The sequence below is a fragment of the Photobacterium sp. Alg240-V54 genome (genome assembly GCF_900537155.1).
In the GTDB taxonomy this organism is placed as follows: Bacteria; Pseudomonadota; Gammaproteobacteria; order Enterobacterales; family Vibrionaceae; genus Photobacterium.
In genome coordinates, this window is sequence record NZ_UNRL01000001.1 from 519,043 (window position 1) to 634,385 (window position 115,343).

The window sequence follows — 115,343 nt, forward strand, 5'->3', positions numbered from 1 at the left end:
TGTAATGGTCAGATTAGCAATTAATTCAGCAACAGCTGCCGCTGAAGAGTGAATAATATTTAACGCGTCACTATTACCTTCAAGTGCCAGTTGATAGACCTCTTGTCCACTGTATAAGCAATCAAATAATAACGACCCAATTTCACCAATTGCCGTACCTGAAGCTACTTTTTCAATGCATCCTTGACGGCCACAACCACACATAGGCCCATTTGCATTTACTACCGTATGTCCAATATGACCACTAATCCCACGTGCACCAGTTTGTAGTTGTTGATTCAATACTAAACCGCCGCCAATACCAGTCGAAACGGTAATAAACAGCATATTATTATTAGGTGTAAGCGAAATATATTCATACCACGCAGCCGCTTGAGCATCATTCATTGCATAAGTTGGTAATTGTGTGATGCGCTGAATTTGATCGACTAATTCAAATTTATTTAAACCGCCTAAATTATCAGGGTTTAAAGCGGTTAAAATACCGTTATCAATAATGCCTGTTGATGCGATTGCGACAAATTTTGCTTGGTTGATAAATGGTCTTAATAATGACGCTAATGCAGCAGACAAAATAACCGGCTGTTGCGATTGTGGTGTCGCTATTTGGCATCGTTCAATAATATGATTAGTTTCACAATCTACTAATGCCGCTGCTATTTTCGTACCGCCAATATCAACCGCTAAACAAACGCTCATGCGATATCCTTAGCTGGTAATTCTGTTACAGTTGCTGCTGTATTTACCGCGTCTTTAAACCATTGGCAAATATGTTCAATGCGAGTGATTGCTGAACCAACAGTAACGCAATTGGCCCCTGCTGTTATTGCTTGCGCTGCTAATAATGGCGAGTTATAGCGCCCTTCTGCCATAACAAAATAGCCACGTTGATGAAAAGCCATGACAAGTGCTAAATCAGGTTCAGTGGGAACGTCACCACCAGTATAACCCGATAGTGTTGAGCCAATAATGTCGGCTCCTAGTTGGTGGCAGATATCACCATCAGCCAAAGTCGCGCAATCAGCCATAGCTAAACAACCATGTTGGTGAATAGCATTAATTAGATTTTCAACCGTTTCTGGGCGTTGACGTTGAGTTCCGTCAATCGCAATAATGTCAGCACCAGCGGCAGCAAGATCAGCTATATCCTGCACGAAAGGCGTTATTCTTACCGCTGAGTCGTTCAAATCTCGTTTAACAATACCAATAATAGGTACATCAACATGTGGTCGTGTTGCTTGTAAATTCGCAATACCTTCAATACGTAACCCCGCAGCACCACCTAAAATCGATGATTGCGCCATAGCCGATACAATCAGAGGTTGATCCATTGGGCTGCCATCAACAGGCTGACAAGAAGATATAAAACCATTATTTATATGTGCAAGAAGTGTTTGTGAACGCTTAACCATGATCGTTAGCTCCAAAAATATCAACGTCGTGAAGTTTGACTCCATAATGTCGTTAACGTTGGAGTGGCGCAATAATGAACTGCTTAAATAGAGAGATATTGCACACTCTTTATCTAAAATAACGGCCAAATTACGATATTAATCACAGTTAAAAATAATTCATTCGTTGCATTTAATATCTAACAAACAACCATAAAAGCTAATTATTGCCATAAAAAAAGGCCACATTTAAATGCGGCCTTAATGGTATTTCCAGTAATTATTTAATCTAATGCTTGGGTTGTTTTATACTTCTGCTGGCGTGTATGCTCAGGGTTATCACGAACTAATAACGTATAAAGTATATCTAATACAAACAGTTGCGTTATTTTAGTACCAATAGAGTCACCTTGCAATTGCCCCTGTCTATTACCATTAATTAACACATAATCCGACAATTCAGCCAACGGTGATAAAGGGTTATGTGTTAATGCCACAGTTATCGCACCGCATTCTTTCGCTAATGCCAATGCTTTAATCGTCTCTTTTGAGGTTCCAGAATGGCTAATGCCAATCGCAATATCATTAGCAGTTAATAATGCCGCTTTCATATACATAAAATGATTATTTGTTAATGCATCGACATCAAAACCAATTCGCATTAATTTATTTTTGGCATCTTCTGCGGTAATACCTGATGAACCCACGCCAAAAAAATAAATCCGCTGTTGCTGCTGAAAAGCACGCGCAACCGCTTCTAATTCAGAAAAATCAAGTAAGTTAAGTGTTTCGCCCAATACATTATTAATGGTTTGCTGTAACTTACGGCCGATATGTTCAGCATTATCCTCAGGGGTTAACTCAGTATCAAGCATATGTTTTTCAGTGTCATGAGGCGTTGCAACTTCAATCGCTAACTTCATTTTAAGATCTTGAAAACCTTTAAAATGAAGTCCTCTACAAAAACGAATAATACTGGCTTCGCCAACGTTAGCTTGTTGTGCAAGTTCTGCAATTGAAAGCTCAGTGACATACTGAGGTTGCGCTAATACATAATCAGCGATACGACGTGCCGATGGTGTCAAGCTATCACGAAGACTACCTAACGTATCTAAAATTTTACCTACTTGAATAGCATCTGTTGCTGCATTCATACGTTATCCTTGCCTTTATTCAGCTTAGCTGGCGACTTTTATCATATCATCATTATGAAGTTTTACTCCAAAATCAAATCTAATCATCATTCCAACTCAAAATAGCGATACAAAATATTTTATAAATAGAAAAAACAATTAATAGCAATAGATCACAGTTTCTATTAAAAGCGCTAAAAGTCGTTTCTTTTTTATTGCCAAGCTAAATATCAGTTCGTATGATAATCCAACTCCATAATTATTAAACTTTAGAAGTAAAACTTCACAAACAAGGATCTGAGACATGGAAAAGCTAACTGGTTTAATTGCAGCCCCTCATACACCATTTTTAGCTAATGGTGAAATTGACTATGTCGCTATTGATGCTATCGCCAAGCATCTTATTGATACCAAAATTGTTGGGGCTTATGTATTAGGCACAACAGGTGAAGGGATCCATTGTTCTGTCGCAGAACGTAAAGCCGTTGCAGAACGTTGGGTACAAGCAAGTGCAGGCCAATTAAAACTAATTATTCATACTGGCGCATTAAGCATTGCCGATACACTTGAATTAACCCGCCATGCTGATCAGTTAGACATTTATGCAACCTCAGCTATCGGTCCTTGTTTCTTTAAACCTAATAATGTCACTGACCTAGTAAATTACTGTAAAGCAGTTGCTGATGCAGCGCCATCAAAAGGTTTTTACTACTACCATTCAGAAATGAGCGGCGTAGCGGTTGATATGGAACAATTCTTAATTGCCGCTGACAAAGTGATTCCAAATTTATATGGCGTGAAATTTAATAGTACAAACTTATATGAATACCAACGTTGTTTACGCGTTTGTGATAGTAAATTTGATGTACCATGGGGTGTTGATGAGCATTTTCCTGGCGCATTAGCTGTTGGGGCAATCAGTGCTGTCGGCAGTACTTATAATTATGCAGCACCACTTTATCACGACATGATTGATGCTTTTGCGAAAGGCGATCATCAAGCAGTGATCAGTAAAATGGATAATGTTATTGCGCTTATTCGTGTATTAGTTGAATACGGTGGTGTTGCGGCAGGTAAAACAGCCATGATGTTGCATGATATTAATGCAGGAGATCCACGTTTACCATTACGCATATTAACAATAGAACAAAAACAAGATGTTATGTGTAAAATGCGTGATGCGATAGGAGCATAAATATCAAATATAAATGAAAAGGCCAGCATAGATGCTGGCCTTTTCATTATTTACACTGTGAATTGACTGTATTTATTACAATTCAGTGTCAATAGGGGTTGAACGATGAGTCTGTTCAATATACAACAGTGTGATTGCTATCGAGATCGTTAAAGCTAATGCCGGTAATAATGAATATTGAGGGATTGTTTGCATAATTACTCCACCAATCACTGCACCGCTAATTAATGAACCCCATAATCCAAGATATTGAAGCAAGCGCTTTTTATCACCTTTACCAACAATCGCCAATGCCAGTAATCGACCAATATTGACTAAATATCCGGTAGCGTAGGTCAATGGTATTGCTTTTTCAATCGTTAATCGCAAGGCAATATTTTGCATCCCCATTGCATAACAAATGATAAAGTTCACCGCTAAAAAAGGCACATAATATTGCATGATGGTTGCAAATAGCAGTACAACGGAGACCGATGCCATCACGACACCGCGGTAGAATCGACGACTAGATAAGGCAATTAACTCGCCAGACATTGCCCCGATAATGAAAATACCCAAGATTGCAATATAAATAGAAGCTCGAGGAATATCATCATAACTGAGCATCATCCCTAAGTGCGTTGAGTTGCCACTCATAAAAGAAGCAAATACCCCATCTTTAAGATGTAAAAAACCAACTGAATCGACTACCCCTGCCACTAACAATAACAAATAGGGCATTAATGATAAAAAGAACCGCCTTTCATTTAACATTGACTATTTATATCCGACTATATATCCATATTAGAACAATCAGTAAACCCTTTGCACTCAATCAATAAAAAGAGGCTATTTACTGTTATTGCGCGTTATTGTAACTAAATATTTCACCATGGCTAGTAACTTCAATTATTAACAAAAATCGCGCTCAACTCCATCTTGCACGATAGGTGAGAATTCGCCGTTGTCTTTAAGAATAGTCAAATTTAAACATGTTCAAACGGTGCTTTTAGAACGCGGTTTTTATGAAATTAACGTAGATAACTGTAGCGAAGACTTAGAAAATACAATAACAATGAAAGGTGTGCTAACCATAATTCATGGTTATCACACCTTTTACAGGTTCACTAATTACGCATTCAACATATCAAGCGCAATCGCTTCAGCAACTTTAATGCCATCAATACCCGCAGATAAAATACCACCCGCATAACCTGCACCTTCACCAGCAGGATATAGGCCTTTAGTATTAATACTTTGGAAATCTCTACCGCGTTTAATTTGTACAGGAGAAGACGTACGTGTTTCAACACCCGTTAGCATGCTATCAGCATGTGAGAAACCTTTGATCTTTTTATTAAACGCCGGTAATGCTTCACGAATCGCTTCGATAGCATAATCTGGCAAGCTAGTGCTTAAATCAGTAAACTTCACATTTGGCTTATAAGACGGCTCAACACTGCCCATTTGACTGACAGTTTTACCCGCTAAGAAATCACCTACACATTGTGCTGGCGCATCATAGCTACTACCACCAAGAATATAAGCATTACGTTCTAACTTACGTTGTAGTGCAATACCTTGCATTGGATCGTTTGCAAAGTCTTCTGGTGAAATACCGACCACAATCGCACTGTTAGCATTACGCTCACTACGTGAATATTGGCTCATGCCGTTAGTTACTACTGACTCAAGCTCTGATGTTGCAGCAACAACGACACCACCAGGACACATACAGAAGCTATAAACAGAACGACCATTCTTACAGTGGTGAACCAGTTTATAGTCAGCAGCACCTAATAATGGATGGCCTGCATTTTTACCAAAGCGCGCAGCATCGATAGTTTCTTGTTTATGCTCAATACGGAAACCAACCGAGAATGATTGTGCTTCAAGGTGGACACCTTTGTCATGCAACATCTTAAAAGTATCGCGTGCGCTGTGGCCAATCGCTAATGCAACATGCTTTGACGGGATCACTTCACCAGTTGATAATGTCACACCCGTTACTTGGCTATTATCATCAATATTAATTTCTTCAACGCGGGTTTCGAAACGAATCTCACCACCAAGTTCAATAATTTTACGACGCATCTTCTCAACCATCGTTACCAATTTATAGGTACCAATATGGGGTTTACTAAGATAAATAATTTCAGCCGGTGCGCCCGCTGCAACAAATTCTTGTTTTACTTTAAGACCAAGAAAACGAGGATCTTTTACCTGACTGTATAGTTTACCGTCAGAGAATGTACCTGCGCCACCTTCACCAAATTGCACATTTGATTCGGTGTTTAGCTCACGAGTACGCCAAAAACGGAAGGTATCTTTGGCACGTTCATGCACTGATTTTCCGCGTTCTAGAATAATAGGTTTAAATCCCATCTGTGCCAAAATAAGGCCAGTGAACAAACCACATGGGCCCATACCAATAACGATTGGACGCTCAGTAATATTTTCAGGCGCTTGGCCTACATATTTATAGTTCGTATCTGGTGATGTTTTCACCTGATGATCGTTAGCAAACGTCGTTAGTAATTGCTCTTCATCAACGTCTTTTAAAGTGACATCTAAAGTATAAATCAGATAGATATCATTCTTTTTACGGGCATCATAACCACGTTTAAAGATATGAATATCAACTAGTTGGTCTTTATTTATCGATAACTTGTTGATGACAAAATCATGTAAAGCTACTTCACTATGATCTAACGGTAATTTAACTTCATTAATACGTATCATTAAGTCCACTAACTCGATTGGAAATGCAATAAAATATCTCGGAGAGAATAAACCTAGCCGCAGATGGTGGCAGATTTATACCTTAGCCAAGCATTATCTCACAGACTTTAGTGTTTATCCCAATATTTGCATGATATTCCTATCTAAAACACCACCATAAAAAACAGCGTCAAACCTATAAAATAAAAAAAGGCTTATGCCGTATGATATAAATATCAGCATAAACCTTATTTTTTAATGGTCTATATTAATTAAAGATCGTTATTTTACTAACTGGCAATGGCCAAATGTTTGCGGGTTATGGAAGTTTGGCTTAGGTGTTTTAGGATCTATCCATGTCATCCACCCCATATCCAACTTGCCATCTGCTTGTTGAGTGAATTCTGCCCGCATTAAAGCACACAATAATTGCGTTTGTTGTTTATTCTGCCATAGCGATAAATCGGTCAATGTTTGCAGGGGTAATTTACCTTCAACAACATAGCCGCTATCGGTTAAACTTGCTTTGGTTTCTAAGCCTTTCCATGTCCAATTACTGTCTAATGATGCCCGTTTTTTATTGACCATGTCATAGCTGGCTTCTGCACTAAACACGCGTGCTTTAGGATCAATTTCCATGGTGTAATAACGCGATAATTGCACATCTTTGGCAAGGAAAATTTCCACGCGATCGGAATCTAAAATAGCACGTTCTGGATCTGTGCCAATCGCAACATTCGCATCCGTTACTGTGTATTGAAAATAGACAGAATCAGCATGCCACACAGCTTTAAATTCTGTTGCTGGTGCGGGCGTATCACGCCAAGGAAAAGTAAAATCGGTTAATGCTTGAGCTGATTTCCATTCATTATCATGGGCGATACCATCAATAACAGGAGCAACCTTAGCATGATTGATGTTATATACCGCAGCAACAGGCTCAGCCGTTGGAGTCACTGTTTCAGCAACCACATGGTAACTTGTCATACTTGCTGTCACAGCAGCAGCTATAATGGCTAACTTATTCATTACAATATCCTTATGTATATTCATCGTTTTTAGCTAATTCGATATGAACCATAAAAAAGCCGATCTCGCATGTAGATCGGCTTGAACTCACCTAGCTTTCAACTTATAGCGTTGACGTTATTGTTATTTATTCGACCAGATCAGCAACTGCTGTTGCAGCTAATAAAAATGCGCCAGCACCGTAATCAATATTATGTTCAAAGGCGACATCACGCGGATTAAATGCAGGTAACTGTACCCAACCGATCATGCCATTATCATGAATACAGCTTTGCAGAGCAGTCCATGACGTTTCAACCACAGGCAGATATGTTTCAGCATCAAGATGCCCGTGTTTAATTCCCCACGCTAAACCGTAACAGAATAATGCGGTAGCGCTGCTTTCTGGTGCAGGGAAATTTTCAGGATCGAGCAAACTTGTACGCCAAAAACCATCAGCTTGCTGATACTTAATCACTTCTGCTGCAAGCGAGCTAAACAACGCTAAATATTTTTCACGCTGTGGATAATCTTCTGGCATACGCGCAAGTAAACGTGGCACAGCGGCTAATACCCAGCCAATACCTCGGCTCCAGAAGACTTTATTACCGTTAGCTTCTCGTAATTCGCCACCATTACCGTCAGGAATATAACGGTAATCACGGTAGAATAAACCCGTTTCAGGATCGAGCAAATGCTCAACTGAATCCCAAAATGCAGTGTTCATGTAATCAAGGTACTTAGGATCACCGGTGCGTTGGGTTAATGCCGCAAATGTGGGCGGTGCCATAAATAATGAATCACACCACCACCAATCTTTACGACCAGGCTGTGGATTATCAACCATAAGATCTAACGCTTTAATGGTTGGCTCTAACGCTTCCACTTGATCAATTAATGGATAAACATCAAGGTAGGCTTGGCAGCAAATATGATCATCAGCAAAACGATCATTAGGCCCGGTTCTAAAACCAGTATGAAGGGTATAATTCATCACCCCATCAAGGTATTCATTATCATCTGTTGCTAGCCATGCTGCAGAGACACATGACCAAAATACGCCACGCTCCCAGTCAGTATCTTTAATAAAACGAGTTTTACCGCTGCGACGAACCACACTGCGAGTTTGGTTTTGTGCTTGGTAACGATAAACACGCTTCATTGCCGTTAAAATCGTTTCTTTTGAACCTAATGCTGCCATGATCTGCTCTCCTTAGCGCGCTAACCAACCACCATCTACCGCGATGGTGTAACCATTAATGTAATCACTCGCACTTGATGCTAAAAAGACTGCTGGGCCTTCTAAATCTGACGGTAAACCCCAACGATTAGCTGGAATACGCTCTAAAATTGCCGCATTACGTTCAGCATCAGCACGAAGGGCTTCAGTGTTATCAGTTGCCATATAACCTGGAGCAATCGCATTAACATTAATATTATATTCAGCGAGTTCAGTCGCTAACGCGCGGGTTAGTCCCATAACTGCAGATTTACTTGCAGTGTATGATGGTACGCGAATGCCGCCTTGGAAAGATAACATCGAAGCGATATTAATAATTTTGCCGCCATTACCTTGTTCAACAAAACGTTTAGCCACGGCTTGTGATAAGAAGAACAATGTCTTTTGGTTAATGTTAATTACATCATCCCAATCACTTTCAGAAAATTTAAGCAGATCTTGACGACGAATAATGCCAGCATTGTTAATTAAAATATCAACATGCCCCATCACTTCTACCGCTTCTGCAACAATGCTTTCCAGCTTATCTTGCTGCATAAGGTTGGCGGTGATGTAATGGAATTTACGTCCTAATGCTTCAATTTGTGCTTGAGTTTCAGGCGCGGCTTGATGGCCAATACCCACAATATCAGCCCCTGCTTTTGCAAGTCCTAATGCCATACCTTGACCAAGACCTGTATTACAACCAGTCACAATCGCGACTTTACCGCTTAAATCAAACATATTCATCGAGTTCTATCCTTGTATAGTAACGCTAGCAATAGTCGCCAACGCTACTCACTAAATTCATTAATAATTAACCACAACGGCTTATTTAAGATCGCTCATCGCAACATGATCCATATCGTGGAAAGTTTGGTTTTCACCTACCATTCCCCAAATAAAGGTATACGCTGCAGTACCAACACCAGAGTGAATTGACCAACTAGGGCTAATCACAGCTTGTTCATTGCGTACCACAATATGGCGAGTTTCTTGAGGCTCACCCATGTAATGGAACACGATGTTGTCTTGGCTCATATCAAAATATAGGTACACTTCCATGCGACGCTCATGGGTATGACATGGCATAGTGTTCCACAAACTACCTGCAGCGAGTTCCGTCATGCCCATTAATAACTGACAAGTTGGTAACACTGATGGGTGTAAGTACTTATAAATAGTACGAACGTTACAGTTTTCTTGACTACCAATTTGCTCTGGTGATGCATCTTCACGGGTAATTTTACGGGTTGGGTAACCATGATGAGCAGGCGCACAATTTAAGTAGAAACGGGCTGGTTTATCGGCAATCACACTTTCAAAACGAATATTCTTAGCGCCCATTCCCACATAGATAGCTTCACGTGAGCCAATCTCAAATGTTTCACCATCAACAATCACTAACCCAGGCGCACCAATATTGATCACACCTAATTCGCGACGTTGTAAAAAGTAATCAACCCCTATTTCTTTACCGCCTTCAAATTCGATAGCCGTTGTGGTTGGCACTGCTGCTCCCACAATAATGCGATCGATATGACTATAGGTAAGATTGATTTGACCTTCTTGAAACATATTTTCAATTAAGAACTGCTCACGAATACCTGCAGTATCTAATTGCTTAGCATGCTGGCTATGAATTGGTTGACGAATTTCCATGAAAAACCTCTTAAATCATTACATTACTCACAGCAGTTAAATAGGCTGTGAATGATTACAAATTATTGTTGAGCCGATGCTGGGTAATGCCACTCACCATCGATTAACGTTGCTTGAATTTCAAATTGGCTATTAAGCACAGCAAAACTGGCGTTATATTCAGGGGCAATGGCACCTAATTGATCGTCAATACCCAAATATTTTGCAGGTACTGCGGTTGCCATCTGAATCGCTTCCCATTCCGGTACATTGGCTAATAAGATCATATTGCGAATAGCTTGATCTAAACTGCAAGTACTACCAGCCAAAGAGCCATCATCAGTACGTGCTTCACCATTGGTTACGTTAACCATCTGCGCACCTAGTTGATACTTACCATCTTCAAGACCACCAGCACGCATGCAATCAGTAATTAACGCCATACCTTGATAGCCTTTGATACGATAAGCGAGTTGCATCATTACAGGATGAACATGAATACCATCAGCAATCAGTTCAACTAACATATCGTGATAAAGCACTGCCCCTGCACAACCTGGCTCACGGTGATGTAAGCCACTCATACCGTTAAATAAATGCACACCACAATCGGCACCATGGTGATGGGCTTGGGTCACTTGTTCAAAATTGGCATTGGTATGTGCAATCGAGGTTTTAATACCGTTATCGGTTAACCACTGAATAGCTTCACTAGCACCATCATATTCAGGTGCAAGGGCGACGCGTAATAATGAATCTGCAGCAACTTCTTTTAATTCTGCTAACGCCGCAATGGTTGGCGCGGTTAAATATTGAGTTGGGTGTGAACCTCGATGTGTTGCTGTAAAGTAAGGCCCTTCAAGAAAGCTGCCTAATAACCTTGCCCCTGATGGTTGCGGTTGCTCACAGAAATGGCGCACTTGTTGTAAAGCAGACACGATGTCTAGCCAAGGTGCGGTTACTGTGGTTCCAACCCATGCCACTACGCCTGTTGCTGGTAATGCTTGGGCGATAGTTTGTAAAGCTGCTGGCGTTGCATCCATGACATCTGCGCCTGCACGGCCATGGATATGAATATCAATAAAACCAGGAACTAATGTTTGACCTTCTAATTCAATCACTTCGCAATCAAAAGGTCGGCTATCAGTAACGCTTTCAACCTTACCGTTATTCACTACTACATAGTGGTTATAGCGGATCCCTGTGGGGGTGAATATACGTTGTGGATGAAGTGCAAAGCGCATAATTACAGTCCGTCTTCACATTCAAGTTCAGCTGATTGCGTCATCATGCTGTTAAGTTCACGACGCATGTCTTTCATGCATGACATACCAATATCAAGCAAGGTATCAACAAGATCAGTTAAGTCTGCATCATCACGCTCAAAGGCAGCATTGGCAATCATCGGTAAATTAGCGCCGCCAATAAGTTCTACATTAGGGGTATCCATTACTATTGCTAAGGCGCGATTAGCGGGAGATCCACCAGGAATATCGGTTAAAAATAACACGCCATCACCACTATCCACATCGGCTGCGGCTTGACGTAAAGCCTGTTCTAGCTCATCGGTAGACATGGTTTCAACAAAATCCACATACGTCATTTGTTCTTGCTCACCAGCAATGGCGCGAACCGCTGATTCCATACCTGATGCAAAGTTAATATGACCTGAAACGACGATACCAATCATGATTCTTTCCTTGAAAATAAGGGGGAGCATCGTCCCCCTTGATATTATTGATGATGACTCTCATCACCACTAAACGAGGGTGTTATTACAAAATACCGAGCATGTGGCCGACAACACCGGCTGCTAATGTGCTGAAAATCAATACTGGTGGCTTAGCCCAGAATCCTGTTCCTTTCACCATTTTGAGCATGAAGAACACCAACATCAGCGGCAGAATATTTGGCATCACCTTGTCAAATAATGCGGTTTGCAAGTCGACCACCTTGCCCCCCAGTTCGAGACTGAGGGTGGTCTGCACCTTGATAAAGGTCGCGGAGAGCGCACCAATCACAAAGATACCCATAATATTGGCGGCTTTTGCCAACTTCTCAGTTGAATCGCTCATGTTAACCATCGCGGCAGTACCCGCTTTGTAACCCATGAACATCAAACCAAAGTAAACTGCAAAGTGAACAATTTGGTATAAGAAGAAGAACACAAATGGACCGGCAATAGAGCCTTCCATTGCAATTGACGCACCTAACGCTAGGGTTAATGGCATCAAGGTCATGTGGTCGATAGCATCACCAATACCACCTGTTGGTCCCATTCCCGCCACTTTCATTACGTTAACGGTTGATGGTTTTTCTTTGTTCTCTTCCATCGCAATCGCTGTACCTAATAAGAAGGTAAACAGCTTAGGTGAGGCATTGAAAAACTGCAGATGGTTCTTTAATGCTTTGGCTAAATCGGCTTTGTTATCACCGTGAATTTTTTTCAGTGCTGGAATAATTGAGTAAGCGAAACCACCCGCTTGCATACGTTCAAAGTTAAAGTTACCTTCCATGAATAGACCGCGGATAGAACACATCCAAAGATCTTTCTTAGTGATCACTTTGCGTGGCGTGGTATCTTCGTATGCATCGATATCATCAACCAAACTTACATGTTGTTCCGTGTTTTTATCGCGAAGTGTTCCCGCTGTGATATCAGATGCCATCTTCATATTCTCCAGGTTGGTTGTTATTAGAGCCGCCGTTGTTTGAACCGCTAAAGAAGTAGTACAGTGCTGCAATTGAAGCGCCGATAATTGCGACAGCCATAATTGGTAGTTTTAAGTAAGTAGTCATGACGAAGCCAATGAAGAACACACCCGCCACTTCTTTTGACCACATGATTTTCAACAACATAGCGAAACCAATCGCAGGAACCATCTTGGCACCAATACCCAAACCAGTTAGCAGTGCTTTTGGTGCATTTTCATCAATCCAAGTCGCCGCATGCTCACCAAAGTAAACCGTTACAAAAGCCACTGTGGCATACAGCATTGCACGCGATAAGATGGTGACAATTAACAGCTTATCAATGCCTGCAGAATCCCCTCTTTCAGCATAGCGATCCGCTTTACCCATAGTGAATGATGTCATTGCAAAGAAGCCGATAACCAACATCTGCATCAATACTGCAATCGGCATACCCACACCCATCGCCACTTCTGCTGACTGACCCGTCATCACTGCAAAAGCAACCGCAGCAATCGTACCTAATGTTACATCTGGTGGCTGAGCACCGGCGTTAGGGACTAAACCTAACCAAGCAAGTTCTAATGTCGCACCTGCAATCAAGCCAATTTGCATGTCACCCATGATCAAGCCCACAACCGGACCTGTAATAAGCGGACGGTGAATATTCAATGCAACATCGTATTTATCGATACCACAAAAGAAAGCCCACACCGCTACTAACGCAGCTTCAAAAAACATGATTTATTCCTTTTACACGTTTGGCGTTTGACTATCGCGACTTAAGCAGCGCTGGTAGCCAGTTCAAGTACATTAATTGGTTTTTGATCTGGGGTATTTTGAATAGTGCAAGTTACCCCTTTCGCCACCATGCGTTCAAAAGCATTAATATCTTTATCATCAACAGAAACGGTCTTATTAATCTGACGCTTACCTTCGTGATAATGCATATTACCGACGTTACAATGCGTAATAGGCACCCCACCTTCAACTAAACGCGCTACATCAGTTGGGTTATTACACAAGATAAAAATCTTTTGTTGCGGAGAAGCTTTACCGATAACATCAATTGTTTTTTGGATTGAGAAGAAACGCACGGCATATTCCCCCCCAGCTGATGCTTTCATACCTGCTTGCATAAAAGCCGCATTTGGACCTTCAGCTGCATCATCATTGGCAACCAAAATAAGGTTAGCGCCTGAATGTTTACCCCAAGTAATACGAATTTGACCATGTAACAAACGTTCATCAATTCGTGTCCATACAATGTTTGGCGTTGTCATGATTGTTCTACCTTTCGTAATTATTTCAAATAATCATATAAATAATGGATAGTAACTCCTTGCACTACACGGTTAACTTCGCCAGTAGGACATGGGTTATCAGGTGTATTCCCTAGTGCAAGTGCGCGATGGAACGAGTACATTTGCGCATACAGCATATAAGGAAAAAGTAATTCAACATCGGTCGCGGTTTCCATGCTAGGGACATGAATAACATCAGCACTTGCTTCAATCTCATCTGCTTGCGCTGTAATCGCTACCACTCGAGCTGCAATATTATCGCGACAAAGTTCAGCTAAAAGATCCAAGTCATATTTACGGGTATATGGGTCGTTACTTATAAACACCACAATCATCGTATTTTGATTCACAATAGATTTTGGTCCATGGCGAAACCCTAATGGAGAATCAAATGTTGCAACGACTTTACCTGACGTTAGTTCAAGTAATTTCAATGCCGACTCTTGGGCTAAGCCTTGTAAACCACCACTGCCTAGATAAATAACCCGCTCTAGTTCTTGACTAGCAGTATCCTTTATTTGGGTATTTAAATCTTTGATCAGCCCCACAGAACACTTACAAATGCTTTCGATACCTTTCGTGTAATCGTTGCCATACATTAAAACCGAAAAAGCTGCTAGCATCATTGATGAAAAACTTGAGGTCATGGCAAAAGATTGGTCATTGGTTTCAGCGGGCATAAGAAGTGCAAGTGATTGCTTATCATTTTTACAACACTTATATAACTGCCCATCGACATTACAGGTCAATACTAAGTGAAAACACTCAGTTAATGTTTGATTAGCAAGCTCAACCGCAGCCACACTTTCAGGGCTATTACCTGAGCGTGCAAACGACACTAATAAGGTAGGAATATTTTCGGCAAAACATTGACTAGGATTTGACACAATATCAGTGGTTGAAATAGCCTCAACACGACGTTGTAAACGCTGAGATAAGCCTAAAGCTAAAGAACGACCAGCAAACGCTGACGTACCCGCTCCAGTTAACACAATGCGTAAATTAGAATAATTATAAACTTTATCCATAAAGCATTTAATTTGTGCTTCACACTCACGTGTAATTGCCGCAGTTTGCGCCCAACAATCAGGTTGTTGGTTGATTTCTTTTGCGGTCCAATAACCCGAAAAACGCTGAAGTTCAGCTGCTGAATAACCTAAATATTGTTCCATGTATTTAAACCTCTGCGATTAATTTTTCAGTACATGCTTGAGAGTAAGCACGTAAAACTTGACGAATTGTGTCTAATACCAATGCTTTAGGATCTGATGAAATTAAACCTTCACGCAGATGTTGAAATTGCTGTGGCATATATTGACTAAGAAGGGGTAACGGAATATCCACTCGAGATAAATTTCTAAATAAAGTTGCTTGGGCTTGATTAATCACACTATCAGGCCAGTAATAGCGCATACGATCACTAAAGCTAAAACAGCGCGAGAAGCGTTGTTCAGATTCATTGCCATGATAATATTTTTGCCAATGCTGTGGGGCTTCACACATTTGCGCTTCAATACATTCACGTAAATTAGAACAATGTGCTTTAGGAATAATTTCAGCTTCAATTTCACATAAATTAAATAGTGCTTCACGCATAGCAAAGGTCAATGCTGGGCCCACTTTCAAAATAGCAAAGTGGTCTTGAACTAATTGACGATAAGCTGCATGGGTTTGATAGTCTGTCGAGTGCGCTTCAAATACCATGTGAGGAAAACTATCAACCACACCACTGAGCACATTCGCTTTCTCTGGGCAATAATCAATAACACCAGTATGATCAAATTCAACTCCAGGTTGAACCACTAATCCAATCACACGTGTCCAACAATCAGCTATATTTGCAGCAGCAAACGCACGTTGATGAGTTTCGATTGTTTTCATTGCAGCTTGTGGTGACGTCACTTCCACCGTATTTAACGTTTCTGCTGCACCACCAGGGACAGGCACTTCAGTACCAATGACATACACAAGATCGCTATAACCAAAAGTTGCTAATGCTGTTTTTTCGGCAATTGCACCTAAACGTGCAGCACGTTCCGCAACGGTATCATCAGAGAGAGGAATGGGATCATCAGCGCAAGACATGCTGCAATCTAAATGGATTTTCTTAAAGCCTGCAGCGACATAAGCAGCAATTAAATCATCGGCATTCATCATTGCTTCAGCAGCTGTTAGATGCTGCCAGCGATTAGGACCAAGATGATCACCACCTAAAATCAGTTTATCGGTAGGGAAATGAAATTGTTCAGCCATCGTTAATACAAAGTGACGAAAATCAATCGGTGTCATTCCGGTGTAACCACCAAATTGATCTACTTGATTTGACGTCGCTTCGATTAATAAAGCTGAGTTATCATCCAACGCTTGAGCAAATGCCGCTTCAATAACCAGCGGATGTGCAGAGCAAACAGCATAAATACCATTATTGCCACCTGCTTTATGGCGTTGGACAAGCGTTTGTAGGGTGTTCATTTATTAACTCCACAATCATCATCTGTGATGTGATCATGGAGTTAATCAGTCAGTGCTCTTTTTCAACAATAATAACTTCTACTTTCATTTCACGAAGACCAGCTAAATAATCTTCAGGAATGCCCGCATCTGTTACTAAAATATCAATATTTCCGAACTCACGAATCATATGGCAGCTACGTTTACCAAACTTTGTCGAATCAGCTACCGCAATCACTTGTTCAGAAATTTCACACATTAAACGGTTGAGGCTTGCCTCTTGCTCGCTGTGTGTCGTGATACCAGCTCGTAAATCAAAGCCATCAACCCCAAGAAAAACTTTATCAAAACGAAAATTCTTGAGGCCAGCTTCGGCTTGAGAGCCTGAAAAAGATAACGCTTCTTTACGAAGTACGCCACCTGACATTAAAACTTCAACACCCGGTGCTGAAGCTAACTCCATTGCCACATCCAGACCATTGGTCATGACAACAACATTTTCCATACTTTTTAAGCTGGCTGCGATTTCGCGTGTTGTTGTCCCAGAATCTAAAATTACAGTGTCACCGTCATGAATAAGCTTGGCAGCGGCTTGGCCAAGAAGCGATTTAACTCCTGCGTTATGCCGGCGCTTTTCATGAATAGTTAATTCAGCAATCACACCTGAGTTAGGAATAGCTGCGCCATGAGAACGCACTACATAACCATTCTTTTCTAAGAAACTCAGATCACTACGAATCGTGACACTTGATACATTAAATTTTTCTGCGAGATCCTCGACACGGGCTTTTCCTTCTTGGTTCACCACGTTGACGATTTCCATTCGCCTTTCAATTGCACTTTTCACTTTTGTCTCCTTGTGAAACCAAACAAAATCTCTTTCATTTAATTTCGAAATAATCTTACACTTAAAAAACAAAGCCACAATGCGACAAGACAAAACTTTTGATCTCTTTCACATTCTTTCGATATCTTTCGGTGAAATCTTACGTAAGGTTACGTAAGTCCTTCTATCATATAGAACGAAAGTCAATAAACCAACTATTCATAGCTTGAATTTATAAAATACCGCGTCATCTCTCTTATATTTATCGCAAATTAATCAGTAATTACATTATTTTGCTTTCGATCTCTTTTATGTGACCAATTACACAGTCAAGAAACTTTCATTAGCTTACGATCCGAAGCAACTCAAAAGCTTATGCTCTAGTACTATATATTTTCAATTTATAAGGATTTGTTGATGTCTATATCACGTCGAGGATTACTAAAAGGTATGGCAGCTAGTGGTGCTGTTGCTGCAACCTTATCTGCGGGTTATACCCAAGCGGCAACGGCTTCAAAAGCAAGCTCACAAAAAACACTTAAAAAACCTAATTTAGTCATCATATTTCCTGATGAATTTCGTGCTCAAGCATTAGGTTTTATGCAGCAAGATCCATCAATGACACCCAATATTGATAAATTTGCACGTCAAAGTGCCGTTTTACGCCAAGCTGTATCAAACTTTCCACTATGCACTCCGTTCCGTGGCATGTTAATGACTGGGCAATACCCTTACCGTAATGGTATTCAAGGTAATAGCCACACAGGTGTTGAAGGCCAATTTGGTGGTAAAGATTTCGGTATTGAATTAAAGAAAAGTACATTAACGTGGTCAGATGTTCTTAAAAGACAAGGCTATAGCATGGGTTATATCGGCAAATGGCACCTAGATGCACCACAAGCCCCTTTTATCCCTAGCTACAATAACCCAGCTGAAGGGCGTTATTGGAATGATTGGACAGCGCCTGATCGTCGTCATGGGTTTGACTTCTGGTATGCCTATGGCACCTATGACAAACATATGACGCCAATGTACTGGACCAATGATACAACGCGCGATAAACCTCTGCGGATTAATCAGTGGAGCCCTGAGCACGAAGCTGATATCGCAATTAAATATCTACGCAATGAAAATGGTCAATACCGTAAGCAAGATCAGCCATTTACACTTGTGGTTTCGATGAATCCACCTCATTCGCCTTATGATCAAGTACCACAAAAGTATTTAGATCGCTTTAGTGGTAAAACATCACAACAATTAAATACCCGTCCTAATGTGCAATGGGATAAACTTTACCAAGAAGGCTATGGTCCGCAGTATTTTAAACAATATATGGCAATGGTTAATGGAGTTGATGAGCAATTCGGACGCATTATTGATGAATTAGATCGCCTCAACCTTACTGAAGATACGTTAGTGGTGTTTTTCTCTGATCATGGCTGTTGCATGGGTTCAAACGGTAATCCAACTAAGAATGTTCACTATGACGAAGCCATGCGTATTCCAATGATCTTCCGGTGGCCGGGTAAGCTTAATCCACAGCAAAATGATTTGTTATTTTCAGCACCAGACATTTACCCAACCATGCTGGGTTTAATGGGCATGGAAAATCTCATCCCAGATACCGTTGAAGGTACGAACTTTGCCAATACTCTACGTGGCATTGATGGTGATAGTAAACCAACATCACAATTTTACACTTTTATGCCCTATGGCGGCCAATCATATGGACGACGTGGCATTCGCTCGCAACGCTATACCTTAATGATTGATAGAAAAATTGGTAAGCCGCTGACTTATGTATTGCATGACAATCAAATTGACCCATACCAAATGGAAAATATTGCTGCTACGAATCCAATGCTTATCGACAAATTAATTACTGAAGAATTAATACCATGGCTTGAGCACACAGGCGATCCATGGCGACCAACAACCGTACCGGCACACAGCGCCAATGCTTACTTATAGCCGTTCATAAATAACCTGTAATAGATCTTTTTATTATTAATTTAACGCTGTCTCTATTTAACAGAGAAAGCGCGACATAACTCATATTAAATTAAGGACAATCAATGAATACCATCACTAAAGTAATCCTTGCAACGACCCTTTTATCTGCGACAAGTTTTAGCTATGCCAACGATTACAAAACTACTATTGAATATCGCCATGAATATCGTGATGGTACTAATCGTCATGGCGATCGCGTAAAAGCATTTTTAGATACGGGTAAGAATATTGGTTTTGAATTAGACGCGCGTTATAACAATGATCAACTCAATACCATGTTTGATGGTATGACAATGAACGGCTCTGAGTTTTCAGCGTATTACTACAAAAAGTTAACTGATAACATTATGGGCATCGGTGGCCTTTCACTCGATTTCACCTCGCAAGGTTTAGTTTATGTACCTTACGCACGTTTAAACTATCGTTTTGATAATGGTATTCGTGTTCAAGGTCGTTATAAGTGGAAGTTCTGGGATTACAATCAACAAAACCTTAATCAACAAAATTATATTTCTAAAATTCAAGAAGTTGATTTCTGGCTAGGTTACAACACCAATAATTGGGACTTCCAATATGAGTTCCAAATTTGGCAAGAAATGGAAGGCGATGCACTACCACAATTCGACAATAAAGATACTAACTACCTGCATAACTTCCGTTTAATGTACACCTACAAAACCGTTGAAGGCACAATGTGGCGCCCCTTCGTAGAAGTGGGGAACGTTAGCCAAAGTCGTTATACAGACAATCGTCAAACACGTTACCGTATGGGTATTAAATACACGTGGTAATAACGTAAAATAGATCATAAAAAAATGCCAGTGCTTAATATCACTGGCATTTTTGATTTTATATCTTGCTGATTTAGCACACTAACAATAATAAATTAATGTGCAGACTTACCACGAATTTTATTTATTAAACTCACAACCACCAGCACTGCAATACCGGCAATAATACCTACGACACCGTTTAATAACGGCGGCACAATGGTATGAGATCCAGAAAAGGTGACCTGCTGAGTTAATTGTTCAACCAAGGTGTGTATTTGCGGAATACTGTGAACCACAATACCACCACCGACTAAAAACATCGCAATAGTACCAACTACGGCTAATGTCTTCATTAAATAAGGCGCAACATTGACCAATAACGAGCCAAAACTGTGCTTAAATCCAGCTCCGTTGCTATGTTTTACAAGATACAAACCCGCATCATCAAGCTTAACAATCCCTGCAACCAAACCGTAAACCCCAGCTGTCATTACCGCCGCAATAAGACTCACCACAATAGCTTGAGTTAAAAAGGGATGATCTTGTACTGTGCCTAATGTAATCACAATAATTTCAGCCGATAACACAAAATCGGTTCTTATTGCTCCTTTTATTTTTTCACGTTCATAGGCGACTAAATCAACATTCTCTGCCGATATTTGCTGTGGCTTGACATCGCTATCATGGTGAAATAATTTTTCAGCAATCTTTTCAACGCCTTCAAAACATAAAAATAAACCGCCCAATAATAACATCGGCACAATTAACCATGGCGCCACGACACTGATTAATAACGCCGCAGGGACTAAGATTAATTTATTTTTAAATGAGCCTTTTGCAACGCCCCACACCACAGGTAACTCACGCTCAGCACGCACACCAGTAACCTGTTGCGCATTTAATGCCAAATCATCACCTAAAACACCTGCGGTTTTACGCGCAGCGACTTTGGTCATCACGGCAACATCATCAAGTACCGTTGCGATATCATCAAGCAAAGTTAATAAACTTGCACCAGCCACTAAACACTCCTTTAATTACCCTCTAAAGGGCAAATTAACAATCTAATATTTATAAACGTAATAGATGCTCTTATACACTTTTACGTACTAACATTACATTTATTGGCTATTAATTTCTCTAATATTAAATATTGGGAAACTTTTTTTATATCAATAAATTTAATTGGTTACATATCGAGTAACATATATATTATTAATAATACATACGTAGTTGTTATGCTTACTCTAGATTTAATCTTCACCTTTAATCGTAACAACTAAAATTAATCATAACGACAAATCTTTTTTGTTTGCACTAAAAACAATTCAATTGTCTAATCGCAACGCACCCAATTATTGGTTTGAGGTGTAGACTGAGATTGCATCGGGCATTCTTATTCCCTGTCATACTGTGCTTGTTGTAATAGCACGACCTTTAAAGGTAATGACAATGAAAACTCTCGCCGCATTATACTCGAGGGCTTTTTTTAGCCTCAATAAAGTATGCGACAACGCAACAACCAAAGCCAAACCTCACCTATCAAGAAGAACAATCCGTTTGTTCATGACTTGTAATGACGATTCCAGCTCAGATAGTCCCAGTAGCTTGTAATTGAAAATGCTATAGCGCCAATCTGCGCGATTAGATTTCAATAACAACGTACATTTATTCTGACCGTTATCGTGTCAGTCACCACACTATTTCGATATTTACTGCAGCCAAGCAGGGATGTTATACACCTGTATTTTATGGCTACGGTATTTTCGCTCAGGAAGAGATTAAACAATGAGTGATTGGACAATTAATAATGCCCGTGACGTTTATAATACACCTTACTGGGGCCAAGGTTATTTTGATATAGCGCAAGATGGCTCAGTTGTTGCCCGTCCCGATATTAATAACCCAGCCAATACTATCGGCTTATCGCAACTTGCTGATGAATTAATCGCAGCCGGCGCATCGTTACCGGTTTTAGTACGCTTTGCTGATATTCTGCACCATCGAGTGGATAGCTTATGCAGCGTTTTTAACCAAGCGATTGAAAATTACGGTTATCAAGGCGACTACCTTGCGGTATACCCAATTAAAGTTAACCAGCAACAAGAAGTCGTTAGTGAAATATTAGCCAGCCAATATGCTAAACAGCAGCGTCAATTAGGCCTAGAAGCTGGTAGTAAACCAGAACTTATGGCGGTACTTGCTATGGCGCAAGAGGCAAGTTCTGTCATCGTTTGTAACGGCTATAAAGATCGTGAATATATTCGATTAGCGTTAATTGGCGAAAAGCTCGGCCATGAAGTTTACATCGTCCTTGAGAAACTCTCTGAACTAAAAATTATCTTACAAGAAGCCGCTGAGTTGGGCGTTACGCCACGCTTAGGTCTACGTGCACGTTTGGCTTCTCAAGGTAAAGGTAAATGGCAAGCAAGTGGTGGCGAAAAATCTAAATTTGGTTTATCTGCATCACAAGTATTAACCGTGGTTGAAGAATTACGCCAACGTGAAATGCTTGATTGCTTACAGTTATTACACTTTCACCTCGGCTCACAAATTGCCAATATTCGCGATGTGCGTAATGGTGTTGGTGAAGCGGGTCGTGTGTATGCTGAATTGAAGAAATTAGGCGCAGGGATCACCACCGTTGATGTTGGTGGCGGTTTGGCCGTTGATTACGAAGGGACGCGCAGCCAAAGCAGCTGTTCGATGAACTACAGCATCAATGAATACGCCAATAATGTGGTCTATGTCTTAGGTGATATTTGCCAACAATACGACATGCCAATGCCACGTATTATTTCAGAATCAGGTCGTAACTTAACCGCTCACCACGCGGTATTAATCACTGATGTGGTTGGTATTGAAAGCTATAAGCCAGAATCTATTTCAGCGCCAGCAGCGGATGCACCGCATATTTTGCATAACATGTGGCGCTCTTGGAAAGAACTGACGGATAACGCCGATCACCGTTCATTGGTTGAGCTATACCATGATAACCAAAGCGATTTAGCTGAAGTTCACTCTTTGTTTGCCGTTGGCATGATCAGCTTTATTGATAGAGCTTGGGCTGAACAAGTGAGTTTACGTTTATGTCACCAGCTTGAAAAAACATTATCAGCTAAAAATCGTGCTCATCGTCCATTACTCGATGAGTTACATGAGCGTTTAGCAGATAAATTTTTTGTTAATTTCTCACTGTTTCAGTCACTACCTGATGCATGGGGCATTGAGCAAGTATTCCCTATTTTGCCATTAAGCAACTTAGATAAAGCCCCTGAGCGTCGTGCGATTATTCTTGATATCACCTGCGACTCAGATGGTGCGATTGACCAATATGTTGAAAACCAAGGTATAGAAAGCACACTTCCGGTTCCAACATGGAGTGATGAACAACCCTACCGTATTGGTTTCTTTATGGTTGGCGCATACCAAGAAATTTTAGGTGATATGCATAATCTATTTGGCGATACCGATACCGCCGTGGTGCGTTGTACTACTGATGGTGGTTATTACATCGAAAAAATTGATCGTGGTGACAACGTCGGTGATGTACTGCGTTATGTACACTTAGATTCAAATGAGTTTCTGCGCCAATACCAATTAATGGCACAGCAACACCTCGCTGAAGATGAGCGTGAGAGTATTCTCAAAGAATTGGCAGATGGACTTGAAGGATATACCTACCTAGAAGATGTTCGCGCAATTTAAGACTTAAAAAATAGTCATCCTATTTTGAACACCCTATCACTACAATTAAGCAGTGATAGGACTTTTAGTGGGCCTTTTGCCCTGTAATATTGTTGTTGGAGAAAACCATGGCAACACTAGCTAATTACCCAGATTACTCTTTATATGCCAACGCATTTGGCTTTTTACGTCAACCGTTAAACTTTGCACCAATGGAGTCAGACGCTGATGTTATTATCACTGGAGTGCCATTTGATATGGCAACAACAGGCCGTTCAGGTAGTCGCATGGGGCCGGGGGCTATTCGTCAAATATCAACGAATCTCGCATGGGAAGGCAAACGCTGGCCATGGAATTTTAGCCTCTTAAAATCCATTAAAATTGCCGATTGCGGTGATTTAGTGTTTGATTGTGGTGATGCAGCTCAGATGTGCGAGCGCTTGGAAGCACATGCTACAGGCTTATTAGAGCAAGGAAAAACGCTGCTTACTTTTGGTGGAGATCACTTCGTCACGTTACCATTATTACGCGCTCATGCGAAACGTTTTGGTAAAATGGCATTAATTCACTTTGATGCTCATACTGACACTTATGATCAAGGCAGTAAGTTTGATCATGGCACGATGTTCTACCATGCACCAAAGGAAGGCTTAATTGACCCGACACATTCGGTGCAAATTGGTATTCGTACCGAACACAGTGACAAACTAGGATTTAATGTTATCTCGGCCGATACCGCTAATGATTGGAGTGTGGCGCAGATTGTTGAAAACATTAAAGCCGCTGTTGGCGAGATGCCGGTTTACTTAACGTTTGATATTGATTGTTTAGATCCTGCCTATGCTCCTGGCACGGGGACGCCTGTTTGTGGCGGGATTAGCTCAGATAAGGCACTGAAAATCATTCGTGGTTTACAAGGGATTAATCTTATTGGAATGGATGTGGTTGAAGTTGCACCTGCTTATGATCATGCCGATATTACAGCACTTGCGGCAGCGACCATTGCTACCGATTTATTACATCTGTGGGCAACTAAAAAACAATAACAGACTAATTTAAGCCTATTTTGCGCTGGTTTTACAGCGCAAAATACTAATCCTGCCTTACAATAACGTTACATATACTGCAAACAACCTTTCATAACGCCTTTACCCCACAACATTTTTGTTAATCCTCTCACAAATAAACGACGAAGAATTAACAATGCAGTGGTAATATTTGATTATCTTATCGCTTTATTTTGTTATCAGTTTAGGCTCCAATTTCTTAACATAATTATCTGAAATCAGAAAACCTACTGACCAACTCATTCTATTTTTACCTTGTTGTTGGACGTTAATATGAAAAAACGCTGGATAACCGCTGCGGCATTAGCTTCTATTAGTTTAGGTGGCATATATTATTCCACTACCCATTCACCACCGCTGCACAGCTTTACGACACTCACCGCAAAACAAGCAACCATCAAAAAACAAGCCGTTGCTGTGGGTGAAATCATGCCAGCACAGGTTGTAAAGGTAAAATCTCAGATCGGTGGTATTATTGATGATATCTATGTTCGAGTTGGAGAACATGTAACTGTTCATAGCCCATTAGTGAAATTACGTCCAAACCCGACCCCTCAAGACCTTACAGCTGCTCATGCTAATCTCCTCAAAAGTCAGGCTGATCTTGAACTTGCGCGAAAAACCTTACAAAACTACCAACGTTTAGTGGCACAAAATATTATTCCGGCTAATTTTGGCGATTATATTAAAAGCAAGGCTCAACTAAAATCAGCTCAAGCAACAGTTGAACAAAGCCAACAAGATATGGATTTAAAAAGTCGAGGCGAATCAACGGCAGGTAATGTCAAATTAACCTCGATCATTAGCGCCCCAATTACAGGTACAGTTATTGATATTAAAGTAGACGTTGGTGAACCGATTATATCGACAGAATCAAACCAAGCTGCCACTGAAATAATGACCATGGCAGACATGAGTAATATTATTTTTAAAGGCACTGTAAGTGAACATGATGCGGCACAATTATCTGAAGGAATGCCCGTCACATTAACCTTATCACCTTACCCTGAAAAAAAGGTTGAGGGTGTATTAACTAAAGTCGCAGTGCAGTCAGAAAAACTTAATGACAACAATGCCAACTCTAATCAACAGCAACAAAGTTTTGATAATGGCTTTGCCGTTGAAGTAAGCCAAATCAAATTCCCTAAGGGCATGGTGCTACGATCTGGGTTTTCAGCAACAGCAGAGATCACCTTAAGTAAAGCTGATGATGTAATGACATTACCAGAGCGCGCTCTGCATTTTGATGGCGATACGGCACAAGTTTTAATCCCTGATGATTCAGAACAAGGCTATCACTACCAACCAGTAACACTAGGGTTATCTGATGGTATTAATGTTGAAATTAAAACAGGTATTGATACCAAGCAATCACTGATAGATGCCAGTACAGTAGGTGATTTCAATGACTAAAGTACGCATTGTCATAACACTAATAATGACGGCAGGTTTAAGTTGCTGGAGCCTAACAAGCCATGCAATAACAATCAACCAAGCGTGGATTGCTGCTAAAAATACCAATCCAAGTTATAAAATAAAACAACTAGAACAAGAGCAAAGCCAATTTGATACTAAGGTGGCTAAAAGTGCGTTACTGCCAGATTTATCAGCGACAGCGGGTAAAACATGGTCTGATCACGATGCAACCCAACCCTCAGGCTATACGGTTACCTTAACCCAATCTATCTGGGACAGTCGTTCATGGCTTGCGCTTGATCAAGCGCAAGCTGAGGTCGTTTATGCTCAGCTAGAACTAAAAAAAGAACAAAATCAGCTTGCTTATAGTGTTGTTGATGCCTATTTTAAACTTGCTCAGGCTCAAGTGGCTGTTGGTATTACCCGCGAACAACATCAAGATGCATTACATTTATTAACCTTGACTCAAAAAAAATATCAGGCCGGTATTATTCTTTCAACAGAAGTCGATGATGCCAATACTAATGTCTTTGGTGCCTATAGTGATTTATTAAGTCAGCAATCATTACTGGCAGAGCAACAAGCCATTCTGGCCAAATTGATTAACCAACCGCCACAGCATGTTGATGAAATTAATAGTCAGAATTTACATCGACCACCATTACAAAAAAACACCAAGCAACAATGGCTAAAGTTGGCCCAAGATAATAGTCCTGATCTTCTTGCTGCCCAGCAACAACTGCGTCAGGTTAAACTCGCAGTTAAGCAACAACAAGCAGACTATTACCCTAACCTATCGGGCAATATTAGCTACAGCAATGATTTTAATGGCCATAGTGATAACCTTAACACTGGCATCACCCTCAATGTGCCCCTTGATCTTAATGGCAAAATACGCTCACAAGTCGGTAAAGCTAAAGTTGGTGTCCACATTGCGCAGCAACAATTGCGTCAAGTTGAATTGGATTTAACCAATGATATTAATACTCGCTTTAATCAATTAGATCTTGATTGGCAACGAGTTGATATTGGTAGTAAAAAGCTACAAGCCGATCTCAAAGCACTTAAGACCAAACAAATAATTTATACCTCAGGCACTGACGGTACCACCGCGCTTGATATTATTCAGATTCAAGAAAAGGTCTATAAAAGTAAAGAAAGCCTACAAGATCTTCTTTATACCTATTGGCTACATCGAATTCAATTATTGAGCTTAACCGGACAATTAAACGATAAAACTATCGTACAACTGTCACAGGCACTGCAGCAATGATGACCCTGTTAGCGCAAACTTTACAAACCATTATGGCGCATCGGCTTCGCAGTTCATTAGCGATAATTGCGATTATGTGGGGAATTATCTCGGTATTAGTATTAGTTGCACTCGGTGAAGGCTTTTACCAAACCAATAAAACATCATTGTCATCGCTTATCGACAATAATCAAAAAGTGTTGATGGGACAAACATCCCTTCCGTGGCGAGGCTATCCGGCACGACGGGTGCTTCATGCAACACAAAAACAATATCAATCACTCGCCACATTACCGCAAGTAAAACAGCTGGCGATTGTTTTTAGAGCTAAGAAACCCAATGTCACTGATATGAAAGGCATAAAACTGCGGGCGGTGGTCAACGGCGTTGATACGCATTATCTGCCTTTACAAGGTATAAAATTGCTATCAGGTTCACGTCCAATCACAATCAGTGATCAGCGCAATCACAGCCGCGTCGCCATTATTGGATGGCGATTAGCAAAACAAGCTAAGCTAACTATTGGTGAACAACTGAAAATTAATGCGATTCCTTTTACCATTATTGGCGTAGTACCTAAAAATGAAAAGAACTATTCGTTTCCAGCTCGAAGCCTCATTATTCCATCGGTAACTTATGCTGATATCTGGCAAGGCCCACCATCACAAGCGATTGTTGCTCCACAAAAAAAAGTCTCACTTGCAGCATTACGAAAGGCGATACAAACACATTTTGCTCATGTGCTTCAGTTTGATCCTCAAGATACTCAAGCGATTAATGCACCAGACTTTAGCCACTTCGCTAATACATATTTAGCTCTGTTTAGAGGTATTCAACTATTTTTAGCAGCCAGTGGTGCTATGACATTAGCCGTAGGAGCACTAGGCGTTGCCAATATTATGTTTTTATCGGTGACAGAGCGTACCCGTGAAATTGGAGTACGACTAGCGATTGGCGCGACACCAACCCATATCTTGACGCAATTTTTAGTTGAAGGTGCAGTATTAGTCATATTAGGAACCGCTATCGGTTTTAGCATCTCATGGTTGATCGTCAAGGCATTAGTGATGAGTCACTTACCGCAATGGCTAGGCACACCGGCTCTTACCTCTAACGCAATTTTCTTGACGCTAAGCATCACTGCAATATTAGCATTACTGGCTGCTTTTTTTCCTGCAAGAAGAGCGGCGAACCTCACGCCAGTCATAGCATTAAGTGCGAGGGCATAACATGTTTCCATTGCAACAAATTCTGCATGAGATGGCTGCAGAAAAACTCCGATTGTGTCTTACTATTTTAGCGATTGTATGGTCAACCGTGTGTATAAGCACCATGTTAGCCACCGGTGAAGGGCTTCGCCAAGGGCTTATTAGAAGCACCACCAGTGGTAATGGCGATCTTATTTATGTCACGGGCGGAACAGCCAGTATTACACAAGGGCGTTTCTTTCAAGGCAAAGCATTTGATTTACATTTATCTGACCGCGAGAATTTAGCAACATTACCTGATGTTAAGCGGGTTTCAACATCTGCTTTATGGGATCAGCCCGTCACAAAAGGCGATCGTTTCGCTTATACCGAAGTGTTCGCGGTTGAAAATAATTACAAAGCAATTAATGATTTAACCTTAGAACCCGGTGGACGCTGGTTTAACCCCACAGATACGAGAGAGCAACGTAAGGTAGTGATTATCGGTAAAAACACCGCTATGACACTATTTAATGACAAGCCTTATCATTATGGTGATCCTAAAAAACTTGATAACAATCCAATCGGCCAGACACTTAAAATAGGTAATATTGATTTTACCGTCATCGGTATACTTGATGCTCCAAGACGGATAGAACAAGGCTCAGAATCAATGTATGCCACACTGGTTCCTCTAGCAACTTGGCAACGTTTTTTGCCTCAACAACCGATCAATGCCTTTAACGTTGAACCCCAGCCACATGCTAATCGAGAACGTTTAGCTGTCACGATTCGTCAAGTTTTAGCCCAAAAATATAACGCTAGCATTAATGATGAAACACTGATTCAAACTGATGATATGTTGCTTAATCAAGAATCAATGCGAAATTTTCTGCTAGGTTTACAAACATTTTTAGGCATTATTGGGTTTGTTACGCTGATGGTTGCCGGTATTGGTATTGCCAATGTGATGTATGCCAGCGTTAAGCGTGCTACGCGCGATATTGGTATTCGTATGGCTGTTGGTGCAACTCCCAATAACATTCGCTGTCATTATCTCATTCAAGCTATGCTGACCATGATGATTGGCGGCACGATTGGCTTATGTTTAACGGTCGGATTAATTGCGTTAATCAAAAAAATACCAATGACGAACAGTGAGTTATATATATATCTAGGCAAACCACAACCGGAGTTATCTCTTAGCGTTATGGCTATTGTTGTGATTGCATTAATTGTTGTTGGTATTGTTGCAGCTTGGTTTCCAGCCAACAAAGCGGCCAGTATCACTCCACTAGAGGCACTACAAAGTGAGTAAAATACCCTCGATTGATTCCAAAAATCAGCATCCCTTAGTCTCATTAACTAATATTTGTAAATATTATGGTGAGGGTGAGCACCTTGTTAAAGCACTTGATAATGTTTCTTTGACTATTAATAAAGGTGAGTTTTTATCTATTTTAGGTCCCTCAGGATCAGGGAAATCGACCCTTATGAATATATTGGGGTGTTTAGATATTCCAACTAGCGGTGACTATCAACTCAATAATGAAGATGTTTCAACCTTAACTAGTCATCAGCTGGCTAAAATTAGAAATCATAATATTGGTTTTGTTTTCCAAAGTTTCAATTTATTAGACTATGCCACAGCCCTTGATAATGTTGCTCTCCCTTTAGTGTATCGAGGAACTAAAACCAAGCAACGTCATCAAAAAGCAGCGGCTTTACTTGAACAAGTGGGGTTAGGTGAGCGTATGCATCACAAACCGAATCAACTTTCTGGTGGTCAAAAACAACGGGTCGCCATTGCGCGTGCATTAGTCAATGATCCACAGATAATTTTAGCCGATGAACCTACTGGCGCACTTGATTCTAAATCGGGAGCAGAAATTGAGGCGCTATTTAATGATTTACACCGGCAAGGACGAACACTAATTATCGTCACTCATGATGTTAGTTTAGCGGAACGCACTAAGCGAATTATCACCATTAAAGATGGTCAAATCATCGCAGACAAAGCAACTGGCTATCACTCCCAATAAAACCACAAAAAAACGTCAGTATTATTATAATTAACAATACTGGCGTTATTAATTGGTATTTCAATTATAAAAATAAAATACTGCCCCAAGTGATAACAACCAAAGCGAGCGCAACAAATACCGCAGCAGAGCCAATATCTTTCGCTCGACCACTCAACTGATGATGCTCAGGCCCAATACGATCAACCACAGCCTCAATGGCAGAATTGATCAACTCAGCAATAACAACAATAAATAATGAGCTAATCATCATTAATCGTTCAACTTTTGTCACAGGCATAAAAAATGAAACGATCGTCATTATAACTAACAGAATACTTTCTTGACGAAAAGCAGCTTCATTTATCCACGCAGCTTTTAAGCCTTGTATAGAATATCCAGTTGCATTAATGATCCGTTTTAAGCCCGTAGCACCAGGTTTCATGGTTATCTCTCTGTTTTATAATTAAAAGACTTAATGTGTTTGTGACTAATGATACATTTTGGACAATGAAATAAAAGTAAAAGAGGACAACAGCCCTCTTTTTATTTCATATCTCACTCAATATATTTATTGCTGACACTGGGAGAATATATCTAATTTAGGATCATAAACCTTGGTTTTAACATCCATCATACCTAATAAAGTATGGAATAAATTATCTTGCGAATAGCCACCAGCAGCCGCTTCACGTTGTAAACATTGGCGGTTTATATGCTGGCTTTGTTGATAGGCCGGCGATAGCCATAATATTAGCGGCACTGTTGTTTGCTCTTTCGGCGCAATTGCATAAGGAAGTCCATGTAAATAGACCCCATCTTCACCTAGTGATTCACCATGATCAGCCATGTAAATCATCGCAGTATTGGCGTTATGATCATCACTTTTCAACATATCAATCACACTACTTAAAATATGATCGGTATATAAAATGGTATTATCATAAGTGTTAGTGACCTGCTCACGGCTACACTCTTGTAAATTACTGGTATTACAGGTTGGCTTAAACACTTTAAATTTGGCTGGATAACGATCATTATATGTTGGGCCATGACTACCAATTATATGCAATACAATAAGCGTATCTTGTTTGGCATCATCAATTTGAGCTTGTAGATTTTTAAGCAAGACTTCATCGTAGCAGGTGCCATCGTGACAAAGCTTAGGATCACTATCAGCATTGATCACAATATGCTTAACCCGATCACATACACCTTTACAACCACTATCATTGTCTTTCCAATCAACATCAATACCCGCCCGTTGTAAAATATCCATCGCAGTATCTTGATGGCGAGCCGCTATCGCATTGTAACTCGCTTTGGTCATGACCGAGAACATACAAGGCAATGATACTGCCGTTGCGGTACCACATGATTTTACATTTAAAAAACTGATCACATTACGTTTTGCTAACTCAGGATTGGTATCACGATCATAACCATTTAATGAATAATTCATTGAACGTGATGCCTCACCGACAACCATTACCACAACATTATGCTTGCCAGACTGGTGGTTATCTTTGGCATCAACACCTAACTGAGTGAATGGCATTTTCGCTTCAATTAATTGATACTTTGCATAACGAAATGTTGCTGAAATATAATTGGTTGGGTTAATTAGTGCCTTAATTTCAGAGTGGTTGCGTACCAATGAGGCATAATCTTTATAATAACCTGCTGCAATCACCACAATCACTAAAACTGAAATTAAAATACTGATACAACGTGCAATGATCTCTTTTACAACAGAGCGGTAAACAACCTTAATGCGCCATAAGATCGCAATCGGAATAATTGCAATCGCAACAATCCACACCACACCAGCGATAGAGAAGTAACTTCCAGCTTCTGCTGGGTTAGTTTCAAACACATTCACAATCATCCCATAGTCAAAATAGACGCCATAGCTATACATCGCATAGGTGACTAAACTTGAGATAAATATCAGAATCGCAACTAATGGCCGCTGTAGCCACGGCCACAACAGTAAATTAAAAATAATATTGAGTGCGGCGATAATAAACAATGGGATCGTAGCGATAAAAACGCCATCATTAGTGGTATTTTCAGCAAACAGTTCACTTAGATGCTTCCACAAAGCGATGTTTTGAATTGCTGCAAAAAAAACAGCAACTAATAATATATAAGAAGTACTCGTTAAGCGGAATTTCATTACACCGTATTCCTTCGTTAAAGATAAAGTAAACTTTAACCATCAATGACCTAGGGCTGATGATTATGCCTATGAACATATGTAATAGACATGGATCTAAATGAATTGACGCACAAATAAAATGCAAACATAGATTGAAATAATGATAGTCACTTTTTTTATCTTTGCTGAAACTGTTACACTATTGGCAGTAAAGGAGATGACTGTGAATAAACTTCAACCTATTGATAAGCTTGCTTGGCTTCATATAAAACACCGAAAATTATTAGGTGCTCGATCTTACGGAAAAAGCGCTTACTATATTCCAGGAGGGAAACGAGATACTGGTGAGACAGACACTCAGGCATTAATTCGTGAAATTAAAGAAGAGTTATCGGTGGATCTTATTCCAACATCATTGTGCTATGCCGGTAATTTTCAGGCACAAGCTCATGGAAAAGAGCCTGGCATAATGGTGAAAATGACCTGTTATTATGCTGAATATAACGGTGATTTATTACCCGCATCTGAAATTGAAGAAATTCGATGGCTTACCAGTAACGATACCGATATTAGCTCAACCGTCACCTTAATGATTTTAGCCCAATTAAAAGCACAAGATTTGATTGATTAAAAAAGCGCCAATACAAATCTACACATTCAATAACAACATGTAGCTTTGCATTGGCGCAATGTAAAACGGATACAAGGGGAAAAGTACCCGTTAACAGCGTTATAAACTATAGACTCAACAATCTATCGCTTCAAAACTATTTTAGAAAATCATTATAAAGCATGTATAAATGTGCTGAACTCCATGAGAAGTTATTCGCACCTTGCACTGCGCCAGTTTCAGGGTTGTAGTTCTCTTGAATTGGGCGATCAAGAGTTAAACCTTTCGCATTTTTAAATAACTTATTCACCATCTCGTTGGCTTGTGTAGTGTAGCCATAATCAGCCATTCCTTTAACACCAAAGTAGAACTGATCAACCCAAACTCGACCACGCCAGTAAATATCTGCACCATAAGCTGGGTTATCTTTTGCAGCCGTTCCTAATGGTACTGTGGTGTTAAATTTCTCCGTATTCATCATATTCTCAACCACAGCCGCTGCAGTAATACGATTCGCAGCACCATTAAACAGTGGTGACCAACCTTCAGCACCCATACCACGTTCAACAATCGGATTACCTGCACAGCCATTATTTAATGAACGCGCTTGATTAGCATCGATATTAATGTCGTAGTAGAAACCTGTTTCACGATCAAACATACACTGGTTAATATAATCTTTAGTTTCTGCCGCTTTCTCAGTAAACACAGCCGCTTCAGCATCATGGCCTAATACTGTCGCAATTTGAGCTAAGTATTTATTATCGCTGTACCAGTATGACGCCTGATCAACCGACTCTTGCATCAGTGAGTAACCGACTAATTGATCATTGTCATCACGGTTTTCACTAAACTTCACCTGCCAATCTTTTTTAGCTAGGTTTAATTTAGCTGTGTTTTCGGGATCAATATTGGCATAAGTCACCGCATCGCCATTCACTGAATAAGTATTATCAAATCCATGTTGCTTATGAGCATAACGACCTAGTTGATCGATAAGTGCAATTTCTTTAACGTCGGTTAAGCCTTGTGCATCAGCAATAGTGTCGATAAAACCAAATACTGCTGCATCATCACGGCCAGACTCCCACGATGCTGCTGTTTGTGCCGGGCTATGAATATCAATATAATCAAAAGATTCTAATAATTTATTGTATTCAGCGATACCTTTAGCTGGAATCCATTTCTCAGGATTAGCTGCCGTTTTATACTCATAAATTAACTGGCCATCTTCACTTGTGTGCACAGGATCTACAGCCGCACCATATTCAGGAATACCATTGTTATTAGTATCACGCGCTGTTAGCCACCAGTTATGGTAATCAACTAATTTAGGATACATTTCTTGTAACCAAGCTTGTGCTTCATCGGCGCGGTTATATTTATCTTTCAGGGTTGTGTAAACTTCCCATACCGCCCACGATGCCAAGGATGGTTTGGTATTACGCTCATTCCATGACTGTGAGTCATTCATTTCCGTTAAACCAAGTGCATCACCACGCTCTTGTGACATGTTCATACCAACCACATCAAGCAGATAGCCTTTGTCGTATGGACGTAATATATCGTTATCTTGTACCTGATGTTCAAACACCGTACGAATGTTTGCCATTGCTAAATCTGGATTAAAATGTGCCATTGCATACGCTTGTTTCCACGTATCCCACGGCCAAGTTAAGTTACCAGAGAACCAACGCGCTGTAACTGATGGCGTTACCGTATCATAACTAACAAAACCTGCAGGACTACGCCAATTACCGGTTAAGGTTTCCATCGCTTTTACTGCTACACGTTCTTGATCTGACGTAGCACCTTTATTCACTAAACCATTTTTTAAATATTGTTCCCAACGCTCAGTGGTTGCATTCATATAGCTAATTGGGTGTTTTAAAATATCAGCAACGACGGTTTGCTCTTGCTGCCACTCAGCAGCAGTTAATGTATGGCTAAACACGGTATACAAAGTATGAATTGGTTGTGATCCGATTTCAGCGACAGATTGATACTCAAGCCCATTAATATGGGTCGTAGTGGCAATATTACGTTGAATATTAAACGCGGAAGATCCACTGGTACGCACCATCCATGAATCACGCTCTTTACCAAACGCAATATCAATATCACCGGTTTTGTCAGCTGTTATTGTACGGGTAAAGTTAGGTAATTGCTCAGCGACAGTCGCTTTATAATCAGGATTAGCCTTACCATCTTTAGCATAATAACCATCAACTAATTTACCATTCCAAACCAATTCTAGGTTTGCGCCAGTATCATTAGTAATAATGGTTTCAACAATCGATGAACGCGAAGAAACAAACTGTAACTTCATTTCAACGTTAATACCGTCAGCGGTCATGGTCTGAATAAGTGCGCCAGGAATACTGTAAGCCGTCGCTTTAAAGTTAACCGGCTGACCATCTTTTAAAATCGACAGCTTATCAAAGTACTCTGCAACCGAAGTGTTATATTCTTCAGCGATCGCGGTTACACCAAAGCCACCCATGTTTTCAGAGCGTTGCTGTAAATCAGGTAGCAAATGACCATGCCAAGCACCATTATCATGCAGTGGTGTATAAGCCATATGGTTACCAGCACTGACTTCAGCTAGGTGCTTTGGTGTACCGGTGCGATCGAGAATATTTTGAAATTTCACCGCGACTTGTGGATTTTTCTTTTCTTCGGTTGTGGAATTAGTGTTATCACTATTACAACCTGCGGTGAACATTAACGAGCCAATGGCTGCTGCTAATAAGGTTTTCTTTGCCAACATCTGTTGCTTGATCATTATAAAATCCCCCGATATTTAATGATGTGCTGTATCTTATTATTTTTTGTACAGCTATTTTGTAGTCAGAGTGCAAACTCGTACTCTGAGATTGCGGAGGATAATAATGGTAAAAAAGACAACTAAAATTGAAGTTAATCACGTTTGTTATTTTACTAAAATCTCACTAAAAAAAAGCCGTTACATTTAGACACACTTTCAATGAAAATAACTATCGTTATATGAAGGCATATCACATCGCTAGCGCTAGACTCAAAAGGTATATAAAGTTCAACTATTGATGATTTAATTAACTAAAATCATCACACCGGATCAAGCTTAAAAAACGCTGTGACATTAATTCAAAAAAAAACAGCGTTCTGAAAAATAATGCGATCTTCTATCCAAAAAAGAGCTCTGCTGTAAATCATCTGTATCTGTAACTTTTGTAACGCGAAAAAGAACGCAATGTAACACGTCACCGACCTTGTTTTTTCACCAAAATGTGAACCACATCACTGTCGTTTTTTTAGCAAAAATAAAAAAAGCACCCTCAGGTGCTTTTGTTGTACGCTAATAAATAAATGACAACTATTAAGCAGCTTCTTTCACTAACGCAATAATTGTCCATCCCGCTTTAACGTCTAGTTTTGATACCACAGTAAAGGGATGAATATTCTCTTTCAGATCAACTGCAAATAAAGGAATAACTAAGCCACTACTATATTTTTGGTAATAATTATCAAGGGTAAAATTATCGCTAAGTTTAGTATGCTTAATTTCAGCTCCCTGATTCATCAAACTGGCTAATTTTTTATAACTAATATCATCACCAAACAGAACAACACCACTGTAATCTTGAGTTACTGAATGTTTTTCTAAACCACTGTTATGACGACGGCCATTTAAGCGATAAATATTACGTTGTCCAAAATCGGTTTCATAATGACTTGCCGCAACTGCATTAAAATGTTTATCCGGCGTCAGTGCTAATAAGTGACCCACTCCAATTAGATCTAAATATTCATCAGCATGGCTAGAGACCGCATTACCATAATAAGTTTCTAACCCCGCCATGCGCGCCGCACGAATATAATCCCAGTTAGAATCGGTCATTACCACGCGACAATCATATTTTTTAAGCGCTAAACCTATTTCTCGAGCAACATCATTAGCACCAACAACTAAATAGCCCTTTGGTGATGGTTCAGAAACACCAAGTAATCGCGCTATTGGGCGTGCAGTTAGGCTTTGTAATACCACCGTACCGATTATCACCATAAATGTCAGTGGCACTAACAACTGAGCACCTGCAACACCGTCATCCATCAGTTTTAAGGCAAACAGTGCTGAAATAGCCGCAGCAACAATACCTCTTGGCGCTACCCATGCTAAAAACAATTTTTCCTTAAAGGCTAATTGGCTAAACATAGTAGAAATAAAGATAGATGCAGGTCTTGCAATTAACTGAATGACGACAAATAACGTGATCGCTCCCCAGCCTAATGCATGAAAATCAGCTAACTCAATACGAGAAGCCAAAATTAAGAATAAGCCTGAAATTAACAAAATAGTCAGGTTTTCTTTAAAATGCAGAATATGGCGAATATCGACATCCTTGGCATTTGCAAGCCACATTCCCATTACCGTTACTGCTAGTAATCCGGCTTCTGATTCCAAAGCATTTGCGCCAGCAAACACACCAAGCACAACAGCGAGTACCGCAAAAGGTTGTAAATATTCAGGTAGTAAATGATTACGTAATACATATGCAATCAACCATCCGGCAATGGCACCAATCACTAAACCAACCACCAGCATTAACCCAAACACTGCCAAACTGTGCATTTTGCTGCTAGAAACAATAAATTCGTACACGATCACGACAAATATTGCCCCAATCGGATCAATTAAGATACCTTCCCAACGCAAAATGTTCGCCAATTTCGCTTGAGGTCTTACTGTACGTAACAGTGGCACGATTACTGTAGGTCCGGTTACGACTGTCATCGAGCCAAATAAGAATGCCAATGACCAGCTAAAATCTAATAAATAGTGTGTCGCAACACTGGTGATGATCCACGTAATAATGGCACCTATGGTAACGATACTTTTAACGTTTTTGCGGACATTTTTTATTTCTGCAAAATTGAGCGTTAAGCTGCCCTCAAATAAAATAACAGCCACTGCTAATGAAATCAGTGGAAACAGTAAATCACCAAAGAGGATATTAGGATTAAATATGCCAGTAACAGGGCCGATCACTAAGCCTGCTATAAGTAATAATAAAATTGCAGGTAATTTCATACGCCATGCTAGCCATTGACAGCCAAGCCCCAATACCCCGAGGCCTGCAATTGTCAATCCAATCATTTCTTGATGCATAAATGGATACTCTTTTTAAAATTCAATATAAATAGCAACATGGTCTAATAACCTTAAATCATTCGCTTAATATTGCTAACTTATATACTAAACAAACATATTTAACAGCATATAATTACAACTAAATCACATTTATAACATATAAATATTTATCAGACATTAACCATGTAATTTACTAATAAATTGTTTCGCTAGTATTTTTATAATAAAAAAGCCGATGGTCGCTTTATAGAACAAGCATACCATCGGCTTAATAAGGTTAGATTAAGGTGTTACAAATCAATTAGCGCAGTTGACGCGAACGGAAATTACGCCCTTTAATACGGCCTTTTTCTAATTTTTGTAATGCTTCACGCGCCACTTCACGTTTAACCGCAACATAAGCACAGTGATCAAACACATTAATTTTACCAACGTCAGCACCAGCAATGCCTTTATCGCCAGTTAAAGCACCTAAAATATCGCCAGGGCGTACTTTTTGCTTTTTACCGCCATCAATCATCAGAGTGATCATTGCTGGACGGAACGTTGGTTGATCTAATAAGTTGCCAGCAGGTAATGCTTCGCCGTTAATATCACGATCAAGGTAATCTTCAAGTAACTTAACTTTATAATGTTCTTTATCACTAAATAATGAACAAGCAATACCTTTACTGCCCGCACGACCTGTACGACCAATACGGTGAACATGCACTTCAGTATCCCGTGCTAAATGATAGTTAATCACCATATCAAGGTTATCAATATCCAAACCGCGCGCTGCAACATCTGTCGCAACTAAGATTGATTTACTCTTATTAGAGAACAATACCAGAGTACGATCACGCTCACGCTGCTCTAAATCGCCATGTAGCGCAATAGAACTAAAGCCAAAGTCTTCTAAATCATCAGACATTTCTTGTGCTTCACGCTTGGTATTACAGAAAATCACACAAGATTCTGGACGGTGTTGATTCAGTAACAAACGTACTGCATCTAAACGGTCTTCATTGCCATTAACCTTGTAAAAGTGCTGTGAGATACTGCTATCATCATGGCTAGATTCTACTTTTACTTGGACTGGATTTTTCATGATACGCTTGGCAATTGATGCAATTTGATCAGGATAAGTCGCACTAAATAGCAAGGTTTGACGATCGCTTGGCGCGACATCAATAATTGCATCTAATGAATCTTGAAAGCCCATCTCTAGCATGCGATCAGCTTCATCAAGCACTAATGTATTTAGCTCATCAAGACGTAAGAAGCCTTTGTGAATATGCTCTTCAATACGACCAGGGGTACCCACAATAATATGCGCACCATGCTCTAATGAACCAATTTGCGGGCCAAATGGCATACCACCACATAACGTTAGTACTTTAATATTATGAATGGCACGTGCTAAGCGACGGATCTCTTTAGCAACTTGATCGGCTAATTCACGTGTTGGGCACAATACTAATGTCTGCACGCGAAAACGTTTTACATTAAGGTTATTTAATAATCCTAAGCCAAACGCTGCGGTTTTACCTGAACCCGTTTTACCTTGAGCAATAACATCTTTGCCGTCAATAATAAGCGGAAGGCTCTGAGCTTGAATAGGTGTCATTGCTTCATAACCCAGTGAGTCTAGGTTGCTCAATAGATCAGAGTGAAGATTTAGGGTAGAAAATGCCGTCTGACTCAAAATGATGTCCTGTAAACGTCAACATACCCGCTTTACCGTTAAATATAGGTATCGATATGTTGTTTAATATAAGGTTGCACGCGGTAACACATGCATAAGGGCTGCGACACTAACAGCTAATGGCTACGCTGACAATGCTATAAATCAACACTCCTATTTTAGCAAACATCATTTATATTTGAAAATGCTACTACAACAGTACAAATCAGCATTGATAACTAACCAATAACCACCCTGTCTAGCCTAATATTATTCCTGTTACGCATTATAAACCAACGCTTACCTATACTTGACCAATTCACTAGGGTATAATCTTTTCCACACCTTTAATTGGCTATTAACCTCTATTAAAACAAGGAAATATCATGAGTCAGTATGTTGTCTGTGCGCTGTATAAGTTTGTGGAACTTAGCCATTATCGAGAGTTACGTGAACCACTACTTGCTCTAATGGAAGAACATCGTATTCGTGGTACCTTACTCCTTGCAAATGAAGGCATTAACGGCACCGTTGCTGCTGATCGTAAAGCGATTGATATTTTATTAACGTGGCTAAATGCCGATGCTGCTCTCGCGGGCATTATTTGTAAACAATCACTATCACATTCTCAGCCTTTTAATCGCACCAAGGTAAAGCTCAAAAATGAAATTGTTACCCTCGGTGTTGAAGGTATTGATCCACGTCATGTTGTAGGTACTTACGTCAAACCTCAAGCTTGGAATGATCTGATTGCCGATCCAGACGTATTCGTTGTTGATACTCGTAACGATTATGAAATTGAAATAGGTAGCTTTAAAGGCGCAATTAATCCCAATACCGATACATGTCTTTTCCAGTTTAAAATGTCCTCATTATTCCCCGATTAAAATGTCTCCTTTTAAGGTAGTTCATTAGGGTGAATTTGAGGTTATAGAGTAGGGAAGTCACGGCTTTTTTCTGGTACTGGGTTTAAATTGTTCTGGGTGAACTAACACGGGATTGATGGCTTCAAGTTGACGGATTGCCCGGTGTTGGGCGGTTCGTTTTGGGGCACTTTTACTGCGACTACGCTTTTGTTGTTGGTCATATTGTTGCTGTTTCGCATGGGCAAATTTCAATACTGCGCCCAAACGTTTATTATCGACCACCTGACCTTGGTCAACATCTTCGAGCTTATCAAACACTTTAAATTCTAATTTACGATGGCCGTATTGAATGGCGATGGTGCCATCTGGGCGATCTAGAACGTTAACAACTTGATGTACAAGTCGTTGATTTTCTTCAGTTGGAACAATTAAATAGATAACTTTGTCGTATTGAAATGTCAGTGACTTTGATAATTTCCTTGGTTCTTGCCACRCAAAAATATCATGTAATTCATCAGTCGATTCACGTAATGGCCGATGCATATCTTTAGGATATTGAGCAGCTTTAGCAAAACGTTGGTTAAAATCAGTGRTAAAGTCGGGGAGCCACGCATTAGCTTGTTCAATATTATCAATGTGTTGTAAACGCATTTCTTTGACTAAGCGATCTTGTAAGGTCTTGTTGGCACGTTCAACACGACCTTTGGCTTGAGAGCTGTTTGCGCAAATCAATTCAATGTTTAAGTCATGCAATACACGACCAAACTGAGTGATGCGGTTTGTTTTTGCATCCCGTTTATTGACATGAAACACCGCATGCCGATCACTGTAAAAGGCTGTGGGTTTACCATGGTGTTCAACATATTCACGCGTGGCAACCATGTAATCAAACGCAGATTCTGTTTCGCTAAAACGTAAGTTCATCAGTTTACCGGTGGCATCATCAATGAAAACCAACAAACAACATTTGTCACTGCGGCCTTCAAACCAATCATGATGTGAGCCATCTATCTGAATTAACTCACCATAACAATCACGTCGATGACGTGGTTGATAAACACGAGGCTTACGTTTGAAATGTGGAACCCAAAGGCCATCAGCGATCATCCATTGGCGTAAAGTTTCTAACCCAATTTTAATACCGTGGCGTTCAATCAGTTTTTCACGTGCTAACGTGGGCCCGAAATCTGCGTAATATTCGTGGATGAGGTTTAAACATTGATGACGCATATCAGCATTAATTTTATTGCCTGGTGATTGTCCGCGACGTTGATGAACCAAACCAACAGCACCAAGATCTCGATAGCGTGTTATTAATCGTTGAACCTGACGAACACTGACATTAAGAAGCTGTGCAGCATCTTTACGTTTGATTCGTTTTTCACAAACATCACGAATTGTACCTAAGCGAAATATCTCTTTGTCATTCATGGTAACCAACATATTTTGTTTAACTCAAATTGATCAGCAGATACTGATCACTATAGAAAAACAGGACATTTTAGCTTTGCAGAAAAGAGACATTTTACCTTGGGAGCTACACCTCTAGTGCGCATTATGTACCTTATGTTAAATAGGTTATCCGATATTGATAACCTGATATAAACTAAACTAGTTGATTGATTATTAAGTCTATAAGTGTTCTCACCCATCAATGAACTTTGTCTATTTAACAGTATTTGCTATTTACCATAAAATAGGTAATTAACACTGACTTTAAATACTGCCGCACATTTCATTTTGCTTGGTACTTAAATTCAGCGTAAATTACTTAAATCTATAACTGACGTTGCTAGCGTATTTGAATAGTTTGAGTTTGCGATCCGTTGTGGGCAAACATAACATCTTTCATTTGTGGTGCCGTAGTTAACAATGGATTGTTTGAATAACCAAAGCGTTCAATCGGCATTCCATCGTTGCCTAACGTTAAGTAATAATTGCTGTCGTTATCTTGAAATGCAAACACCGCATAGTTACCCGATGGTAATGCATCAATAGTGATCCCTTGCGTGAGTTGTTGTGGCGCAAAACTCTTCACATACACCGTAGCTCTTTGGCGTAAATCATCTTGCTCGTCATAAACCATGACAAAAAAAGGTGTTTTGGTGTCTGTAATATTGGTAGCTTTAATTGTTAATGATGAAACGCCTTGAGCACTAACAACATTACCCAGTATCACAACCGCACATGCCATACCTAAATAACCAACAACTCTTCGCTTGCTTACAGCATCGGTTTGCCACTTTTCTGTTAACCATACTGACAGCCATAATGTTGCGCTAAGCGTGAGGATTAATACGGTAAAATAAGGCGCTAAGCGTAAGTTATGCAGTAATGGTGCACTTAAATAGACCAGCACAATTTGCCAGCTAAACACCCGCAAAGAATGACGGCCAATATAACTAAGTGCGGTTATGTGTAATGCATTTGGGTATCGCTTGATAATGATCGCAATTAAATAAACCCACACTGCAATATTTAATGCTCGTAACCAACCAAGTTCTGGCTTATCTGCATATGAGTACAAAACCCAGCGATTAATATCGTAACTTACAAATGCGCCATGATGAGCCGCAAAAATAACCGCAGCGATAATTACCGCAATAGCTGTTAATGCAGGATGATGCCAACGTAAGGTTTTGTTTTGAAGCATATAGCCAAGTGCAGATCCGCTTACAAACAATAGCTGCCAAGCAAAAACATTAAAGTAGCCTAATTGTAGCGTAAAATTTGCAAACACGAACTCAATCAATGGCTGTAAAACTGTCGTATTGATAGTGCTACTAAACATCCATACCACGACACTGACGCTGATCACTAACCACCCTAACCCTTTACGGTATGCGATGATGAGTAACGGTAACAACAACATAAACACTATATACAGCGGAAGAATGTCAAAATAGCTTGGCTGATTAACAAGAGTTGCACTGGCTATAAAGGTGTTAATCGGACTTTGAAGCACATTATGCGCACTATTTTCAAGAATCGGTAATACTGATGGTAATAGCTGAGATGCGATAAAAATCCATATAAAGACAATAACTAAACAGCCAATGTGATACCTGTAAATACTCAATGCACGTTTGAAAGCTTTATTAGTGAGCTGGGCGTTGGTGAATGTATCGCGGCTATATATTGCTCCTGCCAGTAATCCTGAAATAAAGACGAAACATTCTGCTGCACCGAATTGTCCTAATGGCTGTAATGTGACTAATTGTATTGCTGAATAGCCACCACTTACCCAGACTAAGTGATTGATTGTCATCAGCAATAGTAATAGACCGCGTATGCTATCTAATGCAGCAATTCTTTTCATAAAGATGACTCTAATTATTTGTATTAGCGTATTTTTATCAATTATTGTGTATTTTTCACTCTATAGATGAACATTTAATCTCATGATTGGATAAAGAACGTCTTTTTATGTAATCGCGATAAATTTATACTTTCCGTTACAATAAAAACGCTTATCTTCGCCATGAAATTGAGTATATTGATAGCTCAATCGATACAGAGACTGCATAACAATGACAAACTCATCTTTAGCGACACCTAAGAAAACCATTGGCTTAACCAGTGACAATATTGCTGGTGTTTCACCACAAATATTGCAGCATTTAATTGAATTTAGCGCTGGTGATGCAACGCCTTACGGTAATGATGAGTTATCGTTACAGCTTGATCGTAAAATGAGCGAGTTATTTGAAACAGATGTTGCGGTGGTTTTAGTACCAACAGGTACGGCGGCCAATAGTTTGTGTTTAGCTGCAATGTCTCCTTCTTGGGGCGCGGTGCTATGTCATCCAAACAGTCATATTAATAACGATGAATGTGGAGCACCGGAGTTTTTCAGTAATGGCGTTAAGCTACTGACTATCGACGGTGATGATTGTAAGATCGATCCTATCAAACTTAGCCAACGCGCTTCGTTAAAAATTGGCGATGTTCATACCGTTCAACCCGCAGTTGTTAGTGTAACTCAAGCAACTGAAACCGGCAGCGTTTATACTCTTGATGAACTTCGCGCAATTGGTGATGTGTGTAAAAGCCATAATTTAAAATACCATATGGATGGCGCACGCTTTGCTAATGCTATCGATGCGTTAGGCTGTACCCCTGCAGAAATGACCTGGAAAGCGGGTGTAGATGCCCTTTCTTTTGGTGCGACTAAGAACGGTGCTTTTGGTGTTGAAGTGATTGTTCTATTTGATACTAGCTTAAAAAATGAAATTGAATATCGTCGTAAACGTGCTGGGCATTTAATGTCTAAAATGCGTTTTCTATCAACACAAATAGATGCCTACATTACCGATAATTTATGGCTAACGAATGCTCAACATGCTAATGCAATGGCAACCAAACTGCGTGACGGTATTAGCGCGATTGAAGGTGTAGAGCTATTGCATCCTTCTAAAACAAATATTGTCTTTTGTAAAATGTCACCAGTAACAATTGCAACCTTGCATGAACATGGGTTTGAGTTTTTAGCTAATCGCTGGGGCGACGGTGTTGCACGTTTAGTGACTAACTTTGCGACCAAAGCTGAAGATATTGATGCCTTTATTACTGTATTAGCAGCGAGCGATAAGTAAGTAAGTAAAAGAGTAACGGCAATCATATGACTGATTGCCGTTATTAACCATTGGCTGTTGATTGTTTTATTCTTTGTCTTGAATAATCCGGGTTAATTTAGGCGCGATAATCAATGTAAAAAAAGCAATCGCAGCGGTTACATACCCTATTTCACCAAATACTTCGGCATATAAAACAAGGGTTTGATTAGAATCGATAACGCCTTTCGGTGCGGCAGTTAAACTAGCAATCCATCCAGCTAGAATTGCGGCGGTTGCAGACGTTAAAAACCACATTCCCATCGCAAAACCCATCATTCGCTGTGGTACCAACTGCGCTATCATCGCCAGCCCTAAACCTGAAACTAATAACTCACCCACTGACTGTAATAAATAACTCGCCACTAACCAATTTGAGTTGATGATCCCTTGCGTATTAGCAAAGCTCGTTGAGTACTTTAAGATCAAAAACGCGAGGCTACATAGCACCATCCCAAAGGCAAACTTAAATGGCATTGCAAATCGTTCACCGAGTTTATTATAAAGAATGGCTAATAATGGACTGGCAACCATGATCCAAAATGGATTTAACGCCTGAAATTGCTCTGGTTCAACTTTAAAACCAAATAAATCGTGACTGACATTATGAATAGCAAAGAAGTTAAGCGAAGTTGGCATTTGGAAATATAAGGCAAAGAACACCACCCCTTGCAACATTAATACAAAGGCAACCAACATCTTTGCCCTTTCAAGCCCTGTCGATTTAAACGCCTCTTTGAAATAAACAAACACAATGATAATGCCAACAACGACCAGAATAGCGTGTGCATAAAACAGATGTTGTAATAACACCGCACTTAGGAAGCTCAATAGAATTGTTATAACCACAACTGCCGCATAGTAAAGTTTATTCACTGGCACCATATCAGGTTTAGAACCAATGTTTTTAACAATTCTACCCATTACCATAAAGTTAACCATTGTAATGAGTAAGCCTATTGCACTAACACCAAATGCCATCCCATAGCCCATCTTCTCTGCTATCCAAGGGCTTAATAACATTGAAAAAAATGAGCCAAGGTTGATCGCCATATAATACATGGTAAAGGCACCATCGAGGCGAGGATCATTTTCTTCGTAAACTTTGGCCAACAAACTTGAAGGGTTAGCTTTAAATAAGCCATTACCCATGGTGATAAATCCCATTGCTATATAAAGCAGTTCTTTACCCCCAAACTCTCCCGCCGCTGAGATCCCTAATAACGAATAACCAATTGTTAGAATAAATGCGCCAAGCGTAATGGTGCGTTTCGTACCTAGTATTTTATCGCCAACCCAACCACCAATTGCCACTGAACCAAAAATCAATGCTGAAAAAGCGCCAAACAATGTGAACGACTCTGATTCAGACATTCCAAGAATGCTAACAAGGTACACCGTAAGAATGGCTTGCATACCATAGAAGCCAAACCGCTCCCAAAACTCTATCGAGAATATGAGATAAAACGGTTTAGGTTGCTTAAATACATTTACATCGGACATACAGTCTTCCTTAATCAGGCGCAATTGCTTTAATAGTAGACGCGATCTTTCAATATCGACTAATGAGACTTATTCAAAAACTTAATGCAATCTCATGTAAACCAATTCCCTTTCTGTAAATTCTATGTGCGAATGCCATGCAGTTGAGATAGCTACTTTTTACTAAAATATGCGCATTTTCAGGGTACACCTTCAAAAATGTCCGTTTTGAAGTGTTTTTTGTCAAATAATCTAAATTAAGCTAACTGATGTAGCGATATAGTACTTACCAAGAAAAGGAAGTAATTAAATAAACATTTAAGAGGTTATTTACATAATGAAGCATGTAATTTAACGCCATCATTAAGTATAACTAAATAAGTAATTAAGAAGAATAAAATATATTTAACAGACTAAATTTATTACTATTCAAAAATAGTGAAAAGCATGATTGATATATTACTTTTATATACCACATCTAATTGTTGTATTTCATTATTAATTTAGTAGGTATAAATTTTATTCTGCTAGTTCTCCAGATAAATAATCGAGTATATTATGCCTAAAAATAAAGAATTATTTCGTGACCTATTAAAGCAAGCTGATATTGAAATTAATGGTACCCGTCCATGGGATATTACTGTTAATGATGACAAACTTTTTGATAATATTTTATTAGATGGCACTATCGCTTTTGGCGAAGGTTATATGGATCGTTTATGGGATTGTGAACGTATTGATATTCTAATTAGTAAATTACTTCGTAGTAATATAGAAGATAAACTATCTGGGATTGATAAAGTTAAGTTTGCAGCTAATTATGGTGTAACTAAACTAAAAAGCTTAATTAACCCACAAGCAGTAAACCGTGTTAAGGAAGATGTGCCTTTCCACTACGATATCGGTAACGATTTATTTGTAAATATGCTCGATGAACGCATGGCATATACCTGTGCATATTGGAAAGATGCAAAAACACTAGATCAAGCCCAAGAACATAAAATGGATCTAATTTGCCGTAAGTTAGATTTACAACCAGGTATGCGTTTACTTGATATCGGTTGTGGTTGGGCAAGTTTCATGAACTACGCAGCGGCTAAATATGGTGTGATTTGTGATGGTTTAACCTTATCAAAAGAACAAATGGCGCTAGGCCAAGAGATTGCAGATAAGAAGAAATTACCCGTTAAAATTATTTTGCAAGACTACCGTGAGTTTACGCCAGAACAACCTTATGATCGTGTTGTTTCTATTGGTATGATTGAGCATGTTGGTCCTTCAAATTATGATGAATATTTCAAATGTGCTAACAGCTTTTTAGCCGATGAAGGTATCTTCCTATTACACACTATTGGTAGCCCAACTTCTAAAGATGGCACCGATCCGTGGATCAATAAATATATTTTCCCTAACGGTGTTATTCCATCACTTGCACAATTAAGTGGTTCAGTTGAAAATCAATTTAATATTGAAGATGTGCACAATTTTGGTCCAGATTACGATTTAACACTAATGGCATGGTGTGAAAGATTTGAAAAGAACTGGTTCAAAATTTATAAAAATTACGATGCAACGTTCTACAGAATGTGGCGTTTCTATTTATTAAGCTGTGCAGGTGCATTCCGCTGTCGTGATATTAGTTTATGGCAAATAGCGCTAACTAAAATTGGGGCAGATCTTCCAGCTAATGCTCGTGCTGCTTAATTTATCGCTGGTATATTTTAGTCATGAATATGCCAGCGATTTTTTCCTCACATTATATTAAACATGTGAGTTGGAGATAAATATTATGAGAGGTCAACATATCTCTTATTGTAAGCATAATATTGAGCCATTATATTTCAAAAAAAACAACATAAAAGATATTGCGCTTGTTACTGAAGGTGGTGGACAGCGAGGAATATTTACAGCGGGTGTTTTAGATGCATTTCTTGAGAAAGCGTTTAATCCTTTTTCATTATTAATTGGTACATCAGCAGGCTCTCTAAATATTGCATCTTATATTTGTCAACAACCAAAGCATGCTTATCGTGTTATTACTGAAATAACAACAACTCGTGAGTTTTTTAGTTATTCTAAATTATTTACTGCTCGCGGTGGTATGAATCTCGATTGGTTGATAGAACAAACCCAAACTAAATTAAAATTAGATTGGCACACAGGTCGCAAGAATATGATCAACCGTACGGTGTTAGCAACAGCATCAGGCTTAGATCATAATCAGGCCGGATTTTTTGACCTCAATGCCAACGATTGGGATCAAAAATTAAAGGCATCGTGTGCTATTCCACTCTTAAACCGTCAGCCGATTTATTCCGATGAACACTATTGGGTTGATGGTGGCTTACATGCACCAATTCCAGCGAAAGAAGCATATGATCGCGGTTATAAAAACATTGTTGTCATTCGTACCAATCCAGTCGGATTGAATGCAAACCACCAATGGTTAAAAACTCTCAAGCGTGGATTAACACATACCAAAGCAGCGGCTTTCATTGATATGCTGTTGTTACATGAGCAAAAATACAATGAGAGTGAAGACTTCATCAATAACCCACCTGATGATGTCAATATTTATGAGATTTACCCACACAAGGCTTTAGAGTCAAAATTAATTGGCAGCGATATCAATGCACTTAACCATGATTATTATTTGGGGCATCAAATGGGGTTGTATTTTCTAAAAACCATGAACAGCTACTGTCAATGTACCTCATGTAGTGAAAAAGAATCAGCGGCCATTTAATTTATCTCTTCACTATAAACATAAGAATAGGCTATCTGTTGTTATCATTACGTCATAACGACTAAGTTGTTATGGCTTGATAAACTTATAGCCTATTCTCATAGATGAAAAACGATACTATTTGAGATAGCTATAATTTGACTACACTAGTTAAGCTGCCTGAGTCAAATAATGAAAATAAACTCTCTCATGATTGTAATGTCCTCAGCGTTATTTTTAGGGTGTGGTGGTGATAGCGCCGATGATAACAACGAAATAGCTGATGATATTACCTCTGAACAACCTCAATTAGAACCAATCCCAGAATCTCAACCCGACCTTAAATTGAAAGTCAATGATATCTCAAATGGTTACTATGAATCACTTTATGATGCTGGTGGTAATAAACTCAATATAGATAAAGATCAAGTATTACTAATGCAAAAGGCGTTTATGGAGGAATTAAAGCCAAATTTGAGTAATGAACAACAAAAAGAGTTTATGGAAATAGAATCCGATTTTGCACAGATAAAGCAATCTTCTGATATTGAAAAAGTGCTGTTCAATAATGTTTTGATTGATGCCATGATTAGCAGTACTAAGCCGCAACAACAAGATAAGTACTTTCCCGCTTTCCGTTTATTTCGCCATCATACCCATCGTTTATTCCCGCTAACTCGTATAACAGATTATCAGTGGCTGCTTGATTTACTTTCTCAACGTTCACTACTAAGCCATTTAATTTTGATCCCTCCACAAGAAACTGACGATTACATTGAAACATGTCGTGAAAATGATGTACCTATTCCGCCAGCTTGGGGATCTGATCTATGGGTTCATCAAGGTACCGCCACGACCGATTTTTTAGACAGCGATAGAACAGAGGTTTACGCCTATAAAAGCTCCACGGTGCCAGGTGCTTGTATGGCATTACCGCGCTGGGTCGTCAATGACACCACAGGCGACGAATTTATCCAATTTCTTGGCATTATTTGTCAAAGCCAAACAACGGGTAAAGCTTGTTTTTGGGATAATATAGATAACGAAACTGGCACCAGAATAACCGGCGGCAATGATTTAGCCTTTAATATTACTGATATTCAAAATGGTAACACACTTGCAGAAGACTGTACTGGCTGCCATAGAGGTAAAAATGTTTTCTTAATTCATCCCGGTACCGCTATTGATATCTCTGCCGATCACGATATTGATCCCAATGTGCGCTATCAGCCAATTTCTTCTCAAGGATGGACAAACCCTCCAGCTTATGCAGAACGAGGGGATGGTGCTTGTGCTGGGTGCCATGAAATTGGTGAACTATCATTCAATTATTGCAATGTGCTATTGAGAAATGCGGCTAACCAAACGATGCCAAGTAGTGCAGAACCAGCAAATTGGGTTGGTGATGAAACCTTTTATGGTACACATATTCAAGCGATGATAGACGATCGTTGTTCTGAATAAACATAAAAATCAGGCAGTAACATTGACGTTACTGCCTGATTATACCGTTCTATGATAATGAAGCGCTAAGGCTCTATTTTATCAATCAACCGCCAGCTAATTTAACGGTGTGGCCTTTCTTTTCAAGATGCGTTTTAATGACATCACGCTTGTCACCTTGAATTTCAATTTTTCCATCTTTAACAGAACCACCACAGCCACAAACTTTTTTTAACTCAGCAGCAATCAGTTTCAATTGAGTATCTTCAACATCAAGACCAGAAACAATACAAACACCCTTGCCTTTGCGTCCTTTTGTTTCGCGTTGAATACGAACAATACCATCACCTTTTGGGCGTGTTGGTTGTACTTTTTCTTCTTTAATTCGACCGGTTTCGGTTGAGAAAACTAAACGATTATTATCACTCATTGTGCAATCTATCTCACTTGGTTGCTTGATTATGTGAATAGCATTAAAAGTTAACACATCAATCTTGCGAAATACTCATGAAGCAATACTATCAATAAATGGTACTCAAACGGAACATCTTATGATTCGTAATGTGATTTTTGATTTTGGTGCAGTCCTATTTGAGTGGAATCCACTTCAAATTGTGAATAGTTTTACAGCATCGCAAATTGAGCGCGATATCTTACTGCGTGATGTCCTACAGCATTCTGATTGGCTATCGCTTGATCGTGGCACGATGCTTATTGCTGAAGTGATCCCTAAGTTTTCAGCGCGTACGCAAATTCCGCCGCAGCGCATGGAAGATTTTATTATTCATATTCAACATAGCCTCACAAAAATAAACCAAACTGAAATATTGTTTCAAAAACTTACTCAGCAGCCATATTCTCTCTATTATCTAACCAATATGTGTAGCGCTTTTTTTGATACACTTTATGAGAAACATGATTTCATTTCATTTTTTGATGGCGGATTAGTTTCAGGCAAAGAATTAGTCATGAAGCCAGAACAAGAAATATTTGTACGACTGTGTGATCGCTATCAGCTAGACCCCCAAGAAAGCCTCTTTATTGATGACAACGACGAAAATATTAAAATTGCCACTGAGCTGGGCTTTAATACTGTCCAATTTAGCCAAACACCAACCTGTTTTCAGCAAATAGAAAAACGCCTTCTTCTACATTAAATGATGGTTATTGAATAATTTTACATAAAATTGAACATAGTTATCATGACTCAGTCTATTATCTATATTGAAGAGCTAATAATATCAGGAGTTTATGTGAAAAAAGTTTTTATTTCTGCCATGTTCGTTGCAGCAGCAACAGTATCAACCATGACCTACGCTGCCAACGAGTGTAATGGTAAATACATTGTTGGGCCGATTGAAACCATTCATGTTAAAGATCTTGATATGAATTTCAAAGCACGCATCGATACCGGTGCAAATACAACATCAATCAATGCTTATGATTTACACGTTATTGACGGCAATAATAATCCTGCTGACGATAAAGAAAGCTGGCATCAAAATTTAGGTAAAATGATCAGCTTTAAAACGGCTAATGCTCGAGGACAGGAAGAAACACATACTGGAAAAATAATTAAAATCAGTAAAATACGCAATGCTCAAGGTGTTGAACGTCGTTATGCTGTCGTTATGGACTTGATTTGGAATGGTAAGAGTCACGCAATCCCAGTTAACTTACGTGATCGTAAAAAACTAGAATATAAATTATTGATTGGACGTAATTGGCTTGATGGTAAATATCTGGTTGATGTTTCAAAAAGTGATGACGATGATTAATCACTAAATAATGAATTTAAACAGTGCCTACCCTAAATAGGCACTTTTTTTAAACCGGTAATATTTTATCTAAATACTTTTTAATTGAAACAATATCACCTTTCAGTAATTGACCGCGAACAATTGCGTACCACTCATTGGCTTTACCATTATCGTTTTTTAAAACAATGCCACGATAATTCTCAGCACTCGCTGTCGTTAATGCGTTTGATTTGCTTTGATGTGAAGCAAACCGTTCTGGCGGCATAAACGCCTTAGTATCACACCACCAATTAACACTCTTTTTTACATTTGCCAGCATGCCTTGAACAACTTGTCCATTAATGACTGCTTTCCAATCAGAGGTTAACCCAGTGCTATTTTCAATAATATAACCACGATGAAAAAGGCGTTTTTTCATTGTCTATTACCTATCTGATTAAAGTGTTACATTCGTTAATAATCATAATGTTAAACTAGTTACATAGTAATAATACTTGCGTGTCTATGCTAGCTTTTTATGATTATTCTTTCGTTTTTCAGTGATCGTTGTTATTATTAAAACATTATAAAGTTATAGTGCATTAGGTGTTATTGTGGCAAAGAAAATTGCAGTTATTGAAGACGACCAAATCCGTAGTGCTAGTATTAGTGATTTTTCCAATGTCGCTGAGTCAATTACTATTTGGCAACGCTTAACTCATCAGCAATATGCTAAAAATACGCTGGTTGCATTTAAGAACGATTGGAATAACTTTTTAGTCTTTTGTGCGCAGCATAATGCATTACCATTACCCGCATCTGCGGAAATTGTTCACCGTTATATTGAAAAAATGGCCCAAACCCGCAAATTGGCTAGCCTTAAACGTTACATTGTCACTATTAGCTTGGTTCATCGCTGTCATGCTCTGCCTAATCCATGTTTAAGTAATGAAATAAAACTTGCGATGCACAAACAACGTCTTGATAAGCATGATGATTATACTAATGCTCATGGCTTTCGTGATAATCACTTACATGATCTTCTTGAATCATTTATGCGCTCAACTAAAGCTAAAGATGTACGCGATATGGCAATTTGGGCGATGACCTTTGAAGGAATGTTAAAACGCTCAGAAGTCACCGCATTAACTATTAATGATATTGATATTGCACAAGATGGTCTTATCACCCTGTGTATTAACGATAATTTAGTCGGACTCAGTGAGGTAGCGTCTAGTGCAGTTAATCGATGGCTAACATTATCAATGATTGATAGTGGATTCGTGTTTCGTCGTATAGATAGACACAATAATATTGGCGACAACCCTCTCGATCATTCTTCTATTTATCGTATTTTTAGGCGTGCCAGCCAAGAGTTAGAACTTCCCGCTGATGTCATATTCTCAGGTCAATCACCACGAGTCGGTGCCAGTCAAGATTTAGCCGATGCTGGGCTGTCTATTCATCAAATTCAACATCAAGGTCGATGGCGCAGCCCTGCTATGCCAGCCCAATATATTGGTCAACGAGCTAAACGAGATAACACTCTAAAGAAATTTGCCGATAAAAATAATAAATAAAACAGCAGCAACAAAAAAGCCAACCGCTATGGTTGGCTTAATTATCATTGGCTTATGTGATTTACTTGACTGCGTTTTTAATCGCTAATTCAATAAAATCCGTAAAGCTATGGCCGTAGTTCTCTAGCATTTTAGGGAACATTGAAATCGGTGTCATTCCCGGGAATGTATTGATTTCATTTAGCAAAATTTCATCATCTTCGCTTAAGAAGAAATCAATGCGAGACAAATCTTTAAGTTTCATTTGCTCAAACGCTTTACGCGCATAATCCTGAATGGCTTCGATTTGCTCTGGTGTTAGATTGTTTGCTTCAACTTGCGTGGTTGATAAGCTATCAGTGCTATATTTTTCTTCATAGCTATAAAACTTATCATCTGGACATGACACTTCACCGGGCTTAGTGATAATTAACTGATCACCAAATTGATACGCCGCAACCTCAAGCTCACGTGGCTTAATGGTCTTTTCAATTAAGACTTGGTTTGAATACCCAAACGCATTATTAACCGCAACGCGTAGTTGCTCGGTGTCCGCTACACTGTAACAACCGACAGATGAGCCCTGACATGCCGCTTTAACAAACACCTTACCCCATTTAATCAATGCGGCTTGAGCTTGTTGGTGAGCATCTTCTGTATTCTCACTCAAAAACACATAAGGAGTATTAGGAATATTTAACGCATCAAACCATAACTTAGTGGTAATTTTATTAAAGCAATTTGTACTCGCTTCAGCACCACAGCCTAAATAAGGCAAACCTGCTAGATCAAACAGTGATTGCAAGTCTCCTGTTTCGCCGGGAAATCCATGCACACAAGGGATCACGTAATCAATTGTGATGCGTTGCCCACCGGCAACAGAGAGTGTTTTATCCAAATTCAATTCGCAAGGATGTTGGTTTGAATCTAACCAGCCCTCATTTTTTGTCATTTCTACACGTGTATAGCTAACGCCATCAATCGCTTTTAATTGCTGTTCAATAAAGTTTGCAGACACTAGAGAAACTTCATGCTCAGCGCTACCGCCACCGCATAATAATAAAACGTGGATAGAACTCATTATCGTTCCTTAATTATACCAAACACAATACAATGCAGATCACAAAGACCTTGGAGACTACCAAGGCCAATAAAAGCAAGGCATTCACTGTTGATTATAGTAATCAAAAAAGCCAGTTGAATGTAGCCTCAACCTCATCATATCGTGAATTATTTTTAAATCACACCAAGTTTATGCTGCAAATGGTGATAAAAGCACCGTTTATATACTGTTAAACACTGAATTACTGTAACTGTTTCAGTTGTGGTGAACCTGTATGTTCAATATCGTAAAAGTTACGCACAAATGCACCATTGTTTTGTACCGCTTGAGGTAATGCTATTAAAGCAGCTTTGGCTTGATCATAGTCAGCATAATGACCAAGTAATAATGTATAAACTTGGCTGCCAGTTAACATTTTCTTATTAACCCATGCTGGCTGCTGACTTTCTAATAAAGATAACAATGCTACTAACGAAGGTTCATCTCTTGAGGTTGTAATTTGAATGCTATAACCATGCATATCAACGGTTTTGTAACCATCTTCATTGGTTTGAGGTGCTTCTTCGACTACTGTAGTTTCTGGTGTCGCTTCTGATACAGGCTCAGTCATTGCTGCGGTTGGTTCGACAGCGGCTGGTTCTGAAGGTGTAGCTGCTGGTGCTACTTCAGCGTTATCAGTGCTATCTGTGACAATAGCTGCCTCATTGTTTGCTGCGGTTGCTTCAACTGCTGGTTCGACAGCGGTTGCTGACGTAACTTCCGCGTTATCAATGCTTGTTGCTGGATTTGACTGTGCGGCATCTGTGACAATAGCTGCTTCATTGTTTACTGCGGTTGGTTCAACTGCTGGTTCAACAGCGACGGCTTCTGGCTCTAAGGCTGCTGCTGGTGCTGGTGCTTCAATTTGCTGTTCGCTAACAGCGATCGAATCAATAGATTGATAAAGTGGATCGGTTTTAACCGAAGCATCTAATTCAGCCACTACTTTTGGCTCTGAAAAATTATCCGTCATTTTTGTGGTATTAATGGTATCCATCGGTGTTTGCAGTGGTGTTTTAGGCGGCATTAATTGAGCACAGCCGACTAAACTAGACAGCAGACTCAATGCTATAATTTTTTTCATTTCATTCCCTCTTATTCGCAACCGAATATTGATGCACTAATCATAAAAACAATTAAATGACAGATAGTTATCAATAGTCTGCCGTAGCTTTTGATTACGATCAAACTGTTCATAACGATAGAACAATCGAAAACGATTTATGTTACCTTGATCACAATAAATAGTGTTTTGCTAACAGTAATATGACGGGCATTCTTTATTATGTTTTTTCATCACTAACCTAGGAGTTTCAATGGCTGATCCACACATTAAATGCGAACTTGATTTACTCGATAAACTGACTGTTATTCTTTATCGTTCTGCATTTACTCTTGCTGCTATTATTATGGCTGTTATTGGCACAGAAACCGATGCCGCCACTCCATTTCTCATTATGTTGGCTTTACTAGCGTCAACAACAGTACATATTTATGACAAGCGCTTTCGCTGGTTAATCCAAGGGGCTGGATTATTTGCTGCTATTTGGTTTATGGCTGGATTATGGCAACCATTGGCATTAGGCGCTGCATTATTTGTCTTTAGCGCACTTTCAATTAAAGAATATTTTTGCTTTAAAGTTAAAATTCTTCTACTAACACCAATCGCATTGGCTGGATTTTGGTTCTGCTTAGTCTTTGCTGTCGCGAATGTCGCAATTGGGTGTGCGATGGTAGGAGCGGCACTGCTGGCATTTGCAGCTTATAGCAAATGGCGTATGCCACTACATTTTGATATCGGTGATAAGAGCCGCTACCAAGTATAACCGCCCTATTCCATTTTCATCCACCAGCTACAAAAGGTTAAATGATCTCTTGTAGTTGGTTTTTGCGTCCATATTTTTGTTGATACATTTCTTGATCGGCTTTATCGAGCGCAATCGTAATATTATCTTCGATACTGACAATGCCATAAGAAAAACTTAAATTCAGATCTTGCGCCCAAAAATACGCCTCGATATTGGCGCGAATGGTTTCAATCCGCTGCTTAACAACTCGAATTGACACGCTATCAAGTAATACTACAAACTCATCACCGCCAAAACGGACCATAGCATCGCTATCTCGCAACATAGTTTTGATATTTTTTGCAAAATCCCGTAAAACGTCATCGCCTCGATTATGGCCATGGGCATCATTGATAAGCTTAAAGCCATCTAAATCCATAAAAACCAAGGTTTGATAAGCACGTGCATAGGTCGATTCAAGATAACTCTTTTGAAAACAGCCGGTCAGATTATCAACGGTGATATTGTCATTTTGTTCATAAACACTACAAATTACAAACGCTTGATTAAAGTGGATAATTTTCTGTCGATAAGTGTGAAAATATTGCTTACCACTATCTGTATTAACTGTCTCATTTGAAACAATAAAACAAGTATCACTATTTAAAAGCTCTTTATCTAAATCAAGACAAGTACGATAATCAGGAAAGCGTTCCAGCGTCTGTTCTACACTATAATCGACAAGATCGACACCTAAATAATTAATATGATTTTCATTATTATAAATTGCATTACCGTCGCAATCACGAATGATCACTAATGCATTACAGGTGCTCATTAATGACGAAACGAGTAGAAAATGAGAACTTGTTTTACGTTCAAGTAATTCATTATAATTTTTATTAATTCTACGTTGCTCACTATAAACATCAAAAAAGTTAGGACTTATACCTATAATATTATAACGATCTATTTTAATTATATTTTTTATCGCTTTTTTTATCGCTTTAGGATTAGGCGCTCGATTCATTTCATAAATAGCTTGATCAAGAAAATTGCATAACGAACTATTCTCTTTTTTCTTAATCGTTATTATATTCTTGGTTGGCTTTATTTGTTCAATATTAAGCGGCTTTGAAAAATAGAATCCTTGATAAGTCATACAACCAAATTGTTTAAGTAAATTTAATTGTTCAAAGGTTTCTACGCCTTCAACAATAACATTTTTACCAAGAACTTTGGCAATCTTTTCATATGTTGTCTTTACTAATGAATAAGAAATATAACTCTGATCTATATTCTTAATGATTTTCCTATCTAACTTAACATAATCAATATCAAGCTGAAGAAATAATTCACTATTAGCATAACCTTTTCCATAATCATCAAGTGCTAATTGCACACCTTTAGATTTCAATTGCTTAATCGATGCCTGAATACCCTCAACATTATTTGTTACGTCATGCCGAGTAAGCTCTAAAATAATATTTCCTTCATATTCAAATATTGAAAGACAAGCTTTTAAAAATTGTTCATCAAGTAAGCTAGAAATAGATATATTAATCGCTAACTTTATTTTTTCTGAGTGTATTAATTTAGAGCGTTGTTTAATAACATACTCAATGATAGACAAATCAAATTTAGCATGGTCATCTATATTGTTTTCCACATAATATTCAGTGTCAGATTCATTTGTTCTTAATAAGGCCTCATAACACGATATTTCACCATTAAAATATCGAGGTTGAAATTGGAAATAGCAATTAGATAGCATCCGGTCATTCTTTTTAGTATTTTTTAAAAGAATAATCTAAAAAATCACGAACCCCAAATGGTATTTATTATTAATTAATAACTTATTCTCATTGGGAATTACAATACTTTTATTGGTATAAAACTCATTTATCAATTAAATAAATCTAAGCGCTGAATTTATTTTTTTATAAAATCAAGCAAGTTTTACTATATCCAATTTTCTTTTCCTAAATGACTTCTCTTGGTACATTCTATTGTCTGCTTGCTTTAATGCAGCCTCAACACCATTTTGTAAAGAGGCTACGCCATAAGAAAAACTTAACTTCATCTCTTTTTGAGTAAAGTAATCTTCAATATCTGTTCTTAATTGCACAATTCGCTGTTGAACTGTTGTCATAACGTGACTATTCAATAAGATAATAAATTCATCCCCACCAAAACGCACCATAACATCAGAGTCTCGCAACATACTTTTCAAGGTTTGCGCAAAGTCTCGTAAGGTTTCATCACCAACACAATGACCTAAATTATCATTAATCGCCTTAAATCCATCTAAATCTATAAAAACCAAAATCTTATGCTGTTTCATATAGCTAGAAGATAGATAATTCTTTTGATAACAATTTGTTAGTTCATCTATCACAATAGTATCGATTGCCTCATATACTGAGCAAACAACAAAGTTTTGACCAAAATGAGACACTTTCTGCCTATAGACATGAACTAACTCCATGCCATTTTTTGTTTTCATTACCTCATCTGACATCATAAAACACGAGTCACTTTGCAACAGTTCACTCTCTACATGTAAAGTCGTACGGTAGTCAGTAACTTGCTCGCACACTTGATCAATTGGCATATCAACTAAATCTACCCCCATAAATCGAATAAAATGATCATTATTAAAAATAACATTACCATCAACATCACGAATAACGACTGCACCATCACAGCCACACACTAACGAAGCCGCTAGCATATAATGTGAATGTTTTTTATTTTTGATTATTTCGCGGTAATTTTTATTTATTCGATGTCGTTCAGAGTACAAATCAAATGTATTAGAGGTTAAACCAATAATATTATATTTATCGATACGCTTAATGTTATCGATAGCTTGTTTTACATTTTTAGGTTCTTGAGAGCGATTTAAATCAAATATAGCCTGATCTAGCTGCAATGAAAATTGAATACGTTCATTTTTTTCTCTATATTTAATCAGTCCTGTTTTTTCTATCTCACTGATATTAATCGGCATTGAAAAATAAAAGCCTTGATAAAACATATCACCAAACTCTTTAACTAAGTTAAATTGTTCAAATGTTTCTATACCTTCAATAATCACCACTTTGTCTAAAACATTAACGATATGGTCATATTTTGATTTTAAAATTGAATAACTAATATAATTACGCTCAATATTTCTAATCAAACGTCTATCTAACTTTATATAATCGACATCGAGGTATAAAAAAATATCTGTATTTAAATATCCTTTACCATAATCATCTAAAGCAAAATTTACACCTTGCTCTTTAAGCAATAATATAGATTTTTGTATACCGTCAAAATCATCTGTTTGATCATGATTTGTCAATTCTAAAGTAATATTTTTTTCATGTTCAAAAATATTTAAACATTTACGAATAAAGACATCATCAAGCAAACTCGCTATTGATATATTTAATGATATCGATACATCATCACAAATGTGTAAAGATTTTCTATCTTGAAGTACTTTACCAATAATATTTAAGTCAAAAGCAGCAGAATGCTCTATTGAATATACAAATTTTTCAACATTAAAATCATTAATATCACTTCTTAATAATGCTTCATAAGAAGAGACTTCACCATCGTAGTACCTTGGCTGATACATAAAGTATAAATCATTGGTCATTTTTATCTTTCACCTAAAAATATTCACATAATAATCGATAGTAATACACATGTGATTAACATTATCAATACCAAAATAAAATAATACTCTTCAAATCATGATTGTATTTCTTATTGGAATACGAATACCCTCTGGAAATATTTCGCACCATTAAATTTTCATTTAGATCACATTATTATTACAAAAAAGGTGCCCTTCTACTATTTAAAGATAAAGTATAACGACGACGATTAAGGGTAAATTTATGAGTAAAATAGCAGCGCTTCTAAAACCGACTAGCATTGCAGTCATTGGCGCATCAAATAATTCACAACGCATTGGTTATATCGTTGTTCGTAATCTGTTATCCGGTTGCTTTAATGGTCCTATCATCCCTGTCACGCCTAAGTACGCTGCTGTGGCAGGAATTCTTGCTTATCACAATATAGAAGCAATACCGATTACGCCTGATATCGCAATTCTTTGTACACGGGCTGAATACAACCCTGATATTATTACTCAACTCGGAAAGAAAGGCGTAAAGGCGGTTATTGTGATTGCTGCTAGCATAATATCAGCCTCGACTGACAATAACGCCGTTAATTACCACCAGCAAATGTTGACCAATGCCAAGCGTTATAATATGCGTATTATTGGGCCAAATAGCATGGGCATCATTCTTCCTTGGCTTAACCTTAATGCGTCAGTCTCTCCTATCGCTGCCAATAAAGGCAATATCGCGTTTATTTCACAATCAGCAGCAGTGTGCACCACTATTTTAGATTGGGCGCAAAATAAACAGATCGGCTTTTCGACCTTTATCTCATTAGGCGATGGATGTGATATTAATTTTGCAGAGTTACTTGATTTTCTAAGCCAAGACACAAAAACAGATGCTATCTTGCTTTATATCGACAGTATTAACGATGCACGGCAATTTATGTCAGCGGCGCGGGCGGCTGCACGAAATCGCCGTATTCTGGTATTAAAAAATGGCCGAACACTGGCAGGACGATCAGCTGCCTTATTACATACAGCGGGTGAAGCAGGCCTTGATGAAGTTTATGATGCTGCAATTCGACGATCAGGTATGTTACGAGTACATACAACCCATGACTTATTTGCCGCCGTTGAAACGCTGGCCCATTCAGTTCCCTTACGAGGAGAACGACTGGTTATTCTGACCAATGGAGGCGGCCCTGCGATCATGGCGGTAGATGCACTCTCTGATCGCGGTGGAAAACTAGCGACACTCAGTGCTGAAACCATTCAACGCTTATCTGCTGTATTACCAGCTTATTGGTCTCAGGCTAATCCGATTGATATTATGGGGGATGCTAATACCGACCGTTATCGACAAGTACTGACGATTTTATTAGATAGCGATGACTTTGACGCACTGCTTATCATGCACAGCCCTTCTGCTGTAGCCAATAGTACGGATACAGCGCAAATCATCACAGAGACTCTCCACCAGCATCCTCGTAGCCAACGGGTAAACGTACTGACCAATTGGTCTGGTGAAAATGAAGCCGCTGAAGCACGATCTATTTTTACTCAAGCACGCTTACCCACCTATCGTACGCCTGAAAGTGCTATTTCAGCATTCATGCATTTAGTTGAGTACCGCCGTAACCAACGCCAATTAATGGAAACCCCTGTCTCTATTGGTGAAATTAGCGCAGATCTCCACTATGTGCGTAATGAAATACACCGCTTGCTGCAGCAAAACATTCATCGCCTTGAAACCCATGAAATACGTCCTTTACTCACGAGCTATGGTTTTACGACACTACCAACATGGATAGCTTCTGATGCTGCTGAGGCAGTACATATTGCTGAACAAATCGGTTATCCGGTAGCAGTAAAATTACGTTCAGCCGATATTCGGCATAAATCAGAAATTCATGGGGTGGTATTATACCTACGTGATGCGAATGAAGTCGCTAATGCTGCTGATGCAATTTTGTCACGAGTGGCCTTGCACTATCCTAGCGCACGTATTGATGGGTTGTTAATTCAACGCATGGCTGATCGTTCTGGCGCTCAAGAATTACGCATTGGTATCCATAATGATCCAGTGTTTGGGCCTGTGATCATGCTTGGTGAAGAAACCATTCATTGGGATATTGAGCGTGATGCCGTGGTAGCATTGCCGCCATTAAATATGGCCTTAGCCCGTTATATGGTAATCAATGCGCTAAAGCATCATAAAATCAAACAACGTAGTAGCCTAGAGCAAATATCTATTCCTGCACTGAGCCGTTTATTAGTCAGTATTTCGCAAATGATCATTGATTGCCCTGAAATTCGTGCATTTGATATTCACCCTCTGCTGGTCTCAGGTGATGAACTCACGATCATTGATGCCTCGATGGATATTGCAGCGTTTGATGGTGATATTCAACAACGGCTCGCCATTCGTCCTTACCCTAAAGAATATGAACAACCATGTCAGCTAAAAGATGGTAAGCTGATTTTGCTACGTCCAATCCTACCTGAAGATGAACCCGCTCATAAGGCATTTATTAATCAAGTTTCTGAAGAAGATCTTTATAAACGCTTCTTCTCTGATGTTGGTGAGTTAAATCATGAAGCCTTGGCAAAGTTTACCCAGATAGACTACGACCGTGAAATGGCGTTTGTCGCAGTTTATGAAGATATGATTATTGGCGTTGCTCGTGCTTTATCAGATGCAGACAATACTGAGGCTGAGTTTGCTATTTTAGTTCGCTCAGATATGAAAGGTTGTGGCTTAGGGGGGATTTTAATGACCAAACTGATTGATTATGCCCACCAGCGAGGCTTAATGAGGCTAACAGGTATGACAATGCCAACCAATCGCGGCATGATCACCTTGGCACAAAAAATGGGCTTTAGTATTGATGTTCAGCTCGCTGATGGTGTGGTTGAAATGTTATTAGTGCTCAATCACCATTAAATATAAAACAACACGCAGTGCACTGTTGATAGTTATTAATAGTGCATTTTTATTGTTTTGCAGCGTTACATTCCATCTCATCCGCTATAATTATCAACTATGATACATCTATAGTAGTAACGAGGTGATCACGTGATTATAAAGATGCGTACTGCATGTCTACTTGCCTGCTTATTAATACTTAACCTAAGTTATGCAGGAACAGAACAACCCACAGGTGGGCGCTATGGTTTGGCATTAGATCCAGTTGCAACAGTAAATTTTGTGTTTAACACCCCATCATCGCTACAGCAACAACAAGCACAAGATATTGTGCAACATTCATCTATACTGCCAACAATAAAACACTTGAGCCAAACCCGTTTTATTTTTGCGCCGAGCTTAGACATTGTATTTGGTGGTAATAGAGGGCCTTATTATAATTCGACTCAGCAGCTGATTCAGATCCCATACCTGTATATTACTCAACTCTTACAACATGTGACAGATAGTGGCCGTTACCCAACACAGCAACAACGTTATCAGGCGACAATCGATGCGCTATTATTGACATTGCTCTATGAAATTGGTCATGTGTATATTCTTGATCGCGCGATTCCGATATTAGGCTACAGCGAAAATACCGTCGATAATTTTGTGACAATTTTACTACTTAATGATATCGATAGAGGTGATCAAATAGCGATTAACTCAAACCACCTATTCAGTATTGATGCATTCAGTCAATCACCCCTTAAAGACAATCCATTTATTGAGCAACATGCGCTTAATCAACCACGTTACCAACGTATTTTATGCCTGGTTTATGGCAGTAATCCTGCTCGCTACCAACGTTTGTTTGATAATGACTCAATGGTGCAGCGACAACAACGACAGCAATCATGCCAAGAGACATTTTCAACGACTCACAAAGGTTGGCTTTATTATTTAGACCATTAAAGTGAATAATCAGTCAAAATAAAAACTATAACCCCGCATTTTTTGTAACCAAAAGCATAGTTAGTCATTTTACTGTCAAATAGTATTGAATGATTTTTGTCTGCTACATAGCAATGATAGACTCATTATTATGTCTAAATATACCGCTGATGGTGAATATTTAAGTTAACTGAGTAACTTATTGCTACCATTGGAACATCATTTTCTGAAAAGGTGATCTATCGTAGTGAAATCTTGCTCATCCAATACTGAGCCAGCACCACCAGCAAACTCTCGACCGCCACGGTTACGTACTCGCACTAAGCTGGGTTTATCGTTATTGGTGCTGCTCTTACTCGCACCTATTGTTGGTTTTATATGGCTAAGTATCAATGGCATTACAGTAACGGGGCTTAAAGGGCTCCGTTATGATGGCGACGTGCGCGCAGAGCTGATTTCGTTACGCGTTTTTGATTACAACGTCACCTTTCATAACCTTTCTCTACGCCACAGTGTCGATCCTGATAACCCTATTGATGAAGGCAGTTATCGGCTTTTTGCCAAGAAATATGAAATCGAGCTTTCGCCAGCCGCAACAGCAATGCTTGAGAAACAAGATATCTTCCTGCGTTATATTCATTTTTTTGATGCGACGTTTAAGTTTGTTGATTTTTCCTCCCCATTAGCCATTAATGCCCATGCCCGTAAGGTCACAGCCTCTGCCGCACACAGTGATGGTAAAGAGCCCGCTGCAACACAAATTATTGAACAGGTGGATGTTACGATCAGCAACAGTCCGCATTTAGTGATTTCTGGCCATTCTGAAAAAGGTCGATTAAATTTATTCTTTCCACATTATCAGCCATCACCCCATTACCCGTTACGCTTCACTGACAGCCAATTTTCTATTGGGTGGCAAGGCGATCAAACCCCTGTTACGGTGACTATTGGTGCACTGCATCCTGAATGGGAAACTCTAAATAACACTCTACCTGAGCAAATTATTACCAAGTTATCGTTAGCGTTTGATCTTAAACACAGTTTACCGACAATGAAGTTAATCGCTAAGACAGCGAAGTTAGAACAACCTAAATATTTACCCGAATTTATTAATCGAACTGATATCGATAGTAAAGGGTTTCATCTAGGACAAACCATCGCTAATCTTGCCCGGTTACCGATTAATAAATTTAAAATAAAGTCATTCACTTACGGTGACTTATTAATTGATGCTAAAGTGATTTTAGAGACACCACTAACAGCAACATCACTAACAACTCACTCTACTGCTTCTACAACTTCGATAACAATAGATGAACCAACAACAAAGACCGTTGTTAACCAGGCCTCGCCCTCAAAAACAGCGGCAGAAAAAGCCCACCATAAACAGCAACGTCAACGCCGAGAGCAAGCGCGCCATAAAGTCGAACAACAGGCCAAAGATCTAAATATCGCAACAGAAAATAAAACTAAGGCACGTTTTATTGTAAGAGGAAAAGCGTTAGCCCCAAATCCGTATCAACTTGAGGTTAATATCCACCATTTATCAAAGACAGATGCGCGCGTGCATACCATCATGACTCGCAGTGACGGTAATAGCCTTAATTGTGATGCTAAGATTATTTTTCAACAACCGTTGCCACAATACTTAAACTGCAATGCCAACTTTAAAAATACCAAAGAGTTTACTGACCGTTTAGGGCTCAAAGATGTGCCGAATGCAAAAATAAATGGGCCGCTACGTTTCTATGCTAAGCAAATCGTCAGCAGCTTATCTAAAAAAGCACAACCTATGGTCATAGATAATAAAATTGTTGATGCACACTACCTTGTTGGCATTGAATTACCCGCTTCTTTTGCGATTGAACTTAACAAATATGCCTTTGCTGCGCCGTTTATACATTCTAAACGCAACCATGAAAGCCACCAAAACCAACCCAAACATGTTGCTAATATTCAAATGAATAGTGATGGTAAAATTAACTTTAAGGTCAATTATAACAATGATTTATTCCGCGTAGCATTAAGCGATAAAAACGAAACCATTAGCTTTAAAAACGCTAAAACAAAGTCGGCATTACATTTCTTTATTGATGATCTCAACTGCTTGTACCCTAACTTACAATGCCATATCGATGCCAACATCAGTGCTAGTATTAATAGCCTAGAGCCGATTATTGACAGTAAAATTGATGATGTAGTATTTAATTCAAAGGTAAAAGCAACATGGGCTAATAACTATTTAGTTTCCCAACTTCAACAGACACGTTTACAAGCTAAAAAACTAACTTTCGCAGGTATTCCAACCTTAGCAAATAGCAGTAGTAAGAATATTGATTTCAGTTTAAAACAATTAATCGGTATTTTTGAAAAACAACATGATCAACTCGCATTAACACTTTATCAGCCGAAAAATACTCAAGCGCAATTAAGTGCTCAATTATATGCTCGTCACCAAACGACAAAAAAATCTCAAGCTGCAGACTATAAAACCCAATTAAATGTGAAGGTCAGTAAATTCTTATTACGCCATGCGTTTGTATTTAACACCCAAAAAACGCAATCACAGCCACTGACTCTCAGTAGTGATTTCAAAATAACAATGGCAGCAGCTCAACGTAACCGTCAGCAAGTGCTACCGCCAACGTATCTTCATGGCCATTTTCTATTAGCTGATAACGCGCTTAACGTTAAAACAACCTTAGCCAATCCTTATGACGATATATTAGCGCAAGTTGATGTTAATACGGATTTAATTACTAAGAAGACAACAGTTAAACTACACCGCCGAACGATCTCTTTTACGAAAGAAAATAGCTTAAAGAATTATTATTTTCCGGCGTTATCATTACCGATTGATATTACAGACGGTAGTATTACCACCAGCGCATCATTTGTTATTGATCGTAATAATCAATTAACAGGCACAGCTAACATCGCCACCAACCAACTTTCTGGTTACTATCGTGGTATTAAAATAACCCAACTTAATAGCAGCCTATATACTGCTTTTTCCCCAAAGGGGATTCGTAGCCTGCGTCCAATGGCTTTATTTGCTCAACAACTTAGTCTTGGTGTTTCATTAACAAAACCCAGTTTAATTATCGATTTTGATACACAAACAGATCAATATACCCTACATCGAATTTCAGCCAATTTATTTGGCGGTAGTATCAGTGCCCATGGTATCAAGCGCACTAACAGCCGTCATTTAAGTACGATCCCTATTACAGTATTTGGACTCAATATTGAAAAAGTAACCGATAGTATTGATCATGATGGCATCGAGTTTACGGGGATCCTTGATGGCACTATTCCAATATCGTTTATTGATGGTAAACCTGAGATCCATGCAGGCGTACTTCAATCTCGCCATCCAGGTGGAGTATTACGTTATCTTGATGGCTCGATCATTGATAATAAAGTCAAAGCTGCCGGCCACCATAGTCCGTTAATGGTAAGTGAAATCCTTAAAAATTATCATTATCGTACTCTCGCTATTAAAGTTAACTACGCTAGAGAGGGTGTGTTAGACACGCAATCTCATTTTAAAGGCTATAACCCTGATTTTCAGTATGGTCGGCCGATCAACATCAATTTAGCGGTTGAAGATAATATTTTGGAACTCATTAAAACAATTAACATGATCAATGCTTCTGATATCGAACAAAAAATCAGTGACCATTTCAATCAGCACTAGTACGTAAAAGGTTATCACCATGAATAGTTTGCAAAAAACATTGCTCCTATCTACGCTCTATGGCATAGCACTCATGATTACGATGCTATTACTCAATGGCTGTACACCGACAATACAAGTCGCGACATCGGATAAACCCATTGAAGTTAATCTTAACGTTAAGATTGAGCATGAAATTAAAATAAAAGTAGACAAAGAAATAGAACAACTTTTTGATAATAAAGAGACATTTTAATTTCCCACTTTTCTTTTAGTAAGGTAATCCACCATGAAACCAATCATCTTTAGCTGTTGTTTGCTGGCTTTTTTTTCACATTCAGCTTTGGCACTTAATTTACAGCAAGCGAAGCAACAAGGACTGGTTGGCGAGGCTAATAATGGTTTTATTGCTGTAATTAATGCAACCCATCGCGCTGATGTTTCTCAATTAATAAAGACGGTTAATAACCATCGTCAAAATACCTATAATGCAATTAGTCAGTCTCATGATTTATCTCTCATTGACGTAAAACAGCGTGCTTATTTGAAAGCAATAGAAAAAACCCAAACAGGCAATTACTATCAAGACAGTGATGGCGGTTGGAGAAAAAAATAATATCCTTACAAATAGTAGCTATATATTAAGTTACTCTTAACCCTCGTTTAAATATATTTAACTCACCTAAATAGAATGACATGCGTATAATTTAAGATCTGATAAATAAACCGACTTTAACCATAAAAATGACCTTAAATCAAAAGATTAGACCTGTAGATTTTGTTTTTATAATTACTGCAGTGATATGTTTAGCACCGTTCATTAGTTCACCCATTGCATTAATCCTTGGTTTTACTTTAGCCAGTTTTGGTTTAGTACCAACACAATTTAATCTTGCAGCCTTGACCAAAAAACTTTTGTCATACTCCATTATTGGTTTAGGGTTTGGGATTAATTTAAATGAAGCAATTGAAGCTAGCCGTCAAGGACTTGGACTGATTATATCTTCGATCTTCTTTACCTTGTTTTTAGGCTGGCTCGCAACCCATTTTCTAAAACTTGATAAAAAAACGGGTCATTTAATCGCAGCTGGAACGGCTATTTGTGGTGGTAGTGCCATTGCCGCAGTATCGCCAGCGATTAATGCGCGCGATGATCAAACATCATTGGCTTTAGCAACGGTATTTGTACTTAATGCTGCTGCGCTATTCCTTTTCCCTGCCATTGGTCATTTATTAGAGATGAGCCAACATGCATTTGGTACTTGGGCTGCGATTGCAATCCACGATACCTCATCCGTTGTTGGTGCTGCGGGATCATATGGCGATGAAGCATTAAAAACGGCAACAACACTTAAGCTTGCTCGCGCACTATGGATCATTCCTGTCGCGTTTGGCAGTGCGTTAATGTTTAAAGGCGACAGTAAGAAAATTGGCATTCCTTATTTCATTGTCTTTTATTGCCTTGCTATTTTAGTGGCCCATTTTGTACCACAGTTTCACTCCACCTATATGCTAATTTTTGATGCATCAAAGCGTTTATTAGTCGTGTGTCTATTCTTAATTGGTTCAGGTATTACGGTGAGTAAATTGCGTAATGCTGGACACAAGCCATTATTATTAGGAGTTGTACTTTGGTTAGCGATTGGTGCTGCTTCATTAACCTATATCGAATTATTTCTTTAATCAACGAAAGTTAGACTCATAACACGCTTTTAAGCCAGATATAGTGTCTGGCTTTTTTGTATCCCTCATATCACAAATCTATCATTACTGCAGTTATTAATCCTCATTTGTATGCTTTCCTTGATAAATTTAAGCATTTTCATCGTTTTATGCTATCAATGTATGTAGTAGTTAGCGGTATTTTTATTTTCTTAACACGGATGTAATCAATGAAAACTTCACAATTGAAACTGATGTCAGCTTTAATCTCGTCATTATTAGCGATGAATTGTCATGCCAAAGAACCGGCGGTGAGTGCTGATACTATTTATAGTGGCGGTAATATTATTACTATGAACGATGCTCAACCCTCTGTGCAAGCTATCGCAATTAAAGATGGAAAAATCATTGCAGTAGGTGATACCAGTACGATTAACAACACATTTAAATCACAGCAAACTAAGCTCATCGACTTAGAAGGTAAAAGTTTATTACCCGGCTTTATTGATGCTCATAGCCATTATTTCAACTCATTACAGGTTGCTGATCAAGCACAAGTCTATGCCCCACCATCAGGAACAGGTAAAGATGTTGATAGTATTCTTGCAACAATTAAGCAATATGCTGACGAGCATAAGATCCCTAAGGGCGAATTGATTATTGCTTATGGTTATGATGATACCGTGATGCCAAATGGTCGCTTACTTAATCGTGACGATATCGATAAAGTTTTTCCTGATAACCCTGTACGTATCGACCATGTCTCTATGCATGGTACAGTAATGAACAGTCTTGCTTTAAAAAAATACGGTTATAGTGATCAAACCGAAACACCTGCTGGTGGCGTTATCGTACGTAAAGAAGGCACCAATGAGCCATTTGGGTTAATCATGGAAACAGCGTATCTTCCTGTGCTTGCACAAGCAGAAGTGATGACGCCAGAAGAGGAAATTGAAGCCACTAAAGCAGGCCAAAAATTGTATGCTCAAAATGGTATTACCACCGCTCATGAAGGCGCAACCCATTTAAATCAGTTTGAAACCATCAAACGTGCATCTGATGCTAACGCCAATATAATTGATGTTATCGTTTATCCCTTTATAACCGATGTGGATGCAATTTTAGCTAAGTACCCCGTTGATAAATGGCTGCAATATAACAATCGCCTTAAAGTGGGTGGCGTTAAAGTTACCGTTGATGGTTCACCTCAAGGGCGAACAGCACGATTTACCACTCCATATTTAGCCGGAGGCCCTGCAGGAGAAAAAAATTGGATGGGTGAATTGACCTTTCCACAAGACACAATTAATAAAATGGTTAAAAAAGTCTATGACTTAAATGTGCCTTTAAATTTACATGCTAACGGTGATGGTGCGATTGATGCCTTTTTTGAAGCACACCAATCAGTAGCCAAGGATGATCTGACTAAAGATCGTGACATTACGATGATCCATGCGCAATTTGCGCGTAAAGATCAATTGAGTAAATTTAAACAATATAAGATCCGCCCTTCTTTCTATACCCTACATACTTACTATTTTGCAGACGCTCATCTTAAAAATCGTGGCAAAAAACAGACTGACTATATAAGTCCAATGCGAGATGCTATTGATATCGGCCTTCACCCAACCAATCATACTGATTTTGTTGTTGCACCTTTAGATCAAATGATGATGCTTTCATCTGCTGTAAATCGGTTATCACGAAGCAATCAAGTTATCGGTGAAACACAGCAAATCACACCACTTGAAGGCTTAAAAGCGATGACTATTTGGGCTGCAGAACAGTATAACGAAGAGATGAACAAGGGCTCGCTTGAGGTAGGAAAACTTGCAGATATGGTAATCCTCGATAATAACCCTCTCACCATTGAGCCCACAAAAATCAAAGATATTAAGATTGTCGAAACCATCAAAGAAGGCAAGACTATTTACTTAAATCAATAAATATACCGTTTTTCGTAATCAAAAAAAAACCTCTATTCTTCCAATATTTATTGAAAGCAATAGAGGTTTTATACCTATAAATCAGATTATTAACAATTATTTGTTACTGTTTTATCTCAGCGCCTGATTTAAAGAACAAATCCAGCAAAAATGAAGCCAAACACAATACTGAATACCATGCTTAATAAACCAGGGATCATAAAGCTATGGTTAAAGATGTAACTACCGATCTTCGTTGTACCTGTACGGTCAAAATCAATCGAAGCGATGATTGGACCGTAGTTAGGAATAAAGAAGTAACCGTTAACAGCAACGAAGGTTGCAATGATAACTTCTGGTGGTAGACCTAATGTGATACCTACAGGTACAAGTACTGCTGTTGTTGCACCTTGGCTGTTTACCATTACTGATAGCGCAAATAATGCAAATGCAAATGTCCATGGCGCCACTTCAACTAAACCAGATACCGCGTCTTTTACCATTTCACTGTGACCAGCAATAAACGTATCACCTAGCCATGCGATACCAAAGATCGCAACAATCGCACGCATACCCGCGTGGAAAACAGATCCCTGAGTGATCGCATTACCATCTGGCTTACAGATCAAAATGATCAATGCGGCAATCGCTAGCATCACGATCTCGATCGTGTGTGCCATACCCATGGCTGATCCATTGAAGTTAGGGCGCAGTGCTGGAAATGCCCCCATGATAACAACCGCTAATGCACCAAATAGGAATAAACCAACCGCTTTCTTTGCTTCTGGCTTAATAACGATCTCTTCAACTTTAATTTCTTGTTCCATTTCCTGACGGAAAGCAGGATCTTGCATGCGACGTTGGTATTCTGGATCATCTTTAAGATCTTTACCGATTTTATTTACCACAACACACGCAAGTGCTAAACCACAGAATGTACCAGGGATAGTCACCATTAATACATCAGCTAACGTAATGCCTTGTGGTTCAAGAAATGCAACGAGTGCTACAACAGCTGCTGCAATAGGACTGGCTACAATTGCAAACTGAGAGGCAATAACAGCCATCCCTAGTGGGCGCTCAGGACGAATACCACTACGACGGCTAACTTCTGCAATAACAGGCAACACAGAGTAAGCAACATGACCTGTACCTGCTAAGAAAGTAAACATGTAGGTTACTAACGGTGCAATAAAGGTAATATGACGAGGATTTTTACGAAGAATATTTGAAGCAATTTTAATTAGATATTCAAGACCACCAGCCGCTTGCATTGCTGCTGCTGCTGCTACAACCGCCATGATCATTAACATTACATCAATGGGTGGGCTAGTTGGTTGCAAACCAAAGATGAAGCTTAAAATGGCAAGACCAATACCACCCATAACACCCAAACCAATACCACCGATTCGAGCACCGACTAATATACACACAAGTACAATCAAAAATTCTACAATAAACACATCTATACTCCCTAATAACAGCGCTTATATTACTGAGTTATATTCAGTAAAAATTCGTGCTGATAATAAAGTTTATATAGAAGCAATAATTAGCACCCAATCACACTTTATTAAAATATATATCAATAAAAATAGTAATATAAACAACTAATTATATTTATGTTTCACCAAGTTACACTAATTGTAATGATAATGTGTCTATTTTGATTGGCTATTCCAATATGAGCTACTTCATCCTCGATAGGAATCAACAGATGTTATGGTTCAATAACGACTTTTTTAGAGGCAGTTAACACTTCATAATGGTTGTTTTTTACTCGTTGCTCACTCATTTTCAACCACAACACAACGGCTAAAATAGCAAAGGCGCTTAAATCACATAATGCACTAGTGATCCCAGTTGTCACTAATGATACTCCAATCAATAACATTGCCATCACTGTTGCGACAATACGTCGTTGACGATCATTAACCCTGAGTAACCACGCTTTCATAATTATCATCCATATCAAACCTTACTTGTTATTAATATGTTAACCAATGTTCGATAGTTTAAAAAATACTGTTTACCTCTATGAAAGAGTAAAAAGCTATATAACGATATGACGCTATTAATTATTAAGGCAATATAACGTATTCTCATTTAGCATAATGCACTTGCTTAAAAAGCGTCCAGTTAATCATAAATGTGTAATTTTCATGTCAATATTTTGCCGTTTTTAGCTACAATACACCCCAAGTATAAAGGCATTTATTAATGATGATATTTACATCACAAAAATGATGGATACCAATATCACATTTATGAATCATTAAATATTCTTCGGAGAAAACAATGGCATCTCGTACGCTAAAGGCAGCAGTTGTCTTGGGTCTATTTGCATTATCTGGTTGTGCGTCATCTAACAGCCCTTGTGATACAGGTTACCTACTACCATCTAAACTTGATAATGAAAACCTTCAATGTCAACAACAGCAACAACAGCCAGCTGAAACTGTTGCCCCAGAAACGACAGTAACCAGTGAACCGGTTGTTGATAGTGACTACATTGATAATGACAATGCGCATCTTGCGGATGAAGAATCAATGACAAACGATCAAGCATTTGGTGACATTAACCCTTCGCATTTTACCGTACAGATTTTGGCATTAAGTGAAGAGCGTAACCTGCGTGGTTATCTTCAGCCAATTACTGGCAATCAACCAATTTGGGTTAACTGGAAACACGCATTAGGTCGTAACTGGTATGCGGTTACTTACGGTAATTTCGCAACCCGTGAAGAAGCAAAACAAGCAATTCAAACATTACCAGCAACGGTTCAAGCACAAGGCCCATTTGTATTAAGCTTTGCTGCTGTTAAAGCTGATAAAGAAGGTCAAGTTTACCAATTGCGTTAATTGCACTGCGGTCGTTAATACTGTTGCGAATTAACTTAGACGCATAACAAAAAACCAGACGCTAGGTCTGGTTTTTTATGTCTTACTACAACGAAGAGCAAGTTACGTAATCATATATACAGTTATGATTATTGGTCGTCTTGACTAACATCTGTATTACGTTTTTTCTTAGGGATAAAGACATCATTACCCACTGCTTGGTTTTCGTAAAAACGCTTATCAACTCTCTTTTTCGCTTTTGGTGCGTGAGTTTGTTTTGCTGCAGCAGTCGTGTTAGTTGTTGTTTTCTTAACAAACTTCTTCTTCGGTGCTGGTTTAAGGCCTTTAAACTTACCAACTAAGCCTTCAATTGTGGTGAACTCAATCTTTTGTTTTAAGAATGCTTCCACCGCTTTAAAGCTCTTCCAGTCTTTAGGTCCAACAAGTGACACTGCATCACCCTTATTACCTGCACGACCAGTACGACCCACACGGTGAACATATTCTTCAGCATGTTTTGGCATATCAAAGTTAATGACTAATGATACGCTATCAATATCAAGACCACGTGATGCAATATCTGTTGTTACCAGAATCTTATGGCAGTTACGCTCAAACTGACTCATGATGCTATTACGTTGGGTTTGATTTAAGTTACCACTTAGTGCAACCGCTTTAAGCTTACGCTCGTTCAATTCAGCAGTTAAACGATCGGTATCAGCACGTGTTGCTGTAAAGATAATAACTTGATTGTAATTTTCAACCTCAAGCACTTTATCTAGCAATGCTTGTTTATGATCTAAGTGATCACAAAGAATAAAACGTTGCGTAATATCAGTATGCTCTTCTGCTGAGTGACCAATTGAAATACGCTTAGGGTTATCTAGCATTTCAGAAGCCATATCAAGCACATCTACATGATCCATCGTTGCAGAGAACATTAATGTTTGACGACGACGATGATTTGCAGCTTCGTTAATACGACGTAGTTGAGGTTCAAAACCCAGATCTAGCATACGGTCAGCTTCATCAAGAATCAGCATTTCTAAGCCATCAAGATGTGTACTACGGTGCTCTAGGTGATCGGCAAAACGACCAGGCGTTGCAACCACAAACATTGGGTCATTACGTAATGCTTTTACTTGGTCGTTAAAGTTTTCACCACCAACAATCAAAGTACCATCATACGGCGTACCTGCATTAAGCGTACGTAATTGTGCAAAAATTTGTTTCGCTAGCTCACGCGTTGGTGTCAAAATCAAAACACGTGGATCACGACGAGTAAATGGCTTACTACGATACATACGTTGCATCGCTGGTAATAAAAATGCCAGAGTTTTACCGGAACCCGTTTTCGACGACGCTAAAATATCCTTGCCTGCAATAGCAACAGGGACTGCCGTTTGTTGAATTTCGGTTGCTCGATCAAACGCCAAATGATTTAGTTTCTTTAGTAGGCGTGGGTCTAAGCCAAGATCTTTAAAATGCAAAATGATGCTCCGGTAAAAACAACTCAATCTATGAGTGTGTACTGTCAAATATGATGTATATCACAATATTGTGAAAACATTAGCTGGAAATTATAACACAAACCAATTTTAAAAAACCTAAAATAAGTCATCACATTAAGGTTATCAAATTGATAATCTTTGTTGCCACATATGCTGTAAAAACGTTACTCTTAAATCCAATTGTTTATTATAAGGAATTGAAATGATTGAGAACAAATACCCTAAATGGTTAGCATTATGCTATAGCATCTTCTTTATTGCGTTAGGGATCAACCCCGCTTTTCGTGCTGTATGGATAGCAGAAGCCATTCCTCTTATGATGGTGTTCTTATTTTTAGTCTTCAGTTATCGTTATTTTGTGTTTAGTAATCTTGCTTATACGTTAATGGCTATATGGTTGATATTACATAATATTGGTGCTCATTATACTTTTGCTAACGTCCCTTTTGACTGGGTTAACCATTTATTAGATTCTAACCGTAACCACTTTGACCGATTTGCCCATTTTTCGATTGGCTTTTATGCCTTTCCTATTGCTGAATTCTTAGTCCGCAAAGGACATTGCAAACCTATTATTGCAGCGTTATTTGGTTTATTTGCCATAATGGCAACAGCGGCAGCTTATGAAATCGTCGAATGGTGGTATGCAGCAAGTGCTGGTGGTGAAGCAGGGATTGAATTTTTAGGATCTCAAGGCGATATTTGGGACGCTCAAAAAGACATGTTAGCCGATACACTTGGGGCAATATTTAGTTTAACCATTTTCTTTATTGCTAAAACGTATCAAACCCAAGATAGTGTGTTAATTACCTCTGAGAAAAAGCATTAATATGTAATTTCTTCACTAGGTTTCAGCATATAAAAAAACCCAGCACTTATGTTGGGTTTTCTATAATAGAATATTTATATGACTAAATATTACTCTGCGTCAGGGTAACCATCAGGGTTAGTTGACTGCCAACGCCATGTATCTTGTGTCATGTCATCTAGAGTCAATTTAGCTTCCCAGTTAAGTTCTGCTTTTGCTTTTGCTGGATCAGCCCAACATTCTGCAATATCACCCGCACGACGTGGCGCTATTTTGTAAGGGATTTCAACACCTGAAGCGACTTCAAATGCTTTTGCCATTTGCAATACACTATTACCGTTACCAGTACCTAGGTTGTAAATGTGTAAACCCGCTTCACGGCCTTTATGTGTTAATGCTGCAAGGTGACCATCTGCAAGATCAACCACGTGAATGTAATCACGTACACCTGTACCATCAACTGTTGGGTAGTCATCACCGAAAACAGATAAGAACTCACGACGGCCAACAGCGACTTGAGAAATAAATGGCATTAGGTTGTTAGGAATACCTTGTGGATCTTCGCCCATAGTGCCTGATTTATGTGAACCTACTGGGTTAAAGTAACGCAGTAATGTTACGCTCATTTCAGGGTATGCGTGTTGAATATCGGCAAGACACTCTTCTACCATTAGCTTACTACGGCCATATGGGTTAGTTGCACTGGTTGGGAAATCTTCAGTGATTGGCACTGATGCAGGATCACCATAAACAGTTGCTGATGAACTAAAGATGATCGCATTTACACCTGCAGCACGCATCGCTTCAACAAGTACTAATGTACCACTAACGTTATTATCGTAATACGCAAGTGGCTTTTCTACTGATTCGCCTACTGCTTTCAATCCTGCAAAATGGATCACAGCATCGATATCATTTTCAGCAAATACACCATCTAAAAATTCACGGTCACGAATGTCACCTTTATAGAATGCTGGTGTCACACCCGTTAGACTATGAATGCGTCCTAATACTGTTTCTTTACTATTGTACAAATTGTCAACAATAACAGGGGTCATACCCGCTTCAATCATTTGTACACAAGTATGACTACCAATGTAGCCCATGCCACCAGTAACTAATACACGCATGGTGTCTCCTAGTCGTTAATACGTAGTTTCAGTCTAAATATTAATACATATCCGTATGGCAATAACACGATATTGTATAAAAATTTATTATAGAAAAAGATTATGCTATCGATTGTTTTATTTAGCAACCGCACTAATCCAGTCAACCTTCAATTCTGACAGAATCTTTACCAAAAAAACAAATACAGCTCACAAATTTATTTTAAGGTTAGCGTTGATAATATATTTATCATGACAAAATAAAACAGTGTATAATTTATTTTTTAAACTATTCGAGTAACCAATGAAACGATTTCTGCATTCTCTTATTCTTCTATTATCACTAAGTTTCGTCGCAACTGGCTGCGAAGTAGTACGTTGGAAAACTGAACATGATCAATCAACATTAAAAAAAGAAGGCTTCAGTAAACATCAGATGACACTCCAGCAAGGTGGCAAATTAACATATTGGGAAGGCGGCCAAGGTCAGCCGTTACTGCTTTTACATGGTTTTGGTGGTACCGCCGCAGCTACGTGGAAAGCAGAAATGCTGCAACTAAGTAAAAAATACCATGTTATTGCTCCAGATTTACTGTGGTTTGGTGAGTCTTATAGTAATAGCTCTCCCCAGCTAGCCACTCAAACAAATGCAATTTGGCAATTAGTTGATAAATTAAAGTTAAATAATATTGATGTAGTAGGAATATCTTACGGTGGTTTTATTACTTATGACATGATGCTAACACCTGAACGCATAAATAAAGCCGTTATCATTGCAAGCCCTGGCCCTTTATTTAATGACCAAGATTTAACTGATTTAGTTAAACGTGCAGGAACTCAATCACCGGAAGAGTTATTTGTACCTAATAATGGTGATGGTGTTAAACGTCTTTACGACAATGTATTTATTGAAAAAAAGATCATCCCTGATTTTATTGCTAATCAAATCTACCTTGATTATTTTTCGCAGTGGAAACCACAGCGAACTCAATTAATTCAAACATTACTTAATGATAGAGATCGCATTCAGCAATATGATCCTAAAAAGTTACCGCAAACCTTACTCATTTGGGGAGAAAACGACCAAATTTTCCCACTAAAGAGCGGTATAAAACTGAGCCAATACATTCAAGCACCCATTGTAGTATTACCGAAAACAGCACATGGTATTACTAATGAGCAGCCGACAGTTACTGCTGATTTGATAGACACTTTTCTATCAACGCAATAACGCTTATGACTCAAAAAATAAAAAGAGAAGTTTAAGCTTCTCTTTTTAATAAATTTATTGTTGTTTTTGTTGGAGATAAACGAATATTTCATCTTTCAACAATAGCTTTTCTTTCTTTAATTGCTCGATAAGAGTCCCATCAAAGCCATTAGAAGATGCCATTTCATTAATTTTATCATCTAATTCATTATGCTTTTTAAATAGTCGATCAAAGTGAGCATCATGCCCTTTTAGCGATGAAATTAAGCTTCTATACTCTGGAAACATTGTCGCTCCTAATCATTATCTAGTACGCACAAATATACCAATTACAAATAAATATTCATGAATAAAGATCTCATTTTTAATCATTTAACCTAAAATTCAACCACTTTATAGGCGATAGGTATTTACAGTAAGCACCATAACTATGATTAATGCATCGATAGTAAACTAATCAACTCAAAAAAATGATAACAATGAAAATAACCCTTTTAATATATTAACTTACATTAAATTAAAAAAATAATTAGACATCAATCACAATACTGATATGCTCTGCACAATAATACATTATGTATTGCATTCACTTTTGTAATGTTATAAAGGTCTGTTCCATATCATGGCTACACTGATTAAAAGTACTCAACTTCAAGCAACAAATTTTGCTTATATTGAACTGAGCGAGAAAACATTAAAAAAACAGCTCTCATTGCTATTCCCTTTTTCTGGCGCTATCTGCGCAATTATTGCTTTTACTTATTTGGTTTCTCAACAAGGACACTATTTCACGCTTGTTGGAATATTAGGCATGATATTGTGTTACACCCTTGCAGCATTAAATCGAACCCTCTTTTCGGCAACTATTCTTTTTTGGATCTTTTTAATCGCAACCACACTTGTTTGTTCGAGTGGTTTTTATTTTACGGGTGCGCGCCACATCAGTAATACCATTGGCTTGACCATTCCACTATTGAGCTTTTTTGCTTTGCAAATCAGAACTGCTACTTGGTATAGCAGTATTTTTGGCATGTTATATATTGTGCTCAGTGTGTCAGAAATAGCCAATAAACAAATGCAGATTTCATCAGCACTGCAAAATATTTGTGCTTATTCTATTATCTTTGTGATGGCTTTTTTATTATCTCGCCACCGTTATGATGCGATTCAACAAGTAAAAAGAACCACAACTAATGATTTCCTAACCGGGTTACTAAACCGTGAAGGACTATTACCTCTTTATCAAAATGAATCATCTCGCTGTAAGCGTTATCGCCGTGATATATCAATGCTATTAATTAATATTGATAAATTTAGAGATGTTAACGACCGTTTCGGGCTTGATGCAGGAGATAAAACCTTAATGATGCTGGCAAAATGTCTTCGTGAAATGTGTACTGAAAACATGCACATCGCCCGTTTGAGTAGCCAAGAGTTTTGTATCATTATTCCTGATGCTGATATTCAAAGAGCCGAGCAATTTGCCGTTAATATTCGAGATGAAATAGGCCAATGGGTATTAGAGCTAACGACTGGGCATCAGATTAATATCACCGTCAGTATTGGCATTACTAATGTTGAATATCAAGACTTTAGTTATGACTATATCAAAGCAGAAAGCGCATTGATGCGTGCAAAACGTTGGGGTTATAATCAAATCGCGACTAATGAATAGAGAATAATTATGACGATAATCACCCATTACCAATGGAAATGTTTCAGTATTGAAGAGCAACCACATCTTTTACCTGATGGCAGAGAGATCGCTTTTACAACGCTAATTCACCCTGGTGCTGTTATTATTATTCCTATTGATAGTGATGGTAATCTGGTGATGGTTCATCAATATCGCCCCGCGGTAAAACAATGGTTACTTGAGTTTCCAGCAGGTACGATTGAACCAAATGAAGATATTTTAATCTCTGCCCAACGGGAATTAGCAGAAGAAACTAACCTTGCAGCAAAACAATGGCATGCCTTAGGCGAACTATTACCAGTGCCTGGGTTTTGTGACGAGATTCAGTATCTGTATGTTGTTAAAGAACTCACCCCTACTCAAGGTGAACTTGATGATGACGAAATCATGGATGTAGTTACTTTTTCTGTTGCTGAAATAGAACAAAAAATTATAGATAATCAAATTCAAGATAATAAAACGTTAGCTGCCTTTCTAAAAGCACGACTGCTTGGCTTCATTTAAACCGCATCACGACTAACATAGTGCGATATTGAATAATAAATATCGCACTATATTTATACTTCTTCATACATGAAAAACCACTCTTCATACATATACATCCCGTTAATCGTCATTAGATTATTTACGTCGAATTTCACGGTAATAATTCCAAAGACCTATGCTGATATCATGTTTTGCTTTCGACAAATTGTAGTTATAGCTCCATTTTCACTTACCTTTAAAGGCGAAAATAACAGCACATTAATAAATTTATAAAATTAATGCTTCTTTTTTTATGCCTATAATAGAATTTTATAAATCATAACTAATATCTTTATCACGTTAAATTAAAAAACAACATACTAATTAAATATAAGATAATTTAGTAACACTACAATTAATTCTTATATATTGATTTCAAAAAACAAACATAAACGATTGATTAAATTAAGATTAAAATAGAAAGGCAATATAAATGAACGATAACAAATAATATCGATTAAATTATAAATTAATACATATATTATAAAATAATAATAATCCTTTATACTAATAGGGAATACCTATAGCACCAATAGGCATAACTGATTATGCATTTTCACTTAGCTCCTATTATTATCTGCTGCCATTTTGCTTAACAGTAACGGAGTTATTTATTAAAAACTTTCACTCGTTATTTATTATATATAAAGAAATAAAACCCACTTCAATATAAAAATATTCAATATTAAAAATAGAAAGTATCTGCTCAACTTTTATAACTATTTACCTAAAGAAATTATATGCCTTTAAAAAGAAGAACATTTATTAAATCAAGTTTATTGGGAACAGCTGGCTTATTTTTAAGCTCCCACGTATCAGCATTACCTCGTTTTTCTTTATCAGAAAAATCCAACACTATTACTGTTTCTTTTTGTGGTACAAGTTGTACTCGCGATGAAGGCCAAATCTCTCGCGATGGAAGTAATAAAAATATATATCTACCGTCAACGGGCTATATTCCTATAAGAATTATGAAAGAGCTCGATGGCTTTGGTAAAAGTGTTCGCGGTTGTGGTCAAAATGATTGGGCTACATCAACTACAAGTGAACCTTTACTCGTTAAAGGTCCATTGAATGCCCCTAGCTCACTACTTTCTTATATTCAAAGCTACATTAGTGGTGACCAATATTCGCTAGTTGAAGCAGCAAAAGGTGATTCAATGCCAGCGCTTGCTTTACACGGCGCAAACATTGCTACTGCAAGTAAAGCAGATACATTTAACTTTATTGGTCATAGTCGTGGAGCTTGTGAAGCCATTATTGCCGCATGGTTCCTGTATGCCTATGGCGATGAAAAAACACGTAATACCCCTGTTAATATTTTTGCTATTGAGCCGGTTCCCGGTCCTGGTGCATGGTATGGCTTATTAACTCAGCTACCACCGAATGTTGTTAACTATGTTGGTGTTTATGCGTGGGATATGTGTAACAACATCAACACTGCAGATCACGCATATCAAGCAGTTGTTCCACGTCCTAATGGCCGTATGCGTGGGGAAAATAATGATATCAAACTACACAACCAATCATGGTTCAACTGGGCAAAACGAGAAAGCGCTTGGAGTGTGTTAGCGGATAAAGCTCAACAAAAGAACCCACTAGAACACGATGACGAAACACCTCAACCTCAGGGTTACGAGCTATACACCAGTCGTGGTCGGCACAGTACCGTTGCTGGAAATACAACAGCAGATGGCGCATACGATCCAAGCAAAGACAGTGATAATGTTGCACCGGTTCCTGAGTTAATTTACAAGATGGCTCGTGGTTACCTAACGCAATGGGGAACGAACTTCACGATCCCTTGTACCGTTGAAGAAGATGTTCTTACTTTAAGAAAACATATTCATATGTTCCACCGTGAATTTGATCAGATGGGAGGCGGTCCTTTACGTAATAGTAGTTTACCAAACCGCCCTTATGTCCGTCGCTTATCATCAATCAGTGGTTATAACCCGCTTAATACTTACTATATGGAAGATGTTGTTGGTAATCCTCCATACAAGCTCACTTATCCCGTTACCTCTGAACGCACAGGTAAAGGTTGGGTTGACTGGAAGTTTTTATAAGCCTTCAGATAACCATTCAACCCATATAGCCATTTATAAAAAAAAGCGAATAAACGAGAAAGAATATGAGCAAAATTGATGATGTAAAAAACGAACTAGTTAAAAACGAGCTCTTCTACCACGATAGTGAAAATAACTATGTTCGACTGCTTGATACACCCAATGTATGGGGCATGCCTTTTGGTCCTGAGATTATGCCTCGTGCATACGAACGTCAAGCTGAATTTGAACGTGCAGTCGTTGAGATTATTCAAAAAGCTCGCTACCGCTGTGATCTTTCATCGCTAAATAGTCCAGATCCTGACTGGGGAAAACCCATCTTAGGTGCTATCGATACCGCTCTATCAACTAAAATGGGTCGTACAGAGCCGACACAATTTCGTTTCCTATTTGGACAAACACCGTTATACCCATTTTATAAGCCAGGCAATCTTGTTGATTTTCAGGATGCTTTAAAACGACTCGTTGAAGAGCGTTCAGCCAATTGGGAAGTGATGCCAGAATTCATTGTCGGTCGTTTTTATGAACGAGTAGCAGGATCACAACAATCACTACAAACCAAATTTTTACCGGCTGAACTTGTATCAAGTTACGGCACTAAAATGACATGGAACCACTCTAAAATTATTGCAGTAGACGGTGTTGAATCCCTAGCTGGCGGCCATAACCTTAACATGGATTTATTTAGAAGTTACCCACCAGTTCATGATGTATCTGCTGTTGTTCATGGTGATGCAACATACGGTGCGCAGCTTTACTTAAATAATATGTGGACGGGAACTACAGATCTACTCACTAAAGAGACATTTGATATTGAATCAATGGCATGGGTACTAAAAGACTCAGAGCCTGATTTTCCAAATGACCCGTTAGAACTTAGCTATGTTCTTGATTATATGAAAGATAAGCAAGAACAGTTATTAGATATTCATCAAACAGGCATTCAACCCGGCGTTGATCCTAAACAACCTGAATTGGAACTTCTTCCTCCGGTATTTGCCATAAAAGACTTCGATTTACGCTCTATTGCTGATCTTAAAGCGCCGGTTTTTGAAGATCGCATTGTATATAATAGTTATGAAAACCTTGATAAATACAAAAGTGCAAGCCGTATTCTTACGGTTGGTAAATACTGGACTGGCTTAAACCGTAGCACTGACTTTAAGATCGGTTCTGAAATAATGAAGAAAACCTTGATCTTAAATGCGAAAAGCGTTGTACGTATGTCACAACAAGACATTATCAGTGCATGGAAAAAGAACTGGAAAGATCACTCTGTTGCTCAATGGATCATTGAAGCATTACTAAAAAACGAAGACTTACAAGTACTAGTTGTTGTTTCTGCACTTGATGCTGGCGCAGGTGCTGCTGGTGATCAATATTCTTTTGGTTCTGGAGCAATTAGAACTTTTGGTCTACTTAAATACTATATGACGCATGATGTCGCGACAGATAAGTTACTAGATGATACAGATGGTAAACGAGCAAATGCACTAAATCGACTTTTTGTTGCACCATTCACATTTACAGATAAAGTACCTGAAGGTGACTTTATTGAAGGTAAAACATATAAATGGCCGAAATTACCACCGGAAGGTCGTACCGCTACGCTAAAACAGCGCCCATTATCAGAAGAACCACCGCACCATGGCATTATTGGTCACCCATTCTATGCAACTATTAACGCAAGTGGATACTTCTACGATCGTGTTGATTGTGCGCCCGGTAACCATGCAAAAATCATGATCGTCGATGATGAAGTTTGCATCATTGGCTCTGATAATCTATATCCTGGCAACCTTTCAGAGTTTAATAATCTCATAGAAGGTGACTTTGTCGATGAACTATTAAATGAATATTGGAATCCATTATGGAAATATTCATCTCCACATGCCTACTCGGGTAATAATTCATAGACATTAAATAATATAATAAGTAGTCAATTTATTTGACTACTTATTTTTAAACTCAATAAAATACTCTCATATCTGAAAAATTACTATTCATACAAATACATCGCTTTAATCGTCATTTCAGTTTATAAAAGCATTTTTACGAGATGAACTATCGTGTCTTTCTTACTCGCTTTGATTTTCTCCCTTTCATCGAATCTCGATAATTTCGTTATTGGCCTAACTTATGGTGTAAAAAATGAAAGGATCCCATTAGTTTCTAATGCCATTATTGCTTTTATTACATCCGTTGTTACTTTAATTTCAATGCTTGGTGGCCAGTTAATTACTCAACTCGTGCCCCATAAAGTATCAAATGAACTAGGCTCTATTATTTTTATATTAATGGGTACATGGTTTATTTGTACTGACATGCTAAAAAAGCAGCAACAGAAGCAAGAAAAAACCAGTACAGCCCTTAATTTCAAAGCTGCTGTTATGCTTGGTTTATTACTATCAATTAATAATATTGGTGTCGGTATTTTGGGCAGTATTACCCACCTCAATATTTACTTAGTTGTCGCACTTACCTTTATTACAGGTATGATATTAACGTATATGGGTAATCATATTGGTGACAGCGTAACAGGAAAGATGGTTGGAAAATATAATGATTTAATTTCTGGTGGGTTACTTATTCTATTAGGCGTTTTATCTTTGTTGTTTTCATTTTAAACCACGACAACTTACAAAACATGAAACCCAGCTTTATCTCATAAAATAAAGATCTGGGCTTCTATGCTTTTAGATTATAACGAAATCTGCCAACGCTTAAGAGGTTCAGCATGGTTTATACCAATGCGACCCCAGCGATCAACACTATCAATAACCATCACATTGACGTCTTTAGGTAATAATGCTTGTTGGGATGTAGTCAGTTTTTTAGTAGTTAACAGCCATAGACTATCATCGTCTGCTAATAAACTAGCGAGTTTATTCTTATCTGCTGCGGTCCATTCTAATTCCGGTGTTGTTAAACGATCGACAACAAATAATTGGTTACCTGAAGCAAAATCTTCAAGCTCATTAGAAAGTAAAACAACCGAGTCAACACCCGCTTCGATTAATACTTGTTGCTGTTCGTTAATTAACTGGCGCACATCATTCATTAATTGTTGCTGATTTTTTTCGATTTGTTGCGCTTTTTCAGGCCATAAGCGTTGTAAATCATCGCTGACAATTGCCGCCATAAGACTAAGGTTAGTAGGATTTAACCATGAATAAATTGAGGTTGAACCATCTTCTAAACGCAATGCAGCAACACCTTGTGCTCGCGGCGAAATTGCTTGTGATGCATCAATCTCTACTATCTTAATATTACCTTGACGAGCGTTAACATACAGTGGATCTTGCGGCCAAATAGCCCCTAATGTGATCACAGCTTGTGCTTTTTTACTCGCCTCTTTTGTTACCTTGTCACCTTTTGATGCAAACCAATTTGGTAATCGTGACACACCGTAACGTTTAGGCGGTAAATATTCTGTTGTCAGCCCAGTATTATTGGTTAACTCTGTTGCCAGCATATAAGTAACCGGAGTTGCGGTTAAAATATCTTGCGCTTGAGCGTTACTCGTATAACTCCAGCCTGCCGCGATCATTACAGCTGTGCACAGTGATTTTCTCAGAAAGCTTATCGGTTGTTGCTGAACATAAATCATGGGAATTCCTTAAAAAATACAGCGACTACCCTTTACGAACAATGCGGTAACAGGTGGCAATTAAAAAGAAAATAGCAGAAACAATTATAATCGCGGCTCCCGAAGGAACGGGAAGTTTAAGCTCCATTGGTAATACCGTACCAACAACGCAGCTGATGGTAGCCAATAACGCTGATAGCAATACAAAACTGCCCATATTTTTAGTTAATAGGCGAGCTGTCGCTCCTGGAATAAGTAATAGAGCACCAACCAATACTGCACCGACGATCTTAACCGAAGCAATGGTGACCAGCGTAATCATCATCACAAACAAGTAATCATAAAAGTTAGTTTTATAGCCACGAACACGCGCAATATCAGGACTAATACAAGTTAACAAAATACGATTAAAGGTCGGTATCAATAGCACAATAATCAAACTGCAGCTTATTGCTAATACCCATAGATCTTGATCGGTCACCGTTAGGATCGAGCCAAACAGCACGTTTTCTAGCATGTGAATATTAATTTTACGGGCTACATACATTAATAATGCCGCGCCGACCGCTAACGCCAATGCTAAAAACACACCGACTAGCGTATCGTAAGGCACATTGGTTCGATTACGAACAAAATGCAGTAGCAACGCAAAAATCATACAAAAGCTAAATAAGCCAATAAACGGATTTTCAGGCGGTTCACCTAAGAGTACACCTAAAGCAATGCCGGTTAAGGCAGCGTGCCCTACAGCCTCAGAGAAAAAAGCCAACCGCTTAGCAATCACCAATGTGCCTAGCCCGCCTAATAACGGGCCTAATAATAGCGCCGCAACAATGGCATTCACCATGAAGGCATATGAAAAGCTGTCACTTAAAAAACCAGCATCAACACCTAATTGTGCCCAATGACGTAATAATTCCATTACGCGACCTCATGTTGCTTCGCCGCAATCGGCGCATGGCTATAGTGATTAAATAAACGTTCAATTTTTTCAGGTATCAACACCTCAGAGTGATGACCTGAATCGACAAGAATTCGATTAACAACATGGACTTGTGCATTCAAACGACGTACCGCAGTAACATCATGGTGCACCGCTAACACTGTTTTGCCTTGGCCGACAAACTCATGAATCAATGATTCTAAATAACGTACACCTTGTTCATCCATACCAGTGGTTGGTTCATCAAGCACCAGTAAATCTGGGTTATCTAATAATGCTTGAGCAAACAATACGCGTTGCTGTTCACCACCAGATAATTGTCCCATTCGACGATCAGCACGATTAGCCATGCCAACACGCTCAAGTTGAGTCAGTGCAAAGGCTTTATCTTGCTGACGTTTACGCCAAAATAACGGCGAGCGAGTCAAGTTCAGTAAAATAAAATCCATCACGGTTAACGGCAGGCTTTGTTCAAACATTGCTTTTTGAGGCACATAACCCACAGAGCCCGGTTTGCCGTTATTAGCCTCATCATTCCATAAAATATCAATCTGACCTTTAAACGGTGTTAAACCAAGAATAGAACGCAAAAGTGATGTTTTTCCGCCACCATTTGGCCCCATAACGACATGGCACTGACCTGCTTCAAAGCTATGATTTATATTAGATAGAATTTGGTTTTCGCCGTATTGCAACTCAAGGTTTGCAATCTCAATTTGAGGACCAACACTCATGCTTGTTCCTTCTTGGCAGCAAATTGCATTGCTTGTACTAATGTGTCTAAGTTTTGCTGCATTTCAATTTCGACTTTTTTCGCATCATATTGACCATGCGTCATGTGTGAGAAACGGTATAACTTCACCCCAGTCGCTTTTTCAATGGTATCAACATAACGGTTAGGCATATTTAACTCATAAAACAGCACATCAATACCTGATTGCTTGATTTTTTCAATCGTGCCTTGCAGCTGGCTCGCACTTGGTTCAACACCATGAGCAGGTTCAATCACCGCAGCAACATCAACACCAAATTCTTGTAATATATAGCCGTAAGCATTATGCGTTGTGGCGACTTTCATTCCCGAGGTATTTAAGTCACCCAGCGCTAACATTGACTTACGCTTCATTAATCGAAATTTTTTCGCATAATCACGGGCATTTTTACGGTATTCACGCGCATTATCAGGATCGAGTTCAGCTAATTTATTCGCAATGGTATACACCTTTTGAATCGTGGTTGATAAACCAACAAAGGTATGTGGATTAACAGCACCGTTACCAACAGATTGCCCCATTGCCGGTAGTAACGGCACATCATTATTTGCTTCAAGTACGACTAAATCATCACGATTGGCAGCATCTATCACTTTAAGAGCAAAATCATCATGACCAATACCATTAACAACAATAACGTCCATTTGTTTTAGACGGCGAAGATCATTGGGTTGTGGTTGATAGTTATGGGGATTAAAACCGGCATCAACTAAAGGTAAAATATCAGCCTTATCACCCACCACTGCTTTTACATAGCTATAATACGGTTGCAATGTAATACCAATAGTTAGTTTTTCAGCAGCTGCACAGCTAAAACTGACCAATAAAGCCGCAGCGGTTAGCGCCGTTTGAATGACTATTTTCATAATATGTTTACTTCAACGTTAGAGAAAAGAATAACCGCCAGCTATATACCAACACCTCAATGCGTTTGAGACTGCTCATTACTGTCGCGATGAAATACAATTTGTGTCCAGCCATTATCGATAAGTTGCTGAGCTTTAAATTCTGCATCCTTATTGATAACTAACGGCGTCGTGTCTTTAGAAAGTGCTAACCAAATATCAGGTTCAGGGCTATTACTGTTAAGAACAACAGATGATGCACCTTGCTTTTCAACGCGAATACCTTGATAAATAGCCCCATTAATATGTTGCCATTGATGACGGCCTTTTCGCTCCCAACTCTTATCTTCGATGAAAGGTGCTAGCCATAACTCAGATAATTCCGTCATATTTGGCCATCGATTTTGATTATCAAATTCACGACTATCTTGATTTATATTGCGAATTTCTTCATGAGCAAGGCGTAACTCGGCCACCATTGCTAATTCATCAGGGCTTAACTCGGTGATGGCTACTTGGTGGGAATCTAACGGCTGTGATTGGGTTTTATCTTGATGCAAAGGCAATAATCCAGCTGCGACTAATAAAATAGCGACGATAATACCGCCAACCCATTTGCCTTCTTTGCCACCATTGTCTGATGCTACAGATTGACGGATCATTTTTCGCTAATCTCAACAACATCGACTTCAACAGGGCTTTCATGGCCAGAATCAAACACTAAATAAAAATCAGTCTCTGGTTTAACAAACTCTGCAATTGAACGTTTGTCGGTATTGACTTTGGCAATAAGATTATCGTCGTAATCATACATATTAACGTTGTAATCAATCGCTTTACTGCCATCGCTATAGCCAGTCTCACAAGCTACTTTGTCACTTTCAAACCAACAGCTCATTAATGGGAAATGCGCTTGAGCTGCAGTTGAAAATAAGCCTAATGTTAATAACGATAACTGAATAAGTGCTGTCTGCTTTTTCATAACAATCTCGAATCTGCCCATATTATTGATAACTGTAATAAGTGACATATAAAGGGAATAAAACGGCTGCCTTCTATCAGAAAGCAGCACGATGGATAAACTTACTGTAGTGATGCTTCAAAGGTGATATGCACATTAACGTTAGCAGTATCAACCATTGGGTTATTGGCAATTTCACCACGGTAATTTGCTTTCATGATATAGCGTCCAGCCGTTGCTGGTGTAAAGCTCACCATGCCATCTTTATCACTCACAACATCAATTTGTTCTTGATGATTACGATATAACGTCCCTTCACGGGTCACTTCAGCAACAACACCCGCTTGTGGTTTGCCGTTAAAGTAGAATTGAAAAGTCACAGGCTCACCTTCAACAATATCAGCAGGATGAGTAATAGGCAGTAATTCTAAATATTTGCCAGTAAGCTCCATCGCTTTAGTGCTTGGCTTACCCACAGTGACATAGGTTTCTGCACGGGTATAACCCACTTGGGTAATAACATCGCGAGATTTTTTAGGTAACACACTATCGCGCTCAACTTTATTGGCTGCAATCCACTTAACCGTATCGCGACGACCTGCTTTATATTGCGTAAAATAAACCGGAGTCTGATTAACTTGAATTTTATGTGTACCTTGCTCTTCAAAATAGAAGTCAAAAATCGCACGACGTTTACCACGAATAGTAAAGTTAGGACGCTCTGTACGACCATCAGGCATCACAACTTCTGCAGTTTCCGTACTGGCTGGCTTATCATAAACAAAGGTACCGTGTGACGCTGTAACATCAAAAGATAACCAATCGCCACCTTCCTTTGATACCGTAAAATGTGACGGTAACACCCATCGCGGATGCGCATTTGCCGATGCTGAAACAGCCAAGCCTGCAACAACAGCACATGCCAGAGAAAACGCTTTCATTTTATTATTTTTCATAATGTTACTATCACTCAAAGTTTGTAATTAAGCTGAATAGCACCGGTTTCTTCCGTTGGTGCAATAACATGGCTAAACGCGTTTTCGCCTAGCTCGATTTTTTGACGTAAGTAGTTTCGGCCACCGTGTTCACGTACAACTTCTACATAAAAGGTGTAATTGCCCTGTTCAACAGGCTGCCCTTTATCATTTAAGCCATCCCAAACGAACTTATATTCGCCCGCAGGACGTGTTGCCGATGTAACCGCATCAACTAACTCACGATCGTAACGACCGACTTTGCGCCACCAGCTACGTAAATCTTTTAACCACTCATCTTTACCAACCCACAACTGCACAGTGCGTACAGGTTTACGGTTAGCATCTTCAACCCATACAGCAACATATGGACGTGCATACATGGTGGTTTCAATCGCTGGTAGTGTGAAATTCACCTCAAGCTGAGCATTTTCAGGCACAGGTTTGGCAATCGCACTCGCCAATGGTGTTAACAATAACGCGGCTAATAATGGTTTTTTTATGACGTTAAACATGGTGATAACTAACCTTAGATAAAAGCGACAATCAAATACTGCTATGGCACAGCAAAGATATAAATCAGTAAACTAATCACAGAACCGAGCCCCATCCACTTTAAAGAGGTCTGGAAGGTTTTCTTTTTAGGTATTAATAAGCACACGCCGGTTAATACGAACATCACCATCAATAAAGCTGTAATATCAATAAACCAGCGCCAAACTTCACCACTATTACGCCCTTTATGAAGGTCATTCAGTACAGCAATCACACCATAATTGGTACTTTCAATAGTGGCTTGTGCGGTTGTCATATCAATAAACACCGTGGCGTTATAACCTGGGCCTTTATAATCGAGTGAAATTTCGCCTTCTAATAATTCATCGCCATCTACATCGGTAAATATATCAATCGCAGAAGGTGTACCAGTTACATCACTATGCTTAGCAAGATAAGCGATCAAGGCTGAACGATCTGGTGCAAATGGCCCTTTATCAGAACCTAATAACTCAGTCGGAATAACCAGTTGCTGTTCGATAACATCTGGTGATTGACTCACAAAAAGATGAGGCCGATTTAAAGTGATCCCAGTAATGGCAAAAAATAGCACCACCAGCAGCAGTGCCATTGAAATATAAATATGTAAACGGCGTGCCCATAATTGCACTGCCTTATTTTTTAACACCATTACAAACATCATGTGTAGAAACTGGAATAATGATAATTTAATTGATAATCGTTCTTATTGGCATTCAATTTACATTGTTTACGTTGGTTAGAAACGAGTTACGAAAGTGCGAGGTGCGAGGTGCGAGGTGCGAGGTGCGAGGTGCGAGGTGCGAGGTGCGAGGTGCGAGGTGCGACAGGAAATACCTTTTATAACAAACATCAACCAAGGTATTTTGATTATCGACTATTTTTATCGTAATTATTACATGCACCCCATAGAATGGATATTTCAACCATGGTTCTAATCTATTTGAGTTACATATTATATAATCAACAAACTTAAACTTTGTAGAGCTCGATATATCCGCATTTTACATGCACTAATAGTAATCTGCAGAATGTGACTGATCTCACTTAATGAAAAGTCTTTATAAAACCGTAAATTTATAATCTCTTGCTCATTTTTAGACAATGATGGTATTGCTTGATTAAAGGTTATTTCTAAATCAATATTATGGTTATTAACTTGAGTAAGATGTTCTAAGATGTTCATAGTAACAATGTCTGTTTTATATTTATAATTACAGCTTAAAAATGAATAACACACATTGTCTGTTATTTTAAAAATCCATGTTTTAAATAAAGCCTCATGGCGATATGTTGGTAATGCTTTATATACTCTAATTAATATTTCTTGAACAAGATCTTCTGCAGACGTTTTATCCCTTATTTTATAGACACATCGATTATGTAGTAATGCTAAATAAGGCTGCATTAACAGATGAAACCACTCATTTCTTTCTTTTTCATTTGATTGAAACATAGAAATTAAATGGCACTCTTTACCATGATCATTATCGTATTCGTTCATAATAGATTCCATTCTAAATAGCATTCAATTTAACGATAAAAAATACTTATTTTTACGCCCTATTGAATGTAAACGAAAAAAAACACTGACTTGTCTTATAACAAAGAAGTCAGTGTTTATATAAATATACGTACCTATTTCAAGCGATAAGTCAAACCCATTTGAAGGGTTTTATCCACATCATCATTACGATCTGTTACCCCAGGAACATAGTCGATATTATCGTCTGTTTTCGATAATCCAGCGGTCAATGTTAAACTGATAACATTAGAAACATAGTAGCGGAATGTTGATTTTAGGCTATTGGTCATTAAATCTTCTGAGCCGTCGCTCTCAGAGTAATTTAATAACCACGTATTTTCCCAATCAATATTGTCACGTAATTCATAGGTTAATGACATTGCATTTGACGCATTAAAGCCATTATCACCGTCATCAAGTATCGCGGTTAATATTGCCTCATTAGAAAACTGTAATTGGTTATTAATTGGATAATGATACTCTGCGCCGACTTCTAAGGCTGGTTTAGTATCAGAGCCATCATAATTGGTTAATACCGCACCAACACCAGCACGTACTAACCAACCGTATTTACGGGTTGATATGCGTTCATTAACTAATACATCATAAGATTTAATCGCACCACGCGGCCCGAGTTGAGTCCCCAATGCTTTACCAATAGCTTCGACCCAATATTCGGCATAATCAGCCGAACCATACCGGCTACGATACTCTGGCTCTTTCGCAATTATTTTGGCAACTTGTTGATATGTCGCACGTGAGATCGAACCTTTTAATAACCCACGTTCTTGTAGCTCCTGCACCACACGGATCGTTTTTGCCATAGGGGTAGCATTTACTACCCGTCCATAGCCAATACCAACGGTTAATTTAGTGAATGGATCAACCATATCTGTCTGTGCACCGATCTCTGCTTTACTGTACCAAAAAGCATTATTCTGAGTCGGGTTAAAATACATATCATTGGTTAATGAGGCTAAGGCTTGATAATTCTTTTTGGTGCTATCACCATCACTGCTGCCACGACTCATCGACGTATCACCGATAAAGTTTACACGGGTATTTCTATCTGGTGATGAAAAGACTTGATCATAATTCGCACTAACATCGGTACTGTAACTGGTTTGATCTTGGTTACCACTTTGCAAGTCAAACTGGGCGTTTAAATAAGCATCTTGATAAGCGGATGTTGCTTCTTCATAGTCAAACATTGTGATCTCTTCAGCGCCTGTCGCGGAAGATAAGAGCAAACCAACAGCCGCGGATAGTGCTGTAATTATTGGTTTCATGATGTTTCTCCTAATTGTTTATTGTTTTATTTTTGTCAACTCACCACTTATTTTTAGTGGCTCCCTAACTCAAACTTGATAAACATTAAAAAAGTCACATTCATATTTTGTTTTTTATCAGGTTCCTAAAAATAAGAAAGGCGAGCTCAATGGCTCGCCTTTCTGAAAACTAATAATATATCCAATAATTACTATATTAGTTAAGCACTTGTATCCATCTTACGCATTTGAGCTAAATATTTAACCCAACTTTTCGCAGCTGAAGACGGCTTGATATTCTCAGCTTGCTTTGCGTGAATTATCGCTTGTTCGAGGTTATTCATTTTGTAATAAACTCGTACTTTGGCTAATTCTACGTCGGCACGTTTATCTTTGCGCTTAACACGATCTAATTCAACCAAGGCTTGTTTATACTTCCCTTCTTGAACTAACAATTGCGCTAATTGCCAACGGTAGTGATTATCTTTAGCCGCTACTTTGGTCCATAGCTGAATCGCTTTATTCCACTCGCGTGCCATTTGCCAATAGTTTGCTTGTTCAATCAATAATGTTTTATCGCTATTCGCATCCTTCAATGCCGCAATTTGTTCAGCAGCACGTTCTGGAATACCACGTTGAGCATACAATTGAGCTAATACTTTAAGATCTTGCTGACTCAGTGCAACACCTTGGTATTTAGCCAGCTTTAATGTCGCTAATGCATCGCCGTTGTTACCCGTTCGCATTTGAATACTGGCTAACTGCTGCCACCAAATTAACTTATTCGGTTCAAGTGCAATTAAACGGTTTAACGTTACCGAAGCACCTTGCCAATGTTTCAATTGAAGCTGTGCACCTAGCTTAATCGATAATGGCGACATGCTATCTTTAACGCGATAACCGTCATAACGCTTCATTGCAGTTAGCACTTGTTGCCATTGTGATTGCTGATAATGCGCTTGCGCAATACGTAACCACAACTCAGAGCCTTTTTGCTTAGCCGGAATATTTTTAGTTAACTTATAATAATGCGGTAAAGCTTGACTGTATTTCGCCTCTGAAAGCAGAATATCCGCCAACATGCGCTCAGTCGTCCATGCTTGATCATCTTGCAATAAACCACTATTTACCGCTTTTGTTAGCAATTTCACTGCTTGTGATGTTTTACCTTGTTGCCAATAAAACACCCCTAACATACGCTGAACATAGGCTTTATCATACGCAGCACTTGGGTTCATTTCAGCTAACATAGCGATAGCTTGATCAAGCTTATCATTTAACTGTAAGTTATTGGCACGCTGTACCTTATTAGCCGTTGCTTGTGATAACTGACCACCATTTGCATAAGCATAGGACAGTGGCAGTGAGGCCGATAAGGTTAACGCGATAATAAAAGCGATCTTTTTCATTATTGATTCAACCTAAATTCAAGACGTACTGTCTGCCCTTGTTGCGCCATTGCGGTACCATTGACGACTTGTGGTTGATATTTCCACTTGCGTAACGCACGAATCGCTTCTTTATCAAATAAACGTCGTGGTTTAGCATCCATAACAGCAATATCAATTGGTCGCCCTTGGGTATCAATGGTGAATTTAAGCACCACATAACCTTCTTTACCCTGACGTAAAGCCCGTGAAGGATAACGCGGCTCGACTCGATAAAGCGGCATCGCCTGTTGTGATTTACCTAATCCATTACCTATCGCTGCGGCACTACTAAAATCAGTAAATTTAGGCGCATTAACCGCTAAACCGTGAATCGATGTATCCAAACCTAAACTTGGCATTGAAGCCATCGGCATTGCAGTTGATGTTGCTGCTTGAGACTGCGATGGTTGCGCTTCTGGTGGTGGCGTTGGTGTTTCTGGTGGTGGCGGAGCAACACGCTGGCGACGTTGTGGCGCTTGCTCGTGTTCTACCATCACCATATTAAACGCTAACGGCGGCGAATTATCTTGTGGTTGATGATTACCGTTATCCACCATCCATGCCATTAACGTAAACAACCCCAAAGCCATCGCCAGCGCCAATGGCAATGCCATCAATATGCGCATCATTAGTTTTTCTCCGCCGCCAGAGCAATATTCTTCACTCCTGCACCTTTTGCAGCGTCCATCACTTTAACAACCGTGCCGTTATAAGCATGTTCATCTGCTTGGATCACTAAAGCTGCATCTGGCTGTTCGGTTAACATATGCTCAAGTGTTGCTTGCACACGTTCTGCATCTACCACGCGCTTATCAATGTATATATCATTAGCTGCGGTGATCGCCACAAAAATACCGGCATCTTTTTGACTAACAACATGACTTGCTTGAGGGCGATTAACTTCAACCCCAGATTCACGCACAAAAGAACTAGTCACAATAAAGAAAATCAACATGATGAAAACAATATCTAACATCGAAGTTAAATCTATTTGTGCATCTTCACGCACTGACGAGCGACGACTGAGTCTCATTGCTGACTCCTTAATGATTTTTCTAATTTCAACTCACGCATTTGGCACGCTTTTGCCAATCGAGCATGAATAAACATTCCAGCTAATGCGGCTACCATGCCCGCCATGGTCGGTAATGTCGCCAGTGAAATCCCTGACGCCATTAATCGAGGTTGGCTACTGCCTTGGGTTGCCATAACATCAAACACAGAGATCATACCTGTCACAGTACCAAGCAATCCTAGCATTGGACAAATAGCCACTAACACTTTAATAAAATTAAGGTTTTTGTTTAATGCTATTTTTGCATCAGCTAACCAGCCATCACGAATAGCATGGGCATACCACGATTGATGATCAACACGTGCTGCCCATAATGCTATCCAGTGTTGTCGCTGCTGTGGAAAGTAAAATGCAAGGTAAATCACTCGCTCAAAGACTAATAACCACAACACAGCAACAACCGCAGCTAACCACCACAGGATCACACCGCCTTGCGCCATAAAATGCGACAGTGAAAACCACCAGCTTTGTAATATGCTGCTATCCATTAGGCTGCCTGTTCAGTTGTCATGCCAGCATTCTTGATGCCATTGTTATCATTTTTTTCGGCTTGTTCCGCTACTAAGCTGATACCCTGCTTTTCAAGGATCATACGAATATTTTCAGCTTGAGAACTTAAAATATTATGCGCCAGCAATAGTGGCATTGCCGCAACTAGGCCTAATACTGTGGTAACCAGTGCCATTGAAATACCACCAGCCATCACTTTAGGATCACCATTACCAAACTGAGTGATCACTTGGAACGTTTCAATCATACCGGTAACTGTACCCAACAAACCTAGCATCGGTGCCAAAGCTGCAAACAGTTTTAGCATTGATAAGCCTTTCTCTAGCCCTTGTTGCTCATCAACAATCGCTTCTAACAAACGCAATTCTAACGCTTCAACACTGCGGCTTTGCTCTTTGTTATATACCGCAAGAACACGGCCTAAAGGGTTATTACCAGGTTTAGATGGTTGCTTCAATTGTGCTTTAATCTGTTGACGTATCAGGGCTAATTTAGCACCACGGAAAATCGCGATACCTGCACCAATAGCAAGCAGTAATAAAATCACTTTACCGACAGCACCACCCGCTTGAAGGCGATCCATTAGCGTCGGAGACTGTGCTAATTGCTCTAGCATCATTCCTCGCGAAGGATCAACAACTACCATTTGATTGGCTGTTGATACAAGTTGATCGTAATTTGCTAATGTCGGTGCATGCTCAGGTTGCTGTAAATACGCCATAGCCACATGTTGACCACCATCCCAACGTAAATAACCGTTGTCACCCACTAAGCCCATACTACCTAGACGTAATGCTTCAACGTTACTTTGTTCACCATCACCATTGATATATGGCACGGTCACTTTGGCAATTTGGCCGCTAGCAACAATCTGATCTGTCATTGCTTGCCATAAGCCTTGTAGCTGTTCCATTGAAGGTAATGCTTTAGCTGCAACAATGTCATTTACCACGGCATTATCTTGGCTGTTATCAATCGCTGTTACGGCATGTTGCTGCTCAGATTGAACTTCTTTAGCAGTCTGACGTACTACGCCAAATAGCTCACCTAAGCTGCCGCTTTCTAAACGCAATTGCTGCTCTAGCGTTGATAGGTGTTGTTCATTAGTGCTAAAGGTTGTACTTAATACTTCAGTAGCGGCTTTAAGCTTATTACGCTCAGCTACCAATGCATCATATTGTGCTTTCACCGTTTGCTGAGTACGATTAAAACCCGCTTCACGCTGAATATTATGCTGGGTTTGTTGGCTTTGTTCTTGTTGTGCTTGTTTTACTACCGATTCTGCATTCACGGCAAATGGCATACTTGCGACACAAAGGGCAGCAACTAACGCTTTTAATTTCATGTTATTTACTCTCTACGTTAGTTGGTGAACCAGAAACAGGTAAGGTAATTAAACTTGGTGCAACTTGGTTATCAGCAATTGCAAACGCTTTATCAATATTAGCGCCTTCACTTGCATCAACGGCTTGCCATTGTTTAGCTGCTGTATTCCAACTCCAGTAATGACTACCATTTAAGCTACGAGCAACCAGCGCAATACGCCCTAAATGAAGCACATTAACTTCAATTGTTTTGTTATCGGCAAGGGTAATTTTTGCTTGGTAAGCCGCAAGCTTAGTGCCGTAATCCATTTCAATTTGGTAGGCTTCTAAAATACGACGGAATTTCTCTGCATCACTGATATCAGCTTGTGACATCATCGTTTCAAGTTTATTGACGCGCGCTAAACGTGCTTGATGTTTAATCGGCTTATCGTTTTCAACAATCGTCTTTAAGCCATCAATCATTTGATACATTAACGGCACAACACCTTGACGAGTTTGCTTTATATCTGCGATTTGTTTATCAATTGAAGCCACTTCTTGTGCCTGATTTAACACCAAACGTGCTAAGTGATCATGATAAATAGTGAGGTTTTTAACTTCTTCTTGCAGTTGTTCTATGCTGGCTTTCATTGCCAATGCAGAATCGGCACTTTTATCGATTTTATCCTGACTTAACGCAGACGCAGTATTGGTCTTGTTCTCTATCGTACGCGCGGTATCAAGATTAGATGCATGAGCGCCAGTAGTGACGCTCAGAATAACAATAGCAAGGCTAGTTTTTATAAAGTTCATAGTATTTAATCAATCGTTATCTGTAATAACCAAAAAAACAAAAAAGTAATGTTAAAAATAAAAAGTATCGCAAAAAGTGCTGAACTATAAACAATAACTATTGTGATGAACAGCTTATAGATCGCAGCAAGGGGAAGTTAATACTTCCCCTTTATTTATTCAGTTTACTTATTAATATTTAAACTCAATGGTTGCCATGAAGTTACGGCCTTCGCCTAGTGTCACGCCAGTCGCACCAACGTAATCACTGCTGGTTGAACCGCCACCAGCCATGTAATCTGTATCAAATAGGTTTTCTACATTTACACGACCAATGATATCCAATTTGTCATCGTATTTGTAAGTATGTGCAACACCAACATCAACGCGAGTGTAAGCATCTTTCTTAAAGGTATTTGCTGCATCACCGAAGCGAGATCCTTCATAAATGACACCTAGGTTAACATCCGTTGCTTCCGTTACGTTGTAAGTTGTCCATACGCTAGCTGCAAACTCAGGCACATCAACTGGGCGATTACCTTGGTATTTCTGATCTTTAGTGTATTCTGCATCAAGGTACATTGCTGATGCACTCATGCTTAGCTTATCCGTTACGTTACCTTGTAACGCAATTTCTGCACCATTATGAACACGCTCACCACCTTGCGTTTTCTCATACAGATTGTTGCCTACTTGAACATCGATCGTCGAGTTCTCTTGCGTAATGTTAAACACTGCACCCGACACAAATAGGCGATTATCTAGCAGTTCCCACTTAGTACCTAGCTCATATTGCTTACCACGAAGTGGATCAAGTTGCTCACCATCATTAACGTAGTTCTTAGAGCCAGATGATACTGTACCTTGCGGTTCAAAGCTTTCAGAGTAAGCTAAGTAAATAGAACCGTTTTCTGCTGGGTGGAAAATCGCAGCCACTTTAGGTGATACTGCTTCTTCTGCCGCTTTTCCTTCTTGGGTTTGGCGATCAAAACGAACACCAGCAAGTACTTGCCAATAATCGTTAATTGTTACCATGTCTTGTGCGTAGAAGCCCCAAGCATTGTAAGAAGAGTTAGATTCTTTTGGCTTACCTGCTTTGTAACTAGGAACAGGTGTTGATTGGTTTGGTGCCACTTCAACAGAGTTAAATGAACGTTGGAAACGATCATAGCTATAACCTAACCAGTTAGAGCCCACTAATAGCTGATGTTGCATGCCTAGAGTATCAAACTCACCGACGAAATCTGCATACGCGGTTTTGAATTTCCAGTGATCTTGACGATCATTACCACCTTGTTTCACTAAGCCTGATTCTTCAAAATTAGCGAAGTTAGGATAACTTTCTTTGTCATGACGTTTGAAATCTTGGTAGTTAAAGCCAGAATTCAGTGCCCATGTATCATTCAATTGTGCTTTAACATCAAAGCCGTAGTTTTCAACTTCGTTATTTATTTTTGACCATTGCGCGTCCCATACATGATCACGACCAAGTACAGGCTTACCGTCAACAATATAAGCACCAGAATCTACACTGCCTTTATCGTTTGTACGATCATAATGTAGTGACACTGTCACATCATCGTTAATATCATAATCAACAAATAAACCACCGACAAAGCGGTCAGTTGAAGGTGTAGAACCATCACCATATTTACGCCATGAATCGTAATCTTCTTTTGCAACAACAGCGCGTGCACGTAGAGTTTCATCTGCATTTAATGAACCGCTCACATCTAGCACACTACGAGTATGGTTATTTGAACCCACATCTTGGCTAAAGTTTACTTGAGTATCGTAAGTCGGCTTTTTAGCAACCATGTTAACCAAGCCACCCGGCGCTGATTTACCGTAAAGCAGGCCTGCTGGGCCCTTCATTACTTCAACTCGCTCAAGTAGCTCAACTGGCTGACGGTAATGAGACCAATGCTGGTGACCATCACGCAAGAAACCACTGCTGCTACCTAGTTCAAAACCACGTAAAGAAAAACGCTCACGGTTACGACCAGTACCGCCGGCAGAAATGCTCGCATCATTCTGCAATACTTCACCTAATGTGCTTGCACGCTGCTCATCAATTAGCTTCTCATCAATAACAGAAACTTGTCCTGGAGTTTCAAGCTGTGTCATTTCCATTCGCATTGCTGTCGAATTTGTATCAGCTTTATAGCCATAATCACGTCCAGTGACCACCATATGCTCATCTGTATTTGTAATTTCTGCGTGAGCAATCGGTGCAGATAATACTGCACCAATCAATAGTGTTAGCTGACTCTTAGAAAACATATTCCGTTATCTCCAATTACCGTATCTTTGAAAATAAAACTAATCGAATAAAGCTGTTACTTAATACCGCATCTTTAAAAACTAACTGAATGTAGGTTTTTAAGGATGCTCCGTATAAGGTGCTATAGATTCAAATAATTTAGGGTTTTGGCGGTGGCATTATTGCGCTGCCAAATTTTAAACAAGAATATAAGTGATAACCATTACCATTTGCAGTTAAATTTACATTCTTTGCATTCGTAAAGTTTTTGTCAATTAACAAAACCATTAATAAACGCTCGTTTTATTGAGCGTTTACTCATACTCCAAAACAATTATTCCGTACTCAATACTGTTTTTTTCAAAGACTTTCGCGACAAACGGGCGTATAATTCTGTCGTTTTTATTGATTTCTGCGGTATTTAAAGTGACCCAATTAAGTCTTGAAGCTATTCGTCAACAATTAGAAGAACGCAATTTTATTGCTGAGAAAGTTCGCATTGTCACAGTAGAGGCAATGGAACCAGAGGCATTAGCAGCCTGTACCACTACAGAAAATGAAACATTCTATAACAGCTATATGAATGTGATTTATTGTCGTGGAGATCGCTATGTTTTAGGTTATCGCTGTAATGAGGCAACTATCATTGACCAAGCGATTATTTTTAAAGACGGTAAATATTACGATCCAACTTTACAAGCTAATGGTGAAGGTGAGTTTGAAGCGTATCCATTTGCTGTATTAGCGGAATTTAAAGTCTTTGACATGATGACACATGCTAAAAACAATAAAGACTTTCCGCCCGATGTTGACTTCCTATTTACACGTAAGAAGCACTTCAAAAACGTAATTCGATAAATATCCCCTACCCGTTATTACTGTTAATTAATAACGGGTACTTCTTACCTTTCTTGTCACACATTAATAAAATTAACAGCAATTTATTATTTGAATTGTCATTTATATTATTAACAAAGTTGTTTCACAACTGATACGCAAAAGCTAACTTGTGTAACAATCACATCATCTACCCCTTGAGAATACCCACAATAAATGTACCATTTTATCCATACACCTCATTGGATATTTTTATATGGATCAGGCTAAAGAATTAAGACGTTACTTTACGAATGATGAGCGCCAATATATTTTTATGCTACAAAATCAGGTGAGGCAGTTAATTATTCTAAAAAAGGATCGTGTAGAAATTGATAGAGGACTAAGTGCATTAGAAGAAGCTTTGATTGCCTTTGAAAGTAAAAATAATTAACACTGCATTATTCTATGTTCTAAGAAAGTCCAGCTAGCACTGGACTTTAATATATTACTTTTTTAAACCCATACTTTGTAAATAATCTAATTCAAGATTAAATTTCTTAACATAACGATTCAAAGTATTAGGGGTTACGCCATGAACAATCTCTGCTCTATATGCTGTCATACTATGAGTAATCACGTCATAAACAGCAACTTTTACAGCTTCTGCCTTAAAAATATGATTCGCAATATTGTTAAATTTTTCTTTGTCCAAATTTCATTCCAAGCGGCTACAAATCCTTTGTTAACCCATGATAAACATCAAAGTTTTAACCTTCAATGGTTTACGGAAAAGTTCTTAACAATATGAATAATATGACTTATCAACGGAATATCTTCCACTGAAAATATAATGTATCTATACCAGCAAAATATAATTGCATCGTATTTAGTTTGGCTTTTCTAATAAAAATAACAAATTGAGCGTAAAGTTATATTTTATAGTATGCCAATAACAACCATACTGCCTGTACGGCAGTGAACAATTTTCTAGTATGTTGTTCTAATCATAAAAATTTCTAAGCTGCCTGTGCGGCAGTGAACGTTTTAAGGCAAGCCGAGGTAAGCCACCTATGTTTCTAAGCTGCCTGTGCGGCAGTGAACGGCAAGACGGCGTTTGTATTTCCTGATGTTGATTTCTAAGCTGCCTGTGCGGCAGTGAACATGATGATGGTGTTATCGATGGAACAGATATATTTCTAAGCTGCCTGTGCGGCAGTGAACCGCCATATTTCACGATACCCACGTGAATTTTATTTCTAAGCTGCCTGTGCGGCAGTGAACGCAAAGATGGCTCTGCCACGCTGACGACACGCTGACGACACGCTTTCTAAGCTGCCTGTGCGGCAGTGAACGACACGAGTCCAAGTGAATCGGCATCCTCTGATTTCTAAGCTGCCTGTGCGGCAGTGAACAAAGTGATGGTAAATCTAGTGGACATAATTCATTTCTAAGCTGCCTGTGCGGCAGTGAACGAAATGTGGTGGAATCTAAAGCTATGGATTGATTTCTAAGCTGCCTGTGCGGCAGTGAACACTGGGGATTCACAGTGTTTCAAGTAGCAGAATTTCTAAGCTGCCTGTGCGGCAGTGAACAATGAAAAGTTACAAGGTATTTTAGATAAACATTTCTAAGCTGCCTGTGCGGCAGTGAACGTTAGTACGATTAACGATATAATCTGGACAGTTTTCTAAGCTGCCTGTGCGGCAGTGAACGCGCAACCAGAGCAATGGCGTGATGCGATTTGTTTCTAAGCTGCCTGTGCGGCAGTGAACTGCACGGGCATCACAACCACCTTTGAATTGGTTTTCTAAGCTGCCTGTGCGGCAGTGAACTGATCCCGCACCAACGTATTCGCTACATTGTATTTCTAAGCTGCCTGTGCGGCAGTGAACCACTGGCCGTTACCATCGCTTTTAGAAAGTCATTTCTAAGCTGCCTGTGCGGCAGTGAACTATCAGGTTGATTTGGTTGATTTGCAACATTTTTTCTAAGCTGCCTGTGCGGCAGTGAACAGGTATGCAGCTAAGGTAATGGCAGCAACAAATTTCTAAGCTGCCTGTGCGGCAGTGAACTAGCAAAGAATAACCAGATAGCAATTGCCAATTTTCTAAGCTGCCTGTGCGGCAGTGAACACTCGGAAGTAAACAAAGATCGCGCAACCAGTTTTCTAAGCTGCCTGTGCGGCAGTGAACAAAGCTGATGTAATCGAGCAAGCATTATTTAATTTCTAAGCTGCCTGTGCGGCAGTGAACAGCGATTCAGGCATAATTCATCAGCTTATTGTTTTCTAAGCTGCCTGTGCGGCAGTGAACAATAAAATATAAATCAAAAATCAAGTTACAACAAACAATTAAGATAATAATTGAATTTTTACCAATATTTATCACACTTCATCTAACCTGTTGTATTTAAATTGATTTTTTAAAGAGCTATTTTTATTGGTTAAAACCATGGAACGGTGGCTGTTTTACTTAAGCCATAAGAATCAAATACGCCTTCTACGGGATCATTCATCAAATCACTAAAATCAAAAAATTTACGGTATATTTGACCCGTTGAACTACTGAACAAATCAAGATAGGGCTGCTCAAAACCTTGGCTCAGCATTTTTACTTTGTAACGTTTAATTCCATCTTGATCAAGATTGCCTCTTTTGATCAATCGTCTTAGTTTTGCATTACTCATATTGCTTTTTTTAGCTGAAATATTTCTGTATTGAACTTGTTCTGGCACTGCAATCACAGCCCCGACTCGACAACAACCGCCCAACGATTCTAACCACGCTAAACCTTCAAGATCATTTAATAAGCTAGCCTCACCATGTATTCGAAATAATCGACCTAGTTTTACATGTGCCTGAGGAAAACTAATCCCTATTTGATTAGTGTTTAACTTCACTAATGCTTTATGGAACTTAGTAAATACTTTGCAACTAAGCTCTGTTTCTCTCATTTCAGCATTAGGCTTTAACTGAATATCAATATACGAATCCATTCTCACTCCTACACACGAATACTTGCAACATAAGCTAGACCTTTTTTCCCAAGGTAAAAACTAGAAACACCTGCATTCTCTATTAGTGTTTTTATTTCTTGCCCTTTAATGCGATCAACATCAATAATAATTTCTAACTGGCCGCTTGCTTTCGTCATCATTGAGGTTACTTCACCTTGCCCTTTTATCTTTTGTTTTTTGATATAAGGATTACCCCATATTAATTTCTTAGGGCCTGTTGTGAATCGTCCCATAAAATCTTTTTTAGTAAATCCCTTTTTTGATATTCCACTAATGCCACCAGCTTTTGTTTTTGCACTCGATAAATCATAATTCTCACTTAGCCGGCTTAACTGTAAATATAAAGCTGAACAGTAAAGGCTAATGGGAGTTATCAATCCTTTATTATTTTCATATTTAATATCTGGAAATTCTTTATTTAATATGTTTATTGCATTGAGTACACATCCTTCGTTCTCAACCGCTTTATCTTTATTTAACAATTCGAGACGACTAATAATATTTAAAGGATCTAACTGAATATCAGTTTTTACCTTAGCGCCATGGATGATAAAACAGCATAGCTCAGTAAATTCTAAATTAAGTACTCCCCAAAATTCAGGTGAATAATCAGAAGTGAACATAGAGTCAGATATTTTTATCATACCGGTATACGAATTTTGATCAGTACTACCATTCATATTACGAATATACGTTATTTCATTAGTAAGTTGTGCCTTATCAATAAAACTGACTTTATTTTCTAAATCTTCAAAATAATACCCCGCAGCAAATGTTTTACTGCGAGCTTGATAGAGTTTACGTTGGTCACCAATTAATCGGTTTAATAGTCCCATTACAGTATCTAACGCAATGTCACAAGTTTTAAAATTGCCGTCTTTCTTTAGATTAGTCATCGAACCTAAGAATTCTCTTCCTTTATTAGGCAATGGCTCACTATTTGAGCCGCCTAAAAAGGAATTACGCCAACATGAATCATATGCAATCGTAATTTTCATCTAGCCTCCTACTTTGCGTAAAAGTACTGGGCATATTGAGTTTGTGGTTGCGTTACTATTTCTGATTCATCACGTTTAATCCGCATCATTTTATGGCTGTCATTATAATCAACAGTCAGTTCATCAACATACATATAGCCTTTAGCTTGGCGAATACTTAAATCTGCAATTCGTGATAATGTATATTCGACTAATGCTTGTACTGCATCATTATCTAATACGATACCGCACTCGCCTTCTTCAAAAATTGTACCTTTACGAACATAGTTATTATGAAATGATGCTTTCGGTTTTAGAGCAGGATTGAGCGATTGAATAAAGTTTTGCACGACGGCAGCAACCTTCTCACCTTGACCCTCTGTAATAACCATTGAAGCGCGATCAAATTTCTTATCAAGAGAAATAAATTGAAGTTGCTCAATGCTGATTGAACCATAAGAAATATACTCAGTGTCACCGAACGTCGTTTTAGAGAAGAAGGATGAACTATCGCGTTCACCAGCTTGACCAAACTGCTCAAAATTACCATTTCCTAGTTGATCAACGAAATCTTCAATCAATAATGGACTAGTTCTTTTACATTGGCTTGACGGAACCACATATCCACGAATAAGGCCTGTTATAGAAGCTAATACTTTCTCTAAATTTTTATCTGCTGCGTAGTGCAAATCAAAAGCTTGTTCTTTAAATAAATGGTGGCGAATACAGTTTTGACTGATATATAAGGGTGTTTTTTTAAAATCGATATCTGTCGCTTGTTTTTTATATTTATAACCAGTTTCATCTTTTACTCTACCTGTTAAGTTTGAATACCCCCTTAATTTAGGTAACGTATGGTTATCAACTGTTTTACCATTATCGCCTGTAAGTGTTGTTGGTCCATTCCAATTAACCACACCATGACCTAGTGCTTTAATTTTAAAATCAACACTTTTAATACCTGTTACTTTTTCCATGTTTTATTCCTCGTTAATTGTTTTATTTATTTGCTGTATTGAAATTGCACCAATAGCTTGTTTATCGCAGATCCCATAATAGATAGCATGAGCGTGCCTCGCACTCTCACCGCCAACTTGAAGTAAGTCGTTGCTGGTATAACTTAAATAGATGGGTGATTCTGGATTTCGAGCTTCATTTAAAACTGCATTATCATTGTAAGATTTGATTCCGCCCATAATGTTGTGATGTTTTTTAAACATATGTGCAAGCAAATCTTTATCACTTTGACCATATCCTCGAATGGCATTCGTGGAATAAGTTAAATTATCAATACTCGATTCATCATCTAGCGGTATTGTATAAGCATATTGTTCTAAAAATTTAATCTGCTCTGGATTAGTTAAATCGACCAAAGCTAATTGCACGAATCGATTATCCCCTCTTAAAGAACCTTTGCTGATTTTATTGCGTTTTTTTTCTTTATTTTTCTTTGGCATTACGACAATGGGATCAATGACTTTTGCGTCTATTCTTTTAACGCTTTCCTTTAGAACTGCAACTAAATCACTTTCGATACAATGCCTCGTCCTTTCTGAACGATGAAATTGACAATAAAGCTGGTATATTTCCGGTAAGGTAAAAACCTTATCACCAAGACCATTGACTAAGTATTGATACCAAGCACGAACTGAACTTAATACATACATTTTGGATAAAAATCTCGATGCCGGACTGTTCCCTTTTGCTTGTTCAATCGACTTAGGCACAGCTAAGATATAAATATTTACACTCTCATTTTCACCAAAGCGATCTAAACGCCCTAAACGCTGCAAACAATCTTCAGCACTGGTGATTTCTGCCACCATATGATCACAAGTTATATTTAAAGATGCTTGTACAATTGGCCCACTTCGCAATACATCATATCTACGAGTACCACCTCGTTTATAAGACTCATATACCTCCGTAAACAATCTTCCTTTATCACTATTAGTAAACTTTGAATGAAACAAAACTGCATTTTCATTGTGCTGATTAGCAATAAAACTATTTTGTGCCGTTAACGCCATATTGCTAATAACAAAGGTGCTATCTGTTTGTGGTAAAAATAATGGGTTAGCTTGATCCAACTGACTATCATCAAAAACTGTAAAGTTAAGTTGATACTGACTTTGGTTAAATGAAGGCATTACAATAATATCTTCTTGATCAATTCCCAATAAATCTTCTACAAAAACATAATGTGGCGTCGCTGAAACTAACAAGGTATTAGCTTGCTGTTGCTGCATTCTTTTAGCGGCGACTAACTCAGCAAAAAGTAAGTTAATAGCAGGCATATTCACATATTCATGAAACTCGTCAAATACAACATGGACATTTAGAAAATCGATTAATGTATTAGCTTTAGTATGACTAATAACTGAACCAAGAATTTGATCTATAGTGGTGATAATAATGTCACCCGAAAAATTATTATCTTCTGGTATTGGATTTTCCCATTGATTATGAAACTTAAATTCCCCCGTATTAATTTCTATCGTGGCGTTTGGCAAATATTGCTCGGAAGTCAATTCATAAAATAAACCTTGGCAGACTTGTACACGTGGACATATCCAAATAATTTGCTTTGCATTTTTTAATTTTGCCCATTCCAAAGCAATTTTAGTTTTACCGCACCCAGCGGCCCCAGCTAAAACAGCTACATCATCTGTATTTGTAAGTTGTTGTGCGATTTCACTTTGCTTAATACTGCGTTCACTGTTGGGGAAAAATGAACTAAGACAGCTTTCAATTTGTGAGCATAAGCTTGTTTCAACTTTAAATAATGCATCTACTTTTTCATCAAGTTTACGATTTATGATCGCTTCATGAAGTTCTGTCGCACTTAACCCTGATATCAACCTATCTGCAGTGATCACACAAGCACGAACAATATTATTGAGTGCATTTTTCTTTACATTTTTATTATTATCAATGACTGACTCTTCTAATTCATATTCTTTGTAACTGGGCAGAATTGGTGCGTCAAGAAGACTGCTCTCTATATCATTAAAATCTTTTATTTGAATAATTTGATCAATATATGTTTTATCTTGCTCTCTATATTTCTTATCAATTCCTACTATTTGTTTTAATAATGGCTGAACTTGTTCAATAAGTTCTCTTAATTGAATGCTCTTTTGATTTACAATGAGCTTTTTATAAATATCTTTATACGTTGTGAAACTATTTTTATCTTTACGGAACGGCTTTGAATGATGCCAATATACAGCATGTTTAATTGAACGTTTATTAGATGGATTTATTGCCTTTAACTCTGCGTTATCTAATATATGGTATAACAATAATGAAATTTCATTATGCCTTGGATGTTTTTCAAAACTAAATTTTGCGTCATCAATATGTTGGCCATCATCAGCTATATAGCCTTTCTTTTTGGGATTTGTAACCCATGATTGGAATAGTGGATCTATTTTCCCCAGGTCATGCAGACAACCTGCAATAAAGTTAACTATTGAAATTTGTAGGCTATCAGGAAATAACCTCTCATGTAATTTCTCTGCAAAAAATCCAACTGCAAATAAATGTTCAGCTAATGGTTGCAACTTAGTGTTCGCGTAGAGTACACCTGTTTTCGGTTTATCTGTTATTACATCCATAAAAACCTCTTTTTCCGTTATATTAACTGGTACTACACCACCACTATTAAATTTTGATTTATTACCAACCACCCATAAAAATTGACTATGCGCACGACTCCTAATCCAATGGCAACTTACTGCTGTATTTTTACTGGCTGTTTGCCTCAGCATCTTTTTTACCGTTAATAAACCATCTTCAGTAATTAAGGTTTGCCAAGTGTTATTACCAATACGATTAGCAAAAGCATCAAGAACACGACGCGTTTTTTTGAGTGAATTTTTTTCACATTGAGAAACAAAGGTCACCATCATAGGTTTTGTTTCTCTATTTGGGTTTCATTATAATCTTGTAACGCTATGTTTTTCACAGTATCAAACATAAAATCGAGGGCTTTATGATCAGTAAAAGTATTTAGCACTTGCTGTCTAAATTCTTGTTGATTCATATTTTCTTTAGTACAAATAAACGCCCAAGGCAAAACAATGGCATCTTTAATAAGATCTGCCACATCAAATACCAGCGCACCACGGCGCGTTTTACCATGCATTACTGCAAATCCATGTGGAATGCCCAATACCCATAAACAACTGGCAGCTAAACCATATGCTAAATAATTACCATGATTAAGAAAGTCATTAGCTTTATTCGTTGATTGATGTTGACGTGTAAAATCTTTTAGTTGGGTAGCATTGGCGGCATGTTTATAAAGCACTTTTGTGAGTTGCGCCTCGGTAAGCAGCAGTTCAGATTGCTTAGTCGCGTTAGTGGTTCTTGTCGAAAATGTCTCTAATGCCGACTGAATGGACTCATCATTAAAGTCAAAGCCCTCTATTTTTAGTTCACGATCTTTCTGCCAAACCCGCTGTAAATATTGAATTCGTGCTTGTTGAAATAGCTTACCAGCCTCTAAACGTTTAATATCATCGAACCAAAATTTTAGCCAGCCATGTAAATATTCTGTTGGCCTATATTCGCTTTGAGGAGTAAACCATTCTATTTCACAAGCCATATATAACGGTGTACCGCCGCCTCCACAGAAGCCAATTAATACACCAGCTTGAGATAGCATTCGTATAGCAGCTTGAGTAATCGACGTACCAGTTCCTAAAAGGATAACGGTCGTATTAGCAATAGGAATATTAAAATAGTGATTTTCTTTTTTTGCCTCTGTCAAATAAAGAACTCGCCCATCTTTTTGCATTACTCGACAATATTCTAAGTAGTAAATATTGGCTCGTTTAGAATGAAGAATTGCTTTTAAATCAGATGGTGAGAAGTCATCCATGACTAGTATTACCTATAACTTATTAATCATTTATTTGAATGATACCCTTTGTTATTATTTAAATAATTGATCATTGTTGCATATCCGATATTTCTTATTAGCAAAAGCGTAATCACAAATACCCTTTTTTATTTACTAACCATCCCACCCATATAAAACAACAACTTAAAATATCGTTAAAAAAAGGGTTTTTGATGGAAATTTACTGTTTGGCTTTTATAAGCAATAACTTATACTAATAGTGCTTCAGTTCACTGCCGCACAGGCAGCTTAGAAATATAATTACCTGTAATCTGTGTTTGAACCACGGTTCACTGCCGCACAGGCAGCTTAGAAAAACACGTTCGAGCTGCTTATCGTGCTGCTGAGGTTCACTGCCGCACAGGCAGCTTAGAAATCTAATGTCACCATCCTCGCGCCATTGTTGCAGTTCACTGCCGCACAGGCAGCTTAGAAATTTCGCTCGTCGTGAATATCTTGCAGTTTGTCGTTCACTGCCGCACAGGCAGCTTAGAAAGGAACCATTAGGTGCAAGTGGCTCAATTGCTGGTTCACTGCCGCACAGGCAGCTTAGAAATATAGAGTAATGTAATTGTTACCTATTAAGGCGTTCACTGCCGCACAGGCAGCTTAGAAATTTTATTTGGTACAGCAATAGTAAAACTTTGTGTTCACTGCCGCACAGGCAGCTTAGAAAACCACCATCAATTCCATCTATAGCCCCAACGAGTTCACTGCCGCACAGGCAGCTTAGAAAACATATTAACTGACGCAATGACCGTGAGTGGAGTTCACTGCCGCACAGGCAGCTTAGAAAGCTAAGACGGAGCGCATGACACAATCAGGTTGGTTCACTGCCGCACAGGCAGCTTAGAAACTGTACAGTCAACGGCACCCCGTTCGCCGTGAGTTCACTGCCGCACAGGCAGCTTAGAAAAGCATCAATCCAATTTTGATTGATAACGGAATGTTCACTGCCGCACAGGCAGCTTAGAAATGAATAAGCTTCTTCTCATTTACTTGGCCGCGGTTCACTGCCGCACAGGCAGCTTAGAAAAAGGAGTTGATCGCGAGCTTGTTATTGTTGAAGTTCACTGCCGCACAGGCAGCTTTAGTTACTGGCTGCAGCTATTGCTTCTTTTATTTCATCAGAACTATACCCTTTTGAAGACAAGTAAGCATAGGCTTTACTTTTATCTTTAAAGTCAGATAGATCAAACCGTTTTTTAGCCAGCACTAATTGACAATTTTCATAAAAATCGACCTCACCTGCCTCCTCTAAATCGTAGAGTACTTGCTCAAGATGAGTAATATCAACATGCTTCATTTTAAGCTCTTGCTTGATCACCGTTTTACCTTTGAGCTTACGTACTAACTTCAACACTTCTGTTTCTAAATCTGCATTCATGCCTTTGATTTTAGCTTTACTTAATAATGTATCTGCGGCGGCGTGTTCTGAAATTGCAAATGAAATGTCCTGAAAACTAAATCCACGCTTAGTAAGATCGTTGGTTACTTTTTCTTGTGTCGTTTGACTAAAATCCTCATAGTTACTTAGGCGACGGGTTATTATCGCAAGTTCTGATACCTGATTTTTATCGATGATCTCAGCTAAGGCTTGTTCAATGATGCTTTCTGGAATACCTTTGGTTTTCAGTTTTTGTTTGATGTATTGCTGTCCGTATTCATTTGAAAATGCTCTATCACTAAAATGCAGTGCAAATGGAAGATCATCTTTTAAATAACCAAAATCTTTCATTTGTTGTAATACAGTTTCTATCCAATCTTGCTGCTCTGTTTTTGCTTCTAGTTTTTTGCGCAGTTCATGTTCACTATGATCTCGTAAATTCAAATGATAGATAGCACTGTTAATTACATTTTGAATCGTTTTAGCTGGGTACGGTTTTTTCATTTTATTAATATTCACTATTTAACGAATCGAACATTGACTGGATAATATCTCTATTTTATCGACGTATGGTAGCCTTTAGTGTAATCACAGTTAACACAATATAATAGATAGCAATTAATACCGCAGGTAACGCATCACGATCAAACGCTGAGCTAACAGCAAAAATACAGTAACAAATAATGATAATCGGAATAATAAACACGCTGTTATTACGCGGATACACATCTAATAACAATAGTAATTTATGAATACCCGCTAGCACCAATGGTAATGTAACCATTAAAAACCATAACATAATCAATCCCTTTTAAGTAAACATGCCTTTAAATGGCTATTATATACGTATTATCACATTGAAAAAAGCTATCATAATGTAACACTTTAATACTAATTAACCGCTTATATTTAAGTGAAAACCTCATAATCTAATAATTATATTAGTCAGTTCTATAAAACGAATAATCAGTAATAAAAATATATCACTACACACTATTTTATACTTGTATTTAGAAGTAAATATCGTCCACTTTTATAACGTATAAATTAATGATAATGT

General features: G+C 38.7%; 98 protein-coding genes, 2 pseudogenes and 2 CRISPR repeat arrays (1 of these 102 running past the window's edge). Of the genes and pseudogenes, 37 read left to right on the top strand and 63 right to left on the bottom strand.

Annotated elements, in window-relative coordinates; all coding sequences use genetic code 11:
* From G6R09_RS02185 to G6R09_RS02195, 3 genes are all read right to left on the bottom strand, one after another.
* Positions 1–699, bottom strand: partial view of an N-acetylmannosamine kinase gene (locus tag G6R09_RS02185; protein WP_163920282.1) — the 5' portion only. The gene continues 186 nt to the left of window position 1, outside the view; the window shows 699 of its 885 coding nt (coding positions 1–699); its start codon is at positions 697–699; the stop codon falls past the left edge of the window.
* Complete coding sequence (locus G6R09_RS02190; protein ID WP_065177148.1) at positions 696–1,412, bottom strand: N-acetylmannosamine-6-phosphate 2-epimerase; 717 nt, start codon at positions 1,410–1,412, stop codon at positions 696–698. The genes G6R09_RS02185 and G6R09_RS02190 overlap by 4 nt, the downstream gene beginning before the upstream one ends.
* 263 nt (positions 1,413–1,675) lie before the next feature.
* Entirely contained in the window at positions 1,676–2,545 is an 870-nt protein-coding gene (locus G6R09_RS02195; RefSeq protein WP_065177149.1) for a MurR/RpiR family transcriptional regulator, read from the bottom strand.
* Between the two features lie 283 nt (positions 2,546–2,828).
* Here G6R09_RS02195 and G6R09_RS02200 point away from each other — a divergent pair, with 283 nt between their 5' ends.
* Positions 2,829–3,719, top strand: a complete 891-nt coding sequence (locus G6R09_RS02200) for a dihydrodipicolinate synthase family protein (RefSeq protein WP_163920284.1) — start codon at positions 2,829–2,831, stop codon at positions 3,717–3,719.
* Positions 3,720–3,794: 75 nt separating this feature from the next.
* On the opposite strand, the gene G6R09_RS02205 is transcribed toward G6R09_RS02200, so the two are convergent.
* The 14 genes from G6R09_RS02205 to agaR all read right to left on the bottom strand — a co-directional run bounded on the left by G6R09_RS02205 (position 3,795) and on the right by agaR (position 17,580).
* On the bottom strand, positions 3,795–4,472 hold the full coding sequence (locus G6R09_RS02205; RefSeq protein WP_065168738.1) for a YoaK family protein: 678 nt from the start codon (positions 4,470–4,472) through the stop codon (positions 3,795–3,797).
* 357 nt (positions 4,473–4,829) lie between these two features.
* Positions 4,830–6,440 carry an NAD(P)/FAD-dependent oxidoreductase gene (locus G6R09_RS02210; RefSeq protein WP_065168737.1) on the bottom strand — a complete coding sequence of 537 codons (1,611 nt, stop codon included), beginning with the start codon at positions 6,438–6,440 and terminating at the stop codon, positions 4,830–4,832.
* A gap of 261 nt (positions 6,441–6,701) precedes the next feature.
* Positions 6,702–7,448, bottom strand: coding sequence for a carbohydrate-binding family 9-like protein (locus G6R09_RS02215; RefSeq protein WP_240345688.1), 747 nt, complete (start codon positions 7,446–7,448; stop codon positions 6,702–6,704).
* Between the two features lie 127 nt (positions 7,449–7,575).
* Positions 7,576–8,628 carry a glycoside hydrolase family 105 protein gene (locus tag G6R09_RS02220; protein ID WP_065168735.1) on the bottom strand — a complete coding sequence of 351 codons (1,053 nt, stop codon included), beginning with the start codon at positions 8,626–8,628 and terminating at the stop codon, positions 7,576–7,578.
* A gap of 12 nt (positions 8,629–8,640) precedes the next feature.
* A complete protein-coding gene (kduD, locus tag G6R09_RS02225; RefSeq protein ID WP_065168734.1) occupies positions 8,641–9,396 on the bottom strand; it encodes a 2-dehydro-3-deoxy-D-gluconate 5-dehydrogenase KduD in 756 nt (251 codons plus the stop codon).
* An 81-nt stretch (positions 9,397–9,477) separates the two neighbouring features.
* Complete coding sequence (gene kduI / locus G6R09_RS02230) at positions 9,478–10,308, bottom strand: 5-dehydro-4-deoxy-D-glucuronate isomerase (protein WP_163920286.1); 831 nt, start codon at positions 10,306–10,308, stop codon at positions 9,478–9,480.
* Positions 10,309–10,370: 62 nt separating this feature from the next.
* Entirely contained in the window at positions 10,371–11,531 is a 1,161-nt protein-coding gene (gene nagA / locus G6R09_RS02235; protein ID WP_065168732.1) for an N-acetylglucosamine-6-phosphate deacetylase, read from the bottom strand.
* 2 nt (positions 11,532–11,533) lie between these two features.
* Positions 11,534–11,977: a PTS galactosamine/N-acetylgalactosamine transporter subunit IIA gene (gene agaF, locus G6R09_RS02240; protein WP_060997256.1), complete on the bottom strand. Its 444-nt coding sequence runs from the start codon at positions 11,975–11,977 to the stop codon at positions 11,534–11,536.
* A gap of 85 nt (positions 11,978–12,062) precedes the next feature.
* Entirely contained in the window at positions 12,063–12,956 is an 894-nt protein-coding gene (locus tag G6R09_RS02245) for a PTS system mannose/fructose/sorbose family transporter subunit IID (protein WP_060997257.1), read from the bottom strand.
* The gene (gene agaW / locus G6R09_RS02250) at positions 12,946–13,719 is read right to left on the bottom strand and encodes a PTS N-acetylgalactosamine transporter subunit IIC (RefSeq protein WP_065168731.1); all 774 of its coding nucleotides are present in this window, start codon (positions 13,717–13,719) and stop codon (positions 12,946–12,948) included. Before agaW ends, G6R09_RS02245 begins: the two co-directional genes overlap by 11 nt.
* Positions 13,720–13,760: 41 nt before the next feature.
* On the bottom strand, positions 13,761–14,261 hold the full coding sequence (gene agaV, locus G6R09_RS02255; protein WP_065168730.1) for a PTS N-acetylgalactosamine transporter subunit IIB: 501 nt from the start codon (positions 14,259–14,261) through the stop codon (positions 13,761–13,763).
* A 20-nt stretch (positions 14,262–14,281) separates the two neighbouring features.
* Entirely contained in the window at positions 14,282–15,454 is a 1,173-nt protein-coding gene (locus G6R09_RS02260) for an SIS domain-containing protein (RefSeq protein WP_163920287.1), read from the bottom strand.
* A 4-nt stretch (positions 15,455–15,458) separates the two neighbouring features.
* A complete protein-coding gene (gene kbaZ / locus G6R09_RS02265; RefSeq protein WP_065168728.1) occupies positions 15,459–16,754 on the bottom strand; it encodes a tagatose-bisphosphate aldolase subunit KbaZ in 1,296 nt (431 codons plus the stop codon).
* 49 nt (positions 16,755–16,803) lie between these two features.
* Positions 16,804–17,580, bottom strand: coding sequence for a transcriptional repressor AgaR (gene agaR / locus G6R09_RS02270; protein WP_060997262.1), 777 nt, complete (start codon positions 17,578–17,580; stop codon positions 16,804–16,806).
* A gap of 396 nt (positions 17,581–17,976) precedes the next feature.
* On the opposite strand from agaR, the gene G6R09_RS02275 reads away from it, so the two are divergent.
* Both G6R09_RS02275 and G6R09_RS02280 read left to right on the top strand, forming a co-directional pair.
* The gene (locus G6R09_RS02275) at positions 17,977–19,530 is read left to right on the top strand and encodes a sulfatase (protein WP_163920289.1); all 1,554 of its coding nucleotides are present in this window, start codon (positions 17,977–17,979) and stop codon (positions 19,528–19,530) included.
* Between the two features lie 104 nt (positions 19,531–19,634).
* Entirely contained in the window at positions 19,635–20,363 is a 729-nt protein-coding gene (locus G6R09_RS02280; RefSeq protein WP_163920291.1) for an oligogalacturonate-specific porin KdgM family protein, read from the top strand.
* A gap of 95 nt (positions 20,364–20,458) precedes the next feature.
* Here the strand turns inward: G6R09_RS02280 and G6R09_RS02285 are convergent, their stop codons facing one another.
* Positions 20,459–21,367, bottom strand: coding sequence for a DUF808 domain-containing protein (locus G6R09_RS02285; RefSeq protein ID WP_163920293.1), 909 nt, complete (start codon positions 21,365–21,367; stop codon positions 20,459–20,461).
* A gap of 766 nt (positions 21,368–22,133) precedes the next feature.
* Between G6R09_RS02285 and speA the strand changes: the two genes are divergently transcribed.
* The 7 genes from speA to G6R09_RS02320 all read left to right on the top strand — a co-directional run bounded on the left by speA (position 22,134) and on the right by G6R09_RS02320 (position 30,996).
* Positions 22,134–24,053 carry a biosynthetic arginine decarboxylase gene (gene speA / locus G6R09_RS02290; RefSeq protein ID WP_163920295.1) on the top strand — a complete coding sequence of 640 codons (1,920 nt, stop codon included), beginning with the start codon at positions 22,134–22,136 and terminating at the stop codon, positions 24,051–24,053.
* Positions 24,054–24,160: 107 nt separating this feature from the next.
* Complete coding sequence (gene speB / locus G6R09_RS02295; RefSeq protein ID WP_065168725.1) at positions 24,161–25,078, top strand: agmatinase; 918 nt, start codon at positions 24,161–24,163, stop codon at positions 25,076–25,078.
* 294 nt (positions 25,079–25,372) lie between these two features.
* A complete protein-coding gene (locus G6R09_RS02300) occupies positions 25,373–26,512 on the top strand; it encodes an efflux RND transporter periplasmic adaptor subunit (protein WP_163920297.1) in 1,140 nt (379 codons plus the stop codon).
* The gene (locus tag G6R09_RS02305; RefSeq protein ID WP_240345689.1) at positions 26,505–27,788 is read left to right on the top strand and encodes a TolC family protein; all 1,284 of its coding nucleotides are present in this window, start codon (positions 26,505–26,507) and stop codon (positions 27,786–27,788) included. Before G6R09_RS02300 ends, G6R09_RS02305 begins: the two co-directional genes overlap by 8 nt.
* Positions 27,785–28,996 carry an ABC transporter permease gene (locus G6R09_RS02310; RefSeq protein WP_163920299.1) on the top strand — a complete coding sequence of 404 codons (1,212 nt, stop codon included), beginning with the start codon at positions 27,785–27,787 and terminating at the stop codon, positions 28,994–28,996. Before G6R09_RS02305 ends, G6R09_RS02310 begins: the two co-directional genes overlap by 4 nt.
* Before the next feature lies 1 nt (position 28,997).
* Positions 28,998–30,272 carry an ABC transporter permease gene (locus tag G6R09_RS02315; protein ID WP_163920301.1) on the top strand — a complete coding sequence of 425 codons (1,275 nt, stop codon included), beginning with the start codon at positions 28,998–29,000 and terminating at the stop codon, positions 30,270–30,272.
* Positions 30,265–30,996, top strand: coding sequence for an ABC transporter ATP-binding protein (locus G6R09_RS02320; RefSeq protein WP_163920302.1), 732 nt, complete (start codon positions 30,265–30,267; stop codon positions 30,994–30,996). Before G6R09_RS02315 ends, G6R09_RS02320 begins: the two co-directional genes overlap by 8 nt.
* 64 nt (positions 30,997–31,060) lie before the next feature.
* Here G6R09_RS02320 and G6R09_RS02325 read toward each other — a convergent pair whose 3' ends face one another.
* Both G6R09_RS02325 and eptA read right to left on the bottom strand, forming a co-directional pair.
* On the bottom strand, positions 31,061–31,420 hold the full coding sequence (locus tag G6R09_RS02325; RefSeq protein WP_065168719.1) for a diacylglycerol kinase: 360 nt from the start codon (positions 31,418–31,420) through the stop codon (positions 31,061–31,063).
* Positions 31,421–31,546: 126 nt separating this feature from the next.
* Positions 31,547–33,154 carry a phosphoethanolamine transferase EptA gene (gene eptA, locus G6R09_RS02330; protein ID WP_163920304.1) on the bottom strand — a complete coding sequence of 536 codons (1,608 nt, stop codon included), beginning with the start codon at positions 33,152–33,154 and terminating at the stop codon, positions 31,547–31,549.
* 199 nt (positions 33,155–33,353) lie between these two features.
* On the opposite strand from eptA, the gene G6R09_RS02335 reads away from it, so the two are divergent.
* The gene (locus tag G6R09_RS02335; RefSeq protein WP_163921041.1) at positions 33,354–33,767 is read left to right on the top strand and encodes an NUDIX domain-containing protein; all 414 of its coding nucleotides are present in this window, start codon (positions 33,354–33,356) and stop codon (positions 33,765–33,767) included.
* Positions 33,768–33,903: 136 nt separating this feature from the next.
* On the opposite strand, the gene ygjK is transcribed toward G6R09_RS02335, so the two are convergent.
* The 3 genes from ygjK to dbpA all read right to left on the bottom strand — a co-directional run bounded on the left by ygjK (position 33,904) and on the right by dbpA (position 40,564).
* Positions 33,904–36,531 (bottom strand): alpha-glucosidase, encoded by a 2,628-nt coding sequence (gene ygjK / locus G6R09_RS02340; protein ID WP_163920306.1) that lies wholly within the window; start codon positions 36,529–36,531, stop codon positions 33,904–33,906.
* Between the two features lie 573 nt (positions 36,532–37,104).
* Positions 37,105–38,895 (bottom strand): sodium:proton antiporter, encoded by a 1,791-nt coding sequence (locus tag G6R09_RS02345; RefSeq protein WP_163920308.1) that lies wholly within the window; start codon positions 38,893–38,895, stop codon positions 37,105–37,107.
* Between the two features lie 283 nt (positions 38,896–39,178).
* Positions 39,179–40,564 carry an ATP-dependent RNA helicase DbpA gene (gene dbpA / locus G6R09_RS02350; RefSeq protein WP_060997273.1) on the bottom strand — a complete coding sequence of 462 codons (1,386 nt, stop codon included), beginning with the start codon at positions 40,562–40,564 and terminating at the stop codon, positions 39,179–39,181.
* A gap of 365 nt (positions 40,565–40,929) precedes the next feature.
* Here dbpA and G6R09_RS02355 point away from each other — a divergent pair.
* Positions 40,930–41,388, top strand: a pseudogene (locus tag G6R09_RS02355) (hypothetical protein); the annotation flags it as partial.
* Between the two features lie 99 nt (positions 41,389–41,487).
* Here G6R09_RS02355 and G6R09_RS02360 read toward each other — a convergent pair.
* The gene (locus G6R09_RS02360; RefSeq protein ID WP_163920310.1) at positions 41,488–42,840 is read right to left on the bottom strand and encodes an ISNCY family transposase; all 1,353 of its coding nucleotides are present in this window, start codon (positions 42,838–42,840) and stop codon (positions 41,488–41,490) included.
* A 361-nt stretch (positions 42,841–43,201) separates the two neighbouring features.
* Positions 43,202–44,728: an OpgC domain-containing protein gene (opgC, locus tag G6R09_RS02365; RefSeq protein WP_163920312.1), complete on the bottom strand. Its 1,527-nt coding sequence runs from the start codon at positions 44,726–44,728 to the stop codon at positions 43,202–43,204.
* 211 nt (positions 44,729–44,939) lie between these two features.
* Here opgC and G6R09_RS02370 point away from each other — a divergent pair, with 211 nt between their 5' ends.
* Positions 44,940–46,004: a low specificity L-threonine aldolase gene (locus G6R09_RS02370; protein ID WP_163920314.1), complete on the top strand. Its 1,065-nt coding sequence runs from the start codon at positions 44,940–44,942 to the stop codon at positions 46,002–46,004.
* Between the two features lie 66 nt (positions 46,005–46,070).
* Here G6R09_RS02370 and dtpA read toward each other — a convergent pair whose 3' ends face one another.
* Positions 46,071–47,525 carry a dipeptide/tripeptide permease DtpA gene (dtpA, locus tag G6R09_RS02375; protein WP_163920316.1) on the bottom strand — a complete coding sequence of 485 codons (1,455 nt, stop codon included), beginning with the start codon at positions 47,523–47,525 and terminating at the stop codon, positions 46,071–46,073.
* 537 nt (positions 47,526–48,062) lie between these two features.
* Here dtpA and cfa point away from each other — a divergent pair.
* The 3 genes from cfa (at position 48,063) to G6R09_RS02390 (ending at position 51,693) form a co-directional block, all read left to right on the top strand.
* Entirely contained in the window at positions 48,063–49,208 is a 1,146-nt protein-coding gene (cfa, locus tag G6R09_RS02380) for a cyclopropane fatty acyl phospholipid synthase (protein WP_065167478.1), read from the top strand.
* 85 nt (positions 49,209–49,293) lie between these two features.
* Positions 49,294–50,250 (top strand): patatin family protein, encoded by a 957-nt coding sequence (locus tag G6R09_RS02385; protein WP_163920317.1) that lies wholly within the window; start codon positions 49,294–49,296, stop codon positions 50,248–50,250.
* 171 nt (positions 50,251–50,421) lie between these two features.
* Positions 50,422–51,693, top strand: a complete 1,272-nt coding sequence (locus tag G6R09_RS02390) for a hypothetical protein (RefSeq protein WP_163920319.1) — start codon at positions 50,422–50,424, stop codon at positions 51,691–51,693.
* A gap of 85 nt (positions 51,694–51,778) precedes the next feature.
* Here the strand turns inward: G6R09_RS02390 and yciH are convergent, their stop codons facing one another.
* Positions 51,779–52,102, bottom strand: coding sequence for a stress response translation initiation inhibitor YciH (gene yciH, locus G6R09_RS02395; RefSeq protein ID WP_065167475.1), 324 nt, complete (start codon positions 52,100–52,102; stop codon positions 51,779–51,781).
* Positions 52,103–52,223: 121 nt separating this feature from the next.
* Between yciH and G6R09_RS02400 the strand changes: the two genes are divergently transcribed.
* Both G6R09_RS02400 and G6R09_RS02405 read left to right on the top strand, forming a co-directional pair.
* Positions 52,224–52,829 (top strand): HAD family phosphatase, encoded by a 606-nt coding sequence (locus G6R09_RS02400; RefSeq protein ID WP_163920321.1) that lies wholly within the window; start codon positions 52,224–52,226, stop codon positions 52,827–52,829.
* Between the two features lie 96 nt (positions 52,830–52,925).
* Positions 52,926–53,450, top strand: coding sequence for a RimK/LysX family protein (locus G6R09_RS02405; RefSeq protein ID WP_163920323.1), 525 nt, complete (start codon positions 52,926–52,928; stop codon positions 53,448–53,450).
* Positions 53,451–53,499: 49 nt separating this feature from the next.
* Here the strand turns inward: G6R09_RS02405 and G6R09_RS02410 are convergent, their stop codons facing one another.
* Positions 53,500–53,850, bottom strand: coding sequence for a DUF3319 domain-containing protein (locus G6R09_RS02410; RefSeq protein WP_065167472.1), 351 nt, complete (start codon positions 53,848–53,850; stop codon positions 53,500–53,502).
* Between the two features lie 175 nt (positions 53,851–54,025).
* Here G6R09_RS02410 and G6R09_RS02415 point away from each other — a divergent pair, with 175 nt between their 5' ends.
* A complete protein-coding gene (locus G6R09_RS02415) occupies positions 54,026–54,991 on the top strand; it encodes a tyrosine-type recombinase/integrase (RefSeq protein WP_163920325.1) in 966 nt (321 codons plus the stop codon).
* A 61-nt stretch (positions 54,992–55,052) separates the two neighbouring features.
* On the opposite strand, the gene G6R09_RS02420 is transcribed toward G6R09_RS02415, so the two are convergent.
* Positions 55,053–56,051, bottom strand: a complete 999-nt coding sequence (locus tag G6R09_RS02420) for a D-alanine--D-alanine ligase (RefSeq protein WP_163920327.1) — start codon at positions 56,049–56,051, stop codon at positions 55,053–55,055.
* 223 nt (positions 56,052–56,274) lie between these two features.
* Positions 56,275–57,156 carry an SPOR domain-containing protein gene (locus G6R09_RS02425; protein ID WP_163920329.1) on the bottom strand — a complete coding sequence of 294 codons (882 nt, stop codon included), beginning with the start codon at positions 57,154–57,156 and terminating at the stop codon, positions 56,275–56,277.
* 232 nt (positions 57,157–57,388) lie between these two features.
* Here G6R09_RS02425 and G6R09_RS02430 point away from each other — a divergent pair, with 232 nt between their 5' ends.
* Positions 57,389–57,898 (top strand): DUF2301 domain-containing membrane protein, encoded by a 510-nt coding sequence (locus G6R09_RS02430; RefSeq protein WP_065167468.1) that lies wholly within the window; start codon positions 57,389–57,391, stop codon positions 57,896–57,898.
* 37 nt (positions 57,899–57,935) lie between these two features.
* On the opposite strand, the gene G6R09_RS02435 is transcribed toward G6R09_RS02430, so the two are convergent.
* Both G6R09_RS02435 and G6R09_RS02440 read right to left on the bottom strand, forming a co-directional pair.
* On the bottom strand, positions 57,936–59,633 hold the full coding sequence (locus G6R09_RS02435; protein ID WP_163920330.1) for a GGDEF domain-containing protein: 1,698 nt from the start codon (positions 59,631–59,633) through the stop codon (positions 57,936–57,938).
* A 174-nt stretch (positions 59,634–59,807) separates the two neighbouring features.
* Positions 59,808–61,514, bottom strand: a complete 1,707-nt coding sequence (locus G6R09_RS02440; RefSeq protein ID WP_163920332.1) for a GGDEF domain-containing protein — start codon at positions 61,512–61,514, stop codon at positions 59,808–59,810.
* Between the two features lie 244 nt (positions 61,515–61,758).
* On the opposite strand from G6R09_RS02440, the gene G6R09_RS02445 reads away from it, so the two are divergent.
* The 7 genes from G6R09_RS02445 (at position 61,759) to G6R09_RS02475 (ending at position 72,639) form a co-directional block, all read left to right on the top strand.
* Positions 61,759–64,434: a bifunctional acetate--CoA ligase family protein/GNAT family N-acetyltransferase gene (locus tag G6R09_RS02445; protein WP_163920334.1), complete on the top strand. Its 2,676-nt coding sequence runs from the start codon at positions 61,759–61,761 to the stop codon at positions 64,432–64,434.
* Positions 64,435–64,566: 132 nt separating this feature from the next.
* Positions 64,567–65,373 (top strand): DUF4344 domain-containing metallopeptidase, encoded by an 807-nt coding sequence (locus tag G6R09_RS02450; RefSeq protein ID WP_146145150.1) that lies wholly within the window; start codon positions 64,567–64,569, stop codon positions 65,371–65,373.
* Between the two features lie 226 nt (positions 65,374–65,599).
* Positions 65,600–69,052: a YdbH domain-containing protein gene (locus G6R09_RS02455; protein ID WP_163920336.1), complete on the top strand. Its 3,453-nt coding sequence runs from the start codon at positions 65,600–65,602 to the stop codon at positions 69,050–69,052.
* Positions 69,053–69,125: 73 nt separating this feature from the next.
* Complete coding sequence (locus G6R09_RS02460) at positions 69,126–69,287, top strand: YnbE family lipoprotein (RefSeq protein ID WP_235860161.1); 162 nt, start codon at positions 69,126–69,128, stop codon at positions 69,285–69,287.
* Between the two features lie 33 nt (positions 69,288–69,320).
* Positions 69,321–69,647 (top strand): YdbL family protein, encoded by a 327-nt coding sequence (locus G6R09_RS02465; protein WP_163920338.1) that lies wholly within the window; start codon positions 69,321–69,323, stop codon positions 69,645–69,647.
* Positions 69,648–69,775: 128 nt separating this feature from the next.
* The gene (locus tag G6R09_RS02470) at positions 69,776–70,714 is read left to right on the top strand and encodes a YeiH family protein (RefSeq protein WP_065167461.1); all 939 of its coding nucleotides are present in this window, start codon (positions 69,776–69,778) and stop codon (positions 70,712–70,714) included.
* Between the two features lie 209 nt (positions 70,715–70,923).
* Entirely contained in the window at positions 70,924–72,639 is a 1,716-nt protein-coding gene (locus tag G6R09_RS02475; protein WP_205522970.1) for an amidohydrolase, read from the top strand.
* Between the two features lie 128 nt (positions 72,640–72,767).
* Here the strand turns inward: G6R09_RS02475 and G6R09_RS02480 are convergent, their stop codons facing one another.
* Positions 72,768–74,081, bottom strand: a complete 1,314-nt coding sequence (locus G6R09_RS02480) for an anaerobic C4-dicarboxylate transporter family protein (RefSeq protein WP_060998872.1) — start codon at positions 74,079–74,081, stop codon at positions 72,768–72,770.
* Between the two features lie 257 nt (positions 74,082–74,338).
* Positions 74,339–74,575 carry a hypothetical protein gene (locus tag G6R09_RS02485; RefSeq protein WP_065167460.1) on the bottom strand — a complete coding sequence of 79 codons (237 nt, stop codon included), beginning with the start codon at positions 74,573–74,575 and terminating at the stop codon, positions 74,339–74,341.
* Positions 74,576–74,916: 341 nt separating this feature from the next.
* On the opposite strand from G6R09_RS02485, the gene G6R09_RS02490 reads away from it, so the two are divergent.
* The gene (locus tag G6R09_RS02490; RefSeq protein ID WP_065167459.1) at positions 74,917–75,480 is read left to right on the top strand and encodes an SPOR domain-containing protein; all 564 of its coding nucleotides are present in this window, start codon (positions 74,917–74,919) and stop codon (positions 75,478–75,480) included.
* A 128-nt stretch (positions 75,481–75,608) separates the two neighbouring features.
* Here G6R09_RS02490 and G6R09_RS02495 read toward each other — a convergent pair whose 3' ends face one another.
* Positions 75,609–76,949, bottom strand: a complete 1,341-nt coding sequence (locus G6R09_RS02495) for a DEAD/DEAH box helicase (RefSeq protein ID WP_060998865.1) — start codon at positions 76,947–76,949, stop codon at positions 75,609–75,611.
* 223 nt (positions 76,950–77,172) lie between these two features.
* Here G6R09_RS02495 and G6R09_RS02500 point away from each other — a divergent pair, with 223 nt between their 5' ends.
* Positions 77,173–77,799, top strand: coding sequence for a DUF2238 domain-containing protein (locus G6R09_RS02500; RefSeq protein ID WP_065167456.1), 627 nt, complete (start codon positions 77,173–77,175; stop codon positions 77,797–77,799).
* 89 nt (positions 77,800–77,888) lie between these two features.
* On the opposite strand, the gene galE is transcribed toward G6R09_RS02500, so the two are convergent.
* Positions 77,889–78,908, bottom strand: coding sequence for a UDP-glucose 4-epimerase GalE (gene galE, locus G6R09_RS02505; protein ID WP_065167454.1), 1,020 nt, complete (start codon positions 78,906–78,908; stop codon positions 77,889–77,891).
* 283 nt (positions 78,909–79,191) lie between these two features.
* Here galE and G6R09_RS02510 point away from each other — a divergent pair, with 283 nt between their 5' ends.
* On the top strand, positions 79,192–80,118 hold the full coding sequence (locus tag G6R09_RS02510; protein ID WP_065167453.1) for an alpha/beta fold hydrolase: 927 nt from the start codon (positions 79,192–79,194) through the stop codon (positions 80,116–80,118).
* 54 nt (positions 80,119–80,172) lie between these two features.
* Here the strand turns inward: G6R09_RS02510 and G6R09_RS02515 are convergent, their stop codons facing one another.
* Complete coding sequence (locus G6R09_RS02515; protein ID WP_065167452.1) at positions 80,173–80,385, bottom strand: YdcH family protein; 213 nt, start codon at positions 80,383–80,385, stop codon at positions 80,173–80,175.
* A gap of 334 nt (positions 80,386–80,719) precedes the next feature.
* Between G6R09_RS02515 and G6R09_RS02520 the strand changes: the two genes are divergently transcribed.
* From G6R09_RS02520 to G6R09_RS02540, 5 genes are all read left to right on the top strand, one after another.
* Complete coding sequence (locus G6R09_RS02520; RefSeq protein WP_065167451.1) at positions 80,720–81,772, top strand: GGDEF domain-containing protein; 1,053 nt, start codon at positions 80,720–80,722, stop codon at positions 81,770–81,772.
* A gap of 9 nt (positions 81,773–81,781) precedes the next feature.
* A complete protein-coding gene (locus G6R09_RS02525) occupies positions 81,782–82,297 on the top strand; it encodes an NUDIX hydrolase (RefSeq protein ID WP_065167450.1) in 516 nt (171 codons plus the stop codon).
* Positions 82,298–83,058: 761 nt separating this feature from the next.
* Positions 83,059–84,387, top strand: a complete 1,329-nt coding sequence (locus tag G6R09_RS02530) for a Tat pathway signal protein (RefSeq protein ID WP_163920340.1) — start codon at positions 83,059–83,061, stop codon at positions 84,385–84,387.
* Between the two features lie 65 nt (positions 84,388–84,452).
* On the top strand, positions 84,453–86,303 hold the full coding sequence (locus G6R09_RS02535) for a phospholipase (protein ID WP_163920342.1): 1,851 nt from the start codon (positions 84,453–84,455) through the stop codon (positions 86,301–86,303).
* Between the two features lie 153 nt (positions 86,304–86,456).
* Positions 86,457–87,014 carry a manganese efflux pump gene (locus G6R09_RS02540; protein WP_107204503.1) on the top strand — a complete coding sequence of 186 codons (558 nt, stop codon included), beginning with the start codon at positions 86,457–86,459 and terminating at the stop codon, positions 87,012–87,014.
* A 74-nt stretch (positions 87,015–87,088) separates the two neighbouring features.
* Here G6R09_RS02540 and G6R09_RS02545 read toward each other — a convergent pair whose 3' ends face one another.
* The 18 genes from G6R09_RS02545 to G6R09_RS02630 all read right to left on the bottom strand — a co-directional run bounded on the left by G6R09_RS02545 (position 87,089) and on the right by G6R09_RS02630 (position 103,196).
* Positions 87,089–87,997, bottom strand: a complete 909-nt coding sequence (locus tag G6R09_RS02545; RefSeq protein WP_373423677.1) for an ABC transporter substrate-binding protein — start codon at positions 87,995–87,997, stop codon at positions 87,089–87,091.
* A 25-nt stretch (positions 87,998–88,022) separates the two neighbouring features.
* Positions 88,023–88,898, bottom strand: a complete 876-nt coding sequence (locus tag G6R09_RS02550) for a metal ABC transporter permease (RefSeq protein WP_060998844.1) — start codon at positions 88,896–88,898, stop codon at positions 88,023–88,025.
* Positions 88,898–89,653 carry a metal ABC transporter ATP-binding protein gene (locus G6R09_RS02555; protein WP_163920352.1) on the bottom strand — a complete coding sequence of 252 codons (756 nt, stop codon included), beginning with the start codon at positions 89,651–89,653 and terminating at the stop codon, positions 88,898–88,900. The genes G6R09_RS02550 and G6R09_RS02555 overlap by 1 nt, the downstream gene beginning before the upstream one ends.
* Positions 89,650–90,558, bottom strand: a complete 909-nt coding sequence (locus G6R09_RS02560) for a metal ABC transporter solute-binding protein, Zn/Mn family (protein WP_163920354.1) — start codon at positions 90,556–90,558, stop codon at positions 89,650–89,652. Before G6R09_RS02560 ends, G6R09_RS02555 begins: the two co-directional genes overlap by 4 nt.
* A gap of 56 nt (positions 90,559–90,614) precedes the next feature.
* Positions 90,615–91,199 (bottom strand): DUF6162 family protein, encoded by a 585-nt coding sequence (locus G6R09_RS02565; protein WP_163920355.1) that lies wholly within the window; start codon positions 91,197–91,199, stop codon positions 90,615–90,617.
* Positions 91,196–91,519 (bottom strand): hypothetical protein, encoded by a 324-nt coding sequence (locus tag G6R09_RS02570; RefSeq protein WP_163920357.1) that lies wholly within the window; start codon positions 91,517–91,519, stop codon positions 91,196–91,198. Before G6R09_RS02570 ends, G6R09_RS02565 begins: the two co-directional genes overlap by 4 nt.
* Before the next feature lie 101 nt (positions 91,520–91,620).
* Positions 91,621–92,457 carry a DUF4198 domain-containing protein gene (locus tag G6R09_RS02575; RefSeq protein ID WP_205522983.1) on the bottom strand — a complete coding sequence of 279 codons (837 nt, stop codon included), beginning with the start codon at positions 92,455–92,457 and terminating at the stop codon, positions 91,621–91,623.
* Between the two features lie 11 nt (positions 92,458–92,468).
* Positions 92,469–92,987 (bottom strand): DUF2271 domain-containing protein, encoded by a 519-nt coding sequence (locus tag G6R09_RS02580; protein WP_065167441.1) that lies wholly within the window; start codon positions 92,985–92,987, stop codon positions 92,469–92,471.
* Between the two features lie 41 nt (positions 92,988–93,028).
* Positions 93,029–93,658: a PepSY-associated TM helix domain-containing protein gene (locus G6R09_RS02585; protein ID WP_065167440.1), complete on the bottom strand. Its 630-nt coding sequence runs from the start codon at positions 93,656–93,658 to the stop codon at positions 93,029–93,031.
* A gap of 303 nt (positions 93,659–93,961) precedes the next feature.
* On the bottom strand, positions 93,962–94,510 hold the full coding sequence (locus G6R09_RS02590; RefSeq protein WP_163920361.1) for an RNA polymerase sigma factor: 549 nt from the start codon (positions 94,508–94,510) through the stop codon (positions 93,962–93,964).
* A gap of 134 nt (positions 94,511–94,644) precedes the next feature.
* Positions 94,645–95,820: a DUF481 domain-containing protein gene (locus G6R09_RS02595; RefSeq protein WP_065167438.1), complete on the bottom strand. Its 1,176-nt coding sequence runs from the start codon at positions 95,818–95,820 to the stop codon at positions 94,645–94,647.
* A gap of 200 nt (positions 95,821–96,020) precedes the next feature.
* Entirely contained in the window at positions 96,021–97,208 is a 1,188-nt protein-coding gene (locus G6R09_RS02600; protein ID WP_163920363.1) for a hypothetical protein, read from the bottom strand.
* Entirely contained in the window at positions 97,208–97,858 is a 651-nt protein-coding gene (locus tag G6R09_RS02605) for an energy transducer TonB (protein WP_163920365.1), read from the bottom strand. Before G6R09_RS02605 ends, G6R09_RS02600 begins: the two co-directional genes overlap by 1 nt.
* Positions 97,858–98,262, bottom strand: coding sequence for a biopolymer transporter ExbD (locus G6R09_RS02610; RefSeq protein ID WP_036789967.1), 405 nt, complete (start codon positions 98,260–98,262; stop codon positions 97,858–97,860). Before G6R09_RS02610 ends, G6R09_RS02605 begins: the two co-directional genes overlap by 1 nt.
* Positions 98,259–98,792 (bottom strand): MotA/TolQ/ExbB proton channel family protein, encoded by a 534-nt coding sequence (locus G6R09_RS02615; protein WP_163920367.1) that lies wholly within the window; start codon positions 98,790–98,792, stop codon positions 98,259–98,261. The genes G6R09_RS02610 and G6R09_RS02615 overlap by 4 nt, the downstream gene beginning before the upstream one ends.
* Positions 98,792–100,159 (bottom strand): MotA/TolQ/ExbB proton channel family protein, encoded by a 1,368-nt coding sequence (locus G6R09_RS02620; protein WP_163920369.1) that lies wholly within the window; start codon positions 100,157–100,159, stop codon positions 98,792–98,794. The genes G6R09_RS02615 and G6R09_RS02620 overlap by 1 nt, the downstream gene beginning before the upstream one ends.
* Before the next feature lies 1 nt (position 100,160).
* On the bottom strand, positions 100,161–100,934 hold the full coding sequence (locus G6R09_RS02625) for a DUF3450 domain-containing protein (RefSeq protein ID WP_163920370.1): 774 nt from the start codon (positions 100,932–100,934) through the stop codon (positions 100,161–100,163).
* A gap of 171 nt (positions 100,935–101,105) precedes the next feature.
* The gene (locus G6R09_RS02630; RefSeq protein WP_163920372.1) at positions 101,106–103,196 is read right to left on the bottom strand and encodes a TonB-dependent siderophore receptor; all 2,091 of its coding nucleotides are present in this window, start codon (positions 103,194–103,196) and stop codon (positions 101,106–101,108) included.
* 406 nt (positions 103,197–103,602) lie between these two features.
* On the opposite strand from G6R09_RS02630, the gene G6R09_RS02635 reads away from it, so the two are divergent.
* Together G6R09_RS02635 and G6R09_RS02640 are read left to right on the top strand one after the other, a co-directional pair.
* Complete coding sequence (locus G6R09_RS02635; protein WP_065167432.1) at positions 103,603–104,034, top strand: hypothetical protein; 432 nt, start codon at positions 103,603–103,605, stop codon at positions 104,032–104,034.
* A 235-nt stretch (positions 104,035–104,269) separates the two neighbouring features.
* Positions 104,270–104,446 carry a hypothetical protein gene (locus G6R09_RS02640; protein ID WP_156673561.1) on the top strand — a complete coding sequence of 59 codons (177 nt, stop codon included), beginning with the start codon at positions 104,270–104,272 and terminating at the stop codon, positions 104,444–104,446.
* Between the two features lie 54 nt (positions 104,447–104,500).
* Here the strand turns inward: G6R09_RS02640 and G6R09_RS02645 are convergent, their stop codons facing one another.
* The 8 genes and pseudogenes from G6R09_RS02645 to G6R09_RS02680 form a co-directional block, all read right to left on the bottom strand.
* Positions 104,501–104,707, bottom strand: coding sequence for a hypothetical protein (locus G6R09_RS02645; protein WP_065167431.1), 207 nt, complete (start codon positions 104,705–104,707; stop codon positions 104,501–104,503).
* 241 nt (positions 104,708–104,948) lie between these two features.
* A CRISPR array of direct repeats spans positions 104,949–106,307; the repeat unit is 28 nt; unit sequence TTTCTAAGCTGCCTGTGCGGCAGTGAAC.
* Positions 106,308–106,437: 130 nt separating this feature from the next.
* The gene (gene cas6f / locus G6R09_RS02650; RefSeq protein WP_065166808.1) at positions 106,438–106,989 is read right to left on the bottom strand and encodes a type I-F CRISPR-associated endoribonuclease Cas6/Csy4; all 552 of its coding nucleotides are present in this window, start codon (positions 106,987–106,989) and stop codon (positions 106,438–106,440) included.
* 8 nt (positions 106,990–106,997) lie between these two features.
* Entirely contained in the window at positions 106,998–108,008 is a 1,011-nt protein-coding gene (cas5fv, locus tag G6R09_RS02655) for a type I-Fv CRISPR-associated protein Cas5fv (RefSeq protein WP_065166809.1), read from the bottom strand.
* A gap of 8 nt (positions 108,009–108,016) precedes the next feature.
* The gene (gene cas7fv, locus G6R09_RS02660) at positions 108,017–108,964 is read right to left on the bottom strand and encodes a type I-Fv CRISPR-associated protein Cas7fv (protein WP_065166810.1); all 948 of its coding nucleotides are present in this window, start codon (positions 108,962–108,964) and stop codon (positions 108,017–108,019) included.
* Between the two features lie 3 nt (positions 108,965–108,967).
* On the bottom strand, positions 108,968–111,901 hold the full coding sequence (locus G6R09_RS02665) for a CRISPR-associated endonuclease Cas3'' (protein ID WP_163920374.1): 2,934 nt from the start codon (positions 111,899–111,901) through the stop codon (positions 108,968–108,970).
* Complete coding sequence (gene cas1f, locus G6R09_RS02670; protein WP_065166812.1) at positions 111,898–112,875, bottom strand: type I-F CRISPR-associated endonuclease Cas1f; 978 nt, start codon at positions 112,873–112,875, stop codon at positions 111,898–111,900. Before cas1f ends, G6R09_RS02665 begins: the two co-directional genes overlap by 4 nt.
* Before the next feature lie 249 nt (positions 112,876–113,124).
* A CRISPR array of direct repeats spans positions 113,125–113,992; the repeat unit is 28 nt; unit sequence GTTCACTGCCGCACAGGCAGCTTAGAAA.
* A 24-nt stretch (positions 113,993–114,016) separates the two neighbouring features.
* A pseudogene (locus G6R09_RS02675) lies at positions 114,017–114,787 on the bottom strand (RecX family transcriptional regulator); the annotation flags it as partial.
* Positions 114,788–114,842: 55 nt separating this feature from the next.
* On the bottom strand, positions 114,843–115,082 hold the full coding sequence (locus G6R09_RS02680) for a hypothetical protein (RefSeq protein WP_065166807.1): 240 nt from the start codon (positions 115,080–115,082) through the stop codon (positions 114,843–114,845).
* Positions 115,083–115,343 lie beyond the last annotated feature (261 nt).

What these genes read in the sequence shown, in the direction of transcription:
- speB (WP_065168725.1), top strand. Translation starts at nt 24,161, where the DNA reads ATGGCAACACTAGCTAATTACCCAGATTACTCTTTATATGCCAACGCA.
- G6R09_RS02640 (WP_156673561.1), top strand. Translation starts at nt 104,270, where the DNA reads ATGGATCAGGCTAAAGAATTAAGACGTTACTTTACGAATGATGAGCGC.
- G6R09_RS02470 (WP_065167461.1), top strand. Translation starts at nt 69,776, where the DNA reads ATGACCTTAAATCAAAAGATTAGACCTGTAGATTTTGTTTTTATAATT.
- G6R09_RS02550 (WP_060998844.1), bottom strand. Translation starts at nt 88,898, where the DNA reads ATGGAATTATTACGTCATTGGGCACAATTAGGTGTTGATGCTGGTTTT.
- G6R09_RS02490 (WP_065167459.1), top strand. Translation starts at nt 74,917, where the DNA reads ATGGCATCTCGTACGCTAAAGGCAGCAGTTGTCTTGGGTCTATTTGCA.
- G6R09_RS02430 (WP_065167468.1), top strand. Translation starts at nt 57,389, where the DNA reads ATGGCTGATCCACACATTAAATGCGAACTTGATTTACTCGATAAACTG.
- G6R09_RS02475 (WP_205522970.1), top strand. Translation starts at nt 70,924, where the DNA reads ATGAAAACTTCACAATTGAAACTGATGTCAGCTTTAATCTCGTCATTA.
- G6R09_RS02390 (WP_163920319.1), top strand. Translation starts at nt 50,422, where the DNA reads ATGAAAATAAACTCTCTCATGATTGTAATGTCCTCAGCGTTATTTTTA.
- G6R09_RS02370 (WP_163920314.1), top strand. Translation starts at nt 44,940, where the DNA reads ATGACAAACTCATCTTTAGCGACACCTAAGAAAACCATTGGCTTAACC.
- G6R09_RS02335 (WP_163921041.1), top strand. Translation starts at nt 33,354, where the DNA reads ATGACTGTGAATAAACTTCAACCTATTGATAAGCTTGCTTGGCTTCAT.
- agaF (WP_060997256.1), bottom strand. Translation starts at nt 11,977, where the DNA reads ATGATTGGTATCGTCGTTTCAGGTCATATTAACTTTGCATCAGGTATG.
- G6R09_RS02520 (WP_065167451.1), top strand. Translation starts at nt 80,720, where the DNA reads ATGGCTACACTGATTAAAAGTACTCAACTTCAAGCAACAAATTTTGCT.
- eptA (WP_163920304.1), bottom strand. Translation starts at nt 33,154, where the DNA reads ATGAAATTCCGCTTAACGAGTACTTCTTATATATTATTAGTTGCTGTT.
- G6R09_RS02500 (WP_065167456.1), top strand. Translation starts at nt 77,173, where the DNA reads ATGATTGAGAACAAATACCCTAAATGGTTAGCATTATGCTATAGCATC.
- G6R09_RS02530 (WP_163920340.1), top strand. Translation starts at nt 83,059, where the DNA reads ATGCCTTTAAAAAGAAGAACATTTATTAAATCAAGTTTATTGGGAACA.
- G6R09_RS02410 (WP_065167472.1), bottom strand. Translation starts at nt 53,850, where the DNA reads ATGAAAAAACGCCTTTTTCATCGTGGTTATATTATTGAAAATAGCACT.
- dtpA (WP_163920316.1), bottom strand. Translation starts at nt 47,525, where the DNA reads ATGTCCGATGTAAATGTATTTAAGCAACCTAAACCGTTTTATCTCATA.
- kduD (WP_065168734.1), bottom strand. Translation starts at nt 9,396, where the DNA reads ATGAATATGTTTGATTTAAGCGGTAAAGTCGCGATTGTGACTGGTTGT.
- G6R09_RS02310 (WP_163920299.1), top strand. Translation starts at nt 27,785, where the DNA reads ATGATGACCCTGTTAGCGCAAACTTTACAAACCATTATGGCGCATCGG.
- G6R09_RS02385 (WP_163920317.1), top strand. Translation starts at nt 49,294, where the DNA reads ATGAGAGGTCAACATATCTCTTATTGTAAGCATAATATTGAGCCATTA.
- G6R09_RS02570 (WP_163920357.1), bottom strand. Translation starts at nt 91,519, where the DNA reads ATGAAAAAGCAGACAGCACTTATTCAGTTATCGTTATTAACATTAGGC.
- G6R09_RS02510 (WP_065167453.1), top strand. Translation starts at nt 79,192, where the DNA reads ATGAAACGATTTCTGCATTCTCTTATTCTTCTATTATCACTAAGTTTC.
- kbaZ (WP_065168728.1), bottom strand. Translation starts at nt 16,754, where the DNA reads ATGAACACCCTACAAACGCTTGTCCAACGCCATAAAGCAGGTGGCAAT.
- agaV (WP_065168730.1), bottom strand. Translation starts at nt 14,261, where the DNA reads ATGACAACGCCAAACATTGTATGGACACGAATTGATGAACGTTTGTTA.
- G6R09_RS02615 (WP_163920367.1), bottom strand. Translation starts at nt 98,792, where the DNA reads ATGGATAGCAGCATATTACAAAGCTGGTGGTTTTCACTGTCGCATTTT.
- cas6f (WP_065166808.1), bottom strand. Translation starts at nt 106,989, where the DNA reads ATGGATTCGTATATTGATATTCAGTTAAAGCCTAATGCTGAAATGAGA.
- G6R09_RS02325 (WP_065168719.1), bottom strand. Translation starts at nt 31,420, where the DNA reads ATGAAACCTGGTGCTACGGGCTTAAAACGGATCATTAATGCAACTGGA.
- G6R09_RS02590 (WP_163920361.1), bottom strand. Translation starts at nt 94,510, where the DNA reads ATGAACGAATACGATAATGATCATGGTAAAGAGTGCCATTTAATTTCT.
- G6R09_RS02545 (WP_373423677.1), bottom strand. Translation starts at nt 87,997, where the DNA reads ATGATTTATGTTCAGCAACAACCGATAAGCTTTCTGAGAAAATCACTG.
- opgC (WP_163920312.1), bottom strand. Translation starts at nt 44,728, where the DNA reads ATGAAAAGAATTGCTGCATTAGATAGCATACGCGGTCTATTACTATTG.
- G6R09_RS02485 (WP_065167460.1), bottom strand. Translation starts at nt 74,575, where the DNA reads ATGAAAGCGTGGTTACTCAGGGTTAATGATCGTCAACGACGTATTGTC.
- G6R09_RS02195 (WP_065177149.1), bottom strand. Translation starts at nt 2,545, where the DNA reads ATGAATGCAGCAACAGATGCTATTCAAGTAGGTAAAATTTTAGATACG.
- G6R09_RS02680 (WP_065166807.1), bottom strand. Translation starts at nt 115,082, where the DNA reads ATGTTATGGTTTTTAATGGTTACATTACCATTGGTGCTAGCGGGTATT.
- galE (WP_065167454.1), bottom strand. Translation starts at nt 78,908, where the DNA reads ATGCGTGTATTAGTTACTGGTGGCATGGGCTACATTGGTAGTCATACT.
- yciH (WP_065167475.1), bottom strand. Translation starts at nt 52,102, where the DNA reads ATGAGTGATAATAATCGTTTAGTTTTCTCAACCGAAACCGGTCGAATT.
- cfa (WP_065167478.1), top strand. Translation starts at nt 48,063, where the DNA reads ATGCCTAAAAATAAAGAATTATTTCGTGACCTATTAAAGCAAGCTGAT.
- G6R09_RS02440 (WP_163920332.1), bottom strand. Translation starts at nt 61,514, where the DNA reads ATGACCAATGATTTATACTTTATGTATCAGCCAAGGTACTACGATGGT.
- G6R09_RS02600 (WP_163920363.1), bottom strand. Translation starts at nt 97,208, where the DNA reads ATGAAAAAGATCGCTTTTATTATCGCGTTAACCTTATCGGCCTCACTG.
- cas1f (WP_065166812.1), bottom strand. Translation starts at nt 112,875, where the DNA reads ATGGATGACTTCTCACCATCTGATTTAAAAGCAATTCTTCATTCTAAA.
- speA (WP_163920295.1), top strand. Translation starts at nt 22,134, where the DNA reads ATGAGTGATTGGACAATTAATAATGCCCGTGACGTTTATAATACACCT.
- kduI (WP_163920286.1), bottom strand. Translation starts at nt 10,308, where the DNA reads ATGGAAATTCGTCAACCAATTCATAGCCAGCATGCTAAGCAATTAGAT.
- G6R09_RS02535 (WP_163920342.1), top strand. Translation starts at nt 84,453, where the DNA reads ATGAGCAAAATTGATGATGTAAAAAACGAACTAGTTAAAAACGAGCTC.
- G6R09_RS02190 (WP_065177148.1), bottom strand. Translation starts at nt 1,412, where the DNA reads ATGGTTAAGCGTTCACAAACACTTCTTGCACATATAAATAATGGTTTT.
- G6R09_RS02585 (WP_065167440.1), bottom strand. Translation starts at nt 93,658, where the DNA reads ATGGTGTTAAAAAATAAGGCAGTGCAATTATGGGCACGCCGTTTACAT.
- G6R09_RS02435 (WP_163920330.1), bottom strand. Translation starts at nt 59,633, where the DNA reads ATGCTATCTAATTGCTATTTCCAATTTCAACCTCGATATTTTAATGGT.
- G6R09_RS02625 (WP_163920370.1), bottom strand. Translation starts at nt 100,934, where the DNA reads ATGAACTTTATAAAAACTAGCCTTGCTATTGTTATTCTGAGCGTCACT.
- G6R09_RS02345 (WP_163920308.1), bottom strand. Translation starts at nt 38,895, where the DNA reads ATGCATCAAGAAATGATTGGATTGACAATTGCAGGCCTCGGGGTATTG.
- G6R09_RS02565 (WP_163920355.1), bottom strand. Translation starts at nt 91,199, where the DNA reads ATGATCCGTCAATCTGTAGCATCAGACAATGGTGGCAAAGAAGGCAAA.
- G6R09_RS02305 (WP_240345689.1), top strand. Translation starts at nt 26,505, where the DNA reads ATGACTAAAGTACGCATTGTCATAACACTAATAATGACGGCAGGTTTA.
- G6R09_RS02210 (WP_065168737.1), bottom strand. Translation starts at nt 6,440, where the DNA reads ATGATACGTATTAATGAAGTTAAATTACCGTTAGATCATAGTGAAGTA.
- G6R09_RS02630 (WP_163920372.1), bottom strand. Translation starts at nt 103,196, where the DNA reads ATGTTTTCTAAGAGTCAGCTAACACTATTGATTGGTGCAGTATTATCT.
- G6R09_RS02580 (WP_065167441.1), bottom strand. Translation starts at nt 92,987, where the DNA reads ATGTTTAACGTCATAAAAAAACCATTATTAGCCGCGTTATTGTTAACA.
- G6R09_RS02555 (WP_163920352.1), bottom strand. Translation starts at nt 89,653, where the DNA reads ATGAGTGTTGGTCCTCAAATTGAGATTGCAAACCTTGAGTTGCAATAC.
- G6R09_RS02525 (WP_065167450.1), top strand. Translation starts at nt 81,782, where the DNA reads ATGACGATAATCACCCATTACCAATGGAAATGTTTCAGTATTGAAGAG.
- cas5fv (WP_065166809.1), bottom strand. Translation starts at nt 108,008, where the DNA reads ATGAAAATTACGATTGCATATGATTCATGTTGGCGTAATTCCTTTTTA.
- G6R09_RS02275 (WP_163920289.1), top strand. Translation starts at nt 17,977, where the DNA reads ATGTCTATATCACGTCGAGGATTACTAAAAGGTATGGCAGCTAGTGGT.
- G6R09_RS02610 (WP_036789967.1), bottom strand. Translation starts at nt 98,262, where the DNA reads ATGAGACTCAGTCGTCGCTCGTCAGTGCGTGAAGATGCACAAATAGAT.
- G6R09_RS02460 (WP_235860161.1), top strand. Translation starts at nt 69,126, where the DNA reads ATGATTACGATGCTATTACTCAATGGCTGTACACCGACAATACAAGTC.
- G6R09_RS02400 (WP_163920321.1), top strand. Translation starts at nt 52,224, where the DNA reads ATGATTCGTAATGTGATTTTTGATTTTGGTGCAGTCCTATTTGAGTGG.
- G6R09_RS02445 (WP_163920334.1), top strand. Translation starts at nt 61,759, where the DNA reads ATGAGTAAAATAGCAGCGCTTCTAAAACCGACTAGCATTGCAGTCATT.
- G6R09_RS02260 (WP_163920287.1), bottom strand. Translation starts at nt 15,454, where the DNA reads ATGGAACAATATTTAGGTTATTCAGCAGCTGAACTTCAGCGTTTTTCG.
- G6R09_RS02300 (WP_163920297.1), top strand. Translation starts at nt 25,373, where the DNA reads ATGAAAAAACGCTGGATAACCGCTGCGGCATTAGCTTCTATTAGTTTA.
- G6R09_RS02315 (WP_163920301.1), top strand. Translation starts at nt 28,998, where the DNA reads ATGTTTCCATTGCAACAAATTCTGCATGAGATGGCTGCAGAAAAACTC.
- G6R09_RS02420 (WP_163920327.1), bottom strand. Translation starts at nt 56,051, where the DNA reads ATGAGTTCTATCCACGTTTTATTATTATGCGGTGGCGGTAGCGCTGAG.
- G6R09_RS02465 (WP_163920338.1), top strand. Translation starts at nt 69,321, where the DNA reads ATGAAACCAATCATCTTTAGCTGTTGTTTGCTGGCTTTTTTTTCACAT.
- G6R09_RS02200 (WP_163920284.1), top strand. Translation starts at nt 2,829, where the DNA reads ATGGAAAAGCTAACTGGTTTAATTGCAGCCCCTCATACACCATTTTTA.
- G6R09_RS02665 (WP_163920374.1), bottom strand. Translation starts at nt 111,901, where the DNA reads ATGATGGTGACCTTTGTTTCTCAATGTGAAAAAAATTCACTCAAAAAA.
- G6R09_RS02245 (WP_060997257.1), bottom strand. Translation starts at nt 12,956, where the DNA reads ATGGCATCTGATATCACAGCGGGAACACTTCGCGATAAAAACACGGAA.
- G6R09_RS02560 (WP_163920354.1), bottom strand. Translation starts at nt 90,558, where the DNA reads ATGAAAATAGTCATTCAAACGGCGCTAACCGCTGCGGCTTTATTGGTC.
- G6R09_RS02280 (WP_163920291.1), top strand. Translation starts at nt 19,635, where the DNA reads ATGAATACCATCACTAAAGTAATCCTTGCAACGACCCTTTTATCTGCG.
- G6R09_RS02205 (WP_065168738.1), bottom strand. Translation starts at nt 4,472, where the DNA reads ATGTTAAATGAAAGGCGGTTCTTTTTATCATTAATGCCCTATTTGTTA.
- G6R09_RS02215 (WP_240345688.1), bottom strand. Translation starts at nt 7,448, where the DNA reads ATGAATAAGTTAGCCATTATAGCTGCTGCTGTGACAGCAAGTATGACA.
- G6R09_RS02620 (WP_163920369.1), bottom strand. Translation starts at nt 100,159, where the DNA reads ATGAAATTAAAAGCGTTAGTTGCTGCCCTTTGTGTCGCAAGTATGCCA.
- G6R09_RS02515 (WP_065167452.1), bottom strand. Translation starts at nt 80,385, where the DNA reads ATGTTTCCAGAGTATAGAAGCTTAATTTCATCGCTAAAAGGGCATGAT.
- G6R09_RS02605 (WP_163920365.1), bottom strand. Translation starts at nt 97,858, where the DNA reads ATGATGCGCATATTGATGGCATTGCCATTGGCGCTGGCGATGGCTTTG.
- nagA (WP_065168732.1), bottom strand. Translation starts at nt 11,531, where the DNA reads ATGCGCTTTGCACTTCATCCACAACGTATATTCACCCCCACAGGGATC.
- ygjK (WP_163920306.1), bottom strand. Translation starts at nt 36,531, where the DNA reads ATGATCAAGCAACAGATGTTGGCAAAGAAAACCTTATTAGCAGCAGCC.
- G6R09_RS02425 (WP_163920329.1), bottom strand. Translation starts at nt 57,156, where the DNA reads ATGAAAAAAATTATAGCATTGAGTCTGCTGTCTAGTTTAGTCGGCTGT.
- G6R09_RS02595 (WP_065167438.1), bottom strand. Translation starts at nt 95,820, where the DNA reads ATGAAACCAATAATTACAGCACTATCCGCGGCTGTTGGTTTGCTCTTA.
- G6R09_RS02220 (WP_065168735.1), bottom strand. Translation starts at nt 8,628, where the DNA reads ATGGCAGCATTAGGTTCAAAAGAAACGATTTTAACGGCAATGAAGCGT.
- cas7fv (WP_065166810.1), bottom strand. Translation starts at nt 108,964, where the DNA reads ATGGAAAAAGTAACAGGTATTAAAAGTGTTGATTTTAAAATTAAAGCA.
- agaW (WP_065168731.1), bottom strand. Translation starts at nt 13,719, where the DNA reads ATGTTTTTTGAAGCTGCGTTAGTAGCGGTGTGGGCTTTCTTTTGTGGT.